This is a genomic window from Pseudomonas cistanchae (assembly GCF_054483635.1).
Map to the genome: position 1 here is coordinate 1,414,204 of NZ_JBTLWN010000001.1, position 98,044 is coordinate 1,512,247.

Genomic DNA, 98,044 nt, shown 5'->3' on the forward strand with positions numbered 1-98,044 from the left:
AAGCCTGCAGCATGTCCTCCCTACGGCTCTAGAAGGCTAGCGCCGGCCGGCCTGGGTCGCCGACAAGGGTGCCTGGCACAGGGTATTGCTGCCGGGTTCGAGGTAGGGCATCAGGATCGGCGCCATGCCCTTGAGCACCTGCACCGGCAGCGCCGAGGTGAAGCGGAAGTTTTCCGCCGCGCGGCCCGGCACGAAAGCGGTGAGGGTGCCGTAGTGCTTGGCGCCGAGGTAGAACACGAAGGTCGCGGTGCGGTTCATCGCCCGTGAACTGAGCACCCGGCCGCCGGGGCCGACGGTCTCGATGCGGTTGTCGCCGGTGCCGGTCTTGCCGCCGACCTTGAGCAGTTCCCCGTTGGCCATCGTGAAGCTGCCGAGCAAGCGCCGCGCGGTGCCGTTCTCGACCACATCGGCAAGGGCGCTGCGCAGTGCAGCGGCCACCTCCGATTCCATGACCCGCTGGGGTTGCAGCTGATCGCGGGCGACCAGGGTTTCGTAAGGCGTGTCGGCGGCAAAATGCAGGCTGTCGATGCGCAGGGTGGACTGGCGCAGGCCGTCGTTCTGGATGATGCCCATCAATTCGGCCAGGGCTGCCGGACGGTCGCCCGAGCTGCCGATGGCGGTGGCGAGGGACGGTACCAGGTGGGCGAATGGGTAACCTAGCCGTTGCCAGCGACGATGAATGTCGAGGAAGGCTTCCACCTCGAGCATGATGCGGATGCGGCTGTCGCGGGCGCTCTTGTGCCGGCTGCGAAACAGCCAGCCATAGACTTCCTGGCGCTCGTCGCGGCTGGCGGCGACGGCGTCGCTGAAGCGGGCGTCCGGGTTTTCGTTGAGATAGCCGAGCAGCCACAGTTCCAGTGGGTGGACGCGGGCGATATAGCCCTGGTCCGGCAGGTTGTAGGCGCCAGGGCCGTACTTTGCATACAGCTCGGTGATGCGTTTGTCGCTGAGCTTGTCCTGCGGCAGGTGCGCCCGCAGGAACGCGGCGAAGGTGGCCTCGTCCGCCGCCGGCAGCAGGTAGCGATGCACCGCTGCGAGGCGTACCGGAGTGTGGCGCAGGCCATTAAGGAAGGTTTCCAGGCGCAGCTTGGCAGGCTGGTCCTGGTATTTGCGCCAGAAGCGCAGAAGAAAAGTAGTGCCCTCGCGGTCGGCGAAGTCGCTGAGGTAGGCGAGGCGCCGGGGGTCCTTGTCGTCCTTGAGCAGTTCTGCGCTGTTACCCGGCGCCTGGTAGATGGTGTAGCGCACCACATCGCGCATCAGGCGGATAAACGGCAGATTGAGCGACTCGCGCAGGGCCTCGCGCATGCTGGCGATGCGGTGATCGTCCTCACGGCGGAAGTTGGAGAAGGTGTGGATGCCGCCGCCAGTGAAGAAGCGTTCGTTCGGGCTGGCCGAGTATTTGCGCTCCAGCGCGGCGTCGAGCATGGCCGGCAGAGTGGCATCGGGGTTGCCCAGCAGGTAGCCGATGGCCCAGCGGGTCAGGTTGTCCTGGGCGTCCACCGCGCGCAGTTGCTCGGGGCTCTGGCCAGCATGACGCTGGTGCAGCTCGGCGATGATTTCCAGGTAGGTGGCCAGCACCCGCAGTTTCGCCGTCGAACCCAGTTCCAGCTTGCTGCCTTCGTTGATGTCGAATGGCTGATCGGTGCTGTCGGTCTGCACCCGCACCCGGCTGCCGTTGGCGGTGCGTTCGAACAGGGTGAAGCTGTAACGCACGTCGGCGGTTTTCTCCGGCGACAGCAGCCGCTCGCCGAACAGACCGACTTCGCCGGCGAAGGTCGGGTCAGCCAGTTGCTGCAGGTAGACGCTGGCGGCCTGCTGCAACTCGTTGTGCAGGGTGCTGCGGGCGCTCAGATCGAGACGGTCGAGGTCGTACAGCGGCATATTCAGCAGCGATGAAAGGCGAGAGCGGGCCACGCTGATGCCCTTGTTGCCGTCCACCGGCTGCAGGTTGGGCTGCAATTGCCAGTCGCGGTAGCTGAGCGTTGCGCCGAGCGCCGCATCGCGCAGCGCGGTATCGATCAGGCCACCCTGCGCAAGCAGGCGAATATGACTGTCGGTCAGCTCCGCCAGGTCCTCGCGACCCTGGGCCAGGTAATAGGACGGGCGGCGCTGGGCGATCATCAACGCGAGCACCTGACGCAGCGCCAGGCCTCGCTGCTCAAGGCTGGCATCGGGCGAACGGGCGGGGTCGAGCAGGCGGTTGACCTGCGCGAAGTCGGCGCCGAACCAGATCCGCAGGCCATCCGCGATGCCGTGCACTTCGCCGTGGCCCGGTGCGGCGGAAAGCGGAACGCTGTTGAGGTAGTCGCGCACGATATTTTCCCGCGCGGGCAGGGTCAGCGGGCCGCTGCGGTAGGTGCGCACGCTGGCGGAGACCATCTGCCGCAGTTTTTCTGCGGCTGAAAGGGTCAGGCCGTCCGGTGAGTGGCGGTATTTTTCCAGCTGGGTGGCGAGGGTGCTGCCACCGGCGGACTGATCCTGCATGTCCATCATCTTGCCGACCTGGGACACCGCTGCCATGACGAAGCGCGGCCAGTCGACGGCCGGGTTGGCCTGCGGCAGGTTGGGATCGAGCAGATGACGGTTCTCGATGAACAGCAGGCTACCGGCCACCAGCGGTGGAATCGAGTTGAAGCTCGGGTAGCGCTGCTGTGGGTACTGGAATTCGTAGAACGGCGTGCCGCGGCAATCGCTGATGCTCAGGCCCGTCTGGATCTTTTCCGGATAGGGCGGGAAGAAGCCGCGCTGGCTGTAGTCGAGCAGGGCGGGGGAGAACTGTGCCTGGCGCTGGACGTTGAACCCGCGCTGCTGCAGGCGTTCGAGCATCAAGGGCAGGTAGGTGTAGCCGAGGCGTTTGTCGAAAGGACCTTCCATCGGATAGACGATGGCGCTGCTGGGGCCCGGCTGCACGCGGTAGTCGAGGGTTTTCGCGTAGCGGCTGAGCTCCTTGGCCTGAAAGTGCGAGGTGCGCAGCTCGTGGGCGAGCAACAGGCCGCCGGCTATCAGCACGGCCAGCACGATCAGCCAGAATGTCAGGCGCAGCTTGCTTCGTCGTTTACCTGCAGGCGCGGCGAACTGCTGCGCTGCGTCAGATGTGCGGTGTGAATCCGATTGCAAAAACGCCCCCATATTCGATTCTCGTCCGATGCGCTCAACCGATTTAGCTGCGTTGACCACAAGACGGCCCCAGCATACCGCCTGCCAGACAAGTTTAGTTGTGACCCGTCGGCTCGACATTTGGCCGACATAAAATTTTTCCAGCGCCTAGAATCGACACCCAGACGGGTAACCGACGGCGAATGGCGATGCAACGCGACCACCGTGAACAGCTCAATCTCAGCTGGCAGGCCAACGCCGATGCCTGGACGGCAGCCGTGCGCGAGCAGCGGATCGAAAGTCGCCGGCTGGTGACCGATGCGGCCATTCTGCAGGCCGTGATGGCCCTGGCGCCCAAGCGTGTGCTGGATGTCGGTTGCGGCGAGGGATGGTTGTGCCGCGGCCTGGCTGCGCGCGGGGTGGAGTCGGTCGGGGTGGATGCTTCGGTGCCCTTGATCGACATCGCCCAGTCGGCCGGGCATGCCCGTGCCCAATATCGGGTCTGCGGCTACGCAGAGCTGCACAGCCAGGCGGCTCAGCTCGGTCTGTTCGACGTGCTGGTGTGCAATTTCGCCCTGCTCGAAGAACCGCTGGCGCCGACCCTCGATGCCTTGCACGGCCTGCTGGCGCCAGGTGGGCGCTTGCTGATCCAGACCCTGCACCCCTGGCGCGCCTGCAACGATGCGACCTATCGCGATGGCTGGCGGGTGGAAACCTTCGCCGGCTTCGGCGCGGGCTTCGTCCAGCCGATGCCGTGGTTTTTCCGCACCCTGGAATCCTGGCTGAACCTGCTCAATGAAACCGACTGGCGTCTGCAGTGGCTGCAGGAGCCGCTGCATCCGGAGAGCGAGCAGCCCGTCTCGTTGCTGCTGTTGCTCAGCTCCGCCCGCGGCTGACAATAGGTATCCCAAACGAGCGGAGGCCGTTATGCACCTGCTGCTGAATATCGACGTGCCCGACATACCGACCGCCGTGGATTTCTACGTCCGCGCATTCGGCCTGCACGAAGGCCGGCGGCTGTTCGGCGGCAAGGTGCTCGAGCTGCTTGGTGCGGCGGTACCGATCTACCTGCTGCAGCACGCGGAGGGCAGCGCACCGTTTCCAGAGGCCGGCGAACCCCGTTGCTACCAGCGCCACTGGACGCCGGTCCACTTGGACCTGCTGGTGGACGATCTCGACGTTGCCCTGGCTCGCGCGCTGGAAGCCGGCGCCCTGCAGCAGGGGCCGGCTCGCAACGAGGTGTGGGGCCGTCTGGTCAGTTTGAGTGACCCGTTCGGCCATGGCTGGTGTCTGTTGCAGTGGCAAGGGCGCGGCTACGCCGAGGTAGCAGAGCCAGGCGAATCCGGCGACGCAGGGCCGTGCTGCTGACCCGCCCCTTAATCCACAAAAAACTGACGAGGTAGAACAATGCGCACCATCGAATTGGCAGGTGCCAGCGTCGCGGTGATCGGTCAGGGCACCTGGCGCATGGGCGAAGACCCAAGCCGTCGCCGCGAGGAAGTCGCGGCGTTGCGCGAGGGCATCGAGCTGGGTCTGCGCTTGATCGATACCGCGGAAATGTACGGCGAAGGCGGCGCCGAAACGGTGGTTGGCGAGGCGATTGCCGGGCTGCGCGATCAGGCGTTTCTGGTCAGCAAGGTTTACCCGCACAACGCCAGCCGGGCGGGGGTGATCGCTGCCTGCGAGCGCAGCCTGGCGCGCCTGGGTAGCGAGGTGATCGACCTTTATCTGCTGCATTGGCGCGGCCAGTACCCGCTGGCAGAAACCGTCGAGGCCTTCGAGCGACTGCGTGAGCAAGGCAAGATCAGGCGCTGGGGTGTGTCCAATTTCGATGTGGATGACCTGGAAGAACTGAACCAGCCCGGGTGCGCAACCAACCAGGTGCTGTACAACGCCGAGGCGCGCGGCATCGAATTCGATCTGTTGCCCTGGCAGCAGCGCCAGGGCATGCCGCTGATGGCGTACTGCCCGATCGGCCAGGCGGGTCAGCTGTTGCGTAACCCGGCGCTGCTTGACGTGGCGCAGCGTCATGGCTGCACCCCGGCCCAGGTCGCCCTGGCGTGGGTGCTGCGTCAGCCGGGCGTGATCGCGATTCCCAAAGCGGTCGACAGCCACCACCTGCGCCTGAATGCCGAAGCGGCTGTGTTGCACCTGAGTGCCGAGGACCTGGCGACCATCGACGCGGCCCTGCCTGCGCCAACGCGCAAGCGCGCGCTGGAAATGATCTGAGGCTGGGTTCCACCCGCCGCGCGTCTGGTTTCAGCTGCGCCGCTGGCGGTCTTCGGCGTAGCGTCGCAACACCCATTGGCCAGCCGGATGGGCGTGCAGTTCGTCGAGAAACTGCTGGGTTTTCGCGTCATGCCCGGCGACCCCTTCCCAGGGCGTTCCGGCAGGGGTGAACAACGGCGCAAACAGTGCGGCGGCGCTGATGTCAGCGAGGGTCAACCGGTCGCCGACCAGGTAGCGCGAGGGATCGCCCTGGATGCGTGACTCGATCAGCGCGAGGCCTTCGAGCACCTCGGCCTGGGATTTGGCGACGCGTTCGGGGGTAACGCCATAGAGCTTCTGCACGCCGTTGATCAGCACCGGCTTCATCGCGTCGCGCAGGCCGAACCACGGCCGATAGACCTTGAGCATGGCGTGCATCACGCTGTCCCACTGCTTGATCTGGCCATACAGCCAGCGCCGCACGTGCACACCCAGGCGATCAAAGCGCTCTTCCAGCTCCAGGGCCTGCTGACGCAGTTCACCATCGGCGGGCAGCAACGGCGCCTGCGAATAGTTTTCTTCCAGGTACAGGGCAATCCGGGTGGAGTCGCCGATCACCCGCTCGCCATCCTTAAGGATCGGCAACGTGACGATGCCGGCCAGGCGCTTGCTTTTGATCCGGTGCAGCCCGGGGAACAGGTTGTCGACCTGAAAATCGAGGCCTTTGTGGTCCAAGTGCCAGCGAGTTTTCTCGCAGTAATGGGAAATCGGGAATTGATAAAGCGTGCGCACAGGTCAGCCCTCCGTCGATGGTCGGCCGAGTGTACGGCGAGATCGGCTGACTACCCAGTCCGTGCGCTACTCCGTCTCGACCCGGTTGCGCCCGCTGTTCTTGCCCGCGTAGAGCGCGCGGTCCGCCCGGTCGAGGCACTCTTCCAGGCGCTCGCCGTCGCGGTGCAGGCTGACGCCCAGGGTCAGGCCCACCTGCACCGGCACCCCATTGATCTGCAGCGCCAGCGCCTGGACGTCCGCACGGATACGTTGCGCCACTTCCTGGGCCTGCTGCAGATTGCTGTCGGGCAGCAGAATCAGAAACTCCTCGCCGCCCCAGCGTGCCACCGTGTCCTGGCTGCGCACGCACTTGCGGAGCACCTGCGCCACGGTTTTCAGCACCTGATCGCCGCCCTCATGGCCGTGCAGGTCGTTGACTGTCTTGAAGTGATCGAGGTCGGCGATCAGCAGCGCGAGCGGCCCGGGCGTGCGCGTGCGGCGAAGGATTTCGTAGTTGGCGACCTCGATGGCATAGCGGCGATTGAACAGACCGGTCAGCGAATCCGTGGTTGCCAGGGTCTTCAGTCGACGCTGGGCGATGCTCACCGCGCGAATCTGCAGGTAAGCCAGGTAAATCAGCATGGCGAAAACCACGGTGATGATGACCGCGTGCAATACCACTGTGGCCTGCGCGCTGATCGGCTGGATCGGTTCGAGCCAGAACTGGGTCAGCAGATACAGCCCGAGAAAATAGGCCCAGAGCGCGGTGACCGAGGCGAACGCGCGTCCGCTGGTGGTGCTGGCGATGGTCAGGGGGATGAACGGCAGCATGTAGTAATAGAGCCCGCTTTCCCAGCCAAGCATGATGATGCCCAGGGTCGAATGGGCCAGCACCTCGAACCAGATCAGCGCCACCGCAAGCGTGTTGCGCCGCCGGCGCAGCAGCAGGTACGCGCACAGGTAAATGCTGATGCTGAGAATGTTCACCCACGCCAGGATTGGCGAGCCGAGCCAGTGGAACAGGAAGAACAGCAGCACATCGATTGCGGCGCCGAGCTGCACGCAGCGCTCGATCAGGGTCCAGAAAGACCGGCGGGAGGAGTTTTTTTCCAGCGAACTGTCGAGGGGTGTCGAGGGTGAAAGGGAGGTCATAAGGCGGCCAGGCCCGGTGGCGTGAAGTGTTTCAAAGGGTAGCCGTTCAGCGCCTATCCTGCGCAGCTGCGCGTGCACCGTTGGGCGGTGCACACGCAGTTCAGGTTCAGCTCAGCGCCTTGTTCCCCGATTTGCCGGCGATCAGGTGCTCGGGCAGGTCGAGTAGGTCGTCGTCGAAACTTTCCAGCGGCGGCGGGCGCCGTTCGAAGCGCGCGCCCAGCACCAGCATGCAGGGCGTCAGCAGCAGGGTCAGCACGGTCGCGAAACTCAACCCACCGGCGATGGCGCTGGACAGCTGCGTCCACCACTGGGTCGAGGGTGCGCCCAGCCCCAGGCTCGGGGTGAGCAGGTCGACATTGATGCTGAGCACCATCGGGATCAGTCCCAGCACCGTCGTCACCGCGGTGAGCAGCACCGGGCGCAGGCGCAGGCTGCCGGTTTCCAGCGCCGCCTCGCGGGGTTCGAGACCCTGGCGGCGCAGCTGGTTATAGGTGTCGATCAGGATGATGTTGTTGTTGACGACGATCCCCGCCAGCGCGATCAGGCCCATGCCGACCATGACGATGCCGAACGACTGGCCGTTGACCAGCAAACCCATCAGCACGCCGGCGGTGGACAGCACGATGGCGGACAACACCAGCAGCGCCTGATAGATGCTGTTGAACTGGGTGACCAGAATGATCGCCATCAGGAAGATCGCCACCGCGAATGCCGTCGCCAGGAAGGTCGCGGCCTCGCGCTGGTCGGCGTCTTCGCCGGCGATCTTCAGCCGGATGCCACTGGGCGGCTCGCCCATAGCCTCGCGCAGCGCCGCCAGGCGTTCATCCAGGCGCGCACCTTCGGCCAGATCGGCCTGCAAGGTGATGGTGCGATTGCCGTCGACCCGCCTCAGGGTGCCGACCTTGGGGCCAGGTACTACATCGACGAAGTTCGACAGTGGCACCTGCCCGCTTGTGGTGTTCAGGGTCAGCCGTCCGAGCTGGTCGAGCGAGCGCCAGTCGCCGGGCACCCGCACGCGGATATCCACTTCATCAGTGGCTTCCTCAGGCCGGTAGGTCGCGAGCTTGAGGCCGTTGGTGATCATCTGCACGGCGTTGCCGACGCTCAGCACATCCGCACCGAAACGTGCAGCCGCTTCACGGTCGACCAGCAGCCGCCACTCGATGCCCGGCAATGCGCGGTCGTCTTCGATGTCCTTGAAGCCACCCACCTTTCGCATGGTTTCGCGAAGCTGCTCGACCCACTGATCGGTTTGCGCCTGATCCTGCCCGCTGATCTGCAGCTTCACCGGCTTGCCGCCGCTGGGGCCCTGTTCCTGCTCGCGAAACTCCAGCACCACGCCAGGAATGTCGGCGCTGCGTGCGCGCATGTCCTCGAGAATTTGCTTGGCCGGGCGGCGCTCGTGCCAGTCGTTGAACTGGAACTGTAGGGTGCCGATCACATCGACGCCGAGCTGACCGTCCGGTTGCGCCAGGGAGCGCGCGTACAGCGCCTTGACTTCGGACATGCCGAGCAGACGGCTCTCCACCTGCTGCAGCAGTGCGTCCTTTTCCTCCACCGAGAGGTCGCCGCGGGCGCGCAGCCAGATCTGCGCGTTTTCCGGTTCGACGGCCGGGAAGAACTCCACGCCATGGTTGTAGCGGCTGTAACCGGCGTAGATCAGCACGATCAGCGCCAGCATGGCGAACAGCGTCAAGCCTGGGCGCTGCAGCAGTTTGCCGAGTACTCGGCGGTAGGCCAGGGCGCCACGGTTGGGGCTGTCCGGCAAGGGTTGCGGTTTGCCGCCAGTGACGGCGCCGAGTACCGGCAGAAACACCAGGGCCATGGCCAGCGAAGCCAGCAGGCAGAGGATCACCGTGGCCGGCAGGTATTTCATGAACTGGCCCACCACGCCGGGCCAGAACAGCAGCGGCAGGAATACCACCAGCGTCGTCGCGGTGGACGCGATCACCGGCCAGGCCATTCGTGTCGCTGCGTTGGCCCAGGCCTGGCGCGGGCTCTGGCCCTGGTGCAGGTAGCGGTCGGCCAGTTCGGAGACGACGATGGCGCCGTCCACCAGCATGCCGGCCACCAGAATCAGGCTGAACAGCACCACCATATTGAGGGTGAAACCAAGCATCCAGATCAGCAGGATGCCGGTCAGGAACGCCCCTGGAATGGTCAGGCCGACCAGCAGTGCCGAGCGCATGCCCATGCTCGCAACCACCAGAATCAGCACCAAGACGATGGCGGTCAACACGTTGTTGAGCAGGTCGCTGAGCAGGCTTTTCACCTCCTCGGACTGATCCATGATGTAGCTGACCTGCAGGTCGGCCGGCAGCAACGGCTTGGCCTGCTCCATCATCGCCTTGATCTGCTCGATGGTCTCGATGATGTTGGCGCCGCTGCGTTTGGCAACTTCCAGCACGATGGCGGGCTGACCGTTGATCCGCGCGTAGCCGGTGGGGTCCTTGAAGGTCCGGTGGATGGTGGCGACATCGCCAAACGTCACCACGGTGTCGCCGACCACCTTGACCGGCATCGACAGCACATCGTCGAGGTTCTCGATCACGCCCGGCACCTTCATGCTCATGCGTCCGGCACCGGTGTCGAGGCTGCCGGCTGCGACCAGGCGGTTGTTGCGGCTTACCAGGTTGAACAGCTCGTTGTAGTCGATGCCGTAGCTGTCGAGCACCTGGGGATCGACGACGATTTCCAGCAGGTCTTCGCGGTCGCCGCCGATCTCGACCGACAGCACCTCGCCGATGCCTTCGATGTTCTCTTTCAGGCGTCGGGCGATGAACACCAGTTCCTGCTCGGCAATCGGCCCGGACAGGCCGATCGACAGCACCGGGAACAGCGCCACGTTGACCTCGTTGACCGAGGGCTCCTCGGCCTCATCCGGCAATTTGCTGCGTGCGGTGTCGACCTTTTCGCGGACATCGGCCAGCGCCAGCTTGGCGTCGAAGCCCGCGTCGAACTCCAGGGTGACCGAGGCATGGCCTTCGCTGGCCATGGAACGCATTTCCTTGACCCCTTCGAGGCTGCGCAGCTCCTGTTCGAGCGGACGAACCAGCAGGCGCTCGGAGTCCTCCGGGCTGATGCCTTCGAGGGTGACCAGGACGTAGATGATGGGGATGCTGACGTCGGGGTTGGCTTCCTTGGGAATCGCGGCATAGGCGCCGAAGCCGCCGATGATCAGGAACGCCAGCAGCAACAGGGTGGTGCGGCTGCGATCGAGCGCTGCGGCAATCAGGGCATGCATGTCAGCTTTCCTCTTTTGCCAGCTGGGTGATCACCTGCTGACCGGGCTCGACGAAACCCTGGCCTAGGGTGATCAGCGCGACCTTGTGCGGCAGCCCGCTGACCCAGGCGCCCTGGTTGTCGACGCTAATCAGCTGCACCGGGGTGAATTCGACGAGTTGCTGATCGTTGACCCATTTCACGCCATGACGACCAGCCTGGTCGAGGCTGAGCAGGGCGGGCGACAGCCGATGGGCCAGGGCTTCGCCAGTCTGGATTTGCAGGGTTGCGCTGGCGCCCGCCAGACGCAGGGCCTGCGGATTGTCGACGCGGACCTCGACCCGGAAACTGCGCGAATCGGAATCGGCGGCCGCGGCGATGAAGTGCACTTGGCCTTCCATCACGCCGCCGTCGAGCAGCTGCACGCGCACCGTCTGGCCGAGGCGCAGGTGGCTGACATCCTGCTGCGCGACCTGGGCCGTGACCTTGAGCTGGCTGATGTCCACCAGGGTCAACAGGCTTTGACCGGGCTGGACGAAGTCGCCCAGCTCGACCATGCGCTGGTCGTACACCCCGGCGAAGGGCGCGGTGATCCGGGTGTTGCTCAGCTGAATGCGCGCCATGTCGAGCTCTGCTTTGGCCTTGGCGAGTTCGCTTTGCAGGCGGATCAGCTCGTTGGCTGAAACCAGGTTGCGCTCGCGCAGGCGGGTTGCCGCGGTGACATCGGCCTGGCGCTGGCGCACATCGGCTTCGCCGCGCGCGACCTGGGCAGGACGATTGTCGGCCGAGAGGCTGAGCAGCAACTGACCCTGCTCGACTACGCTGCCCTTGTCCTGATCCAGGCGGGCCACGGTGCCGTTGATCTGGGCGCGCAATTCGACCCGCCGCCAGGCTTCGATCTGCCCCTGCACCAGATGCTGACGCTGCATGGGGCTGGCTTCCAGCCACTGGATTTCGACTTTCGCCAGGCCTTGTTTCTGCGCGGGCTGCTCGGGGGTGGCGGTCTCCTGAGCCTCGAACAGCGAGCCGCTGAACAGCCAGATGAACAGCAGCAGGCTGATGGCCACGGCGATCAGCCAGGGGCGTTTCGACAGGTAATTGGACATGGACATTTACTCGGAACGGTTCGGTTGAACGCTGAGGGCGGCTGCCTGGGCGCGCAGGCCGGCAATGATGAAATCAGTCACGCGGGCGAAGTAGTCGTCCAGGGCAATCGGTTCGGCCCAGTGGGCAAAGCCCCCGGCGGCGATGCGCGACATCACGCCATTGACGCAGGCCTCGACGCCCCAGAGCAGGTGCTGACAGGTTTCGGCAGTCAGCTCGCCCTGGTCCAGGGTGTCATTGAGCAACTGACCAAAAAACAGCATGTAATCGTGTTCCAGCTGCTGGAACTGCGCGCGGTAAGGCGCGTCGAGGCGTTCCTGAAACGCGGGACGATCACAGTACTGGCCGAGCTGGGCCTGGATGGGGTCGGCGAGCATCTGCTCGAAGGCCCGGCGGATCACCTGGCGCATGGCTTCGCTGGGGGGATGCGCGGCATGCACGGCGCGCAGCTCGTCAAGGTTGACCCGGCTCAGATCCACCACCAGCCGCGCGTACAACGCTTCCTTGCTGGAGAAGTGCTTGTACACCGTGCCCTTGCCGATCCCTGCAGCAACGGCCACTTCGGCAATGGTCACGCGGTCCCAGGGCTGTTCCCTGAAGAGCGTGCGGGCTGCGGCGAGAATGGCGTTTTCACGCTGTTCGAACTGCTGTTCCTGATAACGCATGGCTGAAAATCGCCTGACTGTGACTGGCGGTCATGCTATGACCATCGGTCACGTGGCGCAAGCCGATACTTCCGTTCAGTTGTAACCAAACACGCCAATATAGCTGGAGCTAGCCGCGTGCGACGCTGACGCCTTCCAGATTGGCAAACGAGGTGTCCTTGGCGGTAAGCAGAAAGTCGCGCATGAATGGCGAGTCGAGCATATCGGTACGTATCCCCGCATACAGCGTGGCGAACAGACCCTTGTCGCCGAGGCGCTTGGCGGTCACGTAGCCGCGCGAGCTGTATTCGTGCAGCGCCCAGTTGGGCAGCCCGCACACGCCACGGCCGCTGGCCACCAGCTGCATCATCATTACCGTCAGCTCGGAGGTGCGCACTTGCGCCGGTTCGACGTCGGCCGGTTCGAGGAAGCGGGTGAAGATGTCCAGACGGTCGCGCTCGACCGGGTAGGTGATCAGTGTTTCGCTGGCAAGGTCTTCCGGCTGGATAAACGGCCTGCCGGCCAGCGCGTGCTGGTTGGCCACCGCCAGCATGGCCTCGTAGGTGAACAGCGGCACATAGGTGATCCCGGCCAGTTCCAGCGGGTCGCTGGTGACCACCAGGTCCAGATCACCTCGGGCCAGCGCCGGCAGCGGCGCGAAGGAAAAGCCCGAAGCCAAGTCCAGCTCGACTTCCGGCCAGGCGTCGCGAAACTGATCGATGGTCGGCATCAGCCACTGGAAGCAGCTGTGGCATTCGATGGCCATATGCAGACGACCGGCCGTGCCGCCGGCCAGGCGCGCCAGGTCGCGTTCGGCGCCACGCAGCAAGGGCAACACCGCATCGGACAGCTGCAGCAGGCGCAAACCCGCACTGGTGAAGCGCACCGGTTTGGTCTTGCGCACGAACAACTGCATCCCTAAGCGCTCTTCCAGCTCCTTGAACTGATGCGACAGCGCCGATTGGGTGAGGTGCAGGCGTTCAGCGGCGTCCACCAGGCTTTCGCTTTCGCGCAGCGCATGCAGGGTTTTCAAATGACGCAGTTCGAGCATGATGACCTCGAAGGATGGGTAGGGTGGATCGTGGCGCGTAACCGACGCTGTTTTCATCCGCCATGGGTACACGGCCATGAAGCGTCATCCACCCTACATGAGTAATTCTATAGATCAATACGAATATGTTGAGTTTGTTTCACCATGCTCGCCTGCCGACAATGCCTGCCATCTACTTGTATGGAGCGTTTCGACATGGCCCTGTCCCATTCCCTTGGTTTCCCGCGTATTGGCGGTGATCGCGAACTGAAAAAAGCCCTGGAAGCCCACTGGAACGGCGACCTTGACGAAGCAGGTCTGCGCGCCGTGGGTCGCGATCTGCGTGCCCGGCACTGGCAGCTGCAGAAAGATGCGGGCATCGAGCTATTGCCGGTGGGCGATTTTGCCTGGTACGACCAGGTGCTGGCCCATTCGCTGGCGCTCGGCGTGATCCCCGCGCGTTTTCGCCCGGCCGACGGCACGCCAACCCTGGACACCCTATTCGGCATGGCGCGCGGCGTCAGCCCGGCGTGCTGCGGCGCACGCCAGGGCGCAGCGCATGCCCTGGAGCTGACCAAGTGGTTCGATACCAACTACCACTATCTCGTGCCTGAGTTCAGCGTCGATCAGCGTTTTCAGCTGAGTTGGCAGCAGCTGTTCGACGAGGTCGACGAGGCACAGGCCCTTGGTCATAGCGTCAAGCCCGTGCTGATCGGGCCGCTGACGTACCTGTGGCTGGGCAAGGTCAAGGGCGCTGCCGACGGCTTCGACAAGCTCGACCTGCTCGACCGGCTGCTGCCGGTGTATGGCGAGATTCTCGGACGGCTGGCGGCCAAGGGCGTGCAGTGGGTGCAGATCGACGAGCCGATTCTCGGCCTCGACCTGCCCCAGGCATGGAAAAACGCATTCGAGCGCGCCTATCACCTGCTGCAGCACGCGCCGGTGAAAAAGCTGGTGGCTACTTACTTCAGCGGCCTGGAAGACAACCTCGGTTTGGCGGTAGCGCTGCCGGTCGACGGCCTGCATGTCGACCTGGTGCGCGCGCCGGAGCAGTTGCCGCTGTTGCTCGACCGCCTGCCGGCCTACAAGGTGCTGTCGCTCGGTGTGGTCAACGGGCGCAATGTCTGGCGCTGCGACCTGGACGCCGCCCTTACGCAACTGCAACAAGCCCAGCAGCGCTTTGGCGACAACCTCTGGGTGGCCAGTTCCTGCTCGCTGCTGCACAGCCCGGTGGACCTGGCCCGCGAAGACCGGCTCGACGACGAGCTGAAAAGCTGGCTGGCGTTCGCCGTGCAGAAATGCGGTGAAATCGCCGTGCTCGCCCGGGCGCTGAATCAGCCGACAGCGCCTGACGTGCAGGCAGCCTTGGCTGAAAGCCGCGCCATCCAGGCCAGTCGAGCCAGCTCGCCGCGTATCCACAAGAGCGCCGTGCAGGCCCGGCTAAGCAGCATCCGCGCGGCCGACAGCCAGCGATCCGCGCCCTTTGTCCAGCGCATCGAACGCCAGCGTGCGCGGCTGCGCCTGCCGGCGTTTCCGACCACCACCATCGGCTCTTTCCCGCAGACGGCGGCGATCCGCCTGACGCGCCAGGCTTACAAGCAGGGCAAGTTGTCCGTTGCCGAATACACCGAGGCCATGCACAGCGAAATACGCCATGCGGTGCAGGTCCAGGAAAACCTTGGCCTGGATGTGCTGGTGCATGGCGAGGCCGAGCGCAATGACATGGTCGAATACTTCGCCGAGCAGCTCGACGGCTACGCCTTCAGTCGTTTTGGCTGGGTGCAGAGCTACGGCTCGCGCTGCGTCAAACCGGCTGTGATCTATGGCGACCTCAGCCGTCCGCAACCGATGACGGTGGCGTGGACGCGCTACGCGCAAGGTCTGACTGACAAGGTGATGAAAGGCATGCTGACCGGGCCGGTGACCATGCTGATGTGGTCGTTCGCGCGCGAAGACATCAGCCGCGAAACCCAGGCGCGGCAGTTGGCCCTGGCCATTCGCGACGAAGTGCTGGACCTGGAAGCGGCGGGAATCAAAATCGTGCAGATCGACGAGGCGGCCTTCCGCGAAGGGCTGCCGCTGCGCAAGGCGCAGTGGGCCGCATACCTCGACTGGGCGACCGAAGCCTTTCGTCTATGCGCCTCCGGCGTGCGCGACGAAACGCAGATTCACACCCATATGTGCTACAGCGAGTTCAACGACGTGATCGAGGCCATCGCGGCGATGGATGCCGACGTCATTACCATCGAAACCTCGCGCTCGGACATGGAACTGCTGGATGCCTTCGAAGCGTTCGCGTATCCCAACGACATCGGCCCCGGCGTCTATGACATCCATTCGCCACGCGTACCGGATGTCGCCGAGATGGCCACGCTGATGCGCAAGGCGGCCCGGCGCATTCCCGCCGAGCGGCTGTGGGTCAACCCGGATTGCGGCCTGAAGACCCGCGCCTGGCTGGAAACCGAGGCCGCGCTGGTAAACATGGTCGCCGCAGCCCGGCAACTGCGCAGCGAACTGGCCTGAGCGGACTGGCGAGTTGCGTGCAGCCGCCGCATACAGCCACAAAACAGCCGCATGGCCCGGGCGGCTGTTTGCGGGCGGGGCATGACCGCTCGGCGATATTCATCAAATTGTCACGGTAGTGTGGCAGCGCGCTCGCCTGAATATCATCAAACTCGCTACTCAATGGGGTTCTGCGTTTTGGGGTTTTATGCGAGTTCTACTTTTCTGTGCCGCGCTCTTGTGCGGCCTGCCGTCATTGGCGGCGCAACGCTGCAATGTCGATGTCGCCACCGAGCGAGTGGCGGTCGGCGACGTGCAGCTGGCCTATCAGCGCATCGGTCATGACAGCGATCCAGCGCTGCTGATGGTCATGGGCTTGGGCGGGCAACTGATCCACTGGCCCGACGAGGTGGTCGCCCAGCTCTGTCGCCAGGGCTTTCAGGTGATTCGTTTCGACAACCGCGACGTGGGCTTGAGCCGCTGGCTCAACCCCGCGCCGTCGGCCAACCTCGCCTACGAGGCGCTGCGCTATCGCCTGGGACTGTCGGTCTCCGCACCTTATCGGCTGCGTGATATGGCGGGCGATGCGCTGGGCCTGATGGATGCGTTGGGTGAACAGCACTTCCATGTACTGGGCGCGAGCATGGGCGGAATGATTGCCCAACATCTCGCCGATCAGGTGCCTGAGCGGGTATTGAGCCTGACGTTGATCATGACCAGTTCCGGTGCCCAGGGCCTGCCGGCGCCGAGCGATGCGTTGTTGCGCTTGCTCGCCACACGCGAGGCGCCGAACCGTGAAGTGGCGCTGCAGCAGCAGGCCGACCTGCTCGCCGCGCTCGGCAGCCCGAGCGTGATCGACGACCGTGAGTTGCTCCTGCAGCAGGCCGAAACGGCCTATGACCGCGCCTTCAATCCCGAAGGGGTGGAGCGGCAACTGCTGGCCATCCTGGCGGAACCGAGCCGGGTCGATCTGCTCAATCGCCTGCGGGTGCCGACCCTCGTGGTTCATGGCACGGCCGACCCATTGCTACCGGTGATGCACGGCGTGCATGTCGCCGCACACATCAAAGGCTCGGCGCTCAAGCTGATCCCCGGCATGGCCCACCGTTTTCAAGAAGCCTTCAAGGAGCCGCTGCTGGCGGCGGTGCTGCCGCATCTGCGCGCCCATCGTGAAGACCGCCAGTTGGCTCAGCTGTAGTCATTCATCGACGCCTAGGCGGCGTCGGCATCTTCCGGGCCGTGGGGTGATTGCGTGCCGAGGTAGCTGTTCAGCCGCGCCTGCTCGTCGGGCGCCATGAACAGTCCGAGTTTGCTGCGTCGCCAAAGGATGTCGCTGGCATTGATGGCCCACTCGTGCTGGCAGAGGTAGTCCACTTCGCGTTCATATAGACCGCCACCCAGGTGCTCGCCGAGGTCGGCGACAGAACTCACGCCTTCAAGCAGCGTCCAGCTGCGGCTGCCGTAGCAGCTCGCCCAGCGTCGGGCGACTGGGCTTGGCAACCAGTCGAACTTGCTGCGCAAGGCTTCGACCAGTGCACTCTGGCTGGCGAAGTGCTCACCGCCTGGCAAGGCTGCGCCGGCCGTCCAGCTTGGCCCCATGGCCGGGAAGAAGGGCGCCAGTTGCGCGAGTGCCGATTCCGCCAGCTTGCGGTAAGTGGTCAGCTTGCCGCCGAACACCGACAGCAGTGGCGCCTCACCGGTTTCTCCGGACAGCGAGAGGGTGTAATCGCGGGTAATGGCCGATGGCTCGTCGGACTCGTCGTCGCACAACGGTCGTACGCCGGCGAAGCTGTGGAGGATGTCTTGACGGCTCAGTTGCTGCTTGAAATGGGCGTTGACCACCTGCAACAGGTAGTCGGTTTCTTCCTCGCTGATCGCCACCTGCGCCGGGTCGCCGGCGTATTCGCGGTCGGTGGTGCCGATCATGGTGAAGCGGTCCAGGTACGGAATGGCGAAAACGATCCGGCGGTCCTCGTTCTGCAGGATGTAGGAGCGCTCACCGTCGAACAGCTTCGGCACGATGATGTGGCTGCCCTGGATCAGGCGGATGCCATAAGGGGATTTCTGGTTCAGGTCGTCGCGGATAAACCGCGCGACCCATGGGCCGGCGGCGTTGACCAGCGCCTTGGCGCGAATCGAATACAGGCTGCCATCGGCGCGCTCGAGGTGAATGTGCCACAGGCCCTTGCTGCGGCGTGCGCTGACGCAGCGAGTGCGGGTGTGCAGATGGGCGCCTTTTTCCCGCGCGGCCATGGCGTTGAGCACTACCAGGCGGGCATCGTCGACCCAGCAGTCGGAATACTCGAAGCCGCGGGTGATCTGCGCCTTCAGCGGACTTTCGTCGCCCAGTTTCAGGGTGCGCGAGCCGGGCAGTTTTTCCCGTTTGCCCAGGTGATCATAGAGAAACAGGCCGGCGCGAATCATCCACGCAGGGCGCAAGTGCGGGCGGTGCGGCAGGATGAAACGCATGGGTTTGACGATATGCGGCGCCTTGGCCAGCAGCACTTCGCGTTCGGCCAGGGCTTCACGCACCAGGCGGAATTCGTAATGTTCGAGGTAGCGCAGGCCGCCGTGAATCAGTTTGCTGCTGGCCGACGAGGTGTGCTGCGCCAGGTCGTCCTTCTCGCAGAGGTAGACGGACAGACCTCGCCCTGCCGCGTCCGCAGCAATGCCAACGCCATTGATGCCGCCGCCGATGACAGCCAGGTCATAGACTTCGGAGAGCGGAGCGGTGGAACGTGGGCGAGTGGACATGGCAGCACCAGATAGTCGGAAGTGAACGCTTGGATGTTCATTTGCGAAAATATGCTAGTCGAATACGCACAAGGGCGCCACCCCAATGCGCGAATTCGCGCAAGAGGTTGTGAGTTTTGCCTGAGAGGGCGCTAGACGACGTCCAGCAGGACCTTGTTTTCCGCGAGCAGGCGGCTGATTGCCGGGGAAGGCTGTGCGTCGGTGAACACCCGGTCCACCGAGGTGATGGCACCCAGGCGTACCACGGCGTTGCGGCCGAACTTGCTGGAGTCGGCGGCGAGGAACACCTGGCGAGCGTTGTCGATGATGGCCTGGGAAACCCGTACTTCCTGGTAGTCGAAATCCAGCAGGCTGCCGTCGTCATCAATCCCGCTGATGCCGAGCAGGGCGAAATCGACCTTGAACTGGCGAATGAAATCGACCGTTGCCTGGCCGACCACGCCACCGTCGCCGCGCACCGTGCCGCCCGCCACCAGGACCTCGAAGTCCGCTTTGCTGCTGAGCTGCGCGGCGACGTGCAGGTTGTTGGTGATGATCTTCAGGCCGGTATGACCAAGCAGCTCGCGAGCGATCGCTTCGGTGGTGGTGCCGATGGCGATGAACAGCGAGGCATGGTCGGGAATGTGCGCGGCGATGGCTTCGGCGATGCGCTGCTTTTCGTCGCGCATCTGCCCGGCGCGCATGCTGTATGCGGTGTTCTGGATGCTCGAGGCTTCACTCGCCGCACCGCCGTGGGTGCGCCGCAGCAGGCCCAGTTCGGCCATCTGATTGATGTCGCGGCGGATGGTCTGCGGGGTGACGTCGAACGCCTTGGCCAGCTCGTCGATGCTGACGTAGCCGCGTTCGCGGGCGAGTTCGAGGATGTCTTGCTGGCGTTTGGGCAGGGTCATGGGCGGGTCCTTGAGGTGCGCGTCATTATAGGCGGGCGCGCGCAAGTTTCAGCCCAGGAAAAATCTGCGGCGGTATACGCAAACAAAAAAACAGCCGCCACAGACTGTGTGAGAACGTAGCGAGCGAAGGTTAGGCGGGGCCGCCCAGGCAAGGCCTAGGCGGCCCCGCCAAAACAGGCGAAGAAGCGATTGGGGTCGCATTCGACTTACGAGTTGTAAATGAGCATTCCGAGCTTGTTTTTAACGCTGCATAACCGAGTGCAGTAGTTTTCACACGGTCTGGTCAAGCGTCGCTCGCCACATTTTCAATGGCCTGCTAAGGTACGCCCACTTCGCCGGATATTTTCACATTCGAACATGACCCCAGCCATCGATCTGCTGAAAAAAGCCAAGGCAGTGCACCAGGTGCACAGCTACAGCCACGATCCCAAGGCTGCTTCCTATGGTTTGGAGGCGGCGGAAAAACTCGATCTCGATCCGGCACGGGTGTTCAAGACCTTGCTGGTTGCCAGCGAAAAGGCCGAGTTGCTGGTGGCCGTCGTGCCCGTCGCCGGCAGCCTGGACCTGAAGGCGCTGGCGCTGGCCGCCGACGTGAAGAAAGTCGATATGGCCGACCCGATGGCTGCGCAGCGGGCGACCGGCTATCTGCTGGGCGGTATCAGCCCGCTGGGTCAGAAGAAACGCCTGCGCACCTTTATCGATCAATCCGCCCAGCAGTACCCGAGCATCTTTGTCAGCGCCGGGCGGCGTGGGCTGGAGGTGGAGTTGGCGGCCGACACCTTGGCGCAGTTTACCCAGGCGGTGTTTGCCGCGATTGGCCGCCCATAGTACCGGTGCCGCTGCAGTAGAAACGACGTTAATAAAAACAACGCGATAACGACGAAGGAATTCTTGAAATGTCTCACTACCTGCTCGCCATCGACCAAGGCACTACCAGCAGCCGCGCCATCGTTTTCAGCACTGATGGAAAGCGGGTTGCCAGTGCGCAGCAGGAGTTCAAGCAGCACTTCCCCAATGATGGCTGGGTCGAGCACGAGGGCGAAGACCTGTGGCAAAGCACCCTTGAAGTCTGCCGTGGGGCTCTGGAAAAAAGTGGCCTGAACGCCAGCGAGATTGCTGCGATCGGTATCACCAATCAGCGCGAGACCGCCGTGGTGTGGGACGCGCGCACCGGTGAGCTGGTTTATCGCGCCATTGTCTGGCAGGACCGCCGCACCGCCGATTACTGTTCGCAACTGAAGGCTGCGGGGCACGAGCAGATGGTCGCGGCGAAGACCGGGTTGTTGATCGACCCCTATTTTTCTGCCACCAAGCTGCGCTGGATTCTGCAGAACGTCCCGGGTGCGCGGGAACGCGCTGAACGCGGCGAGCTGCGCTTCGGCACGGTCGACAGCTTTCTGCTGTGGCGCCTGACCGGCGGCCGCAGCCACAAGACCGACGCAAGCAACGCCTCGCGCACCCTGCTGTTCAATATTCACACCCAGCAATGGGACAAGGATCTCCTTGAACTCTTCGAGATTCCGGCCAGCCTGCTGCCTGAGGTGCTCGACTGCGCCGCCGAATTCGGCACCATTGACGCAGAATTGCTGGGTGCTGCCATCCCGGTGCTGGGCATGGCCGGCGACCAGCAGGCGGCACTTGTCGGTCAGGCGTGCTTTCAGCCGGGCATGGTGAAGAGCACCTACGGCACCGGCTGTTTCATGATCCAGAACACCGGGGCTACGCCGGTGACCTCGAAGAATCGCCTGCTTACCACCGTCGGTTATCGCCTGAACGGCCAGGTCACCTATGCGGTGGAAGGCAGCATCTTCGTTGCGGGCGCTGCGGTGCAATGGTTGCGCGACGGTATCAAGCTGATTAGCCATGCTCGCGACAGCGAGGCGCTGGCCGAGGCGACCGGCGACGCCTGCGGGGTTTACCTGGTGCCAGCCTTTACCGGTCTGGGCGCGCCCTATTGGGACCCGAAGGCCCGTGGCGCGATCTTTGGCCTGACCCGCGATACCGGAATCAAGGAAATCGTCACCGCCGGCTTGCAGTCGGTGTGCTACCAGACTCGCGACCTGCTCGAGGCGATGCGCCAGGATGGCGCCGCCGCGCCCAGCGCGCTGCGGGTGGACGGCGGTATGGTCGAGAACAACTGGGTCATGCAGTTTCTCGCCGACATCCTGGGCGTACCGGTCGAGCGGCCGGAAGTCACCGAAACCACCGCGCTCGGGGTGGCGTATCTGGCTGGCCTGCAGGCCGGGCTGTATGCAGACCTGGACAGCATTGCCAGTCACTGGCATCGCCAGCAACGCTTCGATCCCCGGATGGCCGACAGCCACCGCGGCAAGTTGTATGACGGTTGGCTGGATGCGGTGAAAAGAGTTCGCAGCGAAGGGTGAGGCTGGTAAAACTGAGGTCCGCCTCATTGCCGATCGAGGAGTCTCGCATGCCGTCGCCCTGTTTGCTCCTCGCTCGCGGACTAGTGCTGATGCTGCTCGGTTTTACCGGGCTGGCTCGCGCAGAGACCCTGGTGATCGCCGGCGACATCTGGTGCCCGATCAACTGCCAGCCCGATGCCGAGCGCCCCGGCATCCTCGTCGAACTGGCGCAGGAAATTTTCGCCGAGGCCGGTATCGATGTGCAGTACCGTGCGCTGAACTGGGCGCGCACCCTGCATCAGGTGCGCCGCGGCGAGCTGAATGCGGCGATTGGTGCGGGCGTCGACGATGCACCGGATTTTCTCTACGGAGCCACGCCGGTGGCGCAATCGCGTAGCTGTTTCTACACCCGCAAGGACTCAACCTGGCGCTATACAGGTCTGCCGTCCCTGGCAGCCCAGCGTCTGGGGGTGATCAACGATTACAGCTACGGCGACGAGTTGGATGACTACATCGCAGCGCACCGTAACGACGGCGAGCGTATCCAGATTGCTGCCGGCGACCAGGCACTTGCACTGAGCGTCGACAAATTGATGCACGGGCGCGCGGATGTGGTGCTGGAAAACACCTGGGTAATCCAGGCGCTGCTGGCTCGTCAGGGGCATGCGGGCGCTTTGCGCGAAGCCGGTTGCCGTACCCCTGATGTGCCCATCTACCTGGCGTTCTCGCCGGCAGTGGAAGCCAGCGCGCGTCACGTCGCGCTTTTCGAGCAGGGGCTGAAACGCTATCGGACTAATGGCCGTCTGCAGGCGCTGTTGCGGGCCTATGGCGTGCGGGCTCATTAACCGGTTGTCGCGCAGCTGTATGGCCGAAATCAGGCTTGGCTGTAGGGGGCGGTGAGTCTCTGCCTGCGGCATCCTCTGCGCGATACGAATCAGGAGTTCGCGCCATGACGCTTGAGTTTCATCAGGTCGATGCCTTTGCCCAGCAACCCTTCACTGGTAACCCGGCGATGGTCTATCGCCTGGACCGTTGGTTGGACGACGCATTCATGCAGCAGATCGCCGCCGAGCATAACCTCGCCGAAACCGCCTTCGTGGTGAAGGAGGACGAAGCCTGGCATATCCGCTGGTTTACCCCTACCGCCGAGGTGCCGCTGTGCGGCCACGCCACGCTGGCCAGTGCCCATGTGCTGTTCGAGGTGTATGGCGAGCCGGGTGAGGTGATCGACTTCACCTGCCTGTCCGGTGCGTTGCGGGTCAGCCGTGCAGGCGACCGGCTGGTGCTGGATTTTCCCGTGCGCCGGGCACAGCCCTGTGAGCTGCGCGCAGAGGTCAGCCAGGCGCTCGGTGTGCCGGTAGAAAGCGTGCTGGCGCTGCACGAAGGGCAGGGCATTCAGGAGCTGCTGGCGATTTTGTCGAACGAGGCGACGGTGCGCGCCTGTAAGCCGGACCTGGCTGCAGTGGCCAGATTGCCAGGGCTGGGTCTGCTGATCAGCGCGGCGGGCGAGCGGCACGACTTCGTCTCGCGCTATTTTGCGCCGGCCATCGGGATTGATGAGGACCCGGTAACCGGCTCGACCCATTGCATCCTTACACCCTATTGGGCGCAGCGGCTGGGCAAGAATGCGCTGAGCGCCTACCAGTGCTCGGCACGGGGCGGGGAGTTGCACTGCGAGCTGCACGGTGAGCGGGTGAAGATAGCCGGCCAGGCGCTGTTGATCGCCAATGGCCGGCTACTGGTCAAGTAGCTGCCTCAGCTGGCGCTGCTGTAACGCCGCACGCCGGACTCGCCGAGGTTGACCTGGGCGGCGATGCTGCCGGGTGCCGGGAACACCACCAGGTGATCCGCCGCGACGCGAATGCCGACGTGATCGCCTGGCTGGTGGTCGGCGTGGCTGGGGAAAATCGACTCCAGTTGACTGCCGGTCTGCAATTGCAGGCGGTAGAGCGTGGCAGCACCGAGAAAGGTCTTGCCGACGATCAGCGCTTTCTGCGGGCTGTCCGGGGCGTAGACGATATCGTCCGGGCGCAGCAATACGTCCACCGCGCTGCCTACCGGCCAGGTGTAGGCGCGGTTACCGCGAATCAGGCCGAGTTCGGTCTGCACTGAGTCCGGGCTAAGCAACTGACCGCGGATAAAGTAGCCGTGGCCGATAAAGCTCGCGACGAACGGAGTCAGCGGCTCGTGGTAGAGGTTGTAGGGCGTGTCCCATTGCTCGAGCTTGCCCGCATTGAACACCCCGACGTGGTCGCTGACAGCGAAGGCTTCTTCCTGATCATGGGTGACCAGCACGGCGCTGGTGCCGCGCGCCTTGAGAATGTCGCGCACCTCGTGACTGAGCCGCCGACGCAGTTCGCCGTCCAGGTTGGAAAACGGCTCGTCGAGCAATAGCAGCCGCGGCTCCGGCGCCAGGGCGCGTGCCAGGGCGACGCGTTGTTGCTGGCCGCCGGAGAGTTCATGGGGGTAGCGCTTGCCGAGATGATTGAGTTTGACCAGCTCCAGCAGCTCATGGGTGATGCGCTCCCAGTTCGCGTGCTTGCGGATGCCAAAGGCGATGTTTTCGCTCACGTTCAGATGCGGGAACAGTGCGTAATCCTGAAACACCATGCCGATCCGCCGCTTCTCCGGCGCCAGGGTGAAGCCGGCGCGGGAGATCACTTCATCGGCCAGCTGGATTTCGCCTTCCACCACCGGTTCGAAGCCGGCAATCGCGCGCAGGGTCGTGGTCTTGCCGCAGCCCGAGGGCCCGAGCAGGCAGCCGATATCGCCAACGTTGAGGTGCAGGTTGAGGTTCTGCACGACCTTGTGCTCGTGATAGCCGCAACTCAAGTCGCGCAGGCTGAGCAACAGGGGCTGGCTCATGCGTGGTGGTACGCCGGCTCGACCAAGAACTCCAGCAGCGCCTTCTGCACATGCAGGCGGTTTTCGGCCTGATCCCAGGCGGCAGAGCGGGGATCCTCAAGCAGGTCGACGCTGATTTCCTCGCCCCGGTGCGCCGGCAGGCAATGCAGGAACAACACGTCGTCGGCCGCCGCATCGAGCAGCGCGCGATTGACCTGATACGGCGTGAACAGCTTTATCCGCTCGGCGACTTGCTCTTCCTGGCCCATGGACGCCCACACGTCGGTGCTGACCAACTGGGCACCCGCCACGGCTTCACGCGGGTCGCGGAAGATCTGCACGCGATCCCCTGCCTGAGCGAGAAACGCCGCTTTCGGCTCGTACCCTTCCGGGCAGGCCACGCGCAGGTTGAAGTCGAACTGCTGCGCCGCTTCTATATAGGAGTTGCACATGTTGTTGCCATCGCCGACCCAGGCAACCGTCTTGCCTTTGATGCTGCCGCGCAGCTCCTGGAAGGTCTGCATATCCGCCAGCAGCTGGCAGGGGTGCAGGTCGTCGGACAGGCCATTGATCACTGGCACGCGCGAGTTGGCCGCGAATTCGGTCAAGTTGCTGTGGGCGAAGGTGCGGATCATCACCGCATCGAGCATGCGCGACATGACGATGGCGGCATCGCCAATCGGTTCGCCACGACCGAGCTGGGTGTCGCGCGGCGACAGAAAGATCGCCTGGCCGCCGAGCTGGATCATGCCGGCTTCGAATGACAGACGGGTACGGGTCGAGGCCTTCTCGAAGATCATCCCCAGCACGCGGTTCTTCAGCGGCTCGAACAGCACGCCGCGGTTGCGCAAGTCCTTCAGCTCCATGCCGCGACGGATCAGGCCCACCAGCTCGTCTGGGGTGCAATCCTTCAGCGAGAGAAAGTGTCTGGCGCTCATCGTTAATACCTTTTAACAGCAGGGCGCAGGTTCAAAAGCCAGAATAAATAGTGGAAACGGCAGAACCTGCGGCTGGGGGCCGCACGGGGCGACGAAACGGGGAAGGCGCGATCTTATAAGCAAATGGCGAGAACGCGCAAATCGGCCGGCTGGCGCGGTGCGGTGATAATCGACCACCGCTCGATAGCGGCGCTAATCGGCGGGCCTGATGCCGCTCGATTCATAAGACGAAGGCTGCTGGCGCCAAGCCTGGGCTGCGGCCATAGTCGATGCTTCATTCACGCAGGCCCAACGCTGTAAGCGGTCCGCTCCCATATTTTTGAGGCCAGGCCATGACCAAGACTCTTCATCACCGTGCGTGTCATCTGTGCGAGGCCATCTGCGGCCTGACCATCGAAACCGAAGCGCAAGCCGATGGCAGCGTGCAGATCCGCTCGATCAAGGGCGATGCGCAGGACAGCTTCAGTCGTGGTCATATCTGCCCGAAGGCCGTGGCCCTGCAGGACATCCAGAGCGACCCGGATCGCCTGCGCCAGCCGATGCGCCGTATCGGCAGCGACTGGCAGCCCATTGGTTGGGACGAGGCGCTCGAGCTGGTCGCCAGCCGCCTCGCCGATATCCAGGCGCGCCATGGACAGAACGCGGTGGCGACCTACCAGGGCAACCCCAGCGTGCACAACTACGGGTTGATGACCCACAGCAATTATTTTCTCGGCCTGCTGAAGACCCGCAGCCGTTTTTCCGCGACCTCGGTGGATCAGCTGCCGCATCACCTGGTTAGCCTGCAGATGTACGGCCACGGCATGATGTTGCCGATCTGCGATATCGATCACACCGAGTTCATGCTGATTCTTGGCGGTAACCCCCTGGCTTCCAACGGCAGCATCATGACCGTGCCGGATGTGGAGAAGCGCCTGAAGTCGATCAAGGCGCGCGGTGGCAAGGTGGTGGTGGTCGATCCTCGCCGTAGTGAAACTGCGGCCATTGCCGATCAGCATGTGTTCGTTCGACCAGGGCAGGACGCGGCCTTGCTGTTTGGCCTGCTCAATACCCTGTTCGAGGAAAACCTGACCCGAAGCAGCCACCTGCCGGTTGCCGGGCTGGACGAGGCGCGTCTGGCCATCGCCGACTTCACCGCCGAGGCCATGAGCCTGCGCTGCGGCGTGCCAGCACCCAGCATTCGCCAGTTGGCCCGCGATTTCGCCGCAGCCGACAAGGCCGTTTGTTACGGCCGCATGGGCGTCTCCACGCAGGCCTTCGGCACCCTGTGCCATTGGCTGATTCAACTGATCAACCTGGTCACTGGCAACCTCGACCGTGAAGGCGGCGCGCTGTGTACCGAAGCGGCCATCGACCTGACCAACTCAAGCTCCGGCACCCATTTCGACCGCTGGCGCAGCCGCGTTTCCGGGTTGCCGGAATATGCCGGCGAGCTGCCGGTATCAGCCCTTGCCGAAGAGATGCTGACCCCCGGCGAAGGGCAGCTGCGCGCCTTGATCACGATCGCCGGCAACCCGGTGCTGTCGACGCCCAACGGTCGCCAGCTGGAGCAGGCGCTGGAAGGTCTGGACTTCATGCTCAGCATCGATCCGTACATCAACGAAACCACGCGCTATGCCGATGTGATTCTGCCGCCTACCGGGCCGCTGGAGCATGATCACTACGACATGACGTTCAACAGCTTCGCGGTACGCAATGTCGCCCGCTTCAACCCGCCGGTGCTGGAAAAGCCGCTAGGCGCGCTGCACGACTGGGAGATTTTCATCGGTCTGGCCAAGGCGTTTGCCGGCCGGATCGGTGTGGAGTTGAAGCCGACCATGGCGCCCGAGCAGATGATCGACATGGGCCTGCGGATGGGCCGCTACGGCGACAGTTCGCCGTTCAAGCTGTCGTTGGCGACCTTGCGTGACCATCCCCACGGCATCGACCTGGGCGCACTCAAGCCCAGTCTGGCCGCGCGCCTGAAAACCCCAGGACAGCAGATCCAGGCTGCGCCAGCGTTGCTGCTCAGCGACCTGCCGCGTTTCGTCGCGCAGCCAGTGCCGCAGGCTGGCGAACTGCTGTTGATCGGCCGCCGCCATGTGCGCAGCAATAACTCCTGGATGCACAATTATCACCGCCTGGTGAAAGGTAAGCCGCGCCATCAGCTGTTGATGAACCCGGCGGACCTTGGTCAGCGGGGCCTCGTCGACGGTCAGTTGGTGCGGGTGCGCTCGCGGGTAGGGACCATCGAGGTGGAAGTGGTCGGCAGCGACGAAATGATGGCCGGTGTGGTGAGCCTTCCCCATGGCTGGGGCCATGCGCGTCCAGGCGTACAGATGGGCATCGCCAGCCAGCAGCCGGGCGCCAGTGCCAATGACCTGACGGACGAGCGGCAACTTGATGTGCTGTCCGGCAATGCCGCGCTGAACGGTGTGCCGGTTGAGGTGGAAGCGGCTTGAGGCGATGTCCGTCAGCGGCACTTGGCTAAGCGGCGCAGTGCCAAGGCCGAGCATTACACTCGGCTTTTCGCTACAATGCCGCCACCGTGCCGACCCGTGAGTCGGGAAGTTTAGACCTGAGGTGCCCCATGGATATCATCGAAACCATCAAAGAGCAGATCGCCAACAACACTGTTCTGCTGTACATGAAAGGCTCGCCGAATGCGCCGCAGTGCGGCTTTTCCTCCAAGGCGGCGCAGGTCGTGATGGCCTGTGGTGAGAAGTTCGCCTATGTCGACATCCTGCAGAACCCGGAAATCCGCGCCAACCTGCCGAAATACGCCAACTGGCCGACTTTCCCGCAGCTGTGGGTCGGCGGTGAGCTGGTCGGCGGCAGCGACATCATGGCCGAGATGTTCGAAAAGGGTGAATTGCAGACCCTGATCAAGAGCACTGTGCAGAAAGCCGACGCCTGATCAGCCGTAACGCAGACGCTAGACATGAAAACGGGAGCCTGAGGCTCCCGTTTTTTTTGCGCGCGATTTGACGTTATTCGTCCATCTGCGATTGCAGGTAGTTCTGCAACCCGACTGCCTTGATCAGGCTGAGCTGGGTTTCCAGCCAATCGATATGGTCTTCTTCCGAACAGAGGATTTCCTCGAGCAGCTCGCGGCTGGCGTAATCGCCAATGCTCTCGCAATAGGCAATCGCCGCCTTTAGATCGATGTGGGCCTTGTGTTCGATGCGCAGATCGCACTCGAGCATTTCCTGGGTGTTTTCACCAATCAGGATCTTGCCGAGGTCTTGCAGATTAGGCAGGCCTTCTAGAAAAAGAATGCGCTTGATGAGCTTGTCCGCATGCTTCATCTCATCGATCGATTCGTGGTACTCGTGCTCGCCGAGCTTCTTCAGGCCCCAATCTTCGTACATGCGTGCGTGCAGAAAGTACTGGTTGATCGCGACCAGCTCGTTACCGAGGATCTTGTTCAGATGCTGGATGACTGTCTTGTCGCCTTTCATGCCGATGCCTGCCTGGTGTGTGGATGTGATAGCAAAGTCTGGGCCGCTGCACCTCGGCTGTCAAACATAAGTATCTGATTACAAAGTAAAAATAACCTAAATACGAATGCGTTAGCTCCGCATGTGAAAAGTAAGTACTTGAATTCAGGCATAAAAAAACCGGACACAAGGTCCGGTTCTTGAGAATCTGACTGTTATGCAGCGACGAATGAGGCGGGGTAGGCCAACGCGGCCTGATTGCCCTGCAGCTCGTTCAGCGTATCGCGAACCACCTCTTTGGCCAGGCAGGCGCACTTGCCGCATTTACTGGCGACACCCAGTGAGGAACGTACTTCACGGTAGCTACAGCAACCTTCATAGATCGCTTCGCGGATTTGACCGTCGGTGACACCTTCGCAGAGGCAGACGTACATAGAGTGAGCTCGTCGCATTTGAGTTGCTGTTGGGAGTGGATGCTAATGCTAATGAGAATGCATGTCAAAGACCGGATATGGGGTTTTTCGGTGCACGCGCCTCAAGCAGATAAACGGTCGATGGGTTCGGGCTTTATTGATACGCGAGCTTTATCGTCGCAGTCCCGGTCAGGCTTTGGTGTTGAGTCTGCGTTGGGCGGTCTTAGTCCCAGAAACAGATGATTGGCCGTATCGATATTTGGATGATTCAATATCGACGTTGCAGCGGCGCTGGCTAATAAACCTGCTGCGCACCTGACATAAAAAAACCGGCCTGAGCCGGTTTTTTTATGTCAGGTGGTTTATTCGTCGAAGTCTTCCCAGCCGCCCATTTCCTTCCAGCGATTGACGATGCCGCAAAACAGCTCGGCGGTCTTTTCGGTGTCGTAGCGCGCCGAGTGGGCCTCGCGGCCGTCAAACTCGATCCCGGCCGCCTGGCAGGCTTTGGCCAGTACGGTCTGACCGTAAGCGAGACCGGCAAGCGTTGCGGTATCGAAGCTTGAGAAGGGGTGGAACGGGTTGCGCTTGAGGTCACAGCGGGCAACGGCGGCATTGAGAAAGCCAAGGTCGAAGCTGCTGTTGTGCCCGACCAGAATCGCCCGTTTGCAGCCATTGGCTTTCAGCGACTTGCGCAGGCCTTTGAATATTTCCCCGAGTGCGTGCTCTTCACTGACCGCCATGCGCAGCGGGTGATCGAGCTTGATGCCGGTGAAGTCCAGCGCCGCCTGTTCGATATTGGCGCCCTTGAACGGCTCCACGCGGAAGAAGTGGGTGTGATCGGGATAGAGAAAGCCTTGCTCGTCCATGGCCACCGTGGTGGCTGCGATTTCCAGCAGCGCATCGGTGGCGCAGTTGAACCCGCCCGTTTCCACGTCAACCACGACAGGCAGATAACCCCGGAAACGCGCGGCCATCGGATGACGCGGCCCTGACGGCGCGCCAGCGTCCTGATCATCTTCGTAAAGGTCTTCGCTCACAGGGTTTTCTCCAGCAGGCGCCAGCGCAGGGTTTCGCCGGCACGCAGGGGAATGACGCTTTGCTCGCCCAGCGGCAGACTGGCAGGAGCGGTCCAGTCTTCGCGGATCAGGGTGATGGTCTCGCTGTTGCGTGGCAAACCATAGAAGTCCGGGCCGTTCTGGCTGGCGAAAGCTTCCAGCTTGTCCAGTGCGTTGCGCTGCTCGAAGGCTTCGGCATACAGCTCGATGGCAGCAAAGGCTGTGTAGCAACCGGCGCAGCCGCAAGCGGCTTCCTTAGCGTGTTTGGCGTGGGGCGCCGAATCGGTACCCAGAAAAAACTTGGCGCTGCCGCTGGTGGCGGCGTCGAGCAGGGCGTCCTGATGCACGTTGCGCTTGAGAATCGGCAGGCAGTAAAAGTGCGGACGGATGCCGCCCACCAGCATGTGATTGCGGTTGTACAGCAGGTGGTGCGCGGTGATGGTGGCGCCGACGTTGGCTGGCGCAGCGTTGACGAACTCGACCGCGTCACGCGTGGTGATGTGCTCGAACACCACCTTCAACGTGGGGAAGCGAGCGACTACACGGGTCAGGTGTTCATCGATGAAGAATTTCTCGCGGTCGAACACATCGACTTCGCCGCGCGTCACTTCACCGTGCACCAGCAACGGCAGACCGACCTCGGCCATGGTCTCGAGTACCGGGAATATCTTGTCGATGCTGGTAACCCCGGAATCGGAGTTGGTGGTCGCGCCAGCCGGATAGAGTTTTGCTGCGTGCACGAACCCGCAAGCCTTGGCCGCGCGAACGTCTTCGGCGCTGGTCAGGTCGGTGAGATAGAGCACCATCAAGGGTTCGAATCGGCTGCCAGCAGGGCGAGCATCAACGATCCGCTGGCGGTAGGCATCGGCTTCACTGGCATTGCGGACTGGCGGCACCAGATTGGGCATGATGATGGCGCGGCCGAACGTGCGCGCGACATCGGCGACGGTGTGCGGCAGCACGGCACCGTCGCGCAGGTGGATATGCCAGTCGTCGGGACGCAGCAGAGTGAGGCGGTCGGTCATGAAGATTTCCAGGCGGGTAAAACGTGTTGGGAATGCTACCGGAAAAGGCCTGCCAGGGCACGCCGAAAGCGGCTGTTCGGCGCTCCAGTGGCCCGTTGCCACGATTATTCGCCGTTGCCTGATCCCTATGCCGCCTCAAGTTTTTCCCCGCCACGACGATACCCCGAGGGAACGCCGTTATTCCTCGTGGAGCCTGCCGTGCGACAGCTTTATCTACCTTTGCTCAGCCTGCTCGCCAGTTTGCCTCTTACGCAGTCAGCTGGTGCTATCAGCTTTCAGACCCGACTGGAAAAAGTCGAGTGGCAGGTCGCAGGCGATCAGTTCGAATGCCGGCTGTCGCAACCGATCACTGACTTCGGTGCCGGGGAGTTCGTTCGCCGGGCGGGAGAGCAGGCAACCTTTCGTCTGCAGGCGCGCGAGCGCTGGCTGGGCGCGGGTTCCGCCACGCTGCTGGCCGCCGCAGCACCCTGGCAACCGGGACGCGGCGACATTAACCTCGGTTCGGTTGCAATCGGCAGTGGAGAGGTGTTGTTCAACAGCACCGAAGAGCAGGGCGCACGGCTGATCACGGGGCTGCTGGAAGGGCGCAGCCCACTGGTGCGGCACCGCACTCCCCATGGCAGCAATGGCCTCGAGGTTCGCCTGCTCCCGGTTAAATTCAATAAGGCCTATAACGAGTACCTGGGCTGCACCGCCAAGCTGCTGCCAGTCAATTTCGAGCAGATCCGTCAGTCCCAGGTCGGTTTTCCCGGCGGCGGCGTTGATCTGGACCCCATGGCTCAGGCCAAGCTGGACATCATCCTGTCCTTTATCAAAGCCGACCCCAGCGTCAACCGCATCCAGCTGGATGGTCACGCCGACAACAGCGGCAACCGCCTGACCAACCGTGACCTGTCCCGGCGCCGCGCATTGGCGGTGATGGAGTACTTCAAGGCCAACGGCGTGCCGGCCGAGAACATCACCATGCGTTTCCACGGCGAACGCTATCCGCTGGTGCCCAATACCAACGAAGCCAACCGGGCGAAAAATCGCCGAGTCAGCCTGCGCCTCGATCGCGCTCCGGAAGCAGCGCACGTGGCTCCTGGCGAAACAGCGAGCGCGCCTGCAGCTAGCTCCTGAAAATGCCCGACGGCGGACGGACAGCTGTCGCCTGGTCGTCTCAAGCTGTCGCGGCCCTGTAAATTGACTGCCAAGGCCAGTAGAATCACGGGTTTTCCCGCACAACCCCGTGGAGTGATGGCATGGCCGACGTAAACAAGGTAGTCCTGGCGTATTCCGGTGGCCTGGACACTTCGGTAATCCTGAAGTGGCTGCAAGACACCTACAACTGTGAAGTGGTGACCTTCACCGCTGACCTCGGCCAGGGTGAGGAAGTCGAGCCGGCCCGCGCCAAGGCCAAGGCCATGGGCGTCAAGGAAATCTATATCGACGATTTGCGCGAAGAGTTCGTCCGCGACTTCGTTTACCCGATGTTCCGCGCCAACACCGTCTACGAAGGCGAATACCTGCTGGGCACCTCAATTGCCCGTCCGCTGATCGCCAAGCGCCTGATCGAAATCGCCAATGAAACCGGCGCTGACGCCATCTCCCACGGCGCTACTGGCAAAGGTAACGACCAAGTGCGTTTCGAACTGGGCGCCTATGCGCTCAAGCCGGGCGTGAAAGTCATTGCCCCATGGCGCGAGTGGGACTTGCTGTCGCGCGAGAAGCTGATGGATTACGCCGAAAAGCACGCGATCCCGATCGAACGTCACGGCAAGAAGAAGTCGCCGTATTCCATGGATGCCAACCTGCTGCACATCTCCTATGAAGGCGGCGTGCTGGAAGACACCTGGACCGAGCACGAAGAAGACATGTGGAAATGGACTGTCTCTCCCGAGGCAGCGCCGGACGTACCGACCTATATCGAGCTGACCTACCGCAAGGGCGATATCGTCGCCATCGACGGCAAGGAAATGAGCCCGGCGACCGTGCTGGCCGAACTCAACCGCATCGGCGGCGAGAACGGTATCGGTCGTCTGGACATCGTCGAGAACCGCTTCGTCGGCATGAAGTCCCGGGGCTGCTACGAGACTCCCGGCGGCACCATCATGCTCAAAGGTCACCGCGCCATCGAGTCGATCACCCTGGACCGCGAAGTCGCTCACCTGAAAGACGAGCTGATGCCGAAATACGCCAGCCTGATATACAACGGTTTCTGGTGGAGCCCTGAGCGTCTGATGCTGCAACAGATGATCGACGCCTCCCAGGCCAACGTGAACGGCGTGGTACGCATGAAGCTGTACAAGGGCAACGTGATCATTACCGGGCGCAAGTCCGATGACTCGCTGTTCGACGCCAATATCGCCACCTTTGAAGAAGACGGCGGCGCGTACAACCAGGCTGACGCTGGCGGCTTCATCAAGCTCAATGCGCTGCGCATGCGCATCGCGGCCGGCAAAGGGCGCAAACTGCTGTAACCGACGTGGAGGCGCGGATGCGCTAACCGTCATTTCGCGCTTCTAGCCAGCGCATGCCAACCCCGGCCCTATGCCGGGGTTGTGCTTCTACCCACCGCCACAAGCGGTCGAGAAGAGGAGAAACCTGATGAGACTGCTGCATACCATGCTGCGCGTCGGCGATATGGATAAATCCATCGCGTTCTACACCGAAGTGCTGGGCATGACCCTGCTACGCCGCAAGGACTACCCGGACGGGCAGTTCACCCTGGCGTTCGTCGGTTATGGCGATGAAGCGCACAACAGCGTGGTCGAGTTGACCCATAACTGGGGTGTCGAGGGCTACGAGCTGGGGACTGGCTATGGCCACATCGCCTTGGAAGTCGCGGATGTGTACAAGGCCTGTGAAGACATTCGCAGTCGGGGCGGCAAGATAACCCGTGAGCCTGGCCCGATGATACACGGCACCAGCGTTCTCGCATTCGTGGAAGACCCGGACGGCTACAAGATCGAGCTGCTTTCGCCGTCGCGCAAGGATTGACGCCGGCCGGCAAGCCCGCCAACAAAAAGCCCTGCTGAGTCGCAGGGCTTTTGATCGTTACAGGTCGAAGTCATATTCGGCCAGTTGCTTATGCAGGCGACGCTCTTCGAGGAAGTTATCGATGATACGGCGCTTGGTCAGGTTGGTTTTGGCCACTTCGACAGGCGCTTCGCCATCATCGGCTTCTTCCGCGACGAAATCTTCATCGAGCTCAAGTTCTTCTTTACCGGTGCTCATCTGTTTCACTCCAGGCTACCAGGGCCATTCAGCTGGTGTGAAAACGGCTGCGCTCGTCATGCTGCGTTGGTAACAGGCTCACACCGCTCATTTACAACTCGTAAACTCCGCGTGTTCGCCTTTTCCGCCTTGCTTGACCTTCGCTCGCTACGTTTTCACACAACCTGATTTGCGCACCTTATAGCGGCAAAACTTGAGCGGGTAAAAAAGATTTTTTCAATCGATAGGCTGGCGTATCTATTGAAAGGCTAATCGTCAGAAGTCTTGAGTGGGTATTCGCACAGGTCTTCGATGCGGCAACTGCCACAACGGGGCTTGCGTGCCTGGCATACGTAGCGGCCATGCAGGATCAGCCAGTGATGGGAATCCAGCAGAAATTCCTTCGGCACGACCTTCAACAGTTTTTTCTCAACCTCGACCACGTTCTTGCCTGGAGCAAGACGGGTCCGATTGCTGACGCGGAAAATATGCGTGTCCACTGCCATGGTCAGTTGCCTGAAGGCGGTGTTGAGCACCACGTTCGCGGTCTTGCGGCCGACCCCGGGCAGGGCTTCCAGGGCTTCGCGGGTCTGTGGCACCTGGCTGCCGTGCAATTCGATCAGCAGGCGACAGGTCTCGATGACATTCTTCGCTTTGCTGTTGTACAAGCCGATGGTCTTGATGTACTCGGACAGGCCTTCGACACCCAGTGCGTAAATGGCTTCGGGCGTGTTGGCCAGCGGAAACAGTTTCGCAGTGGCCTTGTTGACGCCCACGTCGGTGGCCTGGGCCGAGAGAATCACCGCAATCAGCAATTCGAACGGCGAGCTGTAGGCGAGCTCCGTTTTCGGTTCTGGATTGTCTTCATGTAAGCGGCGGAAGATTTCGTGGCGCTTGGCGGCGTTCACTCGATCACCCCGGTGACCCTTACGCGGCGGCTCTGCACCGGCTCCGCAACCTGGTTTGCCTTGGCACGCTCGGCCAGTATTTCATCGATGCGATTCTTGCCGGCGATCAACAAGCCGAGCACCAGGAATGCACCGGGTGGCAGGATCGCCAGCAGAAAACCCTGGTAGTCCGAGAACACCGTCAGTTGCCAGTCGGCGGCAATCGGGCCGAACAACAGGTGCATGTTGGCGAACAGCGCGCCGGTACCGAACAGCTCGCGCACGGCGCCAATCATGACCAGTACCGCGCCGAAACCCAGGCCCATCATCAGGCCGTCATAGGCAGCGCGGGCGGGGTCATTCTTCGCCGCAAAGCCGTCGGCGCGGCCGAGAATCACGCAGTTGGTGGTGATCAGCGGAATAAAGATGCCGAGGATCTGGTACAGCTCGTATGTAAACGCCTGCATCAGCAGCTCGATGCAGGTGGTCAGGGCGGCGATAATCATCACGAAGGCCGGCAGACGCACGGCGGTGTTGACCACGCCGCGTACCAGCGAGACCGCGGTGTTGGAGCAGACCAGTACCACGGCGCTGGCCAGCGCAAGACCCAGGGCGTTGACGGCCGAGTTGCTCACGCCGAGCAGCGGGCATAAGCCGAGCAACTGAACCAGGGCCGGGTTGTTCTTCCACAGCCCGTTGAACGTGATTTCGCGGTAGCTCGGGCTGCTCATGGCGCGTTTCCTTGTTCGTCCGGGGCGCCAAGACTGCCGCGCACGCGCTGCTCATCGCGATTGGCGGCGTTGCCCGCGCGGGAATGAGTCAGTGCGTCGTCGCCAGTGGCGGGTTGTGCCTGCGTAGCAACGGGTCTGCCTGCGCTAGCCAGCAGTTCGGCGCGGTGCGCATCGAAATACAGCAGGGCGTTGTGCACCGCTTTTACCACGGCCCGTGGGGTGATGGTGGCGCCAGCGAATTGGTCGAACTCGCCGCGGTCCTTCTTCACCGCCCAGCCGGCCTCGGTCGGCTGATTCAACGACTTGCCGACAAAGCTCAGTATCCAGTCGTCCTTGCTCAACTCGATCTTGTCGCCCAGGCCCGGGGTTTCGCGATGGCTGAGCACGCGTACCCCGGCCAGGCGACCGTCGGCCTGAATGCCTACTAGCAGCTGAATCGCGCCGCTGTAACCATCCGGCGCAGTGGCCTGGAGAATCACCGCGCTGGGCACTCCGGCTTTGAGCGCGATATAGGCGGGCTGCGGGTTGCGGTTGCCGAGCAGAGGGTCATGCAGCGAAATGCTGTTGTCCAGCAACTGGTTGTCGTAACTGCCGGCTGGGAGGATTTCACCTAATGCGCGGACCTGGGCTGCGCGGGCGGAGGCCTCGATGCGCGCCGCAGTGGCCTGCTGGATCAGCGTTACCCCGCCAACGGTGACCACGGCGAAGAGGCCCAGCACCAGGCTGTTTTTCAGCATCGAACGGCTGATTTCCGGGAGCATTGTCATTCTCCCAACTTGAAGCCGCGAGTGGGCTTGCGGTGGCCGTAGGTACGCGGCCGGGTGTAATAGTCGATGGTCGGCGCCGCCAGGTTCATCAGCAGTACGGCGAAGGCCACCGCGTCGGGGTAGCCGCCCCAGGCGCGGATCACGTAGATCAACACGCCGACGCCGACCCCGAAAATCAACCGACCCAGGGTACTGGTAGCGCCGGACACCGGGTCGGTGACGATAAAGAAGGCGCCGAGCATGGTGGCGCCGCTGAGCAGGTGAAACAGCGGCGAGCCGTTGGAGTCCGAGCCCGAGCCATTCCAGAACAGCAGGCTCATGACGAACAGGCCCGCGAGCATGCCGACCGGGGCGTGCCAGGTGAACAGGCGCTTGTGCAGCAGATACATGCCGCCAGCGAGAAACGCCAGATTGACGACTTCCGCTGCCATGCCGCCAAAGTAGCCGAACGCCGGGTTCTGCGCCCAAAGCTCATCCATGGTCAGGCTCTGGTTGACCTTCAGCGCGTCCAGCGCGGTGGCCTGGGTCCAGCCATCGGCAAGGTCGGCGATGCCGATGATCTGCTGTATGCCCTCGAGCATGCCAACCGCATGCGGCGCTGGCCAGCTGGTCATTTCCAGCGGGAAGGAGATCAGCACCACCACATAGCCAAGCATTGCTGGGTTGAAAGGATTCTGCCCCAGGCCGCCATACAGCTGTTTACCAAACACGATGGCGAAACCCGTGGCGATCAGGGTCAGCCACCAGGGCGCGTAAGGCGGCAAGGCCAGCGCCAGCAGTATTGCGGTGACCAGCGCGCTGTAGTCCTGCAGGAAGAAACCGATCGGGCGCTTGCGCAGGGCCAGGATGGCAGCTTCGAAGCCCAAGGCGCAGGCGCTAGCCCAGAGCAGATTGATCAGGGTGCCGGAACCGAACAGCCAGGTCAGCGCCAGAATGCCGGGCACGGTGGCGAGCATGACCTGCAGCATCACCTGCTGAGTACGGTTGCTGCCCTTGGCGTGGGGCGATGTGATGCGGGGCAGGGCCATTGGCGCTCCGGTTGTTGTCTTGCGTAGGCTGCGCGATGCGCAGCCTCGGGGTTTGGATCCTGAATCCTATGTCTATCTGCAATGTCCGCAATATCGTAGGGGCGGACATGCCGAAGGCTTGTCCGCCATCGCGGTTTGGTGGATGGATGAAGCGCCATCCACCCTACGGCCTCATAGATCTTGCACAAGAACATAGGATCTACGGGGTTAGCCTGCGTGCTCCTGTAATTTGCTTTCGGCTTGGGCCAAACGCTCGCGTGCTGCAGCCAGTACTTCATCGGCGGTGCTGTCGTCGCGCTCCAGCTTGCGCAAATCGGCGCGGGCGAAGGCGACTTCGGTTTTCAGCGCGCGGGTGGCGTCGTCGACTGGACGCTTGTCGCTGCGAATCAGCTCGGGTACCGGTTTGTTCGAAGCTTCTTCAGCGGCATGCAAAGCCTGTTCGGCGTTGGCCACGGCATCACGCAGTTTATTTAGCTCGGCGTCGTCGCTGCCCGCCTTTTCAGCTTTCTTCAGTTCGGCGCGCTTCATGGCCAGTTCGATCTTGGCTTTCTTTAGCAGATCGATTTCCGGAGCCGTTTGCGCGACGGCGGCTTGAGCTGCGGGTGTCTGACTTTCAAGGCTGGCCAAAAGCTTTTCGGCGGCTTGCAACTGATCGCGTAGCTGTTGCAATTCGTTCTGCTGCTCGGCACTTGGCGCTTCGAGCTTCTCCAGCTTGCGCACTTGGGCACGCAGCATGGCTGCATCGATCTTGGCTTTCTTCAGTGCAGTGTCATCGGCGGCAGGTTTTGCACTTGGCGCAGGCGCTTCAACCTGCAGACCCGCGAGCAGCTTTTCCGCCGCTTCCAATTGGCCGCGAAGCTGCTGCAGTTCGCTTTGCTGTTCATCGCTGGGCGCTTCGAGCTTTTCCAGCTTGCGCGCTTGGGCACGCAGCATGGCTGCATCGATCTTGGCCTTCTTCAGTGCAGTGTCATCGGCGGCAGGTTTTGCACTTGGCGCAGGCGCTTCAACCTGCAGACCGGCGAGCAGCTTTTCCGCCGCTTCCAATTGGCCGCGAAGCTGCTGCAGTTCGCTTTGCTGTTCATCGCTGGGCGCTTCGAGCTTTTCCAGCTTGCGCACTTGGGCTCGCAGCATGGCTGCGTCGATCTTGGCTTTCTTCAGTGCGCTGTCATCGACCGCGGCTGCAGGCGATACGGGAGCGGCCGCCATGGCCGTCTCCAGAGCTTGTTGCGCGGCTGCGGCGGCGCCGCGCAGTTCGTCGACCTGGGCCTGCATCTCTGCAGTGGCGTGGGCAGCCAGTTGTTTCTCGGCCTTCTTCAACGCGACCTGGGCCATGCTGGCTTCGATCTTGAGCTTCTTCTGCTCGTCGCTGAGGCCCGCTGGCTTGGCTGCGGGCGCCACGCTGCTTTCATCGGCGCCGGGTGCTTCAGCTTGGGCTGCCTTGGCCCGTGCAGCGCGCTCGGCGCGGGCCTGGCGTTCGGCTTCCTTCTGCTCTTCCGCGCGACGCAGGCGTTCCTGGCGCAATTCGAAGCGCTGCTTGGAGTGTTCGGCCTTGAGGTGTTTCTGCTCCAGCTCGCGAATCTCGCCCTTGGCGGCGCGGTAATACTGCACCAGGGGAATATTCGACGGGCAGACGTAGGCGCAGGCGCCGCACTCGATGCAGTCGAACAGGTTATGCGCCTTGAGCTGCTCGTGCTCCTGGCCGATGGCGAAAAAATGCAGCTGTTGCGGCAGCAGGATGGCCGGGCACACTTCGGCGCAATCGCCGCAGCGGATGCAGGGCAACGCTGGCGGCGGTGGCGGCAGTTCCTCGGCGGTGGAGGCCAGCAGGCAGTTGGTGGTCTTGATCAGTGGCACGTCGAGGTCGGGCAGGGTGAAGCCCATCATCGGCCCACCCATGATCAGCCGGTTGAGTGCGCGGCTGTCCAGCCCGGCGAATGCCAGCAGTTCCTCGACCGGGGTGCCGAGCAGTACTTCGACGTTCATTGGCCGCGCCAGGGCCTCGCCGGTCAGGGTGGTGATTCGCGAGATCAATGGCTTGCCGAGCATCACCGCGTTGTGAACGGCTACGGCGCTGCCGACGTTCTGGCAGAGGATGCCGATATCCGCTGGCAATCCGCCGCTGGGTACTTCCACGCCGGTCAGAATCTGGATCAGCTGTTTTTCGCCGCCGGACGGATATTTGGTCGGGAACACCCGCACGCTGAACGGCCGCTCGCCAACGGCGGACCTGACCGCCGCAATCGCCTCGGGCTTGTTGTCCTCGATGCCGATCAGCACCTGCTCGGGCTGAATCAGGTGCGCGAGAATCTCGATACCGCTGACCAGCTCGGCGGCTTTCTCGCGCATCAGCAGGTCATCGGCAGTGATATAGGGTTCGCACTCGGTGCCATTGATGATCAGCGTGTGGATTTTCTGCGTCGGTCGCGCGGTGAGCTTCACCGCGGTAGGGAAACCCGCGCCGCCCAAGCCGTTGATTCCGGCCTGGCGGATGACTTCCAGCACGCTATCGGCATCCAGGCTCTGGTAATCGGGATGCGGGGTCAGGTCGGTCCACTGGTCCAGGCCGTCGCTGTCGATCACGATGGCCGGCGCTAGCATGCCGGACACATGGGGATAGGGCTGCGGCCCGATAGCGCTGACGGTGCCCGAGGTCGGCGCATGTACCGGTACGCTGACAAAGCCATTGGCGCTGGCGATCAGCTGACCCTTGCGCACGTATTCGCCCACCTCAACCACCGGCACCGCGGGCGCACCGATATGTTGCTGCAGGGGCAGAACCAGCCGTTTTGGCACGGGCATGGGCTGGATCGGCGCGCGGTTGGACAACGCCTTGCGTTCCGGCGGATGAATCCCGCCGGGTATGTCCCACACGGTCGCGTCAGAGGTGTGCAGGGCCGTCATGCTGCCCGCTCCCGGTCGCTGGCGATGAGTTGCCCCGGCGGCAGTGGCTTGCTCCATTTCCAGCTTTGCACGTTGCTGCCCACTTCGATCATGTCGATGCAGTCGACCGGGCAAGGCTCGACGCACAGGTCGCAACCGGTGCACTCGCTGACGATCACCGTATGCATCTGCTTGGCTGCGCCGACGATGGCGTCCACCGGGCAGGCCTGGATGCACTTGGTGCAGCCGATGCATTCGGCCTCGCGGATATAGGCAACCATCTGCGGTTTTTCGCCTTCCACGGCGTCCAGCGGCTCAGCCTCGACATCGAGCAGATCGGCCAGCGCCTGGATGGTCGACTCGCCACCGGGCGGGCATTTATTGATCTTGTCGCCGCCAGCGATGGCTTCGGCGTAGGGTTTGCAGCCTGGGTAGCCGCACTGGCCGCACTGGGTTTGTGGCAGCAGCGCATTGATCTGCTCGGCAATCGGGTCACCTTCGACCTTGAAGCGCACGGCGGCGAAGCCAAGTATTGCGCCGCAGACCAGGCACAACGCGAGCAATGCCAGAACGGCGATCAGTACCACACTCATAGCTTGATCAAACCGGTAAAGCCCATGAATGCCAGCGACATCAGGCCTGCGGTGACCATGCCAATGGCCGCGCCCTGGAACGACTTCGGCACGTCGGCGATGGCGATGCGTTCGCGCATGGCGGCAAACAGCACCAGCACCAGGGAGAAACCGAGGCCTGCAGCAAAGCCGTTGGCGGTGGCGGTGATAAAGGTGAACTCAGACTTGTTGGCGTTGAGCAGGGCGACGCCGAGCACGATGCAATTGGTGGTGATCAGCGGCAGGAAGATGCCGAGCACGCGGTACAGCAGCGGGCTGGTCTTGTTCACCACCATCTCGGTGAACTGCACTACCACGGCGATCACCAGAATGAAGCTGATGGTGCGCAGGAACTCGATATCCAGCGGCTTGAGCACGTACTGCTGAACCAGGTAGCTGCACATGGCGGCCAGGGTCAACACGAAGGTCGTAGCGAGCGACAGGCCGATGGCCGTCTCGATCTTCTTCGACACGCCCATGAATGGGCACAGACCAAGGAACTGCACCAGCACGAAGTTGTTGACCAGGATGGCGCTGACCATGATCAAGGCGAGTTCGGTCATCGGGTTACCGTGTGCTCTGAAAAGGTCGTGGGAGGGCCGCTATTATCGGCAAGGCGATCCCCCCAGACAAGCCGGATCAATGCCGCTGAGTCAGCGGCATAAGGCTGGCGCAGCCTGATCGGCGGCTGCGCCAGGCGCGTATTTACTTGACCCGCTGGCCCGGCTTGGCGCCGCTGTCCGGGCTGAGCAGGTAGATTTCCTCGCCGCCAGGACCGGCCGCCAGGACCATGCCTTCGGACACGCCGAACTTCATTTTGCGCGCGGCCAGGTTGGCCACGTACAGGGTCAGGCGACCTTCCAGCTTGCTTGGGTCTGGGTAGGCGCTCTTGATGCCGCTGAACACGTTGCGCTTGGCATCGCCGATATCCAGGGTCAGGCGCAGCAGCTTGTCGGCGCCTTCGACGAACTCGCACTTCTCGATCAGGGCAATACGCAGGTCGACCGCTGCAAAGGCGTCGAAGGCGATTTCGGCGGCCAGTGGGTCTTTTGTCAGTTCGCCATTGCCAGCTGCAACTGGGGCGGCTTCGCTGGCAGCGAGGTCTTCTTTGGAGGCTTCGATCATGGCGTCGATTTTCGCAGGCTCGATACGGGTCAGCAGGGCGCTGAACGGGTTCAGTTGATGGTTGGCCAACAGGTTCTGATGGTCGTCCCAGGCCAGCGGCGCGACATTCAGGAAGGCTTCGGCGTCGCTGGCCAGTTTCGGCAGTACCGGTTTGAGGAAAATCACCAGCTGGCGGAACAGGTTAACGCCCAGGGCGCAGATGGCCTGCACTTCGTCCTGCTTGCCGTCCTGTTTGGCCAGCGACCAGGGTGCCTTGTCGGCGATCCAGGCGTTGGCGCGGTCAGCCAGCGCCATGATCTCGCGCATGGCGCGGGCGAAGTCGCGGGCCTCGTAGGCTTCGGCGATGCTTGGCGCGGCGGCCTGGAAGGCTTCGGTCAGTTCCGGCGCGGCATTGCCGCTTACCAGCAGGCCCGCGTTGCCCTTATGAATAAAGCCGGCGCAACGGCTGGCGATATTCACCACCTTGCCGACCAGGTCCGAGTTGACCTTCTGCACGAAGTCTTCGAGGTTAAGGTCGAGGTCGTCGACGCCACGGCTCAGTTTGGCCGCGTAGTAGTAGCGCAGGTATTCCGGGTTGAGGTGATCCAGGTAGGTGCGCGCCTTGATAAAGGTGCCGCGCGACTTGGACATCTTCTGCCCGTTGACGGTCAGGTAACCGTGTACGGCGACCGCGGTCGGCTTGCGGAAACCCGCGCCTTCGAGCATCGCCGGCCAGAACAGGGCATGGAAGTTGACGATGTCCTTGCCGATAAAGTGGTACAGCTCGGCAGACGAATCCTTGCCCCAGAACGCATCGAAATCCAGCTCGGGTGTGCGGTTGCAGAGGTTCTTGAAGCTGGCCATATAGCCGATCGGCGCGTCCAGCCAGACGTAGAAGTATTTGCCCGGCTCATCGGGGATTTCGAAGCCGAAGTAGGGCGCATCGCGCGAGATATCCCACTCCTGCAGGCCAGAATCCAGCCATTCGGCGATCTTGTTGGCGACCGCGTCCTGCAGTGCGCCACCACGGGTCCAGCTTTTCAGCATGGCCTCGAAGTCCGGCAGCTTGAAGAAGAAGTGCTTGGAGTCGCGCAACTCGGGTACGGCGCCGGAGATGGCCGAGCGCGGATTCTTCAGTTCGGTGGGCTCGTAGGTGGCGCCGCATTTCTCGCAGTTGTCGCCGTACTGATCTTCGGCCGCACACTTCGGACAGGTGCCTTTGATGAAGCGGTCGGCGAGAAACATGCCTTTCTCAGGATCGAAGTACTGGGTCACCGACCGAGTGGCGATATGACCGGCGTCGCGCAGCTTCAGGTAAATCGCTGCGGACAGCTCGCGGTTTTCTTCGGAGTGGGTCGAGTGGTAGTTGTCGAAGTTGACTCCGAAGTCGGCGAAGTCGGCGGTGTGCTCGGCCTTGACGTTGGCAATCAACTGTTCCGGGGTGATGCCTTCCTTCTCGGCGCGCAGCATGATCGCCGAACCATGGGCGTCGTCGGCGCAGACGTAGATGGCCTGGTTCCCGCGCAGTTTCTGGAAGCGCACCCACATGTCGGTCTGGATGTACTCAAGCATATGGCCGAGGTGGATCGAGCCATTGGCGTAGGGTAGGGCGCTGGTAATGAGAATTTTGCGGGCTTCGGTCATGGTGATCGGCTGCACTGGCATTACGAGGGAAGTCGGCAACTATATAGGCGCAGCGGTTTTTTTTCATCCGCGCACCGCTTGTGCTGGCCCTTTGAATTTTCACCGTTGCGTCCGGGTCGTGACGATAAGCCGCGTCAGCTAGCTCCTGCGGCCGCTGCCTGGGGTAACATGGCCGCCTGCGTTACTAGCCATTCGGAGCACCCCATGACTGTCGTCACCCGCGCTGCGGTAGAAGCCCTGTTGTCCCAATACACCGATCCCCACCTGAATCAGGACCCAGTCAGTGCCGGCTGTCTTCGCGAGGTCGATATCCAGGGTGGTAAGGTCAGCGTGCGGTTGCAGCTGGGCTACGCCGCCGGTCTGTTCAAGAGCGGCTGGGCGCAGATGCTGCAAATGGCGCTGGAAAACCTCGACGGTGTCGAGCGCGCTCAGGTTCAGGTCGACTGCGTGATCGAGGCGCACAAGGCCCAGGAGCAGGTCCCGGCCCTGAGCAACGTGAAGAACGTGATCGCCGTGGCCTCGGGCAAGGGCGGCGTGGGCAAATCCACCACCGCGGCCAACCTGGCATTGGCCTTGGCCCGTGAAGGCGCCAAGGTGGGGATTCTCGATGCGGACATCTACGGGCCGAGCCAGGGCATCATGTTTGGCATCCCTGAAGGCACGCGGCCGCAGGTAAAGGATCAAAAGTGGTTCGTTCCGCTCGAAGCCCATGGCGTCGAGGTGATGTCCATGGCGTTTCTCACCGATGAAAACACCCCGGTGGTCTGGCGCGGCCCCATGGTTTCCGGCGCGCTGATCCAGCTGATCACGCAAACGGCCTGGGGCAATCTGGATTATCTGGTGGTGGACATGCCGCCTGGTACCGGCGATATCCAGCTGACCCTTGCGCAGAAGGTGCCGGTGGCCGGCGCGGTGATCGTCACCACGCCGCAGGATCTGGCGCTGCTGGATGCAAAAAAGGGCGTGGAGATGTTCCGCAAGGTCAACATTCCGGTGCTCGGCGTGGTGGAAAACATGGCCGTGCATATCTGCTCGAACTGCGGTCACGCCGAGCACCTGTTCGGTGAGGGTGGCGGTGAAAAACTGGCCTCGCAATTCGGCGTCGACCTGCTGGCCTCGTTGCCGCTGTCGATGGCGATTCGCATGCAGTCCGACGGCGGCAAACCGACCACCATCGCTGACCCTGAAAGCCAGATCGCGATGATTTATCAGGAAGTTGCTCGCAACGTGGGCGCACGCATCGCCCTGGGTGGCGAACGCCACGCCATGCCGACCATCGAGATAAGCGAGGATTGATGCGCAGTGGGCCGCGCGTGGCGCGCGGCCGCGTTTTTACTGGATGAGCGCCCACAAAAAAGCCCCGCACATGGCGGGGCTTTTCTTGAAGTTAGATCAGGTTATACGACCTGAACTTCCTCAGCTTGCATGCCTTTCTGACCACGGGTAGCGACGAAAGTCACTGCCTGGCCTTCTTTCAGGCTCTTGAAGCCATCGCTCTGGATAGCTTTGAAGTGTACGAAGAGGTCGTCACCGGATTGAGGGGTGATGAAGCCGTAGCCTTTTTCATCATTGAACCACTTGACGGTGCCATTCTGACGATTCGACATGTTATGTCTCCTAACAATTTTAATAACAGCCCTGGAAAAGCCCAGGCCGGGACTGAGTGCAACGAGTACTAGGAGTCGGACGATGTTTGGATCGAAATCTAGGCATCAAGTAGCGATTCGCGGTGACACATGCAGCACAGTGGGCCAACCATACTCGCTTTTAACGCTAAGCGCGAACTCTCTAAGCAGCTTTTTGTTATTTGCTGAGTGCGCGGCGGTTTCGAACTGCTCGTTGATCCTGATCAACAGCCTTTGAACCGCGCCGCCTGCACCGGTAATATGCGCTCACTTTTTCACCACCAGCCTTTCAGGACGTCCCGCCATGAGCATCAAATCGGATAAATGGATTCGCCGCATGGCCCAGGAACACGGCATGATCGAGCCTTTCGTCGAGCGCCAGGTGCGCACCGAAGGCGCCCAGGCGCTGATCTCCTATGGGGTGTCCAGCTACGGGTACGACGTGCGCTGCGCCGATGAATTCAAGGTGTTCACCAACATCAATTCGGCGACGGTGGACCCGAAGAATTTCGACGAGAAAAGCTTCGTCGACGTGAAAAGCGATGTCTGCATCATCCCGCCGAACTCGTTTGCCCTGGCGCGTACCGTCGAATACTTCCGTATTCCGCGCAACGTGTTGACCATCTGCCTGGGCAAGAGCACCTATGCGCGCTGCGGCATCATCGTCAACGTCACGCCGCTCGAACCTGAGTGGGAAGGCCATGTGACGCTGGAGTTCTCCAACACCACCACCTTGCCGGCAAAGATTTACGCCAACGAAGGCGTGGCGCAGATGCTGTTCCTCGAGTCCGATGAGGAGTGCGAGGTCTCTTACAAGGATCGGGGCGGCAAATACCAGGGCCAACTGGGCGTAACCCTGCCCAAGGCGTAACGCCTACCGAAAAGCCGGGCATGCCCCGGCTTTTTTGTGCCTGCGAAATGAGGCTTCTCTTGAATGAGACTGCTGCTGTGCAAGCGCGCCGGACCGCACGCATCGGTGCAAATGTTCTCGGAATTACTGCCAGGCGCCAGACTCTACCTTGAGTCTGGCATCCGCCATTGGAGGTTTTCCATGTACCGGCATTCGCAACCTGTCATCCCATCCCTCAGCCTGCTAATGGGCGGAGTTCCAGGACAGCCCGAACCCGATAGTCCGAGCGATCCAGGCGTCCCTGACCCACCCATGGAGCCAGGCGAGCCGACCGTTCCCGATCAGGCGCCGCCTGTACCTGTGGTTGCGCGTTAGCGATCAGGGGGCGAGGGGCAGTTCGCGCTTGTGCCGGGTGTTGTCGTAGGCGCGAACAATCAGCTGGTACGCCTTGTCGCTGACGGCGTTGCCATGCAGAAACGCATCGATTTCGTCGTAACTGACACCATGCGCTTCTTCGTCGGGCTTGCCAGGCCGCAGTTCTTCAAGGTCTGCAGTAGGGACCTTGAACGCCAGATGTTCGGGCGCTCCCAGGCTACGGGCGATGTGGCGCACCTGGCCTTTGACCAGGCCGCTCAACGGCGCCAGATCACAGGCGCCGTCGCCAAATTTGGTAAAGAAGCCCATCACCGCCTCGGCGGCGTGGTCGGTGCCGATCACCAGGCCGTTGCAGGCGTTGGCGATGGTGAACTGAGCGACCATGCGGGTGCGTGCCTTGATATTGCCGGCCACGAAATCGCGCCGCGTATCGCTGAGCGGCTGCAGCGCTGCGGTCTGCTCCATCAGACCGCGCACGCTGTCCGCGATGTTCACGGTCTGCTCTTCGTCAGCCTTGATGAATTGCAGCGAAGCCTGGGCATCGTGCTCGTCGTGCTGGGTGCCGTGGGGCAGGCGGACGGCGATGAAACGGTACTGCGTATCGCCGGTTTCGCGGCGCAGTTCCTCCACGCAAAGCTGGGCGAGTTTGCCCGCGGTGAGCGAGTCGACGCCGCCGCTGATGCCCAATACCAGCACCTTCAGGCCTGAATGGCGCAGGCAATCCTTGATAAAGGTTTTTCGCCGGTCGATCTCGGCCAGCAGTGCGGCCTCGTCGGCAAAGGGTGGCGTCACATTCAAGGCTACGGCGATCTCGGCTTGGCGGTTGCTCATGTCAAAGTCCTCACTGGGCGTCGCTGACGCGGAAAACGTGTTTTAGGTAGCTGACGAAATTCTCGTCGCGGCACTGGGTCTTGCCGGCAGTGTCGGAAATCTTTGCAACGGGCTGGCCGTTGCAGGCGGTCATCTTGATCACGATGTTCATCGGCTCGACCCCGGGAATGTCACAGGTCAGATTGGTGCCGATGCCGAAGCTTACGTTGATCCGGCCGTGAAGTGCACGGTAGAGCCGCAGAGCCTTCTCCAGGTTCAATCCGTCGGAGAACACCAGGGTTTTGCTCCGTGGGTCGATGCCGAGCTTTTCGTAATGGGCGATGGCCTTGTTGGCCCAGATCAGCGGGTCGCCGGAGTCATGGCGCAGTCCATCGAACAGCTTGGCAAAGTACAGATCGAAATCGTTGAGAAACGCATCGGTGGTGATGCAATCGGTCAGTGCGATGCCCAGCAGGCCGCGGTATTCACGCACCCAGCAGTCGAGTGCGGCGATCTGGCTGTCGATCAGCCGCGGGCCGAGCTGCTGGTGGGCCATCAGCCATTCGTGGGCCATGGTGCCGATGGGTTTCAGGTTGAATTCACGAGCCAGGTGCACGTTGCTGGTGCCGACGAAGCGCCCCGGAAAATCGCGCGTGAGGATGTGCACCATTTCTTCCTGCACCCGGTAAGAGAAGCGCCGGCGAGTGCCGAAGTCGGCCACTTGGAAACCTGCCAGCTCGCTGGTCGAGGCCTCGCCTTTCAACCAGTCGAGCTTGCGATAAAGCTGTTCGCTGGCCTGTTCCAGCACCGTTTCGCGGTAGCGGTAACGGTTGCGCACCTCGCTGACGATGGCCAACAGCGGAATTTCATAAAGAATCACGTGCAACCAGGGGCCGCGCAGGCGAATGCACAGCTGGCCGTCTTCGATGCTGGTTTGCACATAGCGCAGATTGAAGCGGAACAGGCTGAGAAAGCGGATGAAGTCCGGCTTGATAAATGGAATCTTTTCCAGAAAAGCCAGTTGGTCGGCGGTAATGGAAATCTCCGCGAGTCGCTCGATCTGATAACGAATTTCCGCCAGGTAAGGCGTGAGGTCTTCCTGGTTGCGGCAGCGAAACTCCCACTCGACTTCAGTGTTTGGGTAGTTGTGCAGCACGGCCTGCATCATGGTCAGCTTGTAGAAATCGGTATCCAGCAGGTTCTGCACGATACGCTCGGCAAATACGCTTTCGCCCATGATCAGTTCTCCTTGTCCCTGTTGAGGGCTGCGTCCAGCTCGTCCAGGCTGGCATACAGCGCGATATCCATGGCGTGCATCTCGGCGCGTGCCGTGGCGGCGGTGTCTTGCGCAATGGCACGGCAAGCCGGCAGGTAGACGCCGACCTCGAAACCAGCCCGGCGCAGTTGCAAAGCGCTGGTTTTCACGCAGTAATCCAGCGCCAAACCGCCCAGCAGCACGCGTTGTACGCCATTGTGCCGAAGAAACTCGATTGCGCCCGTGCTGCGCGTCTCGGCCAGGTCGTGGTAGCACGCGCCGTAGGGGTGAAGGTCCGGCTCTATGCCTTTCCACACGAAATAGTCGTATTCCAGCGGTTGCGGCAGCCCGTCGAGCAGTTCGAAGCCGGGCGTGCCCGGTACGCAGTGGCTGACCCAGCTGAGGTCGGCATTGGGCAGCGCCAGCGGTTGCAGCATCTGCTCGTGGCTGGCCGCGATCCATACAGCCTGAGGGCTGTGGGCATCCTTGCTGCCCAGACGCAGTTGCGCGCGGCTGGCCAGTTGATTCAACGCCGGGACGATCTGTTCGCCACCGGGCACCGGCAGTTCAGTCGGACAAAGCGGGGTGAAACCCTTTTGCGCATCGATGTCGAAGCTGGCGGTTTTCATCAGGCATCTCCTTGTGCTCAGGTGTGGCTATATATTCCACGTGATGTAATATGTCGTCAAGCGTTATTGCAGACCGCTCGAGACTGAATTGTCAGCGGCTGCTGGCAATGCAGTAACCATAGGTTGATGAGCATGGGAGGGTGGATGAGTACGGCTGAAGTGCTGGCCAGTGTCGACATAGTCGCGCTGCGCATGAACGATCGGAGTCAGTTGGACATTTTGCTGATACGCCGCGCGCAGGCGCCGTTCGCGCAGCAGTGGGCACTGCCCGGGGTATTGGTCAACGGCCTTACTGCGGATGCCAGTCTGGATGCGGCGGCCACTCGTGCGTTAGCGGTCAAGGCGCGGATCAAACCGCGTTACATGGAGCAGGTCGCAACGGTGGGCGACGCGGTACGCGATCCACGCGGCTGGTCGCTCAGCACCTTTTATCTGGCCCTGGTTGCACCTGACACGCCACTGGGCGATGAGGATTTGTCCTTTGTCGCGCTGAACGCGGTGCTGGACCGGCGCTTTGCGTTGCCGTTCGATCATGCTCAGCTGGTTGCGCTGGCCTGTGAACGGCTGGCGGCGAAATCGACCTACACCTCGTTGCCGCTTTATCTCATCAGTCAGCGGTTTACCGTGACCGAAGCCCTGGCAGCGTTTCAGGTCTGCCTTGGACAAGCCGTGCAGCACACGACGTTGCGCGGGCGCCTGGAGCGCATGAAACAACACGGCTGGATAGTGGAAACCGGCGAGAAGAACTACCCGAAGATGGGCCGGCCGCAGAACGTGCTGGAGCATCGGCCGCAGCCCTCGGCCGCATTCGTCTTTGATCGCAGCGTGTTGAGCTGATGACGTTGTGTTTACCGGAGCGGCGCTGGCGAAAAGCGGAAAAAAGAAAAGGGCGCCTAAAAGGCGCCCTAAAACGATGATCTATGGAGTAAGTCCACTAGCTCAGAGCTGAGCAACTCGACTTAGTTCATTTCGTGCCGATAAATGGTCGCTATTTTCCAGGTGTCAGCAGCAGCCGCTGATTGCCATAGACCTTGTCCATGTTGGTCGCCTTGAACGGGAAGCTCATGTAGCTGCCCTTCAACCAGGCCTGGATGCCGTCGGCGTAGTGCTCGCTCGCAGGGTTGCCGGACTGGCCTGAACTGTTGACGCCGATCAGCGGTTCGTCGCGGCCGAAGTCGACGACGATGCGCATGGCTGGGATCAGCCAGGTGTCGAAGTCCTGACCCCAGTGATATGCCGACACGTTCAGCGTGCTGTGATCGCCGCCCGCCGGGTAAGGGCCACGGTCCAGATAATCCTTGAGCGAATTGATTGCGGTCCGCTGGCTGACGCTCATATGAGGCGCCATCTTGGTGCTTTCGCTGGCCCAGTTGTAGTGGTGCAATTTTCCCCACTGCCATGCTGTGCGGTCGTTACCCAGACGGGCTTCGGCATAGCTCACTGCGGCGGCCAGGCTACGCGCGAGGATGGCTGGCTTATCTTCTTTTAATGCAGTCGTGCGGTCGTCCCAGAACGGGCTGTCGTCGCGCCCGAGCAGATGGTCCGCCTGCGCCGAGTAGGAGCTGTTGGCCGTTTCCACGAGTGCCTGCCAGGCCGGGCTGGTGTCCGGGCCCAGTTCGTCGAGGAACGTCTGTCGCGCGCTTTCGTGGAGGAAGGCGCCATACAGTGCGGCATCAGCCGAGCTGGCAGCCAGCCTGCCATCGAATCTCAGCAACCGGCTGTACGCTTCGCTCGCCTTGCTGCGCTGCTCGGCCGGAAGTTGTGCAATGGCCTGCTGCAGCGGCTCGAGCATTCCTGGCGCCTCGAACATGCTCTGCAGCTTGGCCACAAACGGGGAAGTCTGGTCGTATTGCATGGCGACCATGCTCTGGCTGTCGTGCCTGCCGCTGCCGGCCAGCTGCGCAATGCGTTCGGCCCGCTCGGGGTAATACCAGGAGTTGGAGAGCTGCATGCCATAGCCGCGCGGAACGGTACGCTGGTTGGCAGTACCCAGCCAGCCCTGGGCTGGGTCCTGATCGTACGGATGCAGCATCGGGTCGGCAAAACCATCCCAGTCAAAGCGGCTGTCCCAGCCTGGGGAAGGCATCAGGCCAAGGCCTTCGCGGCGATTGGGAAAACGCCCGGTCACCTGCCAGCCAATATGCCCGGCATCCGCAAACACGATGTTCAGCGGCATGGCGCGCACTTCGCGGGTTGCCTCGAATGCCTGCTCGACGGATTGGGCGCGGGACAGGTCGAAAAATGCATCAAGCGTCTTGTCCGCTTCGAACTGCGCGGTTTGCAGAGCCAATCCATAACCGCTGTTCAGCTGCAGCGGTTGCAACCCGTGCTTGCGTTCGCCCAGCACCGAATTCAACAGCGGGCCATGACGGGTTTCATGGATGGTCTCGCGCAGCGGGCGCTGGCCTTTGATGAAAAAGGTTTCCTGGCGCTCGCGTGCCGCCAGCCACTTGCCGTCAGCCTGGTAGTAAAGACGGCCGCCTTCGCGCTTGAGTTTTTCGAGAAACAGGTCCTGGTTGTCGCCCATGACCATGGTCATGCCCCAGCCGAGCTTGCCGTTGAATCCGGCGACGATCGCCGGCACGCCGGCAATCGAAACCCCGGCCGCCTGGAACTTCGGCGAGCGGATCTGGACGAAATTCCACACCGACGGCAGCGACAATGGCAGGTGCGTGTCATTGGCCAGCAGGCTTTTGCCGCTGCGGGTTCTGTGAGGCGCGATGGCCCAGTTGTTGGACGCGGCTACGCCAAGCATGTGGGCGTCAGCGAACTGGCGGGAGGCTTGGTCAAGCGCGGCAAGCCCGGGAATCTGACCCTGCAGATTCAGCCCTTTGAGCTTTTCCGCTTCCTCGAACGGCAACGGCTCGTCGGGATAGGTGGGTAATAGCCAGGCGAGCTGGTCGCTGCCAACTTTCTGCGCCAGCACCAGCGCCGCGACTTCTTCCTGCAGGTTGACCGACAGGCCGAAATTCAGCAGGCAGAACACCAGCACCGAGTCTTCGGCTTTCCAGTAGGCGGGGCGGTAACCGGACTCAGTCAGGTCCATCGGCAGCTTGTCGCGATAACGGAACAGGTATGCGTTGACGCCTCGGGCATAAACCTCAAAGAACTTCTTCAGGCGGGGCGAGGCATTGCTGTAGAGGATCTCGGCGCTTTTCTTCAGGTTGACCGCGCGCATCAGGCGGTCCATCTCCAGCACACCCGGGCCAGCCATCTCCGCCAGCCGGCCCTCGGCCATCAAGCGCAGGCCCACCATCTGGCTGAGGCGGTCGCTGGCATGCACATAGCCCAGGGCAAACAGGGCGTCGTGGAAGCTGTTGGTTTCAATCAGCGGCATGCCCAGGGCGTTGCGTCTGATGGCAACGGTTTGGGCCAGCCCCTGGACCCGGACAACGCCCCGGTCCGGGTGCACGCTATCGCTGTAACGGCTGTTGAAGAACGACTGGCAACCGCTCAGCGCCACGGCTGCGGTTAGGACAGCGGCCGCGCCCAGGCGAGCCAGAGGGCGGAATGCGCGCGGTTGCATGCAGTGGCTCCTTGCAGGATATGCAGTGGAAAGCCCGGCGGGCTGGGATCAGCGGCCGGTGTGGCGTTCAAAGGTAGAGAGCGCCGTAACGGCTGGCAACTGGTTTAACCGGTGCCGACGCGTGCGGGCGCGGTTGTTCAAGTGTTGCTGGACGAGCCGGGCAGTCCCTCATCAAGCAGCCAGCGCGCCGCACTGCGAGCAGCCGCTTTGTGCTGCAGCTCAAGTTCATTGAAGTGCGTTTCGTGCCGGCGCCGCTCGGCTCTGTCCAGCGCCTGCCAACCTGCATGGGTGGGCACTTGGGCGGTAGCGTCGTACAGCAGATGGAATACCTCGCAGCGGCCATCCTGGCTGAGTGCATGGTCGTAATTGTCCAGCAGCACCTTGATGCGGATCGCGCCCTCGATCAGCGGCAACTGGCCTTCGAGCAGGCTACCGGCGAGGATGCGCAGGTCTGCTCCGAGCTGCGCCCGATGCTGCTGATCCTGTTTGCGTTGCTTGCGCTGCAGCGACCACACCTGCCGCCACAGATGCAACGCGTAGAGCGCCAGCCCGGCAATCAGTGCGGCGGCAGGCAGAACAAGCAGGCTTGAGGTATTCATCGGGCCGTCAGGCGCCGTGGCATTTCTTGAATTTCTTCTGGCTGCCGCATGGGCAGGGATCGTTACGACCGACGTCCTTCAGAGCGTTGCGCACTGGCTCTTGATGGCTGTGGCCGCAATTCGGGCCGTGTACATGGCCGTGATCATGATCATGGGCGTGACCGTGTTCATGATCGTGGTTACAGTCCGGGCCGTGGACGTGAGGTTGCTGATTCATAAATGCCTACTGGGGAATAAAATGGCCGGGAATTATCTCGCCATTTCGCGCCACGTGCACGTCGCGCCCGAACAATAAACCGGTTTTCACCTCGCCATTGAGGCGGTAGCGAATCGGCTCGTCGGGTTTTTCCAGCAGTTTGACAATGCGCCGCAGGTGGCGCCAGAGGTTGGTACGCACCGGCACGTCGAATTCATGGTGACCATGGGCCGGGACTGTGAACCAGGTGCTTGATTCACCATCTGCCAGCAGCACCTCGTTGAGGTGCACGGTGTAATCCAGACCGCGCACCGGCAGGCTCACCCCGTTTGGATTGTCGATACGAAAGCGCAGCACGAAATGCTGCTCGAGCAGTTTGGCTTTTATGACATCGACTTTTATCAGGCGAACATCCGGTTCTTTGAAATCACCCGATACCCAGGTTGAACATCCGCCGAGGCCTGAAAACAGGCCGAAAAAAATCAGTAGGCTAAGCGTTATTTTTATCGTTTGCGCCTGGGAAAACATTTCATACTCCGAATGACAGCCCAGTGTAACAAGCTACTGTTTGCCTGCAACGTGTTGTGACCGTAAAAAAACCTGCGCCATACTGCAGGCTGAATAGGACAGGAGTGTGACCATGGCTCGTTATGAGATTGCCTTTGCCGGCCAACTGATTCCGGGGGCTCAGCCGGAGCTGGTCAAGGCCAACCTGGCGAAGCTGTTCCAAGCGGATGCTCAGCGCGTCGCCTTGTTGTTTTCCGGACGGCGGATCGTGATCAAGAGCAACCTGGATGCCGCCGGAGCCGAAAAATACCGAGCCACCATGGAGCGCGCCGGTGCTCTGGCGCTGATTCAGCCGCTGGACGAAGAAGTCGAGGGGATCGAACTGGCACCACCGCCCGCGCCACAGCCAGTCAGTGCGGCCCCCGTTGCCGCTGCGTCCGCGCCTGTCGACACGCCAACTGCGCGGTTGCGTGTGGTGCCGCGGGATGAATACATGGCGGCCTTCGCGGAGGTGGACGCACCGGATTTCGGTATCGCCCCGCTGGGCGACGACTTGCAGGATGGCAAGGCCGAACCGCAAGCGCCGGTGCTCGATCTGTCGCAGTTCAGCCTCGCCCCGGCAGGTAGCGACATGGGCGAGGCCAAGCGCGCATCCACCGCACCACCGCCCGACACCTCGCACATAAAACTGGTGGAGTAGGCTCACCAGCCTGCAGATTGCAGTCAGAGAAAGCCCGCGCAGCACTTCTTGAATTTAACGGCGCTGCCACATGGGCAAGGGTCGTTGCGGTTGACCTTGAGGGCAACCGTGGGGTCGATGAAGTACCAGCGCCCGGCACTCTGCACGAATGCCGAATTCTCACGATGAGCATGAGTGCCTTGGGCGTCCCGCCAGTGGGCGGTGAAGGTTACCCGTGCGTGTGCGGGTTGGCCCTCCAGCAACTCGTGAGTTTCCACCTCCAGGCCAAGCCAGCTGCTTTGGCTGCTCCATGCTGCGATTGCCGCCTGGTCAAGGCCTGGCTGCTGCGCCGGCAATGTGGTTGCCACCAGATAATCAACCAGGCCGAGTACATAGGCTGCGTAGCGTGAGCGCATCAAGGCTTGCGCGGTGCTTGCCGGTTTGCCCGCGTGGAGAGGCTGGCAGCACTCGCTGAGGCGCTGGCCGCTGCAGCATGGGCAGTTCGCTGGGCTCGCATCGTTCAAGGGGATCACCACCAGAATTTGCCGAACATCTCGGGATTGGCCCAGAATTTCGCATTCAACCAATCTGGAACCTGCTTGTAATCAAGTAGGTCGTAAGTGAACAGGTTGAGTGTCTGGTCGCCGCGCTGGAAGCGCTCGCTGGCCTGCAACGCCAGGGCGAAGAAATCGGTTTCCTGCCATGCGCTTGCCTGTAGATCGACCAGTACGGCCATTCGGCTGGCGTTGAGGTTGCGGATGCCACCCAGGAGCTCAAGACCGGTGCGTTTGGGCAGGTGTTCGAGGCAATCGACAACCAGGGCCAGGTCAAAACGCTGAGCTGCCAATTCGGCGGGCAGTGGTCCGGCCGGTGCATGGTCGATCAAGCACTGCGCATGAGCGGCCTGGTAAGCCGCAACGGCGGGCAGTTCGCGGGCGCCGATCAGCAGCAAACGGTTCGGCGAGTAGCGGTCCAGCAAAGCGGCTACTGCTTGTTGAGGTGTTCTAGCGGAAAAGCACTCGGTCATCGGAAGGCCTCGGCGCGGCGGGAAAGACTAACGTGCAGTTTCACTGCCGCATAGCGTGATTTTTGGGCATAGATGCCATTTAGCTATGGCGATTTTTTATGCTGGCGTCTTTAATGTTGAGGTGTCGGTTTTTGCACCGATTCCCATAGGAGAGATTTATATGAGTATCGTAAGGAAAGCAGTACCCCTGATCTTGGCAACCAGTTTTCTGACCGGCTGCGCCGGCGTTCAGAAAACCGACTGGCCGACCTGTGCGGCGATTGGTGGTGTTGGTGGTGCTGCGTTGGGCGCAATCGAAAGCTCGACGTGGGCTGGCGGTGGCGCAGTCGTAGGTGCAGGCATGGCCGCAGCCTATTGCTGGGTTCACGGCACCTCCGACGAACAGGTAGCCATGGTTGAGGAAGTTGTGGTTGAGGAAACCGCCGCTCCCGCCGAGCCTGCCGAAGCCGTACGTGTCGAGCTGGACGTGAAGTTCGATTTCGACAAAGCCCAGGTTAAAGATGGCAGCTACGGCGACATCAAGAACCTCGCTGACTTCATGACCCAGTACCCGCAGACCACCACCGTGGTTGAAGGTCACACCGACTCCGTTGGCAGCGATGCCTACAACCAGGGTCTTTCCGAGCGCCGCGCAAATGCCGTGCGTGACGTACTGGTCAACCAGTACGGCGTGTCGAGCGACCGCGTCAACGTCGTAGGTTACGGCGAAGGTCGTCCGGTTGCGGACAACGCTACTGACGATGGCCGCGCCATCAACCGTCGCGTAGAAGCTGAAGTCGAAGCTCGCCCATAAGGCGTGCTGCCCCAGGCCCGCGATCACAGGGTGCCGAACGCATCGCTGAGATCCGAGCCCTGAGGTGATAAGTCTTCCTCCGGCGTCACCCTGCTGCGGTGACGCCTGAGTTTCCAATCAGCGCCGAGTTCTTCAGCGCCAGCTGTACCGGTGAGCCGATCAATCGATCTGTAAACCCAATCCCGATACCCATTTCCCGTAAGCATCCGCCGCCGCGCTAATCGTGGCGACAGTCCGCATTGCCTGTATCAAATGCTGTTTTTTGTTGGCGCATGCTGGTTTCGGCCAGGCATATACCGTTATGGTGCCGCACAATAAAAACGTGGCGGGGGGCGAGTATGCGAACGGCGATAAATGCGGGAAAAGTGGTGGCCGGCCTGTTCTGGTTGGTCGTGATGGCGGCTCTGTTCGGCGCCTTTGCCAAGCCTTTCGACCAGGTTCTTGGCCTGCTGGGTTTGCTTCTGATCGCGCTGCATGGGGTGCAGCTCTGGCTGTTCGCCAACGTGTTCAATGGGCGCCGTGCACCCTGGCTGGACCGCGCTCAGGTAATGGTATTTGGCGTATTTCACCTGATGCTTCTGCAGCCTGGTTTGCAGCTGGCCGCCGAGTCGGACGCCGAACAAGCGCAAACGGGTGCTGCCCATGCGTAGCCTGTTGCTGCTTCTGGCGCTCTGCAGTTCCATAGCTCTCGCCGCAACCGAGGTGCAGGTAGCGTCCCATCAGATGCTGCGTCTGCCGAATGGCAGCGGGCTGTTATCGCTTGATCGACTGGAAATCGCTGACCAAGGCACCTTGCTGATTCCAGCGGGTATCAGTGAGATTCGCGTGGCCGAACTGGTGCTGGGTCGCGAGGCGCGGATTGCCATTGCACCAGGCGAGAATGCATTAAGCCTGCGGGTCGAGCGTGGCGAGTTCGGCTCTGGTGCGCAGATCATCGCGCGTGGCGCAACCGGTACGCAGCTGAAGCCGGCCTCGCCAGGCCGCACGCTGAATCTCCGATTGCAGGCGGTCAATGGATCGCCACTGCTGATCGACGCGCGCGGTGGCCGCGGGGCACCGGGTTATGCCGGGCTTGATGGTGCCGATGGCGAATCCGGTGGATGTACCTGGGGCCAGGCCACTCGCGGCCACGATGGTCAGCGTGGCGGAAATGGTCAGAACGGCGCAGCAGGCGGCCAGGTTCGCATTGAAGTCCCGGCGAGTTTTCCGGTCGAGGGGCTGCAGGTTCGCAGCGAAGGCGGAGCGGGTGGTCCGGCGGGTGCTGGCGGCAAGCCCGGACTGGGCGGCGCGAAGAAGGGCTGCTGGTTGTACAGCGCTGACGGTGCCCGCGATGGCCGCCCTGGCGAAGCGGGACAGCCCGGCAGTCAAGGTGCCGCTGGCGCTGTGAATGTGGTGCGCTTCTAGTCGCTGGCGCGCACCGCCCGGGTTTCGGCTCAGAAGCTCGGGCGGGCTGCCGCGACCGATACCAGCAGCAAACCCACGATTACGTTGATTCCCACCAGGCGGCGGATTCGTCCCAGGGCGGCGCCGCCGGCTGGCCAGTCCTCACCCGCCACCGCGCGACGCAGTTCCGGCAATTGCAGCGCCTGCACGCGCAGGAACAGCGCGAGCATGGCGATGTACAGACCGATCATGACGTGGACGTACCGCGGTGCGGTGTCGAAGCCGGCAAAGCGCATGTGCATCATGCCCACGCCCGTGACTGGCAGTACGATCACCGCCGCCCACACCCAATAGAAAAAGCGCCTGAATACGTCCAGCCACAACTTCAGCCGCGCTGGCGCGTCCAGGGTGCCGACGGCGGCGGGGCGCAGCACCATCCAGGCGAAGAACATGCCGCCAACCCAGACGAGGGCGGCGAGCAGGTGAAGGGTGTAGGTCATCGCATAGGGGGTCATGCATTGCTCCTAAAGCGGTTCTGCGCGAGGCGGATTAGCGCGCTATGATAGCGGTCGTTTGCAAACACTGAAAATTTATCCAGCGTTCTAGCCGCGCCGAGATGTCACGTCTTGAGCTTTTGCGTAGAGCCTGCAGCAGATCCGTGCCTCGACCCATGCCCAGTTCCCATGCTTAGTCCCGAACTCAAGTCCCAGATTCAGGGCGCCTACACGCGGTTCCTCGAAGCCAAGGCGCTCAAGCCACGCTATGGGCAGCGGCTGATGATCGCGGAAATCGCCAAGGTACTCGGCACCATCAAAACCGATGACGAAGGTCGGCGCTTGGGCGAACCGGCAATCGTCGCGGTCGAGGCGGGGACCGGTACTGGCAAGACCGTCGCCTACAGCCTGGCGGCGATTCCGACCGCCAAGGCAGCCGGCAAGCGCCTGGTAATCGCCACCGCAACCGTAGCCCTGCAAGAACAGATCGTGCACAAGGATCTGCCTGACCTGATGCGCAACAGCGGCCTGAGTTTCAGCTTCGCCCTCGCCAAGGGCCGCGGCCGTTACCTGTGCCTGTCCAAGCTCGACATGCTGCTGCAGGAAGGCCAGGCGCAAAGTGCCACCGCCCAGTTGTTCGAGGAGGAAGGCTTCAGGATCGATGTCGACGAGCAGAGCCAGAAGCTGTTCGTCGCCATGATGGAAAAGCTCGCCGGCAACAAGTGGGACGGCGATCGCGACAGTTGGCCCGAGGAGCTCGAGGATACGCGCTGGTCGCAGCTGACCACCGACCATAGCCAATGCACCAGCCGCCACTGTCCGAATTTTCAACAGTGCGCTTTTTACAAAGCTCGCGAAGGCATGGGCAAGGTCGATGTGATCGTCACCAACCATGACATGGTCCTCGCCGACCTCGCCTTGGGTGGCGGTGCCGTATTGCCTGACCCGCGCGATACGCTCTACGTCTTCGATGAGGGGCATCACCTGCCCGACAAGGCGATTGGCCATTTCGCCCACTTCACCCGTCTGCGTTCGACCGCCGACTGGCTGGAGCAGACCGCGAAGAACTTGACCAAGCTGCTGGCGCAACATCCGCTGCCCGGTGATTTGGGCCGCCTGATTGAGCAGGTGCCGGAGCTGGCACGGGAAATCAAGACGCAGCAGCAATTCATGTTCGCCGCCTGCGAGCAGATCGCCGAGTTCAAGCCCGGCGAGGATATGCAGGGGCGCGAGCGGCCGCGCCATCGCTTTGTCGGTGGCCTGGTGCCGGAGCACCTGCGCGAGCTGGGCATCGAATTGAAGAAAGGCTTCAGCAAGCTCACCGAACTGTTCACCGGCGTGACCGAACAGCTCAAGGAAGCCATGGACGGCGAAGCCACGATTGGCATCGCCAGCCACCAGGCCGAGGAGTGGTATCCGCTGTTCGGCAGCTTGCTCGCTCGCGCTCAGGGCAGTTGGGAGTTGTGGCTGGCGTTTACCGCGGAAGACCCGCAAGACAGCCCACCCATGGCGCGTTGGCTGACCCTGGCCGAGAGCGGCGCGCTGTTCGATATCGAGGTCAATGCCAGCCCCATCCTTGCGGCGGAAACCCTGCGGCGCAATCTGTGGAATGTGGCCTACGGTGCGCTGGTCACCTCGGCGACGCTCACTGCGCTGGGCACTTTTGATCGCTATCGGATGCGCGCCGGCCTGCCTAAGGTGGCAGTCACCGCGGTGGTGCCAAGTCCCTTTCACCATGCGGACGCCGGCGTGCTGCGGGTTCCGGACCTCAAGGCCGACCCGCGTGATGCGGTGGCGCACACAGCTGCGATCATTCGCGAACTGCCGGTGCTGGTGGAGGGTTCTCGCGGCACCCTGGTGCTGTTCTCCTCGCGCAAGCAGATGCAGGATGTGTTCGAAGGCCTGGAACGGGACTGGCGCAAGCGGGTATTTATCCAGGGCAACCTGTCCAAGCAGGAGACCCTGAACAAGCATAAAGCGCGGGTCGACAGCGGCGAGGAAAGCGTATTGTTCGGCCTGGCCAGTTTCGCCGAAGGCGTCGACCTGCCGGGTGCCTATTGCGAGCATGTGGTCATCGCCAAGATTCCGTTTGCGGTGCCCGATGACCCGGTCGAAGCGGCATTGGCCGAGTGGATCGAGGCGCGCGGCGGCAACCCGTTCATGGAAATCGCCGTGCCCGACGCATCGCTGCGGCTGGTGCAAGCCTGCGGGCGCCTGCTGCGCACCGAGCAGGATCGCGGCACAATTACGCTGCTTGATCGGCGCGTGGTCACGCAGCGGTATGGCAAGGCGATTCTCAACGCCTTGCCGCCGTTTCGCCGGGAGATCAGCTAGCGCGCATCAGTAGGATGCGCCCAACTCAGGAACCCAGGCTGTGGAGATAACGTCAGAGCCTGCGGAAGGCGGCTTGCCTGCATGGGATGTGCAGCAGTCAATTAGCGAGTTTTCGCTCCGGCGCCCATGCCGCGAGCGCCTTATTAATGCAGTGAGCGGGAGAGTTGTTCGTGAAGGTTTACACCAGGCTGCACGCCTGCGCCCTCTTAATGGCGCTTGGTTTTGCCACTGTCGCCGGCGCCGATGATAAGCAGGTGCTGTACAACTTCGTTCGCCCCCTGGACACCGTGCAAGTCACCACCTCGGACGCCTACCTGCCAAGCGTTACGGCCGAGCCGACCCCGGAGGGCGAAATCCTCCGTCGGGTTACCTACAACGTCGCCGCTCAACCCAGCCTGCGTCTGGCGCCCCAGAGCGGCGCCTGGGACTGGTCCGCACAGGATGCCATGAGCCTGCGCATCCAAAGCGCCATGGACTGGGCGCTGACCCTCGATGTGCAGATCGACAGCGCCGATGGCAAAAGCCTGAAGACTCGCATCGCGCTGCCAGCCGGCCCGGCGCAAACTCTGCTGGTGCCGCTGCGGGCGGTGTCGCCGCGCGATCAGGGCATGCGCGCCGGCGTACCCATGCCGTGGCAGCACGATGGTCAGCGGCTGCTGCTGGCGGAGACGGTGACCGGTGAGCTGGACCCGGCGCAGGTCGTTGCGGTGACGCTGTCGATGCCCCAGCCCACAGCGGCGCAGAGCATTCTGCTGGGCCGGTTCGGCGTTGCGGACGACGCGCCGCTGGCTGCGGCGTACCAGGGCATCGTCGACGGTTACGGCCAGTACACCCGTGGCGCCTGGCCGGAAAAGGTGAACAGCGACGAGCAGCTCAGACAGGCTGCGACTCAGGAACAACAACAACTGCAGAAGTGGCTCGGCGAGCGTCCTGAGCAGGACAAGTTCGGCGGCTGGCTGGGCGGGCCGCAGTTCGAAGCGAGCGGTTTTTTCCGCACGGAAAAACACGGTGACCGCTGGTTTCTCGTCACGCCCGAGGGGCATCCGTTTTATTCGCTCGGCGTCAATACGGTAACGGCGGAACAGGGCGGTACCTACGTCGAAGGACGCGAGCAGATGTTCACCGCACTGCCGAAAGACGGCGATCCGTTGGCCGCGCACTTCGGTAACAGCGACAGCCGCAGCGACACTGGCGCCAACGCGGGACGGGCATTCGCCAACGGTCGCTGGTTCGATTTTTATGCCGCCAATCTTGCCCGCACCTATGGCGAGTCCACGCCGGCGCGCTGGCTCGCGCACAGCGTGGATCGCCTGCAGGCGTGGGGCTTCAACACCCTGGGCAACTGGAGCGATCCGGGCTTCGCGCAGAAGCCGCAGATGGCGTACGGCATCCCGCTGTCGATCCACGGCGATTACGCCACCATCAGCACTGGTGTGGACTGGTGGGGCGGCATGCCCGACCCATTCGACCCGCGCTTCGCCATGGCCGCAGAGCGCGCCATCGCCATTGCCTCGCGCGACCACCGCGACAACCCCTGGCTGCTGGGTTATTTCGCCGACAACGAACTGGCCTGGGCTGGCCCGGCCGATGACCCCAACGCGCGTTACGCCCTGGCTTACGCGACGCTGCGGCTGACGACCGATGTTCCGGCGAAGCGCGCGTTTCTCAAGCAGTTGCGTGACAAGTACCGCAACCAGAACGGCCTCTCCAGGGCGTGGGGCATCAAGCTGGACGCCTGGGAGCTGATGGAAGACCCCGGGTTCCAGGCGCCGTTGCCGAGCCCTGAGTTCCCTGCGATCGAGCGTGACATGCAGCGGTTTCTCAGCTTGTACGCCGAGACCTATTTCAAGACCATCGCTGATTCGCTGCAGTGGCACGCGCCCAACCACATGCTGCTGGGCGGGCGCTTCGCCAGCAGCATTCCCGAGGCGGTGAAAGCCTGCGCCGAGTTCTGCGATGTGCTCAGTTTCAATTTCTATACCCGCGAACCGCAGCACGGTTATGACTTTGAAGTCTTGAGGGCGCTGGACAAGCCGTTGCTGGTCACCGAGTTTCATTTCGGCTCCCGCGACCGCGGGCCGTTCTGGGGCGGCGTCGCCGAGGTGTACAAGGAAGAAGAGCGCGGGCCGGCCTATGCGCATTTCCTGGCCAAGGCGCTCGAGGAGCCACAGATCGTCGGCGTGCACTGGTTCCAGTACCTCGACCAGCCCGTGACCGGGCGCTTGCTTGATGGTGAAAACGGCCACCTCGGCCTCGTCGCCATCACTGACCGGCCCTGGAGTGGCTTCGTCAAAACCGTGCGCAGCGCCAACCAGAGCGTGGCCAAGGTGTTGCTCAAGGCCGACGCGCAAGCTGAAGCCGCCAAGCCGGTCGCAGCGCCCAAAGCCGAGCCAGCTGCCGAACCTGCTGCTCAGCCGGCTGCCGAGGCTGCCGCGCCCTGATCGATAAACAGTTTGCGAAGCGTGGCCGTAACCCTAACTAGGGCCGGCCCATCAGCCAGCGGGGCTAATCGGGCCACGCCTTTGTAGAGGAGCACAGCGGTGCAGATACAGGGTTATTTCGATCTCCGGTTCGAGGCGCTCAAAGAGGCATTCGCCGCACTGTTCGACGATCCGCAGGAGCGCGGCATGGCGCTCTGCGTTCAGGTTGGTGGTGAGACGGTCGTCGATATCTGGGCAGGCAGCGCTGACAAGGAAGGCGAGCAGCCTTGGCACAGCGACACCATTCTCAATCTGTTCTCCTGCACCAAGACCTTTACCGCGGTGACCGCGCTGCAACTGGTTGGTGAAGGCAAGCTTGAGCTGGACGCCCCCGTGGCACGCTACTGGCCCGAGTTCGCCGCCGCCGGAAAAGAGAAAATCACCCTGCGCCACCTGCTCAGCCACCAGGCGGGGCTACCGGCGCTGCGCGACATGTTGCCCGCCGAAGCCTTGTACGACTGGCAGGCGATGACCACGGCGCTGGCAGCCGAACGGCCCTGGTGGGCGTTGGGTGACGGTCATGGCTACGCCCCCATCGCTTACGGCTGGCTGGTTGGCGAGGTGCTACGGCGGGTCGAGGGTCGCGGTCCTGGCGAGAGCATCGTGGCGCGCACCGCTGCACTACTGGGGCTGGATTTCCATGTGGGGCTTTCCGACGACCAGTTCGACCGGGTGGCGATCATCTCCCGTGGCAAAGGCAACCTGGGCGATGCCGCTGCCCAGCGCTTGCTCAAGGTCATGATGAGCGAGCCGGCGGCCATGAGTACGCGAGCGTTCGCCAACCCGCCGTCGATCATGACCAGCACCAACAAACCGGAATGGCGGCGCATGCAGCAGCCCGCCGCCAACGGCCACGGCAATGCCCGCAGCCTGGCCGGGTTCTACAGTGGCTTGTTGGACGGGCGTCTGCTGGAGCCTGAACTGCTGGGCGAGTTGACTCGCGAACATGCAGTGGGAGAGGACAAGACCCTGCTGACCCGCACGCGCTTCGGCCTGGGCTGCATGCTTGATCAGCCTGATGTCGCCAACGCGACCTATGGCATGGGGCCACGCGCGTTCGGTCATCCGGGCGCGGGCGGTTCGATCGGCTTTGCCGACCCGGATCGCGACGTGGCGTTCGGTTTCGTCACCAATAACCTGGGACCGTTCGTCTTAATGGACCCCCGTGCGCAAAAACTTGCGCGCGTGCTGGCTGCCTGTTTGTAGCAAGCCCGGCTAAACTGGCACAGATGAGTTTCACGCAGCCTGGTGCTGTCTCTTTGAATTGTTATGTGTGGATGACCAATGCCTGCTAAAAAATCGCTCTCGCTCGTCTTGTGTCTGTTGATCGCTGGCTGCTCGGTTTTCGATAAGCCAGAAAAACCGAAAGTCGTTGCAATGCCGCCACCTGCAGTGACCCAAGCCTGGTTGGACGATTTTGAACCGCGTTTGGTCGAAGCGATCAAGGGCAGCCATTTCGAGATGGAGCGCCGCGAGAACCTGCTGGTGGTCACCGCACCGGTGCTGGGCTCATTCAATCCGGATCGGCCGAACATGCTGTTGCCGGTCACCCTCGGGCCGATCACTCGCATTGCCAAGCTGCTGGAAGCCGACAAGACCATTGCGGCGGTCATCCTCGGCCACGCCGACAGCAGCGGCGAAGCCGAGCTGAACCGCGAGCTCAGCCACCAGCGGGCTCGGGCATTCACCTCGATTTTCCGTCTGAGCGGACTGAAACAGGATCGTCTGATGGTCAAGGGCCTGGGTTCTGACATGCCGCGCGCCGCCAACGACAGCGTTGAAGGTCGTGCGCTGAACCGTCGTGTCGAAATCCTGCTGACGTCCCAGGACACCATGAAAGCCCTGGTCGCCCGCTACAACCAGCCAGCCGCCGCACCCGTGCCGGTATTGGCTGCCGCCAAGCCCGCCGCAGGCAAGAAGGATGGGAAGGACAAGCAGCAGGTCGTTGCTGTCGATCCCGCCAAAGTCACCAAGGCCGAATAAGCCGAGCGGCGCGAGCCGTATCGCGCATGGTTGGATGTCGCGGCCTGAAAGCCTGGCAAGGTTTTCGACCTGGGCCGCGGCCGTCCACCGATACAAATCGAGGGCATTGCCGTGAGCCAAACCCTAGCCGACATGCGCCGCGACTATACCCGTGAAGGGTTGAGCGAAGCGCAGGCGCCCCTTGAACCCTTCAGCCTGTTCGAGCAGTGGTTCGCCGACGCGGTGAAAACCGAGCAGCTGCCGGTGGAGCCGAACGCGATGACCCTGGCAACGGTCGACGCCCAGGGCCGCCCGCACTGCCGAGTGCTGTTGCTGAAAGGGTTGGACGGGCGCGGCTTCACCTTCTTCAGTAACTATGACAGCGCCAAAGGCCAGCAACTGGCTGCTCGCCCCTATGCGGCGATGACGTTTTTCTGGCCCAGCCTGGAACGTCAGGTGCGCATCGAGGGCGCAGTGGAGCGGGTTACTGCCGAGGAATCCGATCGTTATTTTCAGGTGCGCCCGCTGGGCAGCCGGATCGGTGCCTGGGCCTCGCCGCAGAGCCAGGTCATCAAGGACCGTGCGGAGCTGGAAGGCCTGCTGGCGGAAACCGAGCAGCGTTTTCTCGACCAGGCGCCGCATTGCCCGCCGCACTGGGGCGGTTATCGGTTGGTGCCTGAGCGCATCGAGTTCTGGCAAGGCCGCTCCAGCCGCTTGCACGACCGCCTCAATTATCGCCGGCAGGATGATGCCTGGCTGCGCGAGCGGCTGGCACCTTGAGTCGATCAAGCGCCTGCGGGCGCTTTTTTGTGGGTGTCGACTCTACCGGGTGGCAAGTAGGCGTCCTGGGAACCATGCAGCTGCAGCGCACCCGAGGCAACCTTTTGCCTTAATTTACGGATGACAGTACTGCGCACTGCGCGGTCTAATGAGCACAGCTCACTTGGAGGAATAGCAATGCGCAAACCCAGTCTGTTGATGGCTTCGTTCACGGCAATGGCCCTGATGCTGGGTGGCTGTGCTTCAAGCCTGACCGGTGATACCTATTCGCGCGACGAGGCCCGGGCGGTACAAACCGTTCGCATGGGCACCATCGAGTCGCTGCGTCCAGTGAAAATCGAAGGCACCAAAACGCCCATCGGCGCGGGCGCCGGTGCCGTGGTCGGCGGCGTTGCCGGCAGTGGTGTCGGCGGTGGTCGTGGTGCCGCCGTGGCGGCGGTGATCGGTGCGGTCGCGGGCGGTCTGCTTGGCGCTGCGGCTGAGGAGGGGATAACCCGCGCCCAGGGTGTGGAAATCACCGTGCGCGAGGACGACGGCACGTTGCGCGCCTATGTGCAGGAAGTGGAAGAGAACCAGATCTTCCGGGTGGGCGAGCGGGTTCGGATCATGACCGTCAACGGCACCAGCCGCGTTGCTCACTAAAGGACAGTCGGGCCGGATCAGGCGAACCTGATCCGGCTTTTTTTTGCCCGGCGGTTTTGTTTATGCCGCTCGATGGTGCCGGCGACCTGTCGCTGCTGTGTGTTTGGTAATACTTCTCACCATGACACCCGTTGTCAGGTATGGATAATCGGCCGGATTATTCTGCAATGACAGAGACTTAGGTATAAGCAGGCACAGATCTGCGGGTACCCTCAATGTATGGGTGGGGCCGCTCGAACGGGCCACGGGTGGCTCGGCGAGCTCGAACAAGGAATTCATGTATGACGCTTGCGCTGATTATCGCCTTGCCGTTTCTGGGCCTGGTGCTGCCCTTGCTGGCAGAGCGGCTGGGGCGTTCTGCCTGCGCCGTGGCGGCTGCGATTGCGCCCCTGGCGGCTCTGACGCTCCTGCTGTCGCAGCAGGCGGCGGTTTTTTCCGGCGAACTGATCACCTTCAAACTCGAGTGGTTGTCGGCGCTGGGGCTGAACCTCAGCCTGCGCCTGGATGGCCTGGGTTTTCTGTTCGCGCTGCTGATTCTCGGCATCGGTGTGCTGGTCATCCTGTATGCGCGCTATTACCTGTCGAAACAGGAGTCGATGGGGCGTTTCTTTGCGTTCCTGCTGCTGTTCATGGGGTCGATGCTTGGTGTCGTGCTTTCGGAAAACCTGCTACTGATGCTGATGTTCTGGGAACTGACCAGTCTGTCGTCGTTCCTGCTGATCGGTTTTTGGGGCTCGCGTTCGGATGCTCGGCGCGGTGCACGCATGTCGTTGACCGTAACCGGTGGCGGTGGCCTGGCACTGCTGGCCGGCATTCTGCTGATCGGCCATATGGTGGGCAGTTTCGAGCTGAGTGAGGTGCTGGCCGCCGGCGAATTGATTCGCGCCCACGCGCTTTATCCGCTGGCACTGATTCTGGTGTTGCTGGGGGTATTTACTAAATCGGCGCAGTTCCCGTTCCATTTCTGGCTGCCCCACGCGATGGCCGCGCCGACACCGGTTTCGGCTTACCTGCACTCGGCGACCATGGTCAAGGCCGGGGTGTTCCTGCTTGCTCGACTGTATCCGGCGCTGGCTGGTTCGGAGTGGTGGTTCTACCTGGTCAGCATCACCGGTCTGGTAACCCTGTTGGTCGGCGCCTGCATGGCTCTGTTTCAGCATGACCTCAAAGGTCTGTTGGCCTATTCGACCATCAGTCATCTGGGCCTGATCACCTTGCTGTTCGGCCTGGACACCCGTATGTCCACGGTCGCAGCGGTGTTCCATATCATTAACCACGCCACCTTCAAGGCCTCGCTGTTTATGGCGGCTGGGATCATCGACCACGAAACCGGCAGCCGCGACATGCGCCGAATAAATGGCATGTGGAAGTACATGCCGCATACCGCATTGCTGGCCATGGTGGCGGCTTCGGCGATGGCTGGGGTGCCGTTGCTCAACGGCTTCCTCAGCAAGGAAATGTTCTTCAGCGAAACCCTCAACCAGCACCTGCTCGGCAGTTTCAACTGGGTGATTCCGGCCGTGGCGACCCTGGCCGGGGTGTTCTCGGTGGCGTACTCGCTGCGGTTCATCCACGACGTGTTCTTCAACGGCGAGCCGATCAATCTGCCCAAATACCCGCCCCACGAACCGCCGCGCTACATGAAGGTGCCAGTGGAAATTCTGGTCTTCCTCTGCCTGCTGGTCGGCATAGTGCCGGCCTATACCGTAGCGCCGCTGCTTGCCGCCGCCGCTGCATCCAGCCTCGGCGGCGAGCTGCCGGCGTACAGCCTGTCGATCTGGCATGGCTTCAACCTGCCGCTGCTGATGAGCTTCGTGGCGCTGTTTGGCGGGATCGTGGTGTACATGTTTCGTCAGCCGCTGTTTCGCTGGTACGCGGGCTTGCCCGATATGGATGCCAAGCTGGTGTTCGACCGCGGCGTGGTTGCGCTGGTCCGTGGCGCCACAGGGCTAACCCGCACGCTGGAAAACGGGTCGCTGCAGCATTACCTGGCGCTGCTGCTGGGCTCAGCGCTGGTGGTGGTGACGCTCGGGCTCGGGCCTTTGGCCAGTGTCAGCGGGCCGGTTGCGCTGACCCCAATCGACGCCATCACCGCCCTCGGGCTGTGCATTCTGGCGCTCGCAGCAGTGGCCACGGTGGCGTTTCACCGCCAGCGGCTGGTCGCGCTGCTGATGCTGAGCGTGGTCGGCCTGATGGTCGCACTGGTGTTCGCCCGTTACTCGGCGCCGGACCTGGCCCTGACCCAGCTTTCGGTCGAGGTGGTCACCATCGTGCTGCTGATGCTCGCGCTGTTTTTCCTGCCGGCTCAGACGCGCAGCGAGTCCAGCAGCATCCGTGGCTTGCGCGACTTCGTTCTGGCGCTTGGTAGCGGTTCGATGGTGGCGATGCTGGCGTACGCCGTCATGACCCGGCCGTATGACAGCATCGCCCATTACTTCTTGGAGAACAGCGTTTCCGGCGGCGGGGGTACCAACGTCGTCAACGTCATTCTGGTGGACTTCCGCGGCTTCGATACCCTTGGCGAAATCACCGTGCTGGCCATTGCCGGTGTCGGCATCTACGCCATGCTCGACCGCCTGCGCCTGTATCAGCCGAATGTCGATGCCCAGGGGCGCAACTGGGCGCGCGACCGTCATCCGCTGATCCTCGCCACGCTGTCTCGAATCCTGTTGCCAATGGCGCTGCTGATCTCGGCCTTCATCTTTCTGCGCGGGCACAACCTACCGGGCGGTGGATTCATCGCCGGCCTGGTGACCTCCGTCGCGTTGATCCTGCAGTACGTCGCCAGCGGCGTGCGCTGGACGCAGATGCGCCTGCCGCTCAATTACCACCGCATGGCAGGCGCGGGCGTGCTGATCGCCGGGCTGACCGGCGCGGGCAGCTGGCTGTTTGGTAAACCGTTCCTGACATCCGCCTTTGGCCATTTTGATATCCCGCTGATCGGCGACGTCGAGCTGGCGACGGCCTTGCTGTTTGATCTGGGCGTGTACCTGACGGTGGTCGGGGCGACCCTGCTGATTCTCGCCAACCTGGGCAAGTTGACCCAGGAACCCGCCGGCCAAGAGGTTCTTTGACATGGAAGCATTGTTTGCCGCTGCCCTGGGCATTCTCACCGCGAGCGGCGTTTACCTGCTACTCAGGGCTCGCACCTTTCCGGTGGTGATGGGCCTGACGTTGCTGTCCTATGCCGTCAACCTGTTCTTGTTTGGCATGGGCCGTTTGCACACCGGCAAGGCGTCGGTAATCGGCCACAGCGCCGAGTATGGCGATCCGCTGCCCCAGGCGCTGGTGCTGACGGCCATTGTGATCGGCTTTGCGATGACCGCATTCGTGGTGGTACTGGCCTTGCGCAGTGTCGGCGAGACCGAGACCGATCATGTCGACGGTGAGGAGGCGCCGCGATGAACCATGGCCTGATCCTGCCGATTCTGCTGCCGATGTTCGTCGGCAGCCTGCTGCTGTTCGGCGCGCGCCTGAGCCTGTCGCTGAAGCGCGTGCTGTCTCTGGCGGCAACCGCTGCACTGGTGCCCTTGAGTATCTGGCTGATGCTGCAGGCTGACCAGGGCGCGCTGCAGGTCTATGCCGCCGGCAACTGGCAGGCGCCGTTCGGCATCATTCTTCTGCTCGACCGCCTGAGTGCGCTGATGCTGGTGATAACCGCCGTGCTGGGGTTGTTCGCGGTGCTCTACGCGGTGCGCGGCGATGACGAGCGTGGGGCGAATTTCCATGCACTGTTCCAGTTCCAGCTGATGGGCATCAACGGTGCGTTTCTGACCGGTGATCTGTTCAACCTGTTCGTGTTCTTCGAGATCCTGCTGATCGCGTCCTACTCGCTGCTGCTGCATGGCGGTGGGTCTGAGCGAGTGCGGGCCGGCCTGCATTACGTGGTGCTGAACCTGGTGGGCTCGGCATTTTTCCTGCTGGCGGTGGGCGTCCTCTACGGCATCACCGGCACGCTCAACATGGCTGATCTGGCGGTGCGCGTGGCAGCGGCAGATGCCGATCAGGCGCCGCTGCTCGGCGCTGCCGGCCTGTTGCTGCTGGTGGTATTCGGGCTGAAGGCGGCCTTCCTGCCGCTGTACTTCTGGCTGCCGAAGGCGTACGCCGCAGCGACCGCGCCGGTGGCGGCACTGTTCGCGATCATGACCAAGGTAGGCCTGTATTCGATCCTGCGGGTGTATACGCTGATCTTTGGCGATCAGGCCGGCAGCCTGGCGGACATGACCCAGCAATGGCTGTGGCCGCTGGCGCTGTTGACCATCGGCCTCGGCGCTATAGGTGCGCTGGCGGCGAGCAGCCTGCATGGTCTGCTTGCCTACCTGGTGCTGGTGTCCGTCGGCACGCTGCTCGCCGGCATTGCCATCGGCACGCCCGAAGCGCTTTCCGCCGCGCTGTATTACCTGATTCACAGCACCTGGGTGGCGGGCGGTCTGTTCCTCCTCGCCGACCTGATCGCGCGCCAGCGCGGGGTCAAGCAGGCCGAGCTGGTGCAGGGGCCGGCGCTGCAGCATCCGCACCTGCTCGGCACGCTGTTCTTTATCGGCGCCATCGCCGTAGCCGGCCTGCCGCCGCTGTCCGGTTTTATCGGCAAGCTGCTGCTGCTGCGCGCGGTGGAGCCAGGCTGGCAGGCGTTGTTCCTGTGGCCGGTGGTGTTGCTTGGCAGCCTGGTCACCCTGATCGCCCTGAGCCGCGCGGGCAGTACGCTGTTCTGGCGGGTTGGCTTGAGTCAGCTTGACAGCGCCGAACTCGACCTGGGCCGGCTATTCGCCTGCATCGGTCTGCTGGTGTTGAGCCCGTTGCTGGTGGGCCTGGCCGCGCCGGTGCTGGCCTATGTCGAGGCGACCGCGCTGCAGCTGCATGACCTGCCGCTGTACTGGCGCATCGTGCAAACAGGAGGTGCTTCATGAAGCCCCGGCGTTGGTTACCGCAGCCCTTGCTCAGCCTGTGCCTGCTGCTGGTGTGGATGCTCCTGGTGAACGGCTTGAGCCTGGGCAACTGGCTGCTCGGCGCCTTTCTCGGCTGGGTGATCCCGCTGATTACCCAGGTGTTCTGGGTCGCGCCGCCGCGCATCTACAAGCCCGCCAAACTCTGCGTGTTCTTTCTTCGGGTGCTGGGCGATATCGTCACGGCCAACCTGCAGGTCGCCAAGCTGATTCTCGGCTCACCGAAAAAACTGCGGCCGACGTTCGTTGAGATCCCCATGCTGCTCGAAGACGAGCTGGCGCTGACCATGCTCGCCAGCGTTATCTCGCTGACGCCGGGTACGGTCTCCGCCGACCTCAGCGACGACCGTAAGGTGCTGCTGGTACACGGCCTGGATGTCGCCGACCCGGTCGCCATGATTGCCGAGATAAAACGCCGCTATGAGGCGCCGTTGCTGGAGATATTCACATGCTCGCCTACGTAATTCCGCTGTGCATGGCGATCATGGGCCTGGCCGTGAGCCTGACCGTGGCTCGACTGATCAAGGGCCCGGACATTCCCGACCGAATCCTCGCGCTGGATACCCTGTACATCAACGCCATCGCCCTGATCATCCTGTTCGGCATCTGGCTCGGCTCGGACCTGTACCTGGAGGCCGCGCTGCTGATCGCAGTGATGGGCTTCATCGGCACCGTCGCAGTGGCGAAATACCTGCTGCGCGGCGACATCATCGAATAAGGGGCGGCACATGGATTATCTGATCGAAGGCCTGATCGCGGTGTTTCTCCTGGTCGGCAGCCTGTTTGCGCTGGTCGGGGCGATCGGCCTGTATCGCCTGCCGGACTTTTTCATGCGCTTGCATGGGCCGACCAAAGCAACCACCTTGGGTGTCGGCGGCATGGTCATCGCTTCCCTGATCTTCTTCAGCACGCGCGGCGACGGCCTGAGCATGCATGAGCTGCTGATCACCCTGTTCCTGTTCATCACCGCGCCGGTCAGCGCCCATATGCTGGCCAAAGCCGCGATGCAGCAGAAGCTGCCCATGAGCGAGCAGACCCGCGGCAAACCCTGGGACCAATAACTCCCTTGTGCGGCGCATCTGCCGCGCAGGCGTCGACGCTCGCGGTCGACTGAGCTGCACAGTTCGTGCAGCCGACTGTATCTGGTGCTGCTCCCTGGGCCTCCCTACACTCGAGGTTTGACGGGAGTGGCATATGCACGGGCAGGGCAGGCGGGTGGCAGTGATCTGCCTGATGGTGGCGATGGCGCTGTGGGGCAGCTCCTTCATCGCGCTGAAACTGGCCTTTACCGAAGTGCCGCCGATGTGGGTGATCTGCGGGCGCATGCTGTTCGGCAGCGCGGTGTTTCTGCTGGCATGGCGGTGGCGGGGGCATGTCGAATACCGCACCGGTGACTGGAAATACCTGCTGGGGATGGCCGCCTGCGAGCCCTGCCTGTATTTCATCTTCGAGGCCCTGGCGCTGCAACACACCAGCGCCTCGCAAGCAGGGATGATCACCGCGTTGCTACCGCTGCTGGTCGCCGTGGGCGCATTCACCTTTCTGCATGAGCGGATCAGCCGCACCACCCTGGCCGGTTTCGTGATTGCGGTCATCGGTGCGGTATGGCTGAGCCTGGCCAGCGACGCCGATATCCATGCGAGCAATCCCTTGCTCGGCAACTTCTACGAGTTCCTCGCGATGCTCTGCGCGATGGGCTACACCCTGTTGCTCAAACACCTGTCCGAACGCTATTCGGCGTTTTTCCTCACGGCCATGGTGGCCTTTATGGGCAGCCTGTTTTTCCTGCCCCTGGCAATGTTCAGCGCGCCGATACCGCGCGAGATCAGCGCACTGGGGCTGGGTGCAGTGGCATACCTGGGAGTGGTGGTCACCGTCATTGCCTATGGCCTCTACAATTTCGGCGTGAGCCGCCTGCCGGCCAGCCAGGCGACCGGCTTTATCAACCTGATTCCGGTGTTCACCCTGCTGCTGGCGGTGCTGGTGTTGGGCGAAAGCCTGAATGCCATGCAGCTGCTGGCCGTGGCGACGGTTTTCGCCGGTGTCGCCCTGAGCCAGTGGCGCACTGCGCCGCCGCTGCCGGCCGGCGTGCTGGATTGATCGCAGCCGATTTGCCAGCACCGCGCATGGTTTTATCTGGAGTTCGTCATGACCGATACGCGCACTTGGGCCAGCGAAGCGATCCGCATCATCGAGGCGGATTTCCAGCGCAGCGCCGATACCCACCTGATTCCCCTCGATCTGCCGGGCCTGCCGGGCGTCGAGCTGTACTTCAAGGACGAATCCAGCCATCCCACCGGTAGCCTCAAGCACCGGCTGGCCCGCTCGCTGTTTCTCTATGCGCTGTGCAATGGCTGGCTGAAGCCCGATGCGCCGGTGATCGAGGCCTCCAGTGGCTCCACGGCAATTTCCGAAGCCTATTTCGCGCGCCTGCTGGGGCTGCGGTTTATCGCGGTGATGCCGGCTTCCACCTCGAAGGAAAAGATCACGCAGATCGCCTTCTATGGCGGCGAAAGCCATCTGGTAAGCGACCCGACGCAGATCTACGCCGAGTCCGAGCGGCTGGCGCGGGAGAGCGGTGGGCATTTCATGGACCAGTTCACCTACGCCGAGCGGGCGACTGATTGGCGCGCCAACAACAACATCGCCGAGTCGATCTTCCAGCAGCTGCGCAGCGAGCGTTTCCCGGAACCGAGCTGGCTGGTGTCGAGCCCCGGTACCGGCGGCACCCTGGCGACCCTGGGCCGTTACGTGCGCTACCGGCGCCATTGCACCCAGGTGCTCTGCGCCGATGCGGAACGCTCGGTGTTCTTCGATTACTACCGCAGCGGTGATGCCAGCCTGACCCTGGATTGCGGCTCGCGCATCGAGGGTATTGGCCGACCTCGGGTCGAAGCGTCGTTCCTACCGTCGGTGGTCGACGCCATGTGCAAAGTGCCGGATGCGTCGTCGCTGGCGGCCATGCGTTACCTGGCGCAGCGCCTGGGCCGGCGCGTGGGTGGCTCCAGCGGGACCAATCTGATCGGCGCCTTGCTGGTGGCGCAGCGGATGGTCGCGTCGGGTGAATCGGGTTCGGTGGTGGCGATTCTCTGTGATGGCGGCGAGCGCTACGCCGGTAGCTATTACGACGACGCCTGGCTTGCCGCACAGGGCTTCGAGCTGGCGCCGCTGATCGAAGCAGTCGCCGCCTGCGCCGAGCAGGGCGTGGATCTGCCGGCGCTGCCCTGGGTCGGTGGCTGAATGGTCCGGGCGCGTGCTCCCCTAAACGTGGATTTGCGGCTATTCTGCCAAAACCCGTCGACAGCCCCGCACGCCGCCATTCGCCTCGCCTTTACTCCCGCATAGAGATCCTCGAAGTCATGCTCAGCAATATCCGCATCCAGACCAAACTCTACGCCGGCTTCGCCACCATCATCGCGCTGCTCGTGCTGTTGCTGCTGCTTGCCTACGACAACCTGCAAAACCTTACCAAGGCCAACGCCTTGGACCGGCACACGGCCGAGGTACTTCTGGAACAGGCCGTACTGGGCGAGACCGTGCTCGAGATCCGCAACAACGCCCGCAGCTACTGGTACACCGGCGAGACCGGTCCCGCCGAGGCCTTGCGGGGGCAATGGGACGCGGTGGCGCAGTCGCTGGCGCGGCTCAAGCAGTTGACCAGCGATAACCCGGATCAGCAGGCACGCCTGGATAAACTGCAAGTGCTGATCGCGGGCTGGAAGCAGCAGGTCATCCTGCCGCTGGTGGACAAGCGCCGCCTGGGCGGCCTATCGGCCGAAGCCATCCTTGAGGAGCCGAGCATCAAGCAAGGCGCCAGCGTCGTGGCGGCGATTCGCGACCTGCTGCAGGTGATCGGCGCCGATGAAGAGCGACTCTTGCAGGAACGCGCCGCCCAGACCGACGCCCTGCGTACTCGACTGGTCCTAGTGCTGGCCCTGGGTGGCCTGCTCTGCATCACCCTGGCGGCGCTGATCGCCAGCTTGCTGTCGCGGGCCATCCTGCGTCCGATCAACCTGTTGACCGGCGCGGTGATGCGCATTTCCGCCGGCGAGGCCTCGGCCCGCGCCCAGGTGCTAGGACAGGACGAACTGGGCCTGGTCACCCAGCAGTTCAACCAGATGGCCCAGACCATCGAAGACAACCGGATTCGCGAGCAGGCCGCCACCGATCTGCTGCGCCGCGAAGTCGACCTGCTGTTGGCCCTGGTCTCGCGGGCTGCGGCGGGGGACCTGACCGGCCGCGTCGAGGTGCACGGCGAGGATGCCATCGGCCAGCTGGGCGAGGGGCTCAATCGCATGCTGGGCGACTTGCGCAGCATGCTGCTCAAGGTCCAGCGCGCCGGTATCGCGGTGACCTCTTCGACCACCGAGATTGCCGCTTCTTCCCGTCAGCAGGAAGCCACCAGCATCGAGCAGGCGCAGACCAGTGTCGAGGTGCTGAGCACCACTCGCGAAATTTCGGCCAACGCCACGGCCCTGCTCAAGACCATGGAGGAGGCGGTGCAGGTTACCGACCAGACCACCGCCGGCGCCATGGACGCGCGCAGCAACCTGAAGAAGATGGACCAGACCATGCAACGCATGGTGCTGGCCACCGACTCGATCAATGCCAAGCTTGCCGCGCTGTCGGAGAAGGCCAGTCACATCAACAAGGTACTGACCACCATCACCAAGGTGGCCGACCAGACCAATCTGCTGTCGCTGAATGCCGCCATCGAGGCGGAAAAGGCCGGTGAGGCGGGCCGCGGGTTCTCCGTGGTGGCGGTGGAAATTCGCCGGCTGTCGGACCAGACCTCCATCGCCACCTGGGACATCGAACAGATGCTCAAGGACATGCATTCGGCGGTCTCGGCCAGCGTCATGGGCATGGACAAGTTCTCCGAGGAAATCCGCCGCAGCGTGGAGGAGGTCGGCGAAGTCAGCGATCAGCTGGGCGGGGTGATCGAGCAGGTGCAGAAGCTGCCCTCGCACATCGACCTGGTGCTCGAAGGCATGCAGTCCCAGGCGGTTGGCGCCTCGCAGATCGCTGAAACCATCATGCAGCTCAGCGACAGCACCCAGCAGACCAGCGAAGCGCTGAAAGCCACCAGCGAGGCGGTGATGGTTCTGCAACAGGCGGCCCAGGATCTGCAGAGCAGCGTCTCGACCTTTTCGGTCAATGCCTGACGCCATGCAGGTGCTGATCTTTCATATCGGCGCCGCGCGTTTCGGTCTGCCGACCGCCGAAGTGAGCCGGGTGCTGCCGATGCTCGCCTGCACCGCGATCCCCGGTGCGCCGGCCTGCGTCGCCGGCCTGGTGGAGCTGCACGGCCGTGCGGTACCGGTGGTCGACCTCGGCGTCATCCACGGGGCGGCCGCCGCAGCCGAACGGCAGAACACCCGGCTGCTGCTGGTGGACTACCCCGACGCCGATGGTCTGTCCCATCCCCTCGGCCTGCTGGCCGAGGGCGTGGTGGGGACTGCTCGCCTCGACCCGGCTGCGGTGCTGGACACAGGTGTAAGTCTGGCCGAGGCGCCGCAGCTGGGGCAGGTGGTCGCCACCGATCAGGGGCTGCTGCAACTGATCGTGCTGCAGGCATTGTTGCCGCCGGCGGTCCGTGCCCTGTTGTTCACCGCGCCCGCGGCCCCCGCGCCATGAAAGTCACTCTCGATCCGCGCATCGCCGCGCGCATCCGTGCGGTGGCTGGCCTGGACATGGCCGACAACTTGGTGCTGCGCGCCGTCCAGCGGCGTATCAGCGAGCTGGGCCTGAGCGGCATGACGGACTACAGCCGGTTGCTGCTAGGCAGTGCCGCTGAGCTGACCGAACTGATCGACCTGTTGGTGATCCCGGAGACCTGGTTCTTTCGCGACCCGGCTGCCTTCGCCCAGGCGGTTCAGGCGGTGCGCGGCATCAAGGGCCTTGGCCGACGCGCGCGCCTGTTGAGCCTGCCCTGTTCCACCGGCGAGGAGCCCTACAGCCTGGCCATGGCCCTGCTGGATGCGGGCGTGGGCGAGGCGGATTTCCAGGTCGAGGGCTGGGACATCAGCCTGCCGTCCCTGGCCCGTGCGCAACGGGCGGTCTACGGGCGCAACTCCTTTCGCGGCCAGGACCTGGCGTTTCGCGAGCGGCATTTCACCGCGGTGGAGGGCGGTCATGCACTGAGCGAGCGGGTGCGCCAGCGGGTGAGTTTCCACCAGCAGAATATCCTGCAGCTGGAGGCCGCGGTCCTGGCCGGCCAGTACGACCTAGTGTTCTGCCGCAACCTGCTGATCTATTTCGACCCGCCGACCCAGGGCCGGGCCATCGCCAATCTGCGGGCGCTGCTGAACGAGCAGGGGCTGCTATTCCCCGGTTTTGCCGAAATGAATACCTGCGCTCAGCACGGTTTTGTCGGCGCCGGCGGTGCCCAGCCAGCGGCCATGCGCAAGGCCAGCAGCCACGAAATCGGGCGTGAGCCCAAGGCGAGCCTGTCCAGAGTCCAAGTTCTGCCGCGTCCGCGTCAGGGCGACAGTGCCGGGCGCGGCGCGGCGTCGCTGCCGGCACGCCCCGCTCAGCCGGTACCGAGCAAGGCCTCGTCTGCAGCCCGCCCCGACAACCTGCTGCAACAGGCGCGTCAGCAGGCCGATGGCGGTCAACTCGCCGCGGCCCAGGCCAGCCTGCGCAGCTACCTGCAGCAGGCTCCGGAGTCGGCCGAGGCCTGGTTTCTGCTGGGTCTGCTGCTAGAAGGCGAGGCGCCGGTGGAAGCGACCCGGCTGCTGCGCCGCGCCGTCTACCTGGACCCCGCGCATTACCAAGCCCTCTGTCATCTGGCGTTGCTCTGCGAACAGCAGGGTGACGGCGCCCAGGCCGCGCAGTTGCGCGCCCGCGCCGGGCGAGTGCAGACGCGCGCCGACGCCGGCCGCGCCGATGCTGGCCGCGCCAAACCAAACGAGGGACGCTGACCATGCCAGCTGCCGTGGATTCACCCCGGATACTGCTCGACGACTGCTGGAACCGCATCGGCGTGCAGGGAGACCAGAGCTGCCCACGCCTGGGCCAGCACGGCCATTGCCGCCATTGCCAGGTGTATGCCGAGGCGGCCGCCACCCTGCGTGGCCAGGCACTGCCGGCCGGTGCCCGCGAGCACTGGGCGCAGGAGCATGCCCGGGCGCCCTCGGCTCGGGCGGACAGCACCCAGGCCGCCCTGGTCTTGCGCCTGGGCCGCGAATGGCTGGCCCTGCCGGCGGGGCTGCTGGTCGGCGCCGCCGAATCGGCGCGGCCGCACCGCATTCCCCATCGCAATGCCCCCATGCTGTTGGGCCTGGTCAATGTACGCGGTCGGCTCTACCCCTGTGTGTCCCTGGCAGTCGCCCTGAGCATTGCCCAGGAGCCGCCGCGGCCTTCCGGGACGGTGGGCGGCGAGCGTCGGGCCTTTGCGCGGTTATTGCTGGTGAGCCTGGGACGCCACACCTATGCCCTGCCGGTGGACGAGGTACGGGGCCTGCAGCGTTATGCCGCCACGGACCTGCAGGCCGCGCCGACCACCGTGTTGCAGCCTTTTCTGCAGGGGGTGCTGGCCCTGGACAATCTGCAGGTCGGCCTGCTGGCCACGCCGCCCCTGGAACGGCTATTGGCGGAGTGTCTGCGATGAGCGAGCCACCGCTGCGACCGCTGGCCGAGATGTCGCTGTTCGACCTGTTCCGCTCCGAAGTGCAGAGCAATGCCCAGGTGCTCAACGACGGCCTGCTGGCCCTGGACCGCGACCTGCAGGACCTGCGGGTGATCGAGCCGCTGATGCGCGCCGCTCACTCGATCAAGGGCGCGGCGAGCATTGTCAATCTACAGCCGGTGATCAAGCTGGCCCACGCCATGGAGGACTGCCTGGTGGCGGCCCAGGCCGGGCAGCGGCGCCTGAGCAACGCAAACATCGACCAGCTGCTGGCCGGGGTCGACCTGATGAGCCGCGCCGCGGCCTTGGATGAAGCCCTCTGCGGTCCCTGGCTGGCCGAAAATGCCGACGCGCTGGCCCAGGTGATCGGGGCCCTGGGCACCGCGCCGACGATGGCCGAGGCGCCGGCGCAGATGATCTCCGAGCCCGCGCCTGCGACAGCGGTCGCCTCGCCGGTTTCGGGCGCAGCATCGCCGATGCCTGCGGCTCAGGCCTTCAAGGTCGGGGCGCAGAATTTCGACCAGATCCTGGCCCTGGCCAGCGAGGCGCGGGTGATCGGGCACAGCCTGCATCCGCTGTTGCAGCGCGTGCAGGCCGCGGCCGCCGGTGGGGCGGCCAGCCTGGCCGAACGCCTGGAAGAGCTGGAGCAATTCGAGCGGCGTCTGCTGGGCGTCAGCCAGTCCCTGCTGGACGAGGTTCTGGCGGTGCGCATGCGCCCGTTCCGTGACGGTATCCAGGCTTTTCCGCGCCTGGTTCGTGACCTGGGCAGAAGCCTGGGCAAGGCCGCGCAGCTGCAGGTGGAGGGGGCGGATTGCCTGATCGATCGAGAAGTCCTCGGTCAGCTGGAAGGCGCGCTCAATCACCTGATCCGCAATGCCATGGACCATGGCCTGGAACTGCCGGACGCGCGCCGCGCTGCCGGCAAGCCGGCCGAAGGCAGCATTCGCCTGGAGGCGCGGCACCAGGCCGGGCTGCTGCATCTGCGAATCAGCGACGACGGCCAGGGCGTGGCACCGGAGCGTATTCGCCAGGCCGTGGTGCGCCGGCAGATGATTACTGCAGAAGTAGCGGCCGAACTGAGCGAGGCCGAGCTGCTGGAGTTCCTGCTGCTGCCGGCTTTCAGCCTCAAGGAACAGACCACCGAGCTGTCCGGCCGCGGGGTGGGCCTGGATGTCGTGGCCGATGCGGTGCGCGCCCTGGACGGTCGCGTGCTGCTGGAGTCCCAGCCGGGGCAGGGCTTCAGTACCACCCTGGTGCTGCCGGTCAGCCGCGCCATCGTGCGGGTGCTGGTGGTGGAGCTGGACGGCGAACCCTATGGCGTGCCCATCAGCCAGATCGAGCAGGTGCTGCACCTGGAGGTCGAGGCTGTTCACGTGCTTGAGGGCAAGCAGTTCTTCCTCAGCGGCGAAGCGCGCCTGGGCCTGGTGTCGGCCCGCCAGCTGCTGGGTCTGGGTGAGGCCCCCGCGCCGAGCGGTGCCTTACAGGTGCTGGTGATCGGCAAGGGCGCGCAGCGCTTCGGCCTGGTGGTCGATGCCCTTGGCAGCGAACAGAATCTGGCGCTCAAGCCCCTGGACGGGATTTTTGGCAAGCTGCGCGACATCGCCTCGGCGGCCTTGCTGGACGATGGCTCGCCGGTGCTGATCCTTGATGTCGCCGACCTACTGCTGGCCACCGCCAAGCTGCTGGGCGAGGGGCGGCTGCAACAGGTGGGTGGCGCGACCCGGGCCGCCGTGCGACAGACCAAGCGTGTGCTGGTGGTGGAGGATTCGCTCACGGTGCGCGAAATGGAGCGCAAGTTGCTGCTGGGCCGCGGCTATGCCGTGGAGGTGGCGGTGGACGGCATCGACGGCTGGAACGCGGTGCGCAGCGGCACCTTCGACCTGGTGATCAGCGATATAGACATGCCGCGCATGAACGGTCTGGAGCTGGTCGAGCTGATTCGCAAGGACCCGCGCCTGCATGCCCTGCCGGTGATGATCCTGTCCTACAAGGACCGTCCCGAAGACCGCGCCCGCGGGATGGAGGTCGGGGCCGATTACTACCTGACCAAGGGCAGTTTTCACGATGATGCCATGATCGATGCCGTCCACGACCTGATCGGTGATCCATGAAGATTGCAATCGCCAACGACCTGTTGATCGCCACCGAGGCTCTGCGCCGGCTGCTGGTTGAAGATGGCCGGCACCAGGTGCTGTGGGTGGCCCATGACGGCGAGCAGGCGGTCGCCCTGTGCCGTGAGCAACGCCCCGACCTGATTCTGATGGACCTGATCATGCCGCGGCTGGATGGCATCGAAGCCACGCGACAGATCATGCAGCACAGCCCTTGTGCCGTGTTGATCGTCACCGCCACGCCGGAGGACAGCACCGGCGCGGTGTTCCGCGCCATGGGCGCCGGCGCTCTGGACGTGACGGCAACCCCGGCCCTGGGCGGTGGCGAAGATGGCGGCGACCTGCTGCACAAGATCGCTACCCTAGAGCGCCTGGTGAGCGCCGGTCAGCGCCTGCAACGGCTGCCGTCCGTACCGGTCGATGGGGGCCAGCCAACTCTGTCGCGGGTAACTGGGGCGCGGCGTCTGGTGGCTATCGGCGCCTCCACCGGCGGACCCGCCGCCCTGGCCAAGGCGCTTGGCGACTGGCCAGTGGTGGCTGATACCGCTATGGTGCTGGTGCAGCACATCGACCGGCGTTTCGTCGAGGGCTTTGCCCGCTGGCTGGCCGAACAGGTGCAATGGCCGGTGCGGCTGGCGGAAGCCGCCACCTGCCCCCAGCCGGGCTGCATCCATATCGCCCGTGCCGATGACCATCTGGTGCTGACCGCCGAAGGCGCCTTCGCTTACCAGGCAGAGCCGCTGGATTACCCTTATCGGCCTTCGGTCGATGTGTTCTTTCACAGCCTGGCGCGGCATTGGCGTCAGCCGGTGATCGGAGTGCTGCTGACCGGCATGGGCGAGGACGGGGCGAGTGGACTGTTGGCCCTGCGGCGGGCCGGACACCCTACCGTAGCCCAGGATCAGGCCAGTTGCGCGGTCTACGGCATGCCTCGGGCGGCAGCCAGGCTGGAGGCGGCCGAGTGGGTGCTCAGCCCCACTGAAATCAATTTGAGATTGAAGTTATGGGCATCTGGTCCCCCTGGCCGAGGCCAGCCTCTGGCAAAATGATGTTTATTTACTAAATTTGTTCCCAGGGTTGCCGCGTTATAAGGGCTACCCTTCACTGAGTCAGCACGCAAGGGCGACGTTGTGATGTCCGAGACCCACAGCTTGCAGGATTTTCCCGGTACGACGCACAAGGTGCGGGTGTTGCTCGTTGATGATCAACTGATCATCGTCGAGGCCGTGCGGCGCATGCTGGCCGACCAGCCCGATATCGAACTGCATTATGTGCTAGAGGCCGCAGCTGCCATCCCCATGGCCCTGCAGCTCAAACCCACGGTGATTCTGCAGGACCTGGTGATGCCCTTTGCCGACGGTTTCGACACCGTCAGGCTGTTTCGCCAGCAGGTGGAACTCCAAGACATCCCGATCATCGTGCTGTCCTCAAAGGACGACCCCAGCGTCAAGGCCCAGGGCTTTGCAGTGGGGGCCAACGATTACCTGGTCAAACTGCCGGACAAGCTCGAACTGCTGGCGCGCATCCGTCATCACTCCTGCGCCTACATCCACCGCCTGCAACGGGACGAGGCCTTTGCCTTCCTGCGCGAGAGCCAGCGGCAGCTGGCCGAGGCCAATATCGAATTGCAGAAGCTGGTAGCCCTGGACGGCCTGACCGGCATTGCCAACCGGCGCTGCTTCGACCAGACCCTGGACGTCGAGTGGCAGCGCGCCATGCGCCATCAGCACAGCCTCTCCCTGCTGTTCTGCGACATCGACCACTTCAAGCTGTACAACGACACTCACGGTCACCTGAACGGCGACTTCAGCCTGAAGAAGGTCGCGGCTGTACTCACCGAGAACCTCAAGCGCCCGGCTGATCTGGCGGCCCGCTACGGCGGTGAAGAGTTCGTAGTGCTGCTGCCGCACACTGACCTGAATGGTGCCTTGCAGGTGGCCGAAAACTGCCGCCGCGGCGTCGAACACTTGTACTTGGAAAATCCCCAGGCACCCAGCGGTTTTGTCAGCCTGTCCATCGGCGTGGGTTGCTTGATTCCCCAGAAAGGCGACATCTGCGACAGCCTGATCGCCCTGACCGACCGCGAGCTGTACCGGGCCAAGGGCAACGGCCGCAACTGTGTGATGGCGGTGGAGTCCATGCAAAAACAGGCGCTTGGGTCTTAAAAGACGTCCATACCTGCCCGCGATCTTCCTGCCTTGATCGTTTCCACGGTCGAGCGTAGGAGCCTTCGGGGCGTCATACCCTTAATCGTCGCGAAGCCGTAAAGAACGCAGGCACGAGGCTCCCGGGGGCCGGGGTTTCGCCTGGCTTATCGCGTTGGTTTCATATCCCCAGCATGTTCCGCGCCACCGCCTCGGCCACGCGAATGCCATCCACGCCCGCGGAGAGAATCCCGCCGGCATAACCTGCGCCTTCACCGGCCGGATACAGGCCTTTGACATTCAGGCTCTGCATGTCTGCGCCACGGGTAATGCGCAGCGGCGACGAGGTACGGGTTTCGATGCCGGTCAGCACCGCGTCATGCAGGGCAAAGCCCTTGATCTGCTTGTCGAATGCCGGCAACGCTTCGCGAATTGCCTCGATGGCGAAATCCGGCAGCGCCTGGGCCAGGTCACCCAGTTTAATACCCGGTTTGTAAGAGGGCTCGACGCTGCCCAGCGCAGTGGACGGTTTGCCAGCGATAAAATCCCCGACCAGTTGCCCTGGCGCCTCGTAGGTGCTGCCGCCGAGCAGATAGGCCTGGGATTCCAGACGCTCCTGCAATTCGACGCCCGCCAGCGGGCCACCGGGGTAATCCTGCTCCGGGGTGATGCCGACGACGATACCGGCGTTAGCGTTGCGCTCGTTACGCGAGTACTGGCTCATGCCGTTGGTTACCACCCGATTCGGCTCGGAAGTGGCGGCAACCACGGTGCCGCCGGGGCACATGCAGAAGCTGTAGACCGAGCGGCCGTTTTTGGCGTGGTGCACGAGTTTGTAGTCGGCCGCGCCGAGCTTGGGGTGGCCCGCATATTTGCCCAGGCGCGCCTGGTCTATCAGCGATTGTGGGTGCTCGATACGAAAGCCCACCGAGAACGGTTTGGCTTCCATAAACACCTCGCGACTATGCAGCATGCGGAAGGTATCGCGCGAGCTGTGGCCAAGGGCGAGCACCACATGTCGGCTGAGCAACTGCTCGCCGCTGTCCAGCACCACGCCCTTGAGCTGGTCGCCTTCGATCAGCACATCGCTGACCCGTTGCTGGAAGCGCACTTCACCACCCAGCGCCTTGATTTCCTCGCGCATGGTCGCGACCACGCCGGTCAGGCGAAAGGTGCCGATATGCGGCTTGCTGACGTAGAGAATTTCTTCCGGCGCGCCGGCCTTGACGAACTCCTGCAGCACCTTGCGGCCGAGGTGCTTGGGGTCCTTGATCTGGCTGTACAGCTTGCCGTCGGAGAAGGTGCCGGCACCGCCTTCGCCAAACTGCACGTTGGACTCGGGGTTGAGCACGTTCTTGCGCCACAGGCCCCAAGTGTCCTTGGTGCGCTGGCGCACTTCGGTGCCGCGTTCCAGCACGATGGGCCGTAAGCCCGCCTGGGCGAGAATCAGCGCGGCAAAGATGCCGCACGGGCCGAAGCCGACCACCAGCGGGCGCTCTTCGATGGCTTCCGCGGCGGTGCCCACAGGTTTGTAAGTGGTATCGGGCGCGACGCCGACATGACGGTCATCGGCGAAGCGGGCCAGCAAGGCGGCCTCATCGCGCAGCACGCAGTCGATGGTGTAGATGAAGTGCAGTTCGCTGGATTTCTTGCGCGCGTCGTAGCTGCGCTTGAACAGGGTGAAGTCGAGCAACTGGTCGTCAGCAATGCCGAGGCGTTGGACGATGGCGGGGCGCAGCGCCTCGTCTGGATAATCGAGCGGCAGCTTGAGTTCGGTAATGCGTAGCATGGGGCAGTCCAGGGTAAGGGCCGGAGGCAACCCGGCAGCTTTCGAGGGCGCCGATTATACGCGAGCCAACCGCCCGTTAACCGCCCGCCAGCAACCCTTTATCGCACGCCGCCATCCACCAGCAGCTCAGGCTTTACCCAGGCCAGCAGCACATCCAGCATGCGATTGGCGAAACCCCATTCGTTGTCGTACCAGGCGAGCACCTTTACCAGATCGCCCTGCACGCGAGTGTGGTTGAGGTCCACCACGCAGGACGCAGGGTAACCATTGAAGTCGCTGGACACCAGCGGCAGATCGTTGCACTCCATCACCCCCAACGGCAGCTGCAGTGCACCGTGCTGGAGGATGGCGTTGATCGCCTCGCGGCTGCTCGGTCGCTCGGCGGTGAACGTCAGGTCGAGCAGCGATACATTGGGCGTCGGCACCCGCACCGACAACCCATCCAGGCGACCGGCCAGCTCGGGCAGCACCAGGCCGATGGCCTTGGCCGCACCGGTGCTGCTGGGAATCATCGACAGGGCTGCCGCACGGGCGCGGTACAAGTCGCTGTGGGTCTTGTCGAGCAGGTTCTGATCGTTGGTGTAGGCGTGCACGGTATTGATCAGGCCATGCTGAATGCCCACGGTTTCATGCAGTACCTTGGCCAGCGGCGCCAGGCAATTGGTGGTGCACGACGCGTTGGAAACGATCTGCTGGTTATCCAGCAGCTCATGGTTGACCCCATACACCACCGTCAGGTCGGCGTTTTCCAGCGGGTGCGACACCAGCACCCGGGGCGCGCCGGCGGCAAGGTGCTGCTCGATCTGCAAGCGCTGCTTGAGGTGGCCGGAACATTCCAGCACCACGTCGACGGCGTGCTGCTTCCACGGCAGGTTGGCTACCTGGGACTCGCGCAGCAGGTAGATCGACTGGCCATTTACCTGAAGGATGTCGTCGTGCACGGCCACCTGTTTGGCAAAGCGGCCAAAGGTCGAATCGAAGCGGGTGAGGTGGGTAAGAGTTGCGGGATCGCCCAAGTCGTTGATCGCCGTGAGGTGTATCTGTTGCTCAAGTCCGCGTTCGAACAGCGCGCGCAGCACCGCGCGGCCGATACGTCCATAACCATTGATGGCGATACGCAGCATAAAAGGCGCTCCCGCGTGCTGTAGGTGGAATGCTTTTCAGCTTAGATGAGCCGTGCGATACGCAGCGGCCCGCATTCGCCCGCAAGTTCATTCGCGGCGGTGACTTTCAGCTGAGTCCTGAATTTAGGAGCCCGAGCGCGGGCGCATAGTTCAAGCGAGGAATCGCCGTCGAGCGGACGGGCGTCGTAACGCCAATCCGCTCGACGCGGCTTTGTAGGAGCGAAGGCGCCAGCTAGTTGTTACGGGCGCCACCGAAATAGGCGCAGCCGCGCATGATCTGACCGTCGACGCGCAGCTCGGCTGTAAGGTGAGAAACCGCGCCGCTCATGCTGTCGATGCAGCGCTGCGGCGCGACCCATAATTCCAGGCGCTGGCCATTGGCTTCGCTGGTCAGGTTGAAGCGCCCGTCCGGCAGTTGTTCTTCAAGATACGGCCAGGCCTGCGGCTGCTGGTCCATCCGGTTGAGTACCAGCCCCTTGGTGTTGACGATCACACTCCAATCCGGCTCATGGCCGCTGGCGCTCAGGGTGCTGCGTCTGAAATTCGGGTCATCACAGCCGCGGCCCTCGGCCTGCAAGCGATACACCTGGCTCAGGGTCAGTTGGCCATCCATGCCGGTCTGGTCATTTGCCTCAAGATGACCGCGCACGTCGGCAAACAGTGGCCCGGCGTTGTCGCGCAACAGCTGCGTACCGTCCTGGAAAATGCCGGTGGCGCCATCGCTGTTGATCAAAAAGCGCCGCTGCTCCTGGCAAGGTCGGAACACCAACTGGCCCGCATCGAGGCTCAGCTCGCCCTGCGTGCGGGTGTGATTGGCGGTTGGGTCGGCCGGTTTTTCGGTGAATACCTGGCAACTGGCGAACAGCGGCAACAGGGCGAACAGCAGGGTACGGCTGGCGGACATCGGAGCTCTCCTGACAAGAGCGGCCACGTTACCGAGCCGCCGGGTCGATCACAAGAACAACCCAGGGCTGCGCGTTGATCACTCGGCGGCGAAGCGCTGCTTACCGTGAAGAGTCAGGCTTGAACCAGAACTCGATCTCGTCGGTTTCCTCGGCGAACTCGGCCGCGTGTTCCTGTTGAGCGGGCACCTCATACCAGTCGCCCACGCCGTAGCGTTCGGTGGTGCCGTTGCGGTGCAGAATCAGCTCGCCGCGAATGATGACCCCATGGTTATCGGTGTCATGCCGGTGGGCGGGAATCGAAGTCCCGGCTGGATAAGAGGCAAACAGAACATCGCCCGCCTGCGCCGCCAGTTTGTAGGCGTCAAACCGGCCATCGAACAACGGCAGGGCGCGAATTCGATCAGGGTATTTTCCAGGCATTGCAGAAACTCCTCGTCATGAACCCGACGTTGCCGCCGGTTTGGCCAAGCTGGTGACCACCAGATAAAGCAGCGGCCCGACCGAAACGAACACGGCCGTTAGCAGAAGGTAGGGGACCACGGACGCAAATGATTTGCCGCGCGCCTTGTTGTCCCGATACATCCACGCACCGGCCAATACGGCGAGGATATAAAGATCGATCACCACTTGCGCGGTATCGGGGCGCGACATCAATTGCAAGCCAAACTGGACAAGCGACTGCTCAGCCTGTGCCATCACCACCAGCGTGAACAGGCTGAACGCGATCAGAACGATTAAAGGTAATGCGGCTTTTTTCATGAAGGCCTTCCGTGGGATGGTTAGCGGTGGCTACTGTCGCGCACTATAGTAACCGTGGCTAACGTTTGGTTAAGGGGCGGGCTTTAGCCCGTCCCAGTGAGCGAAGCGAACGGTTTGAGCCAGTTGTTAGGGGAACTCAACGCAGAGGTATTTTGTTGTAAATATTTGGGTCTTCTAAGCATTTCTTTAATAGCAGTTGTTCCCCGCCGTACACCTCTAATATTTCTGACCTCTCCTTGTTTGTTTTGACATTAAGGCAAACACATGAGAAGCCATAATTTCCATTTGTACGGACAAATTCATTCTCGTCAATGGCGGGCATTTTCTCTATTGAGTCCTCATTGATAAACCCTTTACCTTGTATTGATAGCGTCCACTCTGATTCGCTATCGATTAACCATAGGTTTGCTGGCGTGGGATTTTCTAGCCAGCCACAGCGTTTTTCGGCTGACATGGCGCTGAGAGGTAGTGCGAGAAGTAAGATTGAGAGTACTCGGTGCAATTTAGTGTTTTCCCTAACGACTAAGCTAAGGGGCGGGCTTTAGCCCGTCCCAGCGAACGGAGTGAGCGATTTGAGCGCATAGTTAGGTGTTTACTCATAAATTTTCCCGCAGTAAAGAAAAACAGCAAATTGCTTCCACGGATTTGATAGAGAAAGACCTTGAGTTAGACCGAAGTCACTAGCCTCAGCCCATGCGATTGCACTTTCAAGAAAAGACTCGATGGTGGTGTTTTCCCAGCCATTAGCATCGGTGCCATATGGGGAGCTCGGATTTACCTTTTCCTGTAAAACGGATGCAGCACGATCTGCTGCTAGTGCGCGCGCAAAGACCAAAAAGCTTTCAATGTCTTTGACGTCCTCAAGTAGTTTGCTTACGTCCATTGTTTAGCACCTAACGATTAAGCTAACGGGCGAGCAAAAGCGTAGCTTTTGCGAGTCCAGCGAACGAAGTGAGCGGCAGTTGAGCGCATTGTTAGGCGCCTGCTTTATTGTTTGACTGCTTGAAAGCCTTGACGCTGAAGTACAGCAGGCTAATAGAAGTGATGCCGGTTAGGATCCAAAGTACAGATGCAAATGCTGCCCACCGGCAACGCAGATTTTCGTGAAAAAATGAAAATTGTGCGTTGCACTCGATTGCTGCAAGGCTGCTAGAGGAAAACACCCAAAGTAGGCAGTACCAAGAGGCTAGAAAGGCCAGCACTGACAGTGCTAACAGAATGATTCCCTTCGTCACGGCGTACTCCTAACTATTGGTGCCTAACGATTAAGCTAAGGGGCGGGCTTTAGCCCGTCCCAGCGAACGAAGTGAGCGCTTTGAGCGCATTGTTAGAGCCTTTGCTCGGCGTCTATTGATGTGACTCTAAAAATGATTATGAGGGTCGCTACGAACAGTGCAAGCAGAAGAAGGTAATTTGTGGTAATTCGCTCTGCTTTTTCTTCAGGAGCGGTGCACTGTGAGTTGTGTGGCGAACTTGGAGAGTACGTGATTTCAATTGGGTCTCCAAATTTTGCATTTTCACATGGGGTGATGCATGTGCCGGAACCGCCAAAAGCCTTGCCGTTTACCGTGAATGTGTACAGTAATTCCCCGTGATTACTGCACTGCTTGCTTGTTATCTTTGCTGGTGCGCTGACTCCGTACTCTATTAGTTCGTTAAGTTTTTTATATGAAGAGTGGTTTATCAACCCCCAAAATCCCAGGAATGAGAATGCGAGTAAAGATAGAACGATCCTCGCAGGAGTTGGCGATATGCTTTTGTTCACGGCTGTGCTCTAACGTTTGGTTAAGGGGCCGGCTTTAGCCGGTCCCGAGTGAGCGAAGCGAACGACTTGAACCACTAGTTAGGTTTAGCTTACACAAACCATGTGACTGCACCGGCGACACAAATGATCGGAACGGACGCAATAACCAAAAACAGGCCAAGACAACCTGAATTGGATGAAGAATAAGAGCTTCGGCTTTCTTGTTGCTCTTTAGGTTGTTCGCGCAGCCATGCCTGGTGACAGGATTTGCAATATAACCTATTCAGCCCTCTATTCCAGGCAAGCACTGTTCTCTCGTCGTGACTGGAGACCGCTCGGCACTTTGAGCATGAGAACAATTTATTCGCAGGCTGCTTCTTTCTGCTTGATATGAAAAACATAACTAGTAGAAAAATTGCGCCAGGCACCAAGGCTGATTCTGGTGCGCCTGTTTTTATGAACAGACCTAAAGATATAGCAATAAGTACAGCCAGAGCAAAGTAAGAAAAATAATCTAGCGCATCTTTCTTGACGGGCTCTGTGATTATTCTTTTAGAGTTTCCTGAGTTGGAAAGTGATACACCTTCAAGCAGCACATGCGTTGCTTTGAGGCGACCGTGAGAGTCCTTGGCTACTTCAAAAATGACGATGTCACCAACTTCAGGCTTGCGAATTGCCTTTTTGACGCTTGAGATGTGGAAGAAAACCTGTTCGTTTTCACCCTCAGGACTGATGAAGCCGAAGCCTTTATCATCCTTCCATGAAATTATTTTCCCTTTCATTCTTGTGGAGCTCTCATTTTTAATGGCGTACCTAACGTTTGGTTAAGGGGCGGGCTTTAGCCCGTCCCAGTGAGCGAAGCGAACGGTTTGAACCAATTGTTATGCGCGCTGCCAGGTATGCCTATTTAGCAAGGCGTAAATTAGATAATAGAATAACAAAAACGATGATGCATCTAAAATGTATAGCGATGCTTGCTGGCTGGCAGAGTCTAAAAGATATGCCCCATATGGTGGATTTACTTCATAGACTCTTTGCGCTGCGTAGAAGGCCCCTGCAGACATGCTAGCTGGATAAACTAATGACGCGTAAGCAACTGCTCTAGAATTACCGATTAGTTTGGCGGCAAGATTGGATATTAACGCAACAATGATTAAAGGAGGTGCTGATATTGAGAAAGCTAGAGTCCACCAGTGAAGTGAGCGAGATGCGATGTCTTTTGCATAAATAAATTCAGTTATATTTCTGAGGGGTTTATTGGCTGCAACTGCATTTCCAATGAATTGCTCAATCTGGCTAGGCATTAAGGAATTAGCATGAATTACGGCCCAACCAACTGCGATGCCGAGAATAATGCTGGCTAGAGCTTTCATGTGGTTGCCTTTAGCGCATAACGTTTGGTTAAGGGGCGGGCTTTAGCCCGTCCCAGTGAGCGAAGCGAACGGTTTGAACCAATTGTTATGCTTTGCGCCATAGCTAGAACCAATGTTTTTTCATGGTAGAAAGAAATTCGCGGCTAATCTGAAAGCCAGAAGCAGACCCGATTACCGAATCGATGCCGCAGCTGGGGCATAAAGCCGTATCACCATCATCGATCCAATCTTCGATGTTTTTGTAGTCGAAGATATCAAGGCAATAAAAGCAGCCGCAAGTCGCGCTATCTCTGAGCTCGCCGCGATGCCGAATGGAATGCTTGTGGGCTTCTTTTATTTCAGCTGAGTCAAACATGCTTGGCATAACTTCGTTGGGTTTAGGCATAACGTTTGGTTAAGGGGCGGGCTTTAGCCCGTCCCAGTGAGCGAAGCGAACGATTTGAACCATTTGTTAAGTGTTTTGCACGCTTTGGCCTGCGAACTGTGACGCCTCTTTGCTTAAGCCGCCACCTACGACAATGGCAGCGCTTAAAATCACACAATTTTTAATTATGTATTGACCTTCAAGTGTGAGTGCGTAAGGGAATTTGATGAAGCACACTTCTGGCAGCATAAATAGAGGTAGTACGGTTCCGAATAACTGCAAAAATAGCAAGGTTAAGGCAACCCTCAACAGAGGCTTGATGAGAAGGCAAATACCAATGGCAATTTCCCATATTCCCAGTATGGGTATAAATATATCTGAAGGGAGCCAGGTTATTGTGTTTGTCACTAGGTCGTTCACTGGGCTTAAGCCGAGTGGCTTTAGGGCGCCAAGCCATATGAATATGATCGACAAGGAGTACTTTAGTAGGGTTTGACCATGTTGGTGCATCCATTCCGCAGCAATTTTGTCGCATCTTCCGAAGGTAAAACTTCCTACTTTGAATTCCATGATTTCTTCCTGAAGACACTTAACGTTTGGTTAAGGGGCGGGCGCCAGCCCGTCCCAGTGAGCAGAGCGAACGGTTTGAACCTATTGTTATGTGTGAGTACATAGGCTGCTAATGCTCGCTGTTTGCTTTTTAATGTCTCCTACCGGATTGAAGACGTACGCTGCTAATTGCAGTTCAATAGTTTCACGGTTTTGTTGGAATAACGTACGCGCAAATTCAGGAACAATAGGGCTATTCATGTATCGTGCAATGTATTTCATTTTGTCTACATTGCTTTGAGTCGGAATGCTTTGGCCATATTCATCGGCGATTCTTTCGACTTTAATCATTAGGTCAGTAGAGAACTCTAGGCACAGAGTAAGAATGTCTTGATTCGGAGCTTCAAAGCTAACAAATTTTCCTTTGTTATCAATTCTTTCTATATTGCTCGCAATGTAATACTTGCCGTCAGTGTAGGCGTTGATGATTTGCATGCCGTCATGTGTTATGGCATTTCTGCATTCCTTGAAAAATGTAGAGTGCCTTACTTCTGAAAAGTATGACCAAGCAATTTTCTGGCTTGTAGCTGTTTCTAAAGAGTCTTTCAGTGACTGGAATGTGTTAACGAAGGCATTGAAGGTGAAATTTATGTCTTCATCGCCTGTGTTGACAGGGTTGATTCCGGCTAAAAAATTGTTATTTACTAGATTGCAAATGTTTATAATTTTTCTTAGGAAATACTCATATTCTTCCAGCTTATTCTTTATGAAGCTGCCAACGACCATCTTATGGTGTGTTTCTTGTTCAGTCATCCGTTTAGGCTCTTCACATAACGATTAAGCTAAGGGGCCGGCTTCGCCGGTCCCAGCGAGTGAAGCGAGCGATTTGAGCGCATTGTTAGGCATATTTTCTGGGGAGACAGCTACTTGCGCAGCTAGCCACTGCCTGAACTCTTGCTCGGTGAGCGGATCAGTGGCATCACCCCATTCATTCCAGCGGCGGTAAATGACTGAAATCCACTCATTTGCCACCTGCTCAATGCCTGGATGCAAGTGCATAAACCGCGCAAAAGTGGCGCACTGGCTGGCATGACCGTGCAACTCTTGAATGCTGCATGAGCCAGCAAGATATCTCTTACCTGCATCAATCATGCGCCGGGCTTCAGCTAAGGGCTGATTCATATTTGTGCCTAACGTTTGGTTAAGGGGCGGGCTTTAGCCCGTCCCAGTGAGCGGAGCGAGCGATTTGAACCGCTTGTTAGCGGTGATACCACGTGGCATTTTTTGTTTTTCCTGCCGGCGTGTATTTTTTAAGAAGCTCAGCCATTTCTGCTAAATTTTCGTACCCTTCAAAGCGTAAGTTGCTGAAAGATTTAGTGTTTAGCAGAATTGATTTAACGCTTCCTTTAATACTCTGAATCCTCAAGTGTTCTATATCCGACAAAGGCATGCTAACAACGGCACCTTTGTGTGAGATGTCGATTTTGTTTTCAGACTCCATGATTGTCACGGTTGGGTAAGATGAATCATGATTTTTTATGCTTTTGTATGCATTAAGCAAATGCTTTATGAGTAGTAAGACAACAATTGCAGAAAGTATTTTGTGATACAGGCTTTCACTGGCCGTAAACACCCATATGGCGCCTGCGATTATGCCGACCACGAGTAATGTGGCGAGTACAGTTTTTCGTTTGCCGCTACGTTTGTATTTTTCGGATACGTGGAAATTCATATATACCGCTAACGTTTGGTTAAGGGGCGGGCTTTAGCCCGTCCCAGTGAGCGGAGCGAACGGTTTGAACCAGTTGTTAGGCCTTGGGTTCTGGCCAGAGTACATACATGTCTCCGTCGACGAATCCAATGCCGACACCTTTTGAGTTTCGGAGGACAGCAGAATTGTTGCCAGTGGTGATATATGAAGAGACTAGTCGTTTTAAATACTCAAGCCATTCTGGCCACTCGTCGCCAGCGCTCTCGAATGGAACTTCGAAAACTGCCTCTTCTGTCGAAAATGTTTCATTCCCAGGCCAATAATCAGTAACGCCTACAAATGAGTCGGTACCCATAAGCTGAACATGAACCGATTCAGACCCTTCGTAGAGGTTGAAATGGAATGCGGCGGTATTTTTCGGCAGAGCCTTACTCAGCACCTCATCAAGCCAAAGGAAGAAATCATTCTGAACTGCTGACGATGTTTTCATTGCGCTGGCCTAACGTTTGGTTAAGGGGCGGGCTTTAGCCCGTCCCAGTGAGCGAAGCGAACGGTTTGAACCAGTTGTTAGGTTCGGTTATGACTACGTGCATGAACAAGAAAGTTCAGGAAGGCCAGCCGATGCTTACAACTATTGCAGTATAAATCGCGACCAGCTTTAGGGTTCTCAACTTGGCTAATGACTCTTAATGGATAATCTGTTGAGGCGTTGTCAGGAAGGCCAAAGCGCCTAGGATGGTAGGACCCAAAATCTGAATCGCAAAAATCACAAAGTACTAGCTCACCGCCCCATAGCTCAAAAAGATAATATTCGTGCTCTCCATTTTCTAAGTCATCTAGCTCATTGGGTTCATGGCCACAATCATAACAAGGCGCTACGTCTACTTCTTGGAGAGGGTTTGCACAGATCGGGCACTGCATGGGTATGACCTAACGTTTGGTTAAGGGGCGGGCTTTAGCCCGTCCCAGTGAGCGGAGCGAGCGATTTGAACCATTTGTTAGGCGAAGTGCTCGCCTATGTATGGCTTGAGTAGTGCTGCTGCGTAGGTTAGGGATAATGCAATACACAGAATGATCGCAATAAATACCAGTGTAAGAAATTTGCTGCCGCCAAACCGCACATGCCACCACCATCGAAAATTGAGTAATCCGATAAGGATAAATGGCACAGTGGCTAGTGTAATTGCCACCCCGATTGCTGTTTTTGGCTCCGTAACGAGAAACGAAGAAAAGGTTAGCAATGCAACCATAATTGCTTTGTGGCGACGATCACTCTTCGAATTGTGTAACGGGATCGGTTTCATGTTTTGCCTAACGATTAAGCTAAGGGGCGGGCTTTAGCCCGTCCCAGCGAACGAAGTGAGCGATTTGAGCGCATTGTTAGAGGATTACTCTGCGCTTGCTTTTGTGATGTTAAATTCAAAGCCATTTACACCCCACGCAAAAATTAATTTTGCCGCCAAAGCACCAGAGAGAAAAATAGCCAGCAGATTTGCCAGAATAATTAATAGTATGGATATTTTTCCGAAATTTATGAGAAACATGCCGAGTGGGAGGTTCACAAAAAGCAATGGAATTATGCTGAATAAGAGTGTGAGCCCAAAAAGCTTTAGAACAAATTTGGCTGCGAACCCTAAGGTTGCCTCAGGCCGGTTTGTAGATTGTGTTTTTTCCATGGCTGACTTCCTTGTTGGGAAAATTCTCTAACGTTTGGTTAAGGGGCGGGCTTTAGCCCGTCCCAGTGAGCGAAGCGAGCGATTTGAACCAGTTGTTATGTTTTACGGAACACGGACTCGCGATGAAAATAAATGTACTTCTGATGTTCAGGCTTAAGGGCGACCACCATTGAAGAATTAATGCCTAAAATGCCTGGCTCTTGTAACAGTGGTGAAATTAATATTTTTCCGGCTTCATCAAAAGATATAAAGCCTGAGTCAAATGCTTTGTCGAGATTAGGCAGCAAGAGCAGACCATTGTAGGTATCAAGCCGTTCGGCATTCGTTGATGCGCTCCATGGTTTGATATGCGAGGCCACAAGCATTGAAAGGTCTTTGTAGCCAGTAATGGAGCAGCCGCCCCAAAGTGAAATTAATTTTTGACGGAAATTTCCCTGGCCAATTCTTGTTTTTAGTAACAGTAACTTTTCTGTATTTGAAATATTACTTTCCAGCAATATTGACTCGACATCAGATTCTATGTCTGAGTCAAATCCTTCCTGTAAGTATTCCGTGTACTTTTTTAATGCGCTGCTATACATGTGGTGGCCGCGATCATTCCGCTCCTGATAGGTTGGAGTGTTTTGCAAGCCAATAGCTATTTTTTCGAACTGACTATAACTCTGGATTGAAGTCAGTGGTCCATCCAGTAGTCCCTCTTGTACGGCCCACTCGGACATTGTGCCGCTGACAGCACCTTCGTATTTCTTTATTGAGGATTCCGATAGGCCCCGGAGTCTCATCCATTTCTCAAAGGTCACAACACAGCCCTGATTTGTAAAACATAACGTTTGGTTAAGGGGCGGGCTTTAGCCCGTCCCAGTGAGCGCAGCGAACGGTTTGAACCAGTTGTTATACGTGCTCACTGGATTTCTTTCTGTGGATGAGGCAGGAGCCAAAATATGCGACTAGTAAACCCATAATTAGCTGAGCTGAAATATTAAAATACCCAGCAATTTCAAGCTTTCTTACCACCTCAATAGTGATTTTCTCACGAGCAGATTGCGTTGCTAGGACATATTCTTTTGTCGGGATTTCTATGTCTTTGCTGTAGTTACTGAGTTGCATTATTTCAAGAGAATATGCCTTGTATGCATTCTTTGCCACGGAGCTAAAACCTGAATATGTAAACCATAACATTATCAATAATAGCGTTGTGGTTAGCTTCGTTTTTGTTGGGCTCAAAAATTTCACGTAAACATCCAGTGCGTATAACGACTAAGCTAAGGGGCGGGCTTTAGCCCGTCCCAGCGAACGGAGTGAGCGATTTGAGCGCATAGTTAGGTGTTTACTCATAAATTTTCCCGCAGTAAAGAAAAACAGCAAATTGCTTCCACGGATTTGATAGAGAAAGACCTTGAGTTAGACCGAAGTCACTAGCCTCAGCCCATGCGATTGCACTTTCAAGAAAAGACTCGATGGTGGTGTTTTCCCAGCCATTAGCATCGGTGCCATATGGGGAGCTCGGATTTACCTTTTCCTGTAAAACGGATGCAGCACGATCTGCTGCTAGTGCGCGCGCAAAGACCAAAAAGCTTTCAATGTCTTTGACGTCCTCAAGTAGTTTGCTTACGTCCATTGTTTAGCACCTAACGATTAAGCTAACGGGCGAGCAAAAGCGTAGCTTTTGCGAGTCCAGCGAACGAAGTGAGCGGCAGTTGAGCGCATTGTTAGGCGCCTGCTTTATTGTTTGACTGCTTGAAAGCCTTGACGCTGAAGTACAGCAGGCTAATAGAAGTGATGCCGGTTAGGATCCAAAGTACAGATGCAAATGCTGCCCACCGGCAACGCAGATTTTCGTGAAAAAATGAAAATTGTGCGTTGCACTCGATTGCTGCAAGGCTGCTAGAGGAAAACACCCAAAGTAGGCAGTACCAAGAGGCTAGAAAGGCCAGCACTGACAGTGCTAACAGAATGATTCCCTTCGTCACGGCGTACTCCTAACTATTGGTGCCTAACG

The 98,044-nt window shown here is 61.3% G+C and carries 98 protein-coding genes and 1 pseudogene; 42 read left to right on the plus strand and 57 right to left on the minus strand.

The window, feature by feature from the left end:
• Positions 1 to 36 precede the first annotated feature (36 nt).
• Positions 37 to 3,129 carry a transglycosylase domain-containing protein gene (locus tag ACX0MV_RS06460; protein ID WP_458981640.1) on the minus strand — a complete coding sequence of 1,031 codons (3,093 nt, stop codon included), beginning with the start codon at positions 3,127 to 3,129 and terminating at the stop codon, positions 37 to 39.
• Between the two features lie 176 nt (positions 3,130 to 3,305).
• Here ACX0MV_RS06460 and ACX0MV_RS06465 point away from each other — a divergent pair, with 176 nt between their 5' ends.
• From ACX0MV_RS06465 to ACX0MV_RS06475, 3 genes are read left to right on the plus strand one after another with little or no spacing between them, the layout of a single operon-like run.
• Positions 3,306 to 3,992 (plus strand): class I SAM-dependent methyltransferase, encoded by a 687-nt coding sequence (locus tag ACX0MV_RS06465; protein ID WP_458981641.1) that lies wholly within the window; start codon positions 3,306 to 3,308, stop codon positions 3,990 to 3,992.
• 31 nt (positions 3,993 to 4,023) lie between these two features.
• Positions 4,024 to 4,464 (plus strand): VOC family protein, encoded by a 441-nt coding sequence (locus ACX0MV_RS06470; protein ID WP_458981642.1) that lies wholly within the window; start codon positions 4,024 to 4,026, stop codon positions 4,462 to 4,464.
• Between the two features lie 39 nt (positions 4,465 to 4,503).
• Positions 4,504 to 5,325, plus strand: a complete 822-nt coding sequence (locus ACX0MV_RS06475) for an aldo/keto reductase (protein WP_458981643.1) — start codon at positions 4,504 to 4,506, stop codon at positions 5,323 to 5,325.
• Between the two features lie 30 nt (positions 5,326 to 5,355).
• Here the strand turns inward: ACX0MV_RS06475 and ACX0MV_RS06480 are convergent, their stop codons facing one another.
• The 6 genes from ACX0MV_RS06480 to metR form a co-directional block, all read right to left on the minus strand.
• A complete protein-coding gene (locus ACX0MV_RS06480; RefSeq protein WP_458981644.1) occupies positions 5,356 to 6,096 on the minus strand; it encodes a glutathione S-transferase family protein in 741 nt (246 codons plus the stop codon).
• 66 nt (positions 6,097 to 6,162) lie between these two features.
• On the minus strand, positions 6,163 to 7,227 hold the full coding sequence (locus tag ACX0MV_RS06485; RefSeq protein ID WP_458981645.1) for a GGDEF domain-containing protein: 1,065 nt from the start codon (positions 7,225 to 7,227) through the stop codon (positions 6,163 to 6,165).
• A gap of 106 nt (positions 7,228 to 7,333) precedes the next feature.
• Positions 7,334 to 10,471 (minus strand): efflux RND transporter permease subunit, encoded by a 3,138-nt coding sequence (locus ACX0MV_RS06490; protein WP_458981646.1) that lies wholly within the window; start codon positions 10,469 to 10,471, stop codon positions 7,334 to 7,336.
• 1 nt (position 10,472) lies between these two features.
• Positions 10,473 to 11,555 (minus strand): efflux RND transporter periplasmic adaptor subunit, encoded by a 1,083-nt coding sequence (locus tag ACX0MV_RS06495; RefSeq protein ID WP_458981647.1) that lies wholly within the window; start codon positions 11,553 to 11,555, stop codon positions 10,473 to 10,475.
• A gap of 6 nt (positions 11,556 to 11,561) precedes the next feature.
• Positions 11,562 to 12,218, minus strand: a complete 657-nt coding sequence (locus ACX0MV_RS06500; RefSeq protein ID WP_458981648.1) for a TetR/AcrR family transcriptional regulator — start codon at positions 12,216 to 12,218, stop codon at positions 11,562 to 11,564.
• A gap of 109 nt (positions 12,219 to 12,327) precedes the next feature.
• On the minus strand, positions 12,328 to 13,248 hold the full coding sequence (gene metR / locus ACX0MV_RS06505) for a transcriptional regulator MetR (RefSeq protein WP_458981780.1): 921 nt from the start codon (positions 13,246 to 13,248) through the stop codon (positions 12,328 to 12,330).
• 195 nt (positions 13,249 to 13,443) lie between these two features.
• Here metR and metE point away from each other — a divergent pair, with 195 nt between their 5' ends.
• Positions 13,444 to 15,750 (plus strand): 5-methyltetrahydropteroyltriglutamate--homocysteine S-methyltransferase, encoded by a 2,307-nt coding sequence (gene metE / locus ACX0MV_RS06510; RefSeq protein WP_458981649.1) that lies wholly within the window; start codon positions 13,444 to 13,446, stop codon positions 15,748 to 15,750.
• A 187-nt stretch (positions 15,751 to 15,937) separates the two neighbouring features.
• Complete coding sequence (locus ACX0MV_RS06515; protein ID WP_458981650.1) at positions 15,938 to 16,927, plus strand: alpha/beta fold hydrolase; 990 nt, start codon at positions 15,938 to 15,940, stop codon at positions 16,925 to 16,927.
• Positions 16,928 to 16,941: 14 nt separating this feature from the next.
• On the opposite strand, the gene glpD is transcribed toward ACX0MV_RS06515, so the two are convergent.
• On the minus strand, positions 16,942 to 18,483 hold the full coding sequence (gene glpD, locus ACX0MV_RS06520; RefSeq protein ID WP_458981651.1) for a glycerol-3-phosphate dehydrogenase: 1,542 nt from the start codon (positions 18,481 to 18,483) through the stop codon (positions 16,942 to 16,944).
• A gap of 131 nt (positions 18,484 to 18,614) precedes the next feature.
• Positions 18,615 to 19,373: a DeoR/GlpR family DNA-binding transcription regulator gene (locus tag ACX0MV_RS06525; protein ID WP_458981652.1), complete on the minus strand. Its 759-nt coding sequence runs from the start codon at positions 19,371 to 19,373 to the stop codon at positions 18,615 to 18,617.
• A gap of 357 nt (positions 19,374 to 19,730) precedes the next feature.
• Here ACX0MV_RS06525 and ybaK point away from each other — a divergent pair, with 357 nt between their 5' ends.
• The 4 genes from ybaK to ACX0MV_RS06545 all read left to right on the plus strand — a co-directional run bounded on the left by ybaK (position 19,731) and on the right by ACX0MV_RS06545 (position 23,486).
• Positions 19,731 to 20,201, plus strand: a complete 471-nt coding sequence (ybaK, locus tag ACX0MV_RS06530) for a Cys-tRNA(Pro) deacylase (RefSeq protein WP_458981653.1) — start codon at positions 19,731 to 19,733, stop codon at positions 20,199 to 20,201.
• A gap of 68 nt (positions 20,202 to 20,269) precedes the next feature.
• Positions 20,270 to 21,757, plus strand: a complete 1,488-nt coding sequence (gene glpK, locus ACX0MV_RS06535; RefSeq protein ID WP_458981654.1) for a glycerol kinase GlpK — start codon at positions 20,270 to 20,272, stop codon at positions 21,755 to 21,757.
• 47 nt (positions 21,758 to 21,804) lie between these two features.
• A complete protein-coding gene (locus ACX0MV_RS06540) occupies positions 21,805 to 22,581 on the plus strand; it encodes a substrate-binding periplasmic protein (protein ID WP_458981655.1) in 777 nt (258 codons plus the stop codon).
• 104 nt (positions 22,582 to 22,685) lie between these two features.
• On the plus strand, positions 22,686 to 23,486 hold the full coding sequence (locus ACX0MV_RS06545) for a PhzF family phenazine biosynthesis protein (protein ID WP_458981656.1): 801 nt from the start codon (positions 22,686 to 22,688) through the stop codon (positions 23,484 to 23,486).
• A gap of 5 nt (positions 23,487 to 23,491) precedes the next feature.
• Here ACX0MV_RS06545 and ACX0MV_RS06550 read toward each other — a convergent pair whose 3' ends face one another.
• Together ACX0MV_RS06550 and argF are read right to left on the minus strand one after the other, a co-directional pair.
• On the minus strand, positions 23,492 to 24,601 hold the full coding sequence (locus tag ACX0MV_RS06550) for an ABC transporter ATP-binding protein (RefSeq protein ID WP_458981657.1): 1,110 nt from the start codon (positions 24,599 to 24,601) through the stop codon (positions 23,492 to 23,494).
• Positions 24,598 to 25,518 (minus strand): ornithine carbamoyltransferase, encoded by a 921-nt coding sequence (gene argF / locus ACX0MV_RS06555; RefSeq protein WP_458981658.1) that lies wholly within the window; start codon positions 25,516 to 25,518, stop codon positions 24,598 to 24,600. The genes ACX0MV_RS06550 and argF overlap by 4 nt, the downstream gene beginning before the upstream one ends.
• Before the next feature lie 332 nt (positions 25,519 to 25,850).
• On the opposite strand from argF, the gene ACX0MV_RS06560 reads away from it, so the two are divergent.
• Together ACX0MV_RS06560 and grxD are read left to right on the plus strand one after the other, a co-directional pair.
• Positions 25,851 to 27,959 (plus strand): molybdopterin oxidoreductase family protein, encoded by a 2,109-nt coding sequence (locus ACX0MV_RS06560; protein WP_458981659.1) that lies wholly within the window; start codon positions 25,851 to 25,853, stop codon positions 27,957 to 27,959.
• A 128-nt stretch (positions 27,960 to 28,087) separates the two neighbouring features.
• Positions 28,088 to 28,414, plus strand: a complete 327-nt coding sequence (gene grxD / locus ACX0MV_RS06565) for a Grx4 family monothiol glutaredoxin (RefSeq protein WP_458981660.1) — start codon at positions 28,088 to 28,090, stop codon at positions 28,412 to 28,414.
• A 73-nt stretch (positions 28,415 to 28,487) separates the two neighbouring features.
• On the opposite strand, the gene bfr is transcribed toward grxD, so the two are convergent.
• The 4 genes from bfr to pyrC form a co-directional block, all read right to left on the minus strand.
• Positions 28,488 to 28,958: a bacterioferritin gene (gene bfr / locus ACX0MV_RS06570; RefSeq protein WP_458981661.1), complete on the minus strand. Its 471-nt coding sequence runs from the start codon at positions 28,956 to 28,958 to the stop codon at positions 28,488 to 28,490.
• 194 nt (positions 28,959 to 29,152) lie between these two features.
• Positions 29,153 to 29,371, minus strand: a complete 219-nt coding sequence (locus ACX0MV_RS06575) for a bacterioferritin-associated ferredoxin (RefSeq protein ID WP_458981662.1) — start codon at positions 29,369 to 29,371, stop codon at positions 29,153 to 29,155.
• Positions 29,372 to 29,712: 341 nt separating this feature from the next.
• On the minus strand, positions 29,713 to 30,324 hold the full coding sequence (gene rnt, locus ACX0MV_RS06580) for a ribonuclease T (RefSeq protein WP_458981781.1): 612 nt from the start codon (positions 30,322 to 30,324) through the stop codon (positions 29,713 to 29,715).
• Positions 30,325 to 30,383: 59 nt separating this feature from the next.
• Positions 30,384 to 31,430, minus strand: a complete 1,047-nt coding sequence (gene pyrC / locus ACX0MV_RS06585) for a dihydroorotase (RefSeq protein WP_458981663.1) — start codon at positions 31,428 to 31,430, stop codon at positions 30,384 to 30,386.
• A gap of 198 nt (positions 31,431 to 31,628) precedes the next feature.
• On the opposite strand from pyrC, the gene ACX0MV_RS06590 reads away from it, so the two are divergent.
• The 3 genes from ACX0MV_RS06590 (at position 31,629) to gloA (ending at position 34,409) form a co-directional block, all read left to right on the plus strand.
• Complete coding sequence (locus ACX0MV_RS06590; protein ID WP_458981664.1) at positions 31,629 to 32,549, plus strand: flagellar protein MotY; 921 nt, start codon at positions 31,629 to 31,631, stop codon at positions 32,547 to 32,549.
• 122 nt (positions 32,550 to 32,671) lie between these two features.
• Complete coding sequence (locus ACX0MV_RS06595) at positions 32,672 to 33,889, plus strand: argininosuccinate synthase (RefSeq protein WP_458981665.1); 1,218 nt, start codon at positions 32,672 to 32,674, stop codon at positions 33,887 to 33,889.
• A gap of 127 nt (positions 33,890 to 34,016) precedes the next feature.
• Positions 34,017 to 34,409, plus strand: a complete 393-nt coding sequence (gene gloA, locus ACX0MV_RS06600; RefSeq protein WP_458981666.1) for a lactoylglutathione lyase — start codon at positions 34,017 to 34,019, stop codon at positions 34,407 to 34,409.
• Positions 34,410 to 34,466: 57 nt separating this feature from the next.
• Here gloA and ACX0MV_RS06605 read toward each other — a convergent pair whose 3' ends face one another.
• The 9 genes from ACX0MV_RS06605 to metG form a co-directional block, all read right to left on the minus strand.
• Positions 34,467 to 34,646: a PA3496 family putative envelope integrity protein gene (locus ACX0MV_RS06605; RefSeq protein WP_458981667.1), complete on the minus strand. Its 180-nt coding sequence runs from the start codon at positions 34,644 to 34,646 to the stop codon at positions 34,467 to 34,469.
• Between the two features lie 248 nt (positions 34,647 to 34,894).
• Positions 34,895 to 35,533, minus strand: a complete 639-nt coding sequence (gene nth / locus ACX0MV_RS06610) for an endonuclease III (RefSeq protein WP_458981668.1) — start codon at positions 35,531 to 35,533, stop codon at positions 34,895 to 34,897.
• Complete coding sequence (locus ACX0MV_RS06615) at positions 35,530 to 36,243, minus strand: electron transport complex subunit E (protein ID WP_458981669.1); 714 nt, start codon at positions 36,241 to 36,243, stop codon at positions 35,530 to 35,532. The genes nth and ACX0MV_RS06615 overlap by 4 nt, the downstream gene beginning before the upstream one ends.
• The gene (gene rsxG, locus ACX0MV_RS06620) at positions 36,240 to 37,004 is read right to left on the minus strand and encodes an electron transport complex subunit RsxG (protein WP_458981670.1); all 765 of its coding nucleotides are present in this window, start codon (positions 37,002 to 37,004) and stop codon (positions 36,240 to 36,242) included. Before rsxG ends, ACX0MV_RS06615 begins: the two co-directional genes overlap by 4 nt.
• 2 nt (positions 37,005 to 37,006) lie before the next feature.
• Positions 37,007 to 38,038 carry an RnfABCDGE type electron transport complex subunit D gene (locus tag ACX0MV_RS06625; RefSeq protein ID WP_458981671.1) on the minus strand — a complete coding sequence of 344 codons (1,032 nt, stop codon included), beginning with the start codon at positions 38,036 to 38,038 and terminating at the stop codon, positions 37,007 to 37,009.
• A gap of 207 nt (positions 38,039 to 38,245) precedes the next feature.
• On the minus strand, positions 38,246 to 40,939 hold the full coding sequence (rsxC, locus tag ACX0MV_RS06630; protein WP_458981672.1) for an electron transport complex subunit RsxC: 2,694 nt from the start codon (positions 40,937 to 40,939) through the stop codon (positions 38,246 to 38,248).
• A complete protein-coding gene (gene rsxB, locus ACX0MV_RS06635; protein ID WP_458981673.1) occupies positions 40,936 to 41,511 on the minus strand; it encodes an electron transport complex subunit RsxB in 576 nt (191 codons plus the stop codon). The genes rsxC and rsxB overlap by 4 nt, the downstream gene beginning before the upstream one ends.
• Positions 41,508 to 42,092 carry an electron transport complex subunit RsxA gene (gene rsxA, locus ACX0MV_RS06640; protein WP_458981674.1) on the minus strand — a complete coding sequence of 195 codons (585 nt, stop codon included), beginning with the start codon at positions 42,090 to 42,092 and terminating at the stop codon, positions 41,508 to 41,510. The genes rsxB and rsxA overlap by 4 nt, the downstream gene beginning before the upstream one ends.
• Before the next feature lie 142 nt (positions 42,093 to 42,234).
• Positions 42,235 to 44,277 carry a methionine--tRNA ligase gene (gene metG, locus ACX0MV_RS06645; protein WP_458981675.1) on the minus strand — a complete coding sequence of 681 codons (2,043 nt, stop codon included), beginning with the start codon at positions 44,275 to 44,277 and terminating at the stop codon, positions 42,235 to 42,237.
• A 168-nt stretch (positions 44,278 to 44,445) separates the two neighbouring features.
• Here metG and apbC point away from each other — a divergent pair, with 168 nt between their 5' ends.
• Positions 44,446 to 45,573 (plus strand): iron-sulfur cluster carrier protein ApbC, encoded by a 1,128-nt coding sequence (apbC, locus tag ACX0MV_RS06650; RefSeq protein ID WP_458981676.1) that lies wholly within the window; start codon positions 44,446 to 44,448, stop codon positions 45,571 to 45,573.
• Between the two features lie 101 nt (positions 45,574 to 45,674).
• On the opposite strand, the gene ACX0MV_RS06655 is transcribed toward apbC, so the two are convergent.
• A complete protein-coding gene (locus ACX0MV_RS06655; protein ID WP_090242762.1) occupies positions 45,675 to 45,884 on the minus strand; it encodes a cold-shock protein in 210 nt (69 codons plus the stop codon).
• Positions 45,885 to 46,206: 322 nt separating this feature from the next.
• Between ACX0MV_RS06655 and dcd the strand changes: the two genes are divergently transcribed.
• Positions 46,207 to 46,773 carry a dCTP deaminase gene (gene dcd, locus ACX0MV_RS06660; RefSeq protein WP_458981677.1) on the plus strand — a complete coding sequence of 189 codons (567 nt, stop codon included), beginning with the start codon at positions 46,207 to 46,209 and terminating at the stop codon, positions 46,771 to 46,773.
• Positions 46,774 to 47,130: 357 nt separating this feature from the next.
• On the opposite strand, the gene nadE is transcribed toward dcd, so the two are convergent.
• From nadE to ACX0MV_RS06675, 3 genes are read right to left on the minus strand one after another with little or no spacing between them, the layout of a single operon-like run.
• Positions 47,131 to 47,958 carry an NAD(+) synthase gene (gene nadE, locus ACX0MV_RS06665; RefSeq protein WP_458981678.1) on the minus strand — a complete coding sequence of 276 codons (828 nt, stop codon included), beginning with the start codon at positions 47,956 to 47,958 and terminating at the stop codon, positions 47,131 to 47,133.
• Between the two features lie 10 nt (positions 47,959 to 47,968).
• A complete protein-coding gene (pncB, locus tag ACX0MV_RS06670) occupies positions 47,969 to 49,174 on the minus strand; it encodes a nicotinate phosphoribosyltransferase (RefSeq protein WP_458981679.1) in 1,206 nt (401 codons plus the stop codon).
• Positions 49,175 to 49,176: 2 nt separating this feature from the next.
• The gene (locus ACX0MV_RS06675) at positions 49,177 to 49,821 is read right to left on the minus strand and encodes a nicotinamidase (protein WP_458981680.1); all 645 of its coding nucleotides are present in this window, start codon (positions 49,819 to 49,821) and stop codon (positions 49,177 to 49,179) included.
• Positions 49,822 to 49,965: 144 nt separating this feature from the next.
• Here ACX0MV_RS06675 and ACX0MV_RS06680 point away from each other — a divergent pair, with 144 nt between their 5' ends.
• Positions 49,966 to 50,658, plus strand: a complete 693-nt coding sequence (locus tag ACX0MV_RS06680) for an NUDIX hydrolase (RefSeq protein WP_458981681.1) — start codon at positions 49,966 to 49,968, stop codon at positions 50,656 to 50,658.
• A 151-nt stretch (positions 50,659 to 50,809) separates the two neighbouring features.
• On the opposite strand, the gene ACX0MV_RS06685 is transcribed toward ACX0MV_RS06680, so the two are convergent.
• The 4 genes from ACX0MV_RS06685 to ACX0MV_RS06700 all read right to left on the minus strand — a co-directional run bounded on the left by ACX0MV_RS06685 (position 50,810) and on the right by ACX0MV_RS06700 (position 54,670).
• Positions 50,810 to 53,347 carry a penicillin acylase family protein gene (locus tag ACX0MV_RS06685; RefSeq protein WP_458981682.1) on the minus strand — a complete coding sequence of 846 codons (2,538 nt, stop codon included), beginning with the start codon at positions 53,345 to 53,347 and terminating at the stop codon, positions 50,810 to 50,812.
• Positions 53,348 to 53,484: 137 nt separating this feature from the next.
• Positions 53,485 to 53,946 (minus strand): DUF2489 domain-containing protein, encoded by a 462-nt coding sequence (locus ACX0MV_RS06690; protein ID WP_458981683.1) that lies wholly within the window; start codon positions 53,944 to 53,946, stop codon positions 53,485 to 53,487.
• A gap of 7 nt (positions 53,947 to 53,953) precedes the next feature.
• A complete protein-coding gene (locus tag ACX0MV_RS06695) occupies positions 53,954 to 54,163 on the minus strand; it encodes an SEC-C metal-binding domain-containing protein (protein WP_458981684.1) in 210 nt (69 codons plus the stop codon).
• A 6-nt stretch (positions 54,164 to 54,169) separates the two neighbouring features.
• Complete coding sequence (locus ACX0MV_RS06700; RefSeq protein WP_458981685.1) at positions 54,170 to 54,670, minus strand: LEA/WHy family protein; 501 nt, start codon at positions 54,668 to 54,670, stop codon at positions 54,170 to 54,172.
• A gap of 112 nt (positions 54,671 to 54,782) precedes the next feature.
• Here ACX0MV_RS06700 and ACX0MV_RS06705 point away from each other — a divergent pair, with 112 nt between their 5' ends.
• Positions 54,783 to 55,349, plus strand: a complete 567-nt coding sequence (locus ACX0MV_RS06705; RefSeq protein ID WP_458981686.1) for a hypothetical protein — start codon at positions 54,783 to 54,785, stop codon at positions 55,347 to 55,349.
• Positions 55,350 to 55,372: 23 nt separating this feature from the next.
• Here the strand turns inward: ACX0MV_RS06705 and ACX0MV_RS06710 are convergent, their stop codons facing one another.
• Both ACX0MV_RS06710 and ACX0MV_RS06715 read right to left on the minus strand, forming a co-directional pair.
• A complete protein-coding gene (locus tag ACX0MV_RS06710; RefSeq protein ID WP_458981687.1) occupies positions 55,373 to 55,852 on the minus strand; it encodes a YchJ family protein in 480 nt (159 codons plus the stop codon).
• A 5-nt stretch (positions 55,853 to 55,857) separates the two neighbouring features.
• The gene (locus tag ACX0MV_RS06715; protein WP_458981688.1) at positions 55,858 to 56,355 is read right to left on the minus strand and encodes a DUF6231 family protein; all 498 of its coding nucleotides are present in this window, start codon (positions 56,353 to 56,355) and stop codon (positions 55,858 to 55,860) included.
• Positions 56,356 to 56,791: 436 nt separating this feature from the next.
• Between ACX0MV_RS06715 and ACX0MV_RS06720 the strand changes: the two are divergent.
• From ACX0MV_RS06720 to ACX0MV_RS06730, 3 genes and pseudogenes are all read left to right on the plus strand, one after another.
• A pseudogene (locus ACX0MV_RS06720) lies at positions 56,792 to 57,148 on the plus strand (OmpA family protein); the annotation flags it as partial.
• 338 nt (positions 57,149 to 57,486) lie between these two features.
• The gene (locus ACX0MV_RS06725; RefSeq protein ID WP_458981689.1) at positions 57,487 to 57,798 is read left to right on the plus strand and encodes a DUF1145 domain-containing protein; all 312 of its coding nucleotides are present in this window, start codon (positions 57,487 to 57,489) and stop codon (positions 57,796 to 57,798) included.
• A complete protein-coding gene (locus tag ACX0MV_RS06730) occupies positions 57,791 to 58,552 on the plus strand; it encodes a collagen-like protein (RefSeq protein WP_458981690.1) in 762 nt (253 codons plus the stop codon). Before ACX0MV_RS06725 ends, ACX0MV_RS06730 begins: the two co-directional genes overlap by 8 nt.
• Positions 58,553 to 58,581: 29 nt before the next feature.
• Here ACX0MV_RS06730 and ACX0MV_RS06735 read toward each other — a convergent pair whose 3' ends face one another.
• Positions 58,582 to 59,046 carry a CopD family protein gene (locus tag ACX0MV_RS06735; protein ID WP_458981691.1) on the minus strand — a complete coding sequence of 155 codons (465 nt, stop codon included), beginning with the start codon at positions 59,044 to 59,046 and terminating at the stop codon, positions 58,582 to 58,584.
• 168 nt (positions 59,047 to 59,214) lie between these two features.
• Here ACX0MV_RS06735 and dinG point away from each other — a divergent pair, with 168 nt between their 5' ends.
• From dinG to ACX0MV_RS06840, 21 genes are all read left to right on the plus strand, one after another.
• Entirely contained in the window at positions 59,215 to 61,359 is a 2,145-nt protein-coding gene (gene dinG, locus ACX0MV_RS06740; protein WP_458981692.1) for an ATP-dependent DNA helicase DinG, read from the plus strand.
• A 209-nt stretch (positions 61,360 to 61,568) separates the two neighbouring features.
• Positions 61,569 to 63,800 carry a beta-agarase gene (locus tag ACX0MV_RS06745; protein ID WP_458981782.1) on the plus strand — a complete coding sequence of 744 codons (2,232 nt, stop codon included), beginning with the start codon at positions 61,569 to 61,571 and terminating at the stop codon, positions 63,798 to 63,800.
• Between the two features lie 99 nt (positions 63,801 to 63,899).
• A complete protein-coding gene (locus ACX0MV_RS06750) occupies positions 63,900 to 65,045 on the plus strand; it encodes a serine hydrolase domain-containing protein (protein ID WP_458981693.1) in 1,146 nt (381 codons plus the stop codon).
• Positions 65,046 to 65,123: 78 nt separating this feature from the next.
• Positions 65,124 to 65,822, plus strand: a complete 699-nt coding sequence (locus tag ACX0MV_RS06755) for an OmpA family protein (RefSeq protein ID WP_458981694.1) — start codon at positions 65,124 to 65,126, stop codon at positions 65,820 to 65,822.
• A 111-nt stretch (positions 65,823 to 65,933) separates the two neighbouring features.
• Positions 65,934 to 66,581: a pyridoxamine 5'-phosphate oxidase gene (gene pdxH / locus ACX0MV_RS06760; protein WP_458981695.1), complete on the plus strand. Its 648-nt coding sequence runs from the start codon at positions 65,934 to 65,936 to the stop codon at positions 66,579 to 66,581.
• Positions 66,582 to 66,758: 177 nt separating this feature from the next.
• Complete coding sequence (locus tag ACX0MV_RS06765; RefSeq protein ID WP_458981696.1) at positions 66,759 to 67,223, plus strand: outer membrane lipoprotein; 465 nt, start codon at positions 66,759 to 66,761, stop codon at positions 67,221 to 67,223.
• A 281-nt stretch (positions 67,224 to 67,504) separates the two neighbouring features.
• Entirely contained in the window at positions 67,505 to 70,297 is a 2,793-nt protein-coding gene (locus ACX0MV_RS06770; protein WP_458981697.1) for a monovalent cation/H+ antiporter subunit A, read from the plus strand.
• 1 nt (position 70,298) lies between these two features.
• Positions 70,299 to 70,628, plus strand: a complete 330-nt coding sequence (locus ACX0MV_RS06775; RefSeq protein ID WP_458981698.1) for a Na+/H+ antiporter subunit C — start codon at positions 70,299 to 70,301, stop codon at positions 70,626 to 70,628.
• Positions 70,625 to 72,130, plus strand: coding sequence for a monovalent cation/H+ antiporter subunit D (locus tag ACX0MV_RS06780; RefSeq protein ID WP_458981699.1), 1,506 nt, complete (start codon positions 70,625 to 70,627; stop codon positions 72,128 to 72,130). Before ACX0MV_RS06775 ends, ACX0MV_RS06780 begins: the two co-directional genes overlap by 4 nt.
• Positions 72,127 to 72,630, plus strand: coding sequence for a Na+/H+ antiporter subunit E (locus ACX0MV_RS06785; RefSeq protein ID WP_458981700.1), 504 nt, complete (start codon positions 72,127 to 72,129; stop codon positions 72,628 to 72,630). The genes ACX0MV_RS06780 and ACX0MV_RS06785 overlap by 4 nt, the downstream gene beginning before the upstream one ends.
• Complete coding sequence (locus tag ACX0MV_RS06790; RefSeq protein WP_458981701.1) at positions 72,615 to 72,884, plus strand: K+/H+ antiporter subunit F; 270 nt, start codon at positions 72,615 to 72,617, stop codon at positions 72,882 to 72,884. Before ACX0MV_RS06785 ends, ACX0MV_RS06790 begins: the two co-directional genes overlap by 16 nt.
• A 10-nt stretch (positions 72,885 to 72,894) precedes the next feature.
• Positions 72,895 to 73,227: a Na+/H+ antiporter subunit G gene (locus tag ACX0MV_RS06795; RefSeq protein ID WP_458981702.1), complete on the plus strand. Its 333-nt coding sequence runs from the start codon at positions 72,895 to 72,897 to the stop codon at positions 73,225 to 73,227.
• 133 nt (positions 73,228 to 73,360) lie between these two features.
• Entirely contained in the window at positions 73,361 to 74,266 is a 906-nt protein-coding gene (locus tag ACX0MV_RS06800) for a DMT family transporter (RefSeq protein WP_458981703.1), read from the plus strand.
• Between the two features lie 48 nt (positions 74,267 to 74,314).
• Positions 74,315 to 75,406: a PLP-dependent cysteine synthase family protein gene (locus ACX0MV_RS06805; protein ID WP_458981704.1), complete on the plus strand. Its 1,092-nt coding sequence runs from the start codon at positions 74,315 to 74,317 to the stop codon at positions 75,404 to 75,406.
• A 119-nt stretch (positions 75,407 to 75,525) separates the two neighbouring features.
• Entirely contained in the window at positions 75,526 to 77,331 is a 1,806-nt protein-coding gene (locus ACX0MV_RS06810) for a methyl-accepting chemotaxis protein (RefSeq protein ID WP_458981705.1), read from the plus strand.
• Positions 77,324 to 77,803, plus strand: a complete 480-nt coding sequence (locus tag ACX0MV_RS06815) for a chemotaxis protein CheW (protein WP_458981706.1) — start codon at positions 77,324 to 77,326, stop codon at positions 77,801 to 77,803. Before ACX0MV_RS06810 ends, ACX0MV_RS06815 begins: the two co-directional genes overlap by 8 nt.
• On the plus strand, positions 77,800 to 79,089 hold the full coding sequence (locus ACX0MV_RS06820; RefSeq protein WP_458981707.1) for a CheR family methyltransferase: 1,290 nt from the start codon (positions 77,800 to 77,802) through the stop codon (positions 79,087 to 79,089). Before ACX0MV_RS06815 ends, ACX0MV_RS06820 begins: the two co-directional genes overlap by 4 nt.
• A 2-nt stretch (positions 79,090 to 79,091) precedes the next feature.
• Positions 79,092 to 79,778: a chemotaxis protein CheW gene (locus ACX0MV_RS06825; protein ID WP_458981708.1), complete on the plus strand. Its 687-nt coding sequence runs from the start codon at positions 79,092 to 79,094 to the stop codon at positions 79,776 to 79,778.
• Positions 79,775 to 81,907: a hybrid sensor histidine kinase/response regulator gene (locus ACX0MV_RS06830; protein ID WP_458981709.1), complete on the plus strand. Its 2,133-nt coding sequence runs from the start codon at positions 79,775 to 79,777 to the stop codon at positions 81,905 to 81,907. Before ACX0MV_RS06825 ends, ACX0MV_RS06830 begins: the two co-directional genes overlap by 4 nt.
• Positions 81,904 to 82,956 carry a chemotaxis-specific protein-glutamate methyltransferase CheB gene (cheB, locus tag ACX0MV_RS06835; RefSeq protein WP_458981710.1) on the plus strand — a complete coding sequence of 351 codons (1,053 nt, stop codon included), beginning with the start codon at positions 81,904 to 81,906 and terminating at the stop codon, positions 82,954 to 82,956. The genes ACX0MV_RS06830 and cheB overlap by 4 nt, the downstream gene beginning before the upstream one ends.
• A gap of 84 nt (positions 82,957 to 83,040) precedes the next feature.
• Complete coding sequence (locus tag ACX0MV_RS06840) at positions 83,041 to 84,072, plus strand: diguanylate cyclase (protein WP_458981711.1); 1,032 nt, start codon at positions 83,041 to 83,043, stop codon at positions 84,070 to 84,072.
• A 160-nt stretch (positions 84,073 to 84,232) separates the two neighbouring features.
• On the opposite strand, the gene ACX0MV_RS06845 is transcribed toward ACX0MV_RS06840, so the two are convergent.
• From ACX0MV_RS06845 to ACX0MV_RS06950, 22 genes are all read right to left on the minus strand, one after another.
• On the minus strand, positions 84,233 to 85,840 hold the full coding sequence (locus tag ACX0MV_RS06845; protein ID WP_458981712.1) for an NAD(P)/FAD-dependent oxidoreductase: 1,608 nt from the start codon (positions 85,838 to 85,840) through the stop codon (positions 84,233 to 84,235).
• Between the two features lie 98 nt (positions 85,841 to 85,938).
• A complete protein-coding gene (gap, locus tag ACX0MV_RS06850) occupies positions 85,939 to 86,964 on the minus strand; it encodes a type I glyceraldehyde-3-phosphate dehydrogenase (RefSeq protein ID WP_458981713.1) in 1,026 nt (341 codons plus the stop codon).
• Between the two features lie 232 nt (positions 86,965 to 87,196).
• Positions 87,197 to 87,868 carry a COG3650 family protein gene (locus tag ACX0MV_RS06855; protein WP_458981714.1) on the minus strand — a complete coding sequence of 224 codons (672 nt, stop codon included), beginning with the start codon at positions 87,866 to 87,868 and terminating at the stop codon, positions 87,197 to 87,199.
• 100 nt (positions 87,869 to 87,968) lie between these two features.
• Positions 87,969 to 88,289 (minus strand): cupin domain-containing protein, encoded by a 321-nt coding sequence (locus tag ACX0MV_RS06860; protein ID WP_458981715.1) that lies wholly within the window; start codon positions 88,287 to 88,289, stop codon positions 87,969 to 87,971.
• Between the two features lie 15 nt (positions 88,290 to 88,304).
• Entirely contained in the window at positions 88,305 to 88,628 is a 324-nt protein-coding gene (locus tag ACX0MV_RS06865; RefSeq protein ID WP_458981716.1) for an ABA4-like family protein, read from the minus strand.
• Positions 88,629 to 88,764: 136 nt separating this feature from the next.
• Positions 88,765 to 89,082 (minus strand): DUF4087 domain-containing protein, encoded by a 318-nt coding sequence (locus ACX0MV_RS06870; RefSeq protein WP_458981783.1) that lies wholly within the window; start codon positions 89,080 to 89,082, stop codon positions 88,765 to 88,767.
• Between the two features lie 138 nt (positions 89,083 to 89,220).
• Positions 89,221 to 89,511, minus strand: a complete 291-nt coding sequence (locus tag ACX0MV_RS06875) for a DUF7660 family protein (RefSeq protein ID WP_458981717.1) — start codon at positions 89,509 to 89,511, stop codon at positions 89,221 to 89,223.
• Between the two features lie 91 nt (positions 89,512 to 89,602).
• Positions 89,603 to 89,863, minus strand: coding sequence for a hypothetical protein (locus tag ACX0MV_RS06880; RefSeq protein ID WP_458981718.1), 261 nt, complete (start codon positions 89,861 to 89,863; stop codon positions 89,603 to 89,605).
• A gap of 92 nt (positions 89,864 to 89,955) precedes the next feature.
• Positions 89,956 to 90,393 (minus strand): hypothetical protein, encoded by a 438-nt coding sequence (locus ACX0MV_RS06885; RefSeq protein WP_458981719.1) that lies wholly within the window; start codon positions 90,391 to 90,393, stop codon positions 89,956 to 89,958.
• 89 nt (positions 90,394 to 90,482) lie between these two features.
• A complete protein-coding gene (locus ACX0MV_RS06890) occupies positions 90,483 to 91,154 on the minus strand; it encodes a cold shock domain-containing protein (RefSeq protein ID WP_458981720.1) in 672 nt (223 codons plus the stop codon).
• A 99-nt stretch (positions 91,155 to 91,253) separates the two neighbouring features.
• Complete coding sequence (locus ACX0MV_RS06895; protein ID WP_458981721.1) at positions 91,254 to 91,745, minus strand: hypothetical protein; 492 nt, start codon at positions 91,743 to 91,745, stop codon at positions 91,254 to 91,256.
• 103 nt (positions 91,746 to 91,848) lie between these two features.
• A complete protein-coding gene (locus tag ACX0MV_RS06900; protein ID WP_458981722.1) occupies positions 91,849 to 92,130 on the minus strand; it encodes a cytoplasmic protein in 282 nt (93 codons plus the stop codon).
• Positions 92,131 to 92,196: 66 nt separating this feature from the next.
• A complete protein-coding gene (locus ACX0MV_RS06905; protein WP_458981723.1) occupies positions 92,197 to 92,679 on the minus strand; it encodes a hypothetical protein in 483 nt (160 codons plus the stop codon).
• A gap of 87 nt (positions 92,680 to 92,766) precedes the next feature.
• Positions 92,767 to 93,471: a hypothetical protein gene (locus ACX0MV_RS06910; protein WP_458981724.1), complete on the minus strand. Its 705-nt coding sequence runs from the start codon at positions 93,469 to 93,471 to the stop codon at positions 92,767 to 92,769.
• Between the two features lie 24 nt (positions 93,472 to 93,495).
• Complete coding sequence (locus tag ACX0MV_RS06915) at positions 93,496 to 93,840, minus strand: hypothetical protein (RefSeq protein ID WP_458981725.1); 345 nt, start codon at positions 93,838 to 93,840, stop codon at positions 93,496 to 93,498.
• A 76-nt stretch (positions 93,841 to 93,916) separates the two neighbouring features.
• On the minus strand, positions 93,917 to 94,390 hold the full coding sequence (locus tag ACX0MV_RS06920; RefSeq protein ID WP_458981726.1) for a hypothetical protein: 474 nt from the start codon (positions 94,388 to 94,390) through the stop codon (positions 93,917 to 93,919).
• A gap of 76 nt (positions 94,391 to 94,466) precedes the next feature.
• Entirely contained in the window at positions 94,467 to 94,859 is a 393-nt protein-coding gene (locus ACX0MV_RS06925; RefSeq protein WP_458981727.1) for a hypothetical protein, read from the minus strand.
• An 898-nt stretch (positions 94,860 to 95,757) separates the two neighbouring features.
• A complete protein-coding gene (locus ACX0MV_RS06930) occupies positions 95,758 to 96,045 on the minus strand; it encodes a hypothetical protein (protein ID WP_458981728.1) in 288 nt (95 codons plus the stop codon).
• Positions 96,046 to 96,140: 95 nt separating this feature from the next.
• Positions 96,141 to 96,845: an HNH endonuclease gene (locus tag ACX0MV_RS06935; protein WP_458981729.1), complete on the minus strand. Its 705-nt coding sequence runs from the start codon at positions 96,843 to 96,845 to the stop codon at positions 96,141 to 96,143.
• 91 nt (positions 96,846 to 96,936) lie between these two features.
• Entirely contained in the window at positions 96,937 to 97,278 is a 342-nt protein-coding gene (locus tag ACX0MV_RS06940; protein WP_458981730.1) for a hypothetical protein, read from the minus strand.
• 94 nt (positions 97,279 to 97,372) lie between these two features.
• Positions 97,373 to 97,663: a DUF7660 family protein gene (locus ACX0MV_RS06945; protein WP_458981717.1), complete on the minus strand. Its 291-nt coding sequence runs from the start codon at positions 97,661 to 97,663 to the stop codon at positions 97,373 to 97,375.
• A 91-nt stretch (positions 97,664 to 97,754) separates the two neighbouring features.
• Positions 97,755 to 98,015, minus strand: a complete 261-nt coding sequence (locus ACX0MV_RS06950; RefSeq protein ID WP_458981718.1) for a hypothetical protein — start codon at positions 98,013 to 98,015, stop codon at positions 97,755 to 97,757.
• Positions 98,016 to 98,044: the final 29 nt, after the last annotated feature.

Bases quoted from the DNA above. Each gene is read 5' to 3' on its own strand.
- ACX0MV_RS06765 (WP_458981696.1), top strand. From the start codon at position 66,759: ATGCGCAAACCCAGTCTGTTGATGGCTTCGTTCACGGCAATGGCCCTG.
- rnt (WP_458981781.1), bottom strand. From the start codon at position 30,324: ATGGCCGCGCGTTTCCGGGGTTATCTGCCTGTCGTGGTTGACGTGGAA.
- ACX0MV_RS06745 (WP_458981782.1), top strand. From the start codon at position 61,569: ATGGCGCTTGGTTTTGCCACTGTCGCCGGCGCCGATGATAAGCAGGTG.
- ACX0MV_RS06945 (WP_458981717.1), bottom strand. From the start codon at position 97,663: ATGGACGTAAGCAAACTACTTGAGGACGTCAAAGACATTGAAAGCTTT.
- ACX0MV_RS06840 (WP_458981711.1), top strand. From the start codon at position 83,041: ATGTCCGAGACCCACAGCTTGCAGGATTTTCCCGGTACGACGCACAAG.
- ACX0MV_RS06900 (WP_458981722.1), bottom strand. From the start codon at position 92,130: ATGCCTAAACCCAACGAAGTTATGCCAAGCATGTTTGACTCAGCTGAA.
- ACX0MV_RS06795 (WP_458981702.1), top strand. From the start codon at position 72,895: ATGGATTATCTGATCGAAGGCCTGATCGCGGTGTTTCTCCTGGTCGGC.
- ACX0MV_RS06775 (WP_458981698.1), top strand. From the start codon at position 70,299: ATGGAAGCATTGTTTGCCGCTGCCCTGGGCATTCTCACCGCGAGCGGC.
- ACX0MV_RS06695 (WP_458981684.1), bottom strand. From the start codon at position 54,163: ATGAATCAGCAACCTCACGTCCACGGCCCGGACTGTAACCACGATCAT.
- ACX0MV_RS06485 (WP_458981645.1), bottom strand. From the start codon at position 7,227: ATGACCTCCCTTTCACCCTCGACACCCCTCGACAGTTCGCTGGAAAAA.
- ACX0MV_RS06690 (WP_458981683.1), bottom strand. From the start codon at position 53,946: ATGAATACCTCAAGCCTGCTTGTTCTGCCTGCCGCCGCACTGATTGCC.
- argF (WP_458981658.1), bottom strand. From the start codon at position 25,518: ATGAGCGCCAGACACTTTCTCTCGCTGAAGGATTGCACCCCAGACGAG.
- metR (WP_458981780.1), bottom strand. From the start codon at position 13,248: ATGCTCGAACTGCGTCATTTGAAAACCCTGCATGCGCTGCGCGAAAGC.
- gap (WP_458981713.1), bottom strand. From the start codon at position 86,964: ATGCTGCGTATCGCCATCAATGGTTATGGACGTATCGGCCGCGCGGTG.
- nadE (WP_458981678.1), bottom strand. From the start codon at position 47,958: ATGAGCAACCGCCAAGCCGAGATCGCCGTAGCCTTGAATGTGACGCCA.
- ACX0MV_RS06865 (WP_458981716.1), bottom strand. From the start codon at position 88,628: ATGAAAAAAGCCGCATTACCTTTAATCGTTCTGATCGCGTTCAGCCTG.
- ACX0MV_RS06705 (WP_458981686.1), top strand. From the start codon at position 54,783: ATGGCTCGTTATGAGATTGCCTTTGCCGGCCAACTGATTCCGGGGGCT.
- gloA (WP_458981666.1), top strand. From the start codon at position 34,017: ATGAGACTGCTGCATACCATGCTGCGCGTCGGCGATATGGATAAATCC.
- ACX0MV_RS06545 (WP_458981656.1), top strand. From the start codon at position 22,686: ATGACGCTTGAGTTTCATCAGGTCGATGCCTTTGCCCAGCAACCCTTC.
- bfr (WP_458981661.1), bottom strand. From the start codon at position 28,958: ATGAAAGGCGACAAGACAGTCATCCAGCATCTGAACAAGATCCTCGGT.
- ACX0MV_RS06655 (WP_090242762.1), bottom strand. From the start codon at position 45,884: ATGTCGAATCGTCAGAATGGCACCGTCAAGTGGTTCAATGATGAAAAA.
- glpK (WP_458981654.1), top strand. From the start codon at position 20,270: ATGTCTCACTACCTGCTCGCCATCGACCAAGGCACTACCAGCAGCCGC.
- ACX0MV_RS06875 (WP_458981717.1), bottom strand. From the start codon at position 89,511: ATGGACGTAAGCAAACTACTTGAGGACGTCAAAGACATTGAAAGCTTT.
- ACX0MV_RS06495 (WP_458981647.1), bottom strand. From the start codon at position 11,555: ATGTCCAATTACCTGTCGAAACGCCCCTGGCTGATCGCCGTGGCCATC.
- ACX0MV_RS06735 (WP_458981691.1), bottom strand. From the start codon at position 59,046: ATGACCCCCTATGCGATGACCTACACCCTTCACCTGCTCGCCGCCCTC.
- ACX0MV_RS06625 (WP_458981671.1), bottom strand. From the start codon at position 38,038: ATGGCCCTGCCCCGCATCACATCGCCCCACGCCAAGGGCAGCAACCGT.
- ACX0MV_RS06675 (WP_458981680.1), bottom strand. From the start codon at position 49,821: ATGAAAACCGCCAGCTTCGACATCGATGCGCAAAAGGGTTTCACCCCG.
- ACX0MV_RS06475 (WP_458981643.1), top strand. From the start codon at position 4,504: ATGCGCACCATCGAATTGGCAGGTGCCAGCGTCGCGGTGATCGGTCAG.
- ACX0MV_RS06780 (WP_458981699.1), top strand. From the start codon at position 70,625: ATGAACCATGGCCTGATCCTGCCGATTCTGCTGCCGATGTTCGTCGGC.
- ACX0MV_RS06890 (WP_458981720.1), bottom strand. From the start codon at position 91,154: ATGAAAGGGAAAATAATTTCATGGAAGGATGATAAAGGCTTCGGCTTC.
- ACX0MV_RS06515 (WP_458981650.1), top strand. From the start codon at position 15,938: ATGCGAGTTCTACTTTTCTGTGCCGCGCTCTTGTGCGGCCTGCCGTCA.
- ACX0MV_RS06810 (WP_458981705.1), top strand. From the start codon at position 75,526: ATGCTCAGCAATATCCGCATCCAGACCAAACTCTACGCCGGCTTCGCC.
- pncB (WP_458981679.1), bottom strand. From the start codon at position 49,174: ATGGGCGAAAGCGTATTTGCCGAGCGTATCGTGCAGAACCTGCTGGAT.
- ACX0MV_RS06930 (WP_458981728.1), bottom strand. From the start codon at position 96,045: ATGGAAAAAACACAATCTACAAACCGGCCTGAGGCAACCTTAGGGTTC.
- ACX0MV_RS06830 (WP_458981709.1), top strand. From the start codon at position 79,775: ATGAGCGAGCCACCGCTGCGACCGCTGGCCGAGATGTCGCTGTTCGAC.
- ybaK (WP_458981653.1), top strand. From the start codon at position 19,731: ATGACCCCAGCCATCGATCTGCTGAAAAAAGCCAAGGCAGTGCACCAG.
- rsxG (WP_458981670.1), bottom strand. From the start codon at position 37,004: ATGCTCCCGGAAATCAGCCGTTCGATGCTGAAAAACAGCCTGGTGCTG.
- ACX0MV_RS06605 (WP_458981667.1), bottom strand. From the start codon at position 34,646: ATGAGCACCGGTAAAGAAGAACTTGAGCTCGATGAAGATTTCGTCGCG.
- ACX0MV_RS06550 (WP_458981657.1), bottom strand. From the start codon at position 24,601: ATGAGCCAGCCCCTGTTGCTCAGCCTGCGCGACTTGAGTTGCGGCTAT.
- ACX0MV_RS06855 (WP_458981714.1), bottom strand. From the start codon at position 87,868: ATGTCCGCCAGCCGTACCCTGCTGTTCGCCCTGTTGCCGCTGTTCGCC.
- ACX0MV_RS06560 (WP_458981659.1), top strand. From the start codon at position 25,851: ATGACCAAGACTCTTCATCACCGTGCGTGTCATCTGTGCGAGGCCATC.
- ACX0MV_RS06800 (WP_458981703.1), top strand. From the start codon at position 73,361: ATGCACGGGCAGGGCAGGCGGGTGGCAGTGATCTGCCTGATGGTGGCG.
- ACX0MV_RS06805 (WP_458981704.1), top strand. From the start codon at position 74,315: ATGACCGATACGCGCACTTGGGCCAGCGAAGCGATCCGCATCATCGAG.
- ACX0MV_RS06815 (WP_458981706.1), top strand. From the start codon at position 77,324: ATGCCTGACGCCATGCAGGTGCTGATCTTTCATATCGGCGCCGCGCGT.
- ACX0MV_RS06845 (WP_458981712.1), bottom strand. From the start codon at position 85,840: ATGCTACGCATTACCGAACTCAAGCTGCCGCTCGATTATCCAGACGAG.
- cheB (WP_458981710.1), top strand. From the start codon at position 81,904: ATGAAGATTGCAATCGCCAACGACCTGTTGATCGCCACCGAGGCTCTG.
- ACX0MV_RS06895 (WP_458981721.1), bottom strand. From the start codon at position 91,745: ATGAAAGCTCTAGCCAGCATTATTCTCGGCATCGCAGTTGGTTGGGCC.
- ACX0MV_RS06730 (WP_458981690.1), top strand. From the start codon at position 57,791: ATGCGTAGCCTGTTGCTGCTTCTGGCGCTCTGCAGTTCCATAGCTCTC.
- ACX0MV_RS06540 (WP_458981655.1), top strand. From the start codon at position 21,805: ATGCCGTCGCCCTGTTTGCTCCTCGCTCGCGGACTAGTGCTGATGCTG.
- ACX0MV_RS06595 (WP_458981665.1), top strand. From the start codon at position 32,672: ATGGCCGACGTAAACAAGGTAGTCCTGGCGTATTCCGGTGGCCTGGAC.
- ACX0MV_RS06790 (WP_458981701.1), top strand. From the start codon at position 72,615: ATGCTCGCCTACGTAATTCCGCTGTGCATGGCGATCATGGGCCTGGCC.
- ACX0MV_RS06860 (WP_458981715.1), bottom strand. From the start codon at position 88,289: ATGCCTGGAAAATACCCTGATCGAATTCGCGCCCTGCCGTTGTTCGAT.
- rsxC (WP_458981672.1), bottom strand. From the start codon at position 40,939: ATGACGGCCCTGCACACCTCTGACGCGACCGTGTGGGACATACCCGGC.
- grxD (WP_458981660.1), top strand. From the start codon at position 28,088: ATGGATATCATCGAAACCATCAAAGAGCAGATCGCCAACAACACTGTT.
- ACX0MV_RS06465 (WP_458981641.1), top strand. From the start codon at position 3,306: ATGCAACGCGACCACCGTGAACAGCTCAATCTCAGCTGGCAGGCCAAC.
- ACX0MV_RS06920 (WP_458981726.1), bottom strand. From the start codon at position 94,390: ATGAATTTCCACGTATCCGAAAAATACAAACGTAGCGGCAAACGAAAA.
- ACX0MV_RS06925 (WP_458981727.1), bottom strand. From the start codon at position 94,859: ATGAAAACATCGTCAGCAGTTCAGAATGATTTCTTCCTTTGGCTTGAT.
- ACX0MV_RS06500 (WP_458981648.1), bottom strand. From the start codon at position 12,218: ATGCGTTATCAGGAACAGCAGTTCGAACAGCGTGAAAACGCCATTCTC.
- ACX0MV_RS06905 (WP_458981723.1), bottom strand. From the start codon at position 92,679: ATGGAATTCAAAGTAGGAAGTTTTACCTTCGGAAGATGCGACAAAATT.
- ACX0MV_RS06490 (WP_458981646.1), bottom strand. From the start codon at position 10,471: ATGCATGCCCTGATTGCCGCAGCGCTCGATCGCAGCCGCACCACCCTG.
- ACX0MV_RS06755 (WP_458981694.1), top strand. From the start codon at position 65,124: ATGCCTGCTAAAAAATCGCTCTCGCTCGTCTTGTGTCTGTTGATCGCT.
- ACX0MV_RS06820 (WP_458981707.1), top strand. From the start codon at position 77,800: ATGAAAGTCACTCTCGATCCGCGCATCGCCGCGCGCATCCGTGCGGTG.
- dcd (WP_458981677.1), top strand. From the start codon at position 46,207: ATGAGCATCAAATCGGATAAATGGATTCGCCGCATGGCCCAGGAACAC.
- glpD (WP_458981651.1), bottom strand. From the start codon at position 18,483: ATGTCCACTCGCCCACGTTCCACCGCTCCGCTCTCCGAAGTCTATGAC.
- metG (WP_458981675.1), bottom strand. From the start codon at position 44,277: ATGACCGAAGCCCGCAAAATTCTCATTACCAGCGCCCTACCCTACGCC.
- ACX0MV_RS06685 (WP_458981682.1), bottom strand. From the start codon at position 53,347: ATGCAACCGCGCGCATTCCGCCCTCTGGCTCGCCTGGGCGCGGCCGCT.
- ACX0MV_RS06915 (WP_458981725.1), bottom strand. From the start codon at position 93,840: ATGAATCAGCCCTTAGCTGAAGCCCGGCGCATGATTGATGCAGGTAAG.
- ACX0MV_RS06825 (WP_458981708.1), top strand. From the start codon at position 79,092: ATGCCAGCTGCCGTGGATTCACCCCGGATACTGCTCGACGACTGCTGG.
- ACX0MV_RS06785 (WP_458981700.1), top strand. From the start codon at position 72,127: ATGAAGCCCCGGCGTTGGTTACCGCAGCCCTTGCTCAGCCTGTGCCTG.
- ACX0MV_RS06870 (WP_458981783.1), bottom strand. From the start codon at position 89,082: ATGTCAGCCGAAAAACGCTGTGGCTGGCTAGAAAATCCCACGCCAGCA.
- ACX0MV_RS06715 (WP_458981688.1), bottom strand. From the start codon at position 56,355: ATGACCGAGTGCTTTTCCGCTAGAACACCTCAACAAGCAGTAGCCGCT.
- metE (WP_458981649.1), top strand. From the start codon at position 13,444: ATGGCCCTGTCCCATTCCCTTGGTTTCCCGCGTATTGGCGGTGATCGC.
- ACX0MV_RS06525 (WP_458981652.1), bottom strand. From the start codon at position 19,373: ATGACCCTGCCCAAACGCCAGCAAGACATCCTCGAACTCGCCCGCGAA.
- ACX0MV_RS06680 (WP_458981681.1), top strand. From the start codon at position 49,966: ATGAGTACGGCTGAAGTGCTGGCCAGTGTCGACATAGTCGCGCTGCGC.
- rsxA (WP_458981674.1), bottom strand. From the start codon at position 42,092: ATGACCGAACTCGCCTTGATCATGGTCAGCGCCATCCTGGTCAACAAC.
- ACX0MV_RS06470 (WP_458981642.1), top strand. From the start codon at position 4,024: ATGCACCTGCTGCTGAATATCGACGTGCCCGACATACCGACCGCCGTG.
- ACX0MV_RS06575 (WP_458981662.1), bottom strand. From the start codon at position 29,371: ATGTACGTCTGCCTCTGCGAAGGTGTCACCGACGGTCAAATCCGCGAA.
- ACX0MV_RS06910 (WP_458981724.1), bottom strand. From the start codon at position 93,471: ATGACTGAACAAGAAACACACCATAAGATGGTCGTTGGCAGCTTCATA.
- dinG (WP_458981692.1), top strand. From the start codon at position 59,215: ATGCTTAGTCCCGAACTCAAGTCCCAGATTCAGGGCGCCTACACGCGG.
- ACX0MV_RS06700 (WP_458981685.1), bottom strand. From the start codon at position 54,670: ATGTTTTCCCAGGCGCAAACGATAAAAATAACGCTTAGCCTACTGATT.
- ACX0MV_RS06460 (WP_458981640.1), bottom strand. From the start codon at position 3,129: ATGGGGGCGTTTTTGCAATCGGATTCACACCGCACATCTGACGCAGCG.
- ACX0MV_RS06770 (WP_458981697.1), top strand. From the start codon at position 67,505: ATGACGCTTGCGCTGATTATCGCCTTGCCGTTTCTGGGCCTGGTGCTG.
- ACX0MV_RS06615 (WP_458981669.1), bottom strand. From the start codon at position 36,243: ATGAGCAGCCCGAGCTACCGCGAAATCACGTTCAACGGGCTGTGGAAG.
- apbC (WP_458981676.1), top strand. From the start codon at position 44,446: ATGGCCGCCTGCGTTACTAGCCATTCGGAGCACCCCATGACTGTCGTC.
- ACX0MV_RS06725 (WP_458981689.1), top strand. From the start codon at position 57,487: ATGCGAACGGCGATAAATGCGGGAAAAGTGGTGGCCGGCCTGTTCTGG.
- pyrC (WP_458981663.1), bottom strand. From the start codon at position 31,430: ATGACCGACCGCCTCACTCTGCTGCGTCCCGACGACTGGCATATCCAC.
- rsxB (WP_458981673.1), bottom strand. From the start codon at position 41,511: ATGAGTGTGGTACTGATCGCCGTTCTGGCATTGCTCGCGTTGTGCCTG.